90 protein-coding genes, 2 tRNA genes and 1 other RNA gene (2 of these 93 cut by a window edge) are annotated in these 115,343 nt (G+C 50.4%); 66 read left to right on the forward strand and 27 right to left on the reverse strand.

Annotated features, from left to right (window positions below; translation table 11 throughout):
- The 10 genes from MHH28_RS23540 to MHH28_RS23585 all read left to right on the forward strand — a co-directional run.
- Positions 1-672 carry the 3' portion of a DUF438 domain-containing protein gene (locus MHH28_RS23540; RefSeq protein WP_405106033.1) on the forward strand. The gene continues 591 nt to the left of window position 1, outside the view, so the window shows 672 of its 1,263 coding nt (coding positions 592-1,263); its start codon lies beyond the left edge, outside the window; the stop codon is at positions 670-672.
- A gap of 241 nt (positions 673-913) precedes the next feature.
- Positions 914-1,864, forward strand: a complete 951-nt coding sequence (locus MHH28_RS23545) for an ROK family glucokinase (protein WP_405106035.1) — start codon at positions 914-916, stop codon at positions 1,862-1,864.
- Between the two features lie 45 nt (positions 1,865-1,909).
- Positions 1,910-2,809: an RNase adapter RapZ gene (gene rapZ / locus MHH28_RS23550; protein WP_405106037.1), complete on the forward strand. Its 900-nt coding sequence runs from the start codon at positions 1,910-1,912 to the stop codon at positions 2,807-2,809.
- 57 nt (positions 2,810-2,866) lie between these two features.
- Positions 2,867-3,808 carry a uridine diphosphate-N-acetylglucosamine-binding protein YvcK gene (gene yvcK, locus MHH28_RS23555; RefSeq protein WP_405117224.1) on the forward strand — a complete coding sequence of 314 codons (942 nt, stop codon included), beginning with the start codon at positions 2,867-2,869 and terminating at the stop codon, positions 3,806-3,808.
- Between the two features lie 20 nt (positions 3,809-3,828).
- Entirely contained in the window at positions 3,829-4,758 is a 930-nt protein-coding gene (gene whiA / locus MHH28_RS23560) for a DNA-binding protein WhiA (protein ID WP_036726258.1), read from the forward strand.
- Between the two features lie 97 nt (positions 4,759-4,855).
- Positions 4,856-5,125 (forward strand): HPr family phosphocarrier protein, encoded by a 270-nt coding sequence (locus tag MHH28_RS23565; protein WP_036690075.1) that lies wholly within the window; start codon positions 4,856-4,858, stop codon positions 5,123-5,125.
- A gap of 87 nt (positions 5,126-5,212) precedes the next feature.
- Positions 5,213-5,758: a GNAT family N-acetyltransferase gene (locus MHH28_RS23570; protein ID WP_405106039.1), complete on the forward strand. Its 546-nt coding sequence runs from the start codon at positions 5,213-5,215 to the stop codon at positions 5,756-5,758.
- 84 nt (positions 5,759-5,842) lie between these two features.
- Entirely contained in the window at positions 5,843-6,598 is a 756-nt protein-coding gene (locus MHH28_RS23575; protein WP_405106041.1) for an SIMPL domain-containing protein, read from the forward strand.
- A 277-nt stretch (positions 6,599-6,875) separates the two neighbouring features.
- Positions 6,876-7,979, forward strand: coding sequence for a PdaC/SigV domain-containing protein (locus MHH28_RS23580; protein WP_405106043.1), 1,104 nt, complete (start codon positions 6,876-6,878; stop codon positions 7,977-7,979).
- A gap of 155 nt (positions 7,980-8,134) precedes the next feature.
- Positions 8,135-8,773 (forward strand): GDSL-type esterase/lipase family protein, encoded by a 639-nt coding sequence (locus MHH28_RS23585; protein ID WP_405106045.1) that lies wholly within the window; start codon positions 8,135-8,137, stop codon positions 8,771-8,773.
- Between the two features lie 83 nt (positions 8,774-8,856).
- Here the strand turns inward: MHH28_RS23585 and clpP are convergent, their stop codons facing one another.
- Both clpP and MHH28_RS23595 read right to left on the reverse strand, forming a co-directional pair.
- Positions 8,857-9,453 (reverse strand): ATP-dependent Clp endopeptidase proteolytic subunit ClpP, encoded by a 597-nt coding sequence (gene clpP / locus MHH28_RS23590; RefSeq protein ID WP_036690083.1) that lies wholly within the window; start codon positions 9,451-9,453, stop codon positions 8,857-8,859.
- A 194-nt stretch (positions 9,454-9,647) separates the two neighbouring features.
- Positions 9,648-9,722: transfer RNA gene (locus MHH28_RS23595), tRNA-Arg, on the reverse strand.
- A gap of 303 nt (positions 9,723-10,025) precedes the next feature.
- Between MHH28_RS23595 and MHH28_RS23600 the strand changes: the two genes are divergently transcribed.
- The 11 genes from MHH28_RS23600 (at position 10,026) to MHH28_RS23650 (ending at position 23,736) form a co-directional block, all read left to right on the forward strand.
- Positions 10,026-11,078 carry a sugar-binding transcriptional regulator gene (locus tag MHH28_RS23600; RefSeq protein ID WP_405106047.1) on the forward strand — a complete coding sequence of 351 codons (1,053 nt, stop codon included), beginning with the start codon at positions 10,026-10,028 and terminating at the stop codon, positions 11,076-11,078.
- A gap of 116 nt (positions 11,079-11,194) precedes the next feature.
- Positions 11,195-12,205 carry a type I glyceraldehyde-3-phosphate dehydrogenase gene (gene gap, locus MHH28_RS23605; protein ID WP_036690087.1) on the forward strand — a complete coding sequence of 337 codons (1,011 nt, stop codon included), beginning with the start codon at positions 11,195-11,197 and terminating at the stop codon, positions 12,203-12,205.
- Between the two features lie 116 nt (positions 12,206-12,321).
- Positions 12,322-13,503: a phosphoglycerate kinase gene (locus MHH28_RS23610; RefSeq protein ID WP_405106050.1), complete on the forward strand. Its 1,182-nt coding sequence runs from the start codon at positions 12,322-12,324 to the stop codon at positions 13,501-13,503.
- A gap of 27 nt (positions 13,504-13,530) precedes the next feature.
- Positions 13,531-14,286, forward strand: a complete 756-nt coding sequence (tpiA, locus tag MHH28_RS23615; RefSeq protein ID WP_036690091.1) for a triose-phosphate isomerase — start codon at positions 13,531-13,533, stop codon at positions 14,284-14,286.
- A 2-nt stretch (positions 14,287-14,288) separates the two neighbouring features.
- A complete protein-coding gene (gene gpmI / locus MHH28_RS23620) occupies positions 14,289-15,833 on the forward strand; it encodes a 2,3-bisphosphoglycerate-independent phosphoglycerate mutase (RefSeq protein WP_405106052.1) in 1,545 nt (514 codons plus the stop codon).
- A 57-nt stretch (positions 15,834-15,890) separates the two neighbouring features.
- Positions 15,891-17,177 carry a phosphopyruvate hydratase gene (gene eno, locus MHH28_RS23625; RefSeq protein ID WP_036726271.1) on the forward strand — a complete coding sequence of 429 codons (1,287 nt, stop codon included), beginning with the start codon at positions 15,891-15,893 and terminating at the stop codon, positions 17,175-17,177.
- Positions 17,178-17,508: 331 nt separating this feature from the next.
- A complete protein-coding gene (gene secG / locus MHH28_RS23630; RefSeq protein WP_173135608.1) occupies positions 17,509-17,742 on the forward strand; it encodes a preprotein translocase subunit SecG in 234 nt (77 codons plus the stop codon).
- Between the two features lie 233 nt (positions 17,743-17,975).
- Positions 17,976-20,906 carry a ribonuclease R gene (gene rnr / locus MHH28_RS23635; RefSeq protein ID WP_405117225.1) on the forward strand — a complete coding sequence of 977 codons (2,931 nt, stop codon included), beginning with the start codon at positions 17,976-17,978 and terminating at the stop codon, positions 20,904-20,906.
- Between the two features lie 415 nt (positions 20,907-21,321).
- Positions 21,322-21,537, forward strand: a complete 216-nt coding sequence (locus MHH28_RS23640; protein WP_405106055.1) for a helix-turn-helix transcriptional regulator — start codon at positions 21,322-21,324, stop codon at positions 21,535-21,537.
- Between the two features lie 337 nt (positions 21,538-21,874).
- Positions 21,875-22,792 (forward strand): ABC transporter ATP-binding protein, encoded by a 918-nt coding sequence (locus MHH28_RS23645; protein ID WP_405106057.1) that lies wholly within the window; start codon positions 21,875-21,877, stop codon positions 22,790-22,792.
- A complete protein-coding gene (locus MHH28_RS23650; protein ID WP_405106059.1) occupies positions 22,792-23,736 on the forward strand; it encodes an ABC transporter permease subunit in 945 nt (314 codons plus the stop codon). The genes MHH28_RS23645 and MHH28_RS23650 overlap by 1 nt, the downstream gene beginning before the upstream one ends.
- Before the next feature lie 98 nt (positions 23,737-23,834).
- On the opposite strand, the gene MHH28_RS23655 is transcribed toward MHH28_RS23650, so the two are convergent.
- Both MHH28_RS23655 and MHH28_RS23660 read right to left on the reverse strand, forming a co-directional pair.
- Positions 23,835-26,978, reverse strand: a complete 3,144-nt coding sequence (locus MHH28_RS23655; protein ID WP_405106061.1) for a type 2 lanthipeptide synthetase LanM family protein — start codon at positions 26,976-26,978, stop codon at positions 23,835-23,837.
- Between the two features lie 114 nt (positions 26,979-27,092).
- On the reverse strand, positions 27,093-27,338 hold the full coding sequence (locus tag MHH28_RS23660; RefSeq protein ID WP_405106063.1) for a plantaricin C family lantibiotic: 246 nt from the start codon (positions 27,336-27,338) through the stop codon (positions 27,093-27,095).
- 133 nt (positions 27,339-27,471) lie between these two features.
- Between MHH28_RS23660 and MHH28_RS23665 the strand changes: the two genes are divergently transcribed.
- The 7 genes from MHH28_RS23665 to ssrA all read left to right on the forward strand — a co-directional run bounded on the left by MHH28_RS23665 (position 27,472) and on the right by ssrA (position 35,960).
- Complete coding sequence (locus MHH28_RS23665; RefSeq protein ID WP_405106065.1) at positions 27,472-27,684, forward strand: class II lanthipeptide, LchA2/BrtA2 family; 213 nt, start codon at positions 27,472-27,474, stop codon at positions 27,682-27,684.
- Between the two features lie 215 nt (positions 27,685-27,899).
- Positions 27,900-31,013: a type 2 lanthipeptide synthetase LanM family protein gene (locus MHH28_RS23670; protein WP_405106067.1), complete on the forward strand. Its 3,114-nt coding sequence runs from the start codon at positions 27,900-27,902 to the stop codon at positions 31,011-31,013.
- 14 nt (positions 31,014-31,027) lie between these two features.
- Entirely contained in the window at positions 31,028-33,175 is a 2,148-nt protein-coding gene (locus MHH28_RS23675; protein ID WP_405106069.1) for a peptidase domain-containing ABC transporter, read from the forward strand.
- Positions 33,172-34,509 (forward strand): S8 family peptidase, encoded by a 1,338-nt coding sequence (locus tag MHH28_RS23680; protein ID WP_405106071.1) that lies wholly within the window; start codon positions 33,172-33,174, stop codon positions 34,507-34,509. Before MHH28_RS23675 ends, MHH28_RS23680 begins: the two co-directional genes overlap by 4 nt.
- Before the next feature lie 21 nt (positions 34,510-34,530).
- A complete protein-coding gene (locus MHH28_RS23685; RefSeq protein ID WP_405106073.1) occupies positions 34,531-34,725 on the forward strand; it encodes a DUF4177 domain-containing protein in 195 nt (64 codons plus the stop codon).
- 188 nt (positions 34,726-34,913) lie between these two features.
- Positions 34,914-35,393, forward strand: a complete 480-nt coding sequence (gene smpB, locus MHH28_RS23690) for an SsrA-binding protein SmpB (RefSeq protein WP_039296783.1) — start codon at positions 34,914-34,916, stop codon at positions 35,391-35,393.
- A 202-nt stretch (positions 35,394-35,595) separates the two neighbouring features.
- Positions 35,596-35,960: a transfer-messenger RNA gene (gene ssrA, locus MHH28_RS23695) on the forward strand.
- A 58-nt stretch (positions 35,961-36,018) separates the two neighbouring features.
- Here ssrA and MHH28_RS23700 read toward each other — a convergent pair.
- Complete coding sequence (locus MHH28_RS23700) at positions 36,019-37,860, reverse strand: alpha/beta fold hydrolase (protein WP_405106076.1); 1,842 nt, start codon at positions 37,858-37,860, stop codon at positions 36,019-36,021.
- A 60-nt stretch (positions 37,861-37,920) separates the two neighbouring features.
- Entirely contained in the window at positions 37,921-38,487 is a 567-nt protein-coding gene (locus tag MHH28_RS23705; RefSeq protein WP_405117227.1) for a TetR/AcrR family transcriptional regulator, read from the reverse strand.
- A 454-nt stretch (positions 38,488-38,941) separates the two neighbouring features.
- Here MHH28_RS23705 and MHH28_RS23710 point away from each other — a divergent pair, with 454 nt between their 5' ends.
- From MHH28_RS23710 to MHH28_RS23725, 4 genes are all read left to right on the forward strand, one after another.
- A complete protein-coding gene (locus tag MHH28_RS23710; RefSeq protein WP_405106078.1) occupies positions 38,942-39,328 on the forward strand; it encodes an aspartyl protease family protein in 387 nt (128 codons plus the stop codon).
- Between the two features lie 220 nt (positions 39,329-39,548).
- Positions 39,549-40,802 (forward strand): mechanosensitive ion channel family protein, encoded by a 1,254-nt coding sequence (locus MHH28_RS23715; protein WP_405106079.1) that lies wholly within the window; start codon positions 39,549-39,551, stop codon positions 40,800-40,802.
- A 4-nt stretch (positions 40,803-40,806) separates the two neighbouring features.
- Positions 40,807-41,040, forward strand: a complete 234-nt coding sequence (locus MHH28_RS23720; protein WP_405106081.1) for a hypothetical protein — start codon at positions 40,807-40,809, stop codon at positions 41,038-41,040.
- Between the two features lie 97 nt (positions 41,041-41,137).
- A complete protein-coding gene (locus tag MHH28_RS23725; RefSeq protein ID WP_405106083.1) occupies positions 41,138-42,055 on the forward strand; it encodes a VOC family protein in 918 nt (305 codons plus the stop codon).
- A 69-nt stretch (positions 42,056-42,124) separates the two neighbouring features.
- On the opposite strand, the gene MHH28_RS23730 is transcribed toward MHH28_RS23725, so the two are convergent.
- On the reverse strand, positions 42,125-44,455 hold the full coding sequence (locus tag MHH28_RS23730; RefSeq protein ID WP_405106085.1) for an AraC family transcriptional regulator: 2,331 nt from the start codon (positions 44,453-44,455) through the stop codon (positions 42,125-42,127).
- 257 nt (positions 44,456-44,712) lie between these two features.
- On the opposite strand from MHH28_RS23730, the gene MHH28_RS23735 reads away from it, so the two are divergent.
- From MHH28_RS23735 to MHH28_RS23775, 9 genes are all read left to right on the forward strand, one after another.
- A complete protein-coding gene (locus MHH28_RS23735) occupies positions 44,713-45,651 on the forward strand; it encodes an ABC transporter permease subunit (protein ID WP_340945582.1) in 939 nt (312 codons plus the stop codon).
- Between the two features lie 10 nt (positions 45,652-45,661).
- Positions 45,662-46,546, forward strand: coding sequence for a carbohydrate ABC transporter permease (locus MHH28_RS23740; protein WP_340945579.1), 885 nt, complete (start codon positions 45,662-45,664; stop codon positions 46,544-46,546).
- 40 nt (positions 46,547-46,586) lie between these two features.
- Complete coding sequence (locus MHH28_RS23745) at positions 46,587-48,119, forward strand: DUF3502 domain-containing protein (RefSeq protein ID WP_405106088.1); 1,533 nt, start codon at positions 46,587-46,589, stop codon at positions 48,117-48,119.
- 35 nt (positions 48,120-48,154) lie between these two features.
- The gene (locus MHH28_RS23750; protein ID WP_405106090.1) at positions 48,155-49,201 is read left to right on the forward strand and encodes a glycoside hydrolase family 130 protein; all 1,047 of its coding nucleotides are present in this window, start codon (positions 48,155-48,157) and stop codon (positions 49,199-49,201) included.
- 88 nt (positions 49,202-49,289) lie between these two features.
- Complete coding sequence (locus MHH28_RS23755; protein WP_405106092.1) at positions 49,290-53,819, forward strand: polysaccharide lyase family 8 super-sandwich domain-containing protein; 4,530 nt, start codon at positions 49,290-49,292, stop codon at positions 53,817-53,819.
- 300 nt (positions 53,820-54,119) lie between these two features.
- Positions 54,120-55,427 carry an aminoacetone oxidase family FAD-binding enzyme gene (locus MHH28_RS23760; RefSeq protein ID WP_405106094.1) on the forward strand — a complete coding sequence of 436 codons (1,308 nt, stop codon included), beginning with the start codon at positions 54,120-54,122 and terminating at the stop codon, positions 55,425-55,427.
- Positions 55,428-55,457: 30 nt separating this feature from the next.
- Complete coding sequence (locus tag MHH28_RS23765; RefSeq protein ID WP_405106096.1) at positions 55,458-56,774, forward strand: NAD(P)/FAD-dependent oxidoreductase; 1,317 nt, start codon at positions 55,458-55,460, stop codon at positions 56,772-56,774.
- A gap of 208 nt (positions 56,775-56,982) precedes the next feature.
- Complete coding sequence (locus MHH28_RS23770) at positions 56,983-57,927, forward strand: hypothetical protein (RefSeq protein WP_405106098.1); 945 nt, start codon at positions 56,983-56,985, stop codon at positions 57,925-57,927.
- 15 nt (positions 57,928-57,942) lie between these two features.
- Positions 57,943-58,074, forward strand: coding sequence for a hypothetical protein (locus MHH28_RS23775; protein WP_405106099.1), 132 nt, complete (start codon positions 57,943-57,945; stop codon positions 58,072-58,074).
- A 136-nt stretch (positions 58,075-58,210) separates the two neighbouring features.
- On the opposite strand, the gene MHH28_RS23780 is transcribed toward MHH28_RS23775, so the two are convergent.
- Positions 58,211-59,314 (reverse strand): IS4 family transposase, encoded by a 1,104-nt coding sequence (locus MHH28_RS23780; protein WP_405106101.1) that lies wholly within the window; start codon positions 59,312-59,314, stop codon positions 58,211-58,213.
- 378 nt (positions 59,315-59,692) lie between these two features.
- Here MHH28_RS23780 and MHH28_RS23785 point away from each other — a divergent pair, with 378 nt between their 5' ends.
- Positions 59,693-59,950 carry a hypothetical protein gene (locus tag MHH28_RS23785; protein WP_405106103.1) on the forward strand — a complete coding sequence of 86 codons (258 nt, stop codon included), beginning with the start codon at positions 59,693-59,695 and terminating at the stop codon, positions 59,948-59,950.
- A gap of 29 nt (positions 59,951-59,979) precedes the next feature.
- Positions 59,980-60,333, forward strand: a complete 354-nt coding sequence (locus MHH28_RS23790) for a nitrous oxide-stimulated promoter family protein (protein WP_405106105.1) — start codon at positions 59,980-59,982, stop codon at positions 60,331-60,333.
- 37 nt (positions 60,334-60,370) lie between these two features.
- On the opposite strand, the gene MHH28_RS23795 is transcribed toward MHH28_RS23790, so the two are convergent.
- From MHH28_RS23795 to MHH28_RS23805, 3 genes are read right to left on the reverse strand one after another with little or no spacing between them, the layout of a single operon-like run.
- A complete protein-coding gene (locus tag MHH28_RS23795; protein ID WP_405106107.1) occupies positions 60,371-60,913 on the reverse strand; it encodes a GNAT family N-acetyltransferase in 543 nt (180 codons plus the stop codon).
- Positions 60,914-60,928: 15 nt separating this feature from the next.
- Entirely contained in the window at positions 60,929-62,257 is a 1,329-nt protein-coding gene (locus tag MHH28_RS23800) for a histidine kinase dimerization/phospho-acceptor domain-containing protein (protein WP_405106109.1), read from the reverse strand.
- On the reverse strand, positions 62,250-62,954 hold the full coding sequence (locus tag MHH28_RS23805; RefSeq protein ID WP_340945549.1) for a response regulator transcription factor: 705 nt from the start codon (positions 62,952-62,954) through the stop codon (positions 62,250-62,252). Before MHH28_RS23805 ends, MHH28_RS23800 begins: the two co-directional genes overlap by 8 nt.
- Before the next feature lie 176 nt (positions 62,955-63,130).
- On the opposite strand from MHH28_RS23805, the gene MHH28_RS23810 reads away from it, so the two are divergent.
- From MHH28_RS23810 to MHH28_RS23820, 3 genes are all read left to right on the forward strand, one after another.
- Positions 63,131-63,835, forward strand: a complete 705-nt coding sequence (locus tag MHH28_RS23810; RefSeq protein WP_405106112.1) for a TVP38/TMEM64 family protein — start codon at positions 63,131-63,133, stop codon at positions 63,833-63,835.
- A 64-nt stretch (positions 63,836-63,899) separates the two neighbouring features.
- Positions 63,900-64,295, forward strand: a complete 396-nt coding sequence (locus MHH28_RS23815) for a DUF948 domain-containing protein (protein WP_405106114.1) — start codon at positions 63,900-63,902, stop codon at positions 64,293-64,295.
- Positions 64,296-64,498: 203 nt separating this feature from the next.
- Complete coding sequence (locus MHH28_RS23820) at positions 64,499-66,682, forward strand: pectate lyase (protein ID WP_405106115.1); 2,184 nt, start codon at positions 64,499-64,501, stop codon at positions 66,680-66,682.
- Positions 66,683-66,776: 94 nt separating this feature from the next.
- Here MHH28_RS23820 and MHH28_RS23825 read toward each other — a convergent pair whose 3' ends face one another.
- Both MHH28_RS23825 and MHH28_RS23830 read right to left on the reverse strand, forming a co-directional pair.
- Positions 66,777-66,992: a hypothetical protein gene (locus MHH28_RS23825; protein WP_405106117.1), complete on the reverse strand. Its 216-nt coding sequence runs from the start codon at positions 66,990-66,992 to the stop codon at positions 66,777-66,779.
- Positions 66,993-67,026: 34 nt separating this feature from the next.
- The gene (locus MHH28_RS23830) at positions 67,027-67,254 is read right to left on the reverse strand and encodes a helix-turn-helix domain-containing protein (RefSeq protein WP_405106119.1); all 228 of its coding nucleotides are present in this window, start codon (positions 67,252-67,254) and stop codon (positions 67,027-67,029) included.
- A 123-nt stretch (positions 67,255-67,377) separates the two neighbouring features.
- Here MHH28_RS23830 and MHH28_RS23835 point away from each other — a divergent pair, with 123 nt between their 5' ends.
- Both MHH28_RS23835 and MHH28_RS23840 read left to right on the forward strand, forming a co-directional pair.
- Positions 67,378-67,644: a DUF6809 family protein gene (locus MHH28_RS23835; RefSeq protein WP_405106121.1), complete on the forward strand. Its 267-nt coding sequence runs from the start codon at positions 67,378-67,380 to the stop codon at positions 67,642-67,644.
- A gap of 19 nt (positions 67,645-67,663) precedes the next feature.
- Entirely contained in the window at positions 67,664-68,092 is a 429-nt protein-coding gene (locus tag MHH28_RS23840; RefSeq protein ID WP_405106123.1) for a hypothetical protein, read from the forward strand.
- Positions 68,093-68,098: 6 nt separating this feature from the next.
- Here the strand turns inward: MHH28_RS23840 and MHH28_RS23845 are convergent, their stop codons facing one another.
- Entirely contained in the window at positions 68,099-68,899 is an 801-nt protein-coding gene (locus MHH28_RS23845; RefSeq protein ID WP_405106125.1) for a WYL domain-containing protein, read from the reverse strand.
- Entirely contained in the window at positions 68,886-70,199 is a 1,314-nt protein-coding gene (locus MHH28_RS23850; RefSeq protein ID WP_405106127.1) for a helix-turn-helix transcriptional regulator, read from the reverse strand. The genes MHH28_RS23845 and MHH28_RS23850 overlap by 14 nt, the downstream gene beginning before the upstream one ends.
- A gap of 177 nt (positions 70,200-70,376) precedes the next feature.
- On the opposite strand from MHH28_RS23850, the gene MHH28_RS23855 reads away from it, so the two are divergent.
- The 5 genes from MHH28_RS23855 to MHH28_RS23875 all read left to right on the forward strand — a co-directional run bounded on the left by MHH28_RS23855 (position 70,377) and on the right by MHH28_RS23875 (position 76,507).
- Positions 70,377-71,186, forward strand: a complete 810-nt coding sequence (locus MHH28_RS23855) for a nucleotidyltransferase domain-containing protein (protein WP_405106129.1) — start codon at positions 70,377-70,379, stop codon at positions 71,184-71,186.
- Positions 71,187-71,382: 196 nt separating this feature from the next.
- Positions 71,383-72,648: a class I SAM-dependent methyltransferase gene (locus MHH28_RS23860; protein WP_405106131.1), complete on the forward strand. Its 1,266-nt coding sequence runs from the start codon at positions 71,383-71,385 to the stop codon at positions 72,646-72,648.
- A 3-nt stretch (positions 72,649-72,651) separates the two neighbouring features.
- The gene (locus MHH28_RS23865) at positions 72,652-75,261 is read left to right on the forward strand and encodes a metallophosphoesterase (RefSeq protein ID WP_405106133.1); all 2,610 of its coding nucleotides are present in this window, start codon (positions 72,652-72,654) and stop codon (positions 75,259-75,261) included.
- Between the two features lie 393 nt (positions 75,262-75,654).
- Positions 75,655-76,104 (forward strand): LytTR family DNA-binding domain-containing protein, encoded by a 450-nt coding sequence (locus MHH28_RS23870; protein ID WP_341183050.1) that lies wholly within the window; start codon positions 75,655-75,657, stop codon positions 76,102-76,104.
- Positions 76,097-76,507, forward strand: a complete 411-nt coding sequence (locus MHH28_RS23875; RefSeq protein ID WP_405106135.1) for a hypothetical protein — start codon at positions 76,097-76,099, stop codon at positions 76,505-76,507. Before MHH28_RS23870 ends, MHH28_RS23875 begins: the two co-directional genes overlap by 8 nt.
- Before the next feature lie 92 nt (positions 76,508-76,599).
- Here MHH28_RS23875 and MHH28_RS23880 read toward each other — a convergent pair whose 3' ends face one another.
- Positions 76,600-78,981 carry a GH36-type glycosyl hydrolase domain-containing protein gene (locus tag MHH28_RS23880; protein ID WP_405106137.1) on the reverse strand — a complete coding sequence of 794 codons (2,382 nt, stop codon included), beginning with the start codon at positions 78,979-78,981 and terminating at the stop codon, positions 76,600-76,602.
- A gap of 579 nt (positions 78,982-79,560) precedes the next feature.
- On the opposite strand from MHH28_RS23880, the gene MHH28_RS23885 reads away from it, so the two are divergent.
- From MHH28_RS23885 to MHH28_RS23905, 5 genes are all read left to right on the forward strand, one after another.
- The gene (locus MHH28_RS23885; protein WP_405106139.1) at positions 79,561-80,169 is read left to right on the forward strand and encodes a GNAT family N-acetyltransferase; all 609 of its coding nucleotides are present in this window, start codon (positions 79,561-79,563) and stop codon (positions 80,167-80,169) included.
- Positions 80,170-80,509: 340 nt separating this feature from the next.
- A complete protein-coding gene (locus tag MHH28_RS23890; RefSeq protein WP_405106141.1) occupies positions 80,510-85,069 on the forward strand; it encodes an S-layer homology domain-containing protein in 4,560 nt (1,519 codons plus the stop codon).
- Between the two features lie 109 nt (positions 85,070-85,178).
- Positions 85,179-86,321 (forward strand): response regulator, encoded by a 1,143-nt coding sequence (locus MHH28_RS23895; protein ID WP_405106143.1) that lies wholly within the window; start codon positions 85,179-85,181, stop codon positions 86,319-86,321.
- 93 nt (positions 86,322-86,414) lie between these two features.
- Positions 86,415-87,137, forward strand: coding sequence for a GntR family transcriptional regulator (locus tag MHH28_RS23900; protein ID WP_405106145.1), 723 nt, complete (start codon positions 86,415-86,417; stop codon positions 87,135-87,137).
- Positions 87,138-87,743: 606 nt separating this feature from the next.
- The gene (locus tag MHH28_RS23905; protein WP_405106147.1) at positions 87,744-90,128 is read left to right on the forward strand and encodes a phosphoketolase; all 2,385 of its coding nucleotides are present in this window, start codon (positions 87,744-87,746) and stop codon (positions 90,126-90,128) included.
- Between the two features lie 112 nt (positions 90,129-90,240).
- Here MHH28_RS23905 and MHH28_RS23910 read toward each other — a convergent pair whose 3' ends face one another.
- Positions 90,241-91,119, reverse strand: coding sequence for a TIGR03915 family putative DNA repair protein (locus tag MHH28_RS23910; RefSeq protein WP_405106149.1), 879 nt, complete (start codon positions 91,117-91,119; stop codon positions 90,241-90,243).
- Entirely contained in the window at positions 91,119-92,459 is a 1,341-nt protein-coding gene (locus MHH28_RS23915; protein ID WP_405106151.1) for a putative DNA modification/repair radical SAM protein, read from the reverse strand. The genes MHH28_RS23910 and MHH28_RS23915 overlap by 1 nt, the downstream gene beginning before the upstream one ends.
- A 167-nt stretch (positions 92,460-92,626) precedes the next feature.
- Between MHH28_RS23915 and MHH28_RS23920 the strand changes: the two genes are divergently transcribed.
- The 3 genes from MHH28_RS23920 to MHH28_RS23930 all read left to right on the forward strand — a co-directional run bounded on the left by MHH28_RS23920 (position 92,627) and on the right by MHH28_RS23930 (position 97,414).
- Entirely contained in the window at positions 92,627-92,818 is a 192-nt protein-coding gene (locus MHH28_RS23920) for a hypothetical protein (RefSeq protein ID WP_036691301.1), read from the forward strand.
- A gap of 285 nt (positions 92,819-93,103) precedes the next feature.
- On the forward strand, positions 93,104-95,914 hold the full coding sequence (locus tag MHH28_RS23925; protein ID WP_405106153.1) for a glycoside hydrolase family 3 C-terminal domain-containing protein: 2,811 nt from the start codon (positions 93,104-93,106) through the stop codon (positions 95,912-95,914).
- Positions 95,915-96,127: 213 nt separating this feature from the next.
- On the forward strand, positions 96,128-97,414 hold the full coding sequence (locus MHH28_RS23930) for a LysM peptidoglycan-binding domain-containing protein (protein WP_405106155.1): 1,287 nt from the start codon (positions 96,128-96,130) through the stop codon (positions 97,412-97,414).
- 107 nt (positions 97,415-97,521) lie between these two features.
- Here MHH28_RS23930 and MHH28_RS23935 read toward each other — a convergent pair whose 3' ends face one another.
- Positions 97,522-97,914 carry a hypothetical protein gene (locus MHH28_RS23935; RefSeq protein WP_405106157.1) on the reverse strand — a complete coding sequence of 131 codons (393 nt, stop codon included), beginning with the start codon at positions 97,912-97,914 and terminating at the stop codon, positions 97,522-97,524.
- Between the two features lie 231 nt (positions 97,915-98,145).
- On the opposite strand from MHH28_RS23935, the gene MHH28_RS23940 reads away from it, so the two are divergent.
- Both MHH28_RS23940 and MHH28_RS23945 read left to right on the forward strand, forming a co-directional pair.
- Positions 98,146-102,015 (forward strand): S-layer homology domain-containing protein, encoded by a 3,870-nt coding sequence (locus MHH28_RS23940; protein WP_405106159.1) that lies wholly within the window; start codon positions 98,146-98,148, stop codon positions 102,013-102,015.
- Between the two features lie 126 nt (positions 102,016-102,141).
- Entirely contained in the window at positions 102,142-103,047 is a 906-nt protein-coding gene (locus MHH28_RS23945) for a helix-turn-helix domain-containing protein (protein ID WP_405106161.1), read from the forward strand.
- Between the two features lie 84 nt (positions 103,048-103,131).
- Here MHH28_RS23945 and MHH28_RS23950 read toward each other — a convergent pair whose 3' ends face one another.
- On the reverse strand, positions 103,132-104,922 hold the full coding sequence (locus MHH28_RS23950; RefSeq protein WP_405106163.1) for a helix-turn-helix domain-containing protein: 1,791 nt from the start codon (positions 104,920-104,922) through the stop codon (positions 103,132-103,134).
- A 253-nt stretch (positions 104,923-105,175) separates the two neighbouring features.
- Between MHH28_RS23950 and MHH28_RS23955 the strand changes: the two genes are divergently transcribed.
- Positions 105,176-105,259: transfer RNA gene (locus MHH28_RS23955), tRNA-Leu, on the forward strand.
- A gap of 316 nt (positions 105,260-105,575) precedes the next feature.
- Here MHH28_RS23955 and MHH28_RS23960 read toward each other — a convergent pair.
- Positions 105,576-106,862: a Gfo/Idh/MocA family protein gene (locus tag MHH28_RS23960; RefSeq protein WP_405106165.1), complete on the reverse strand. Its 1,287-nt coding sequence runs from the start codon at positions 106,860-106,862 to the stop codon at positions 105,576-105,578.
- A gap of 127 nt (positions 106,863-106,989) precedes the next feature.
- On the opposite strand from MHH28_RS23960, the gene MHH28_RS23965 reads away from it, so the two are divergent.
- Positions 106,990-107,805 (forward strand): helix-turn-helix domain-containing protein, encoded by an 816-nt coding sequence (locus tag MHH28_RS23965; RefSeq protein WP_405106167.1) that lies wholly within the window; start codon positions 106,990-106,992, stop codon positions 107,803-107,805.
- A 126-nt stretch (positions 107,806-107,931) separates the two neighbouring features.
- A complete protein-coding gene (locus tag MHH28_RS23970; RefSeq protein WP_405106169.1) occupies positions 107,932-108,651 on the forward strand; it encodes a bZIP transcription factor in 720 nt (239 codons plus the stop codon).
- 67 nt (positions 108,652-108,718) lie between these two features.
- On the opposite strand, the gene MHH28_RS23975 is transcribed toward MHH28_RS23970, so the two are convergent.
- The 6 genes from MHH28_RS23975 to MHH28_RS24000 form a co-directional block, all read right to left on the reverse strand.
- A complete protein-coding gene (locus MHH28_RS23975; protein ID WP_405106171.1) occupies positions 108,719-110,053 on the reverse strand; it encodes a 6-phospho-beta-glucosidase in 1,335 nt (444 codons plus the stop codon).
- Between the two features lie 6 nt (positions 110,054-110,059).
- Positions 110,060-111,058 carry an N-acetylglucosamine kinase gene (locus MHH28_RS23980; protein WP_405106173.1) on the reverse strand — a complete coding sequence of 333 codons (999 nt, stop codon included), beginning with the start codon at positions 111,056-111,058 and terminating at the stop codon, positions 110,060-110,062.
- 12 nt (positions 111,059-111,070) lie between these two features.
- The gene (locus MHH28_RS23985) at positions 111,071-112,063 is read right to left on the reverse strand and encodes a LacI family DNA-binding transcriptional regulator (protein ID WP_405106175.1); all 993 of its coding nucleotides are present in this window, start codon (positions 112,061-112,063) and stop codon (positions 111,071-111,073) included.
- Positions 112,064-112,164: 101 nt separating this feature from the next.
- On the reverse strand, positions 112,165-113,553 hold the full coding sequence (locus tag MHH28_RS23990) for an ABC transporter substrate-binding protein (RefSeq protein WP_405106177.1): 1,389 nt from the start codon (positions 113,551-113,553) through the stop codon (positions 112,165-112,167).
- 40 nt (positions 113,554-113,593) lie between these two features.
- Positions 113,594-114,472, reverse strand: a complete 879-nt coding sequence (locus MHH28_RS23995; protein ID WP_340995350.1) for a carbohydrate ABC transporter permease — start codon at positions 114,470-114,472, stop codon at positions 113,594-113,596.
- Positions 114,469-115,343, reverse strand: the 3' portion of a protein-coding gene (locus MHH28_RS24000) for a carbohydrate ABC transporter permease (protein WP_405106179.1). It continues 19 nt past the right edge of the window; 875 of the gene's 894 nt are visible here — the last part of the coding sequence; its start codon lies beyond the right edge, outside the window — the gene reads right to left on this strand; the stop codon is at positions 114,469-114,471. Before MHH28_RS24000 ends, MHH28_RS23995 begins: the two co-directional genes overlap by 4 nt.

The following is a 115,343-nucleotide window of genomic DNA, read 5'->3' on the forward strand; positions in this document are numbered from 1 at the left end:
GCCTATAACGGGGATAGCGGGCAGATTACAGCCGCACTGGAGGAAATCATTAAGGAAGTCAATGAGATGATCTTCAAGGAAGAGAATATTCTGCTCCCGATGGCGCTGGATAAGCTGACTGAGGATGAGTGGGTCAAAATCGCCCGCGAGAGTGATGAGATCGGCTTCTGCCTGACTGCACCGGAGCGGGAATGGATACCGGAACGTGCAGCGGAGCCTGAAGGCGCGGATGTTCCGGCGGAAGAAGGGGAAGGCCTGTCGCCGCAGGGCTTCATCCGGTTCGAGACCGGGCTGCTGTCGCTCCAGCAGCTGGAGACGCTGATGAATCATCTGCCGGTGGATCTGACCTTTATCGATGAGAACGATGTCGTCCGCTACTTCTCGCACGGCAAGGAACGGATCTTCGCCCGGACGAAGGCCGTCATCGGCCGCACGGTGCAGAATTGCCACCCGCCGCAAAGCGTGCATGTTGTCGAGAAGCTGCTGGCTGATTTCAAGGCCGGGGTTAAGGATGCCGAGGATTTCTGGATTAACATCAAGGATAAGTTCATCTACATCCGTTACTTCGCCGTGCGCGACGAGTCCGGCCGTTATATGGGCACGCTGGAATTCACCCAGAATATCGCACCGATCCGTGCCCTTGAGGGCCAGAAGCGGATTTTGTCGGAATAGCAGTCATGCATCCGGTGCCTTACAATAGAAGATAATGATCGGACTTTCTTGCCTGCCTGGTGAGAAAGTCTTTTTGTTGTACGGGTTGCTGCCGCGCCGAAGCTGCCATAGAACCGGTAAGGCCGGCTTTCCGCAGCCCATTGCCCCGGGTGTATCGCCTTTCCTTGACCGCAGGGGAGGCTTCTATTATAGTGGGTACGTAGGATTAACTATTTTAGCATAGAAAAAGGTGGCTTGTTACATGTCTGAACATATCTACGTTGGCGTGGATTTAGGTGGTACCACGATTAAGGTTGGAATCTGTAATGCCGAGGGAAGCCTGCTGCACACTTACGAGGGTCCGACAGGAACTGCGGATGGCGTCGAAGCTGTTATCGATAATATCGAGAAGTATGTGCGCCAGATTGTGGAGGACTCTCCGTACTCCTGGGACCAGCTGGCTGGTGTGGGTGCGGGACTGGCCGGATTTACGAATATTCGTGAAGGAATCATCATCCTTGCGCCCAACATAGGATTTAGAGATGTGCCGATCCGCTCCATTCTGGAGGGTCGTCTGAACAAGCCAGTCAAAATAGACAATGATGCCAACGTGGCAGCACTCGGCGAAGCCTGGAGCGGTGCAGGGCGCGGTATAGAGAATTGCGTCTGCTATACGCTCGGGACGGGTGTCGGCGGCGGTATTATTATTAATGGTAAGGTGTATCAGGGCTTTGCCGGTCTGGCCGGTGAGCTGGGTCATATCTCCGTGGTGCCCGATCTGGAAGCGATCCAGTGCGGCTGCGGGAACATGGGCTGTTTGGAAACCGTTTCCTCGGCGACAGGCATTATCCGCATGGCCAATGATGCAGTAGCCCGTGGAGACCGTACCTCCCTGTCCACTGTAGAGAAGATTGCTGCGAAGGAAGTGTTCGATGCCGCGAAGGCGGGCGATGAAGCCGCGCTGCGGATTGTGAACCGGGCAGCCTTCTACCTGGGCAAATCGATGGCTTCCGTTGCAGCTGTGCTGAACCCTGAAGTATTTATCGTCGGCGGAGGCGTCTCCAAGGCAGGCGATATTCTGTTTGATGAAGTCCGCCGGGTGTTCGCCAAGCTGGCGCCTGCACCTCTGCAGACCGGTGTAACGATTGTGCCTGCAGCGCTAGGCAATGATGCCGGTATTATTGGTGCGGCAGGTCTGCTGCTCCGTTCTTAAAAGACTGGAATTCTTCATATACTAATCATAGGGAGGGATGCTGTAATGACCGACCACGAGCAAGCCCTGCCCGCTCATGCCACCCTGATAATCATTACAGGCATGTCGGGTGCAGGCAAGACGATTGCTGTGCAGAGCCTGGAGGATCTGGGGTTCTTCTGCGTGGATAATCTTCCGCCTGTGCTAATCCCGAAATTCGCTGAGCTGATTGAGCAGTCCAAGGGTAAAATCGCCAAGGTGGCGCTGGTCATCGACCTCAGGGGCCGGGAATTCTTCACCGCCCTGTCGGAGTCTCTGGCCTACATCAAGGACGAGTCGACGATCGGCTTCGAGATTCTTTTCCTGGACGCCACAGATTCAGTGCTTGTCCAGCGCTACAAGGAGAGCCGGAGGCATCATCCGCTTGCACCCAAGGGCATGCCGCTGGACGGCATCCGCATGGAGCGCCAGATGCTGGAGGAGCTGAAGAATACAGCTACCCTGTGTCTGGATACAAGCAGCATGAAGCCGGCCCAGCTCAAAGAAAGAATAGTGTCACGCTTCTCCCACCTCGGGAAAAGCACCCTCTCTGTTAACATTACTTCGTTTGGATTCAAGTATGGGATTCCGATTGATGCTGACCTGGTGTTCGATGTCCGCTTCCTGCCTAATCCTCATTATGTGGATCAGCTGCGGCCCAAGACAGGCCAAGACAACGAGGTGTACGACTACGTAATGAAATGGCCTGAAACGCAAGAATTCCTGACCAAACTGTTAGATATGCTGCAATTCCTTATTCCGCAATACCGCAAGGAAGGCAAATCCCAGATTATTATCGGCATCGGCTGTACCGGCGGCAAACACCGTTCGGTAGCCATCGCCGAATACCTGGGCAAAATGCTGGGGGTGAGCGAGACGGAAATGGTAGCAGTCAGCCACCGGGATTCGGAACGCGACCGGCATTGATGAGAGAAGGGATGAGTAGTGTCTGAAGAACAAGTACAGCGTCCGAAGATCGTCGTGATGGGCGGCGGTACCGGACTCTCCGTGATGCTCCGGGGGCTGAAGGAGAAGCCGCTTGATATCACAGCGATCGTAACTGTCGCCGATGACGGGGGAAGCTCCGGGATTCTGCGCAGTGAGCTGCAGATGCCGCCGCCCGGCGATATCCGCAACGTACTTACGGCTATGGCTGACGTTGAGCCGCTGATGGCGCAGATTATGAAGTACCGCTTCAGCAGCGGGGAAGGACTTGCCGGACACAGCCTGGGCAATCTGATTCTGGCTGCACTGACCGACATATCCGGAGATTTCGTTACAGCAGTCCGGGAACTGAGCCGGCTCTTCGCCGTTCGCGGCCGGGTGCTGCCTGCGGCCGGTGAAGCTGTCATCCTGCATGCCGAGATGGCGGATGGGACGCTGATTACCGGCGAATCCAAGATCCCGGAGGCCGGCGGCGTCATCAAGCGTGTGTTCCTGGAGCCTGTGGATGTGGAGCCGCTGCCGGAGGCGCTGGAGGCGATCCGGAGTGCGGATGCTATCCTGCTTGGTCCGGGCAGTCTGTATACCAGCATTTTGCCGAATCTGCTGGTGCCGAAGCTGGCGGAAGCCGTGGTGGCTTCAGATGCGATTAAGATTTTTGTATGCAATGTGATGACCCAGCCGGGTGAAACGGACAATTATACGGTCAATGACCACCTTCAGGCGGTATATGATCATATCGGGCTGCATCTGTTCGATTATGTCATTGTGAATGACGGCGAAATCCCGGAGCAGGTTCAGATTAAATATGCCGAGAAGGGCGCCCGCCCGGTCCAGCTTGACCGCGAGGCCGTGGATGGGAACGGATATAAGGTGATTGCCGACAAACTGGTATTATTCAGAACCTATTTGCGGCATGATACAGATAAGCTGAGCCATCATATTTTCCAGCTTGTCCAGGATTGGATTGACCGAAAAGAGTGAACATGAAAGAGGTGAGCCCCTTGTCTTTTGCGGCCCTTACCAAAAAAGAGCTGACGATGGTCGAGAGCCAGCCCTGCTGCGAGAAAGCAGAAATGTCGGCGCTGATCCGAATGAACGGTTCGGTGCAGCTTTCGAGCAAAAAGGTAGTCCTCGACATTTCGACGGAGAACGCCGCGATTGCAAGGCGGGTATATTCTTTGCTTAAGAAATATTACCAGGTCCATATCGAGCTGCTCGTGCGTAAAAAAATGCGTTTGAAGAAGAATAACGTCTATATCGTAAGAATCCCGAACCAGGTCCAGGAGATCCTGAAGGATCTGCGGATTGTCTCTGAAGGCTTTATTTTCACTGACGGGATTGATGAGGAGATTGTCGGCAAGAATTGCTGCAAGCGTGCCTATCTGCGCGGGGCCTTCATGGCCGGCGGTTCGGTGAATAACCCCGAGGGCTCTTCGTACCACTTGGAAATCGCTTCCATGTATGAGGAGCACTGCAAAGCGCTCGTGGAGCTGGCTGGTGAATTCCACCTGAATGCCCGCTGCATAGAACGCAAAAAAGGCTTCATCCTATACATCAAGGAAGGCGAGAAGATTATCGAGTTCCTCAGTCTGATCGGAGCCCATCAGGCGCTGTTCAAATTCGAGGATGTGCGGATCATGCGCGATATGCGCAACTCGGTCAACCGGATTGTGAACTGCGAGACGGCTAATCTGAACAAGACGATCAGTGCGGCGGTCCGTCAGATTGAGAACATCAAGCTGCTGCAGCGCGAGGTGGGTCTGGAAAGTTTGCCGGATAAGCTGCGGGAGGTTGCAGAGATCAGACTGGCTCACCCGGATATTAACCTCAAGGAAGTCGGGGACATGCTGGGCGGGACGGTCAGTAAATCGGGTGTGAACCACCGTTTGCGCAAAATTGATGAGTTGGCGGACAAGGTCCGCGGGGGCTGATTATTTTTTTTCTAGTGCGGTATGCGTTATAATGATATAATATTATAAAATTAATGTGAAATTTTTGGGCAGATCTCAAATAGGGGGTAAGCGTTTCATGACAAAGCACCCGGTAGTTGTTCGGTTGAAGACGGGGCTCCATGCTCGGCCGGCAGCATTGTTTGTGCAAGAAGCTAATAAGTTTTCGTCGGAGATTTTCGTGGAAAAAGACGATAAAAAAGTAAACGCCAAAAGTATCATGGGCATTATGAGCCTTGCGATCAGTTCCGGTACGGAGATTCATATCAGCGCAGACGGTGCAGATGCGGAACAGGCTGTAACCGCTTTGACCAGTCTGGTAAGCAAGGAAGAACTTGAGAATCAATAAAGGCTACATTGTCTTACCGAAAGCCCTTAGGGGCTTTTTTTCATATCAATTCATATATCGATTCATAGGACAAGGGGAGGAAAAGGGATGCAGATTCAAGGCGGAGTCTCATTAGTGGAGCCAACGGAGGCGCTTAGAGCGCCGTATTTAGCCTTTTATGAGGAGTGGAAGGCCAGTGGAGAGCCGTTTGTGCCCTGGGTGACGGAGATGGACCCGGCTGACTTTGCCGGTATGGTTCGGTCTCTGCGCGAGTATGCCAGTGGTGTGGATATCCCGGACGGGTGGGTGAGCAGTTCAACCTTCTGGCTGGTGACTGCGGACAAGCGGGTAGTGGGCGCTGTGAACATCAGGCACCGGCTGACGGACAGGCTGCTCCATTCGGGCGGACATATCGGTTATGGCATCGTCCCCTCTGCGCGCAGACAAGGCTACGCCAGTGAGCTTCTGAAGCAGGCGCTTCATAAGGCAGGCGAACTGGGTATTGAGCAGGCACTCGTGGTCTGTGACGCCGCCAATACCGCCTCGGAACGGACAATCCGCAGGAATGGCGGGATAGAGGATAAGGAAACTATCGAAGCGGACGGTAATGTTATCCGGCGGTTCTGGATCAGGACTCCATCAAATATTAAATAACGTTCATTCCCTATGCAACATTTACCACGCTGGCCCGTCTAGAGGGTACCAACACTTAAAACGAAGCGAAAGGGGATGGCAAGCATGAGAAAATGGGGTAAATCGTTTGGAGCAGTATTGCTGGCAGGGAGCTTGATGATGGGAGGAATGGGGTTGAGCGGAGTGGTGAAGGGTCCTGAAAAGGCTTACGCCGACGAGGTGCAGAAGAACATTGTGAGCGTGGTGGGCAAAGGCGAGTTGTCGATCAAGCCGGATATCGCTTATCTCTCCATCGGGGTGAGCACTACAGCGGATACTGCACAGGAGGCACAGAAGGGTACAGCGGCGAAAATCTCCAAGCTGACGGCATTGTTCAAAACCACTTGGGGTATAGCCGACAAAGACATCCAGAGCAGCCAGTTCAACGTACAGCCTAATTACACCTACACGGAGAAGGACGGCCAGAAGGTCAAAGGCTATAATGCCCAGCACACTCTGGAGGTATCGTACCGTGATCTGACGAAGGTTGGGCAACTTTTGGACGCAGCCTCTGCGGCCGGGGCGAATAACATCGGCAATGTGCGGTTTGCCATTGAAGATCCATCGGCTTTTGAAGCTCAGGTAATCGAGAAGGCTATGCAGAATGCAGATGTCAAAGCAGCAGCCATTGCCAAGGCGGCGAAACGCGGAGTGGGCCAGGTGGTTACGGTGATTCAGAGCGATGACGGTAATCATCCGGTGGTCTACGCTGAAGCGGCCTCCATGCAGAAGATGTCCATGGATAACAATGCCGGCAGCTCCGTTGAGCCCGGGCAGGTTAAGGTCATTACACAATTGAGTGTAACGTATGAACTGAAATAAAATGTGTCGCAAGAGGCGCTTGCTCTGCTGGTTACAGCGGGGCAGGCGCTTTTATATAATAATATATGAATGTATATAGATGCACACATGCGCTATCGAAAGCTCTCAATTTGTTTAAATTGAGGTAACAGGATCTTTAGATAATCATGGCAAACCTTAAGAAACTGTAAGGCGGATTGTAACATCCCTCGTCCGTTCTTTTACTATAATAGGAACAGTGATAACGAGGAACACACATCATGACTAATTATACCACCAGGTGGAAGGGGAATTAACAATGAATACGAACTCTAAGAAATACATCCGCAAATGGGGTGCGGGAATGCTCGCAGCCGGAATCCTGCTGGGCGGAACAGGAATACTCCAAGCGGGCATTACTGAGGCTGCTCCGGCAGCCGCTCAGGTCAAAGCCAAATCCTCCTCGGTAGTGCTGAAGGTTAACGGTAAAAGTACAGCCCAGACGGGGCTGCTCCAGGAAGGAAAGGTATGGGTACCGGTGACCTTCATGCGCGATGCGCTGGGGATGCCGCTCTCTTATGATAAAGCGGAGAAGACCTACTCCATAGGAACAGGTACTGCGCAAATGAAGTTGGCGAACATGGATTACGGCATTATGATCAGTGTGAACAACTATTATATCGGCGAATATCAGGGCAAACAACTGAATAACCGGCTCTATGTGCCATTCGAACTGTTAAGTGATTACATGGGCTATAAAGGCGACTGGAGCGCAGCCGCAGGACAGCTGAATGTTACGAAAAGAACGCAGAATGCCATAACGATCAAGACAGCGAGCTATACGAAGGACTATAAGGATGCGCCTATCCGGCTGGACTATCCGGTTGTCAGCGGCCTGGCAAGTGCAGAGGCTGAGAAGGCGATCAATGCTACGATTAAGCAGACTGTTCTGCAATTCGCAGCCGGGGCTGAGGATCAAATCACCAAGCGCTCGAAGGATGACCGTCCTTATGAATTTGAAGGCGGCTATGTAGTTACCTATAATCAGGATGGGGTGCTCAGCCTGGTCACTAACCAATACGAGTATACCGGCGGGGCCCACGGGATGACTTACCGCAACGCCTTTACCTTCTCGGTGAAGGACGGCAAACGACTGCTGCTGGGCGACCTGTTCGGGGCGAATCCCAACTATAAGAAGCAGCTTAATGCCAAGCTGTCCGCCGGGCTTAAGGCTACCGGCGGCTACCTGGGCGGGTTCAACGGCCTGAATACCGAGAAGTATTTCTATCTGAAAGATGGCAAAGCGGTACTCTTCTTCCAGTTGTACGACTACACGGCATATGCTGAAGGCTTCCCGGAATTCACCTTCAGCTTCAAAGAACTCCTGCCGGACGGAAGCAGTCCGTTCGCAGCGCTGAAATAATATACAGGTTGTCCAAAGAATGCCCTTGTGTCTCCCTCCGGGAGACCAGGGGCATTCTTCATGCAGAGCCTATTCAGGCTAACCTGCCGTTACCACTCCACCGGAAAAGTCATAAGCTATAGAAGGCAAGCAGCTTATAACGAGGAGGGAAGGTTATGGTCTATGCCTATACGGCGATCGGGGATTCACTTACAACCGGATTCGGGGCGCTGCCCGGGAACGGCTTCGTGCCCATCTACCGCCGGATGGCGGAAGGGCGGTTGGACTCGCCGGTGATGCCGGCGAATCTTGGGGTCAACGGTCTGACCACCGGGGGGCTGAAGCAACGGCTGAGTACCTCTAAGGTCTACCGGGCAGCGGTGACCGATGCACAGATCATTACGATGTCCATTGGCGGCAATGACTTGATTAAGGCAGCCCGGGCAGCCGGGCCCAGACCCGGAGCATTCCAGGGTCTGCTGTCGCAGGCACTTAAGGATTGCAAGCGTAACTACAGCGACATCATGGGTATGCTGGCACAGCTCAAAGCGGGTACCCGCACTCCCTATATTATCCGATTGGTGGGCCTATATAATCCCTATCCCCAGGTGGATGAGGCCACAGAGTGGGTAAGGCAGTTCAACCGCTATGCAGCAGGCTACAGCAGTATTCACGTAGGATTCGCTTCGATCTATCATGAGTTTGCCGGCAATGAGCGGGGGCTGCTGTTCCTGGACCATATTCACCCAAACGGCAGAGGCTACCGGGTAATCGCAGGCAAGCTGGACGCTCTGGGGTACAGAGGCTTGAGGTAGGTATGGATAGACATAGCAAAGAGGCTGGAACAGGACCGGACCGGTCTGTTACAGCCTCTTCATGTATTCCTTGAAGCAGTTACTTATACGCCTGTTGGCAGTGTCTTCTCAATCACTTTGTCCACGATGCCATATTCGGCAGCGTCAGCAGCGCTCATGAAGTAATCGCGGTCGGTATCCTTCTCGATCTTCTCCAGCGGCTGGCCTGTACGTTCGGACAAGATGCGGTTCAGCTTCTCGCGCAGCTTGATGATGCGGCGGGCACGGATCTCGATATCCGAAGCCTGGCCCTGGGCACCTCCGAGCGGCTGGTGAATCATGATTTCGCTGTTCGGCAGGGCGAAGCGCTTGCCCTTGGCGCCGGCGTTCAGCAGGAACGCTCCCATGGAGGCGGCCATCCCTACACAGATGGTGGATACATCCGGTTTGATATATTGCATTGTATCGAAGATTGCCATACCCGCTGTAATGGAACCGCCTGGGCTGTTCACATACAGGTGAATATCCTTATCCGGGTCCTCGGCAGCCAGGAAGAGCATTTGTGCGATGATGGAATTGGCTACCACGTCATTAACCTCCGTTCCAAGGAAAATGATGCGGTCCTTCAGCAGGCGGGAATAGATGTCATAAGCGCGCTCACCGCGGTTGCTCTGTTCTACTACCATAGGAATATAACTCACGTGGAAAACCTCCTTGAAATTGGTGCTTCGAATGTGTTCATTTTTTACTGTTACCGTATTAACCACATGATAAACAAATTCAAACAAAAAGTCAAAGAAAGTCAAACTTACTTTCAAAAAAAAGAGCCCGCAAGGGGCTCATTGGTTAAATATAATATAATTGCTGCTAAAATATGTACTAAATTTGAAAAAAATGGCGCGCCCGCCAAGAATCGAACTTGGATCTCAGGCTTCGGAGGCCTACGTCATATCCATTGGACCACGGGCGCAACAGAAATTATTATAATATACTTTTCTGACAAAAGCAATGTGTATTAAGCATCCCGCTCAAAAATAGTTTAGCCTGCCTTCACCCTTCCTTCATAAAGAGAGCCGGGGCAGCGCTTCCAGCCTGCGGACTATTGGACAAGCCCATGTATAAGATGAAAGCGGGCTGAGAATTATAGTCTCGGAACACTTGCACTCGGCGTCAGTTTTGGGTAGAATATGGGTGGGACTTAAAAAGTTAACCCGGGACATTTTGAGACCACGAACAAGGGATAAGAGAAAGACGAAGTTGCAGGAGTGAAAGCATGCGTAATCTATTGGAAATCCAAAAGCAGCTTCTGCCTGATCTCATGGAAACCCTTAAGAGACGGTATACGATTCTACATCAGATCATGCTGTCCGATATTATTGGGCGCAGGACGCTTGCCGCTTCGCTTGATATGACTGAGCGGGTACTGCGCGCCGAGACGGATCTTCTGAAATCGCAGGGGCTCATTGAGATCGAGAGCGTCGGTATGCGCATTAGCGATGCCGGTCGCAGACTGCTTGACCTGCTGGAGCCGGTCGCCAAGAGCCTATTCGGCCTGGATGATCTGGAAGAGAAAATTCGTACAACATACGGTCTCACCAAAGTCATTGTGGTACCTGGCGACTGTGAAACATCGCCGTTCACCAAGCGTGAACTGGGGCGCGCAGGCTCCAAGGCACTGCTCAGCGTACTGCGCAGTGACGACACGATTGCCGTCACAGGCGGATCAACCCTGGCCGAGATGGCCGATCAGCTGACCCCGCCGCTCTCCCATTCCTATAAGAACGCCTGGGTTGTTCCGGCGCGTGGAGGACTGGGAGAGAGCATGGAGATACAGGCCAACACCATTGCTTCAACCATGGCCAAGCGGATTGGTGCCAATTACCGTCTGCTGCATGTGCCCGATCTGCTTAGCGGAGACGCTTATCAGTCGCTTGCACAGGACTCCAATATTGGAGAGATTGTACAAATTATCCGCAGATCGCGTATTATTGTACATGGAATAGGTGATGCCATTGAAATGACTCACCGCCGCAAGCTGGACTCCGAGACAATCTCTGAGATTCAGGGTGAAGGGGCCGTAGCCGAATCCTTCGGGTACTATTTCAATGAGGATGGCGAAGTGGTTCACACCATGCTGACCATGGGGCTGCGCCTGGAAGACATTATCCGTACAGAGGTCGTTATCGGTATTGCCGGAGGCAAACGCAAGGCGAAGGCCATTCATGCGATGCTGCGGTTCGGGCAAGAGGATATTCTCGTGATAGACGAGGCGGCGGCTGTCGAAATCGGCAGGGAAATCGACACACAGCTACAAAAGGTCCTATAGATTCCATTAAATGGGGCGCGCGCAAAGGTATTATGCATTATACTTAACCTTGTTGTCTTGACGAGCCTCACGGCCTGTCTTGAATAAATAAAACGAACTCTAGGAGGAACTATTCAATGAGTGTAAAAGTTGGTATTAACGGTTTTGGACGTATTGGACGCCTTGCATTCCGCCGTATTCAAAATGTAGAAGGTATCGAAGTGGTAGCGATCAATGACTTGACTGACGCTAAGATGCTTGCTCATTTGCTTAAATATGATACAACTCAAGGTAAATTCCAAGGCGATGTAGAAGTGCATGACGGCTTCTTCAAAGTTAACGGTAAAGATGTTAAGGTTCTGGCGAACCGCAACCCTGAAGAACTTCCTTGGGGAGAGCTTGGCGTTGATATCGTTCTGGAATGTACTGGTTTCTTCACAACTAAAGAAGCCGCTGAGAAGCACCTGAAAGGCGGAGCTAAGAAAGTTGTTATTTCCGCTCCAGCTACAGGCGACATGAAGACAGTTGTGTACAACGTTAATGATGACATCCTTGACGGTTCCGAAACTGTAATCTCCGGTGCATCTTGCACAACAAACTGCCTGGCTCCAATGGCAAAAGTCCTGAATGACAAGTTCGGAATCATTGAAGGCCTGATGACTACGATCCACGCTTACACAGGTGACCAGAATACACTTGATGCTCCACACGCAAAAGGCGACTTCAGACGCGCGCGCGCTGCTGCTGAGAACATCATTCCTAACACTACCGGTGCTGCTAAAGCCATCGGCCTGGTTATTCCAGAACTGAAGGGCAAGCTTGACGGCGCAGCACAACGTGTGCCTGTAGCTACAGGTTCCCTGACTGAGCTGGTTACTGTTCTGGATAAGAGCGTAACGGTTGAAGAAATCAATGCAGCTATGAAGGAAGCTTCCGATCCGGAAACTTACGGCTACACTGAAGATGAAATCGTATCTTCCGACATCAAGGGTATGACTTTCGGTTCCCTGTTCGATGCAACTCAGACTAAAGTACTGACTGTTGGCGACAAACAGCTGGTTAAAACTGTTGCTTGGTATGACAATGAAATGTCCTACACTGCACAGCTGGTTCGTACTTTGGAGAAATTCGCTAAGCTTGCTAAATAAGACCGATTTCATATAAGCAGTACAATAGAGCGGAAACAAGGAAAGTCTGTTTCCGCTCTTTCTAAATGAAATGGCTTCGTGAACGAACCAATTTTGGGTGTGGAGGAAAGTTAATCATGAACAAAAAAAGTGTCCGTGATGTAGAAGTAAAAGGCAAACGCGTCTTCGTGCGTGTGGATTTCAACGTGCCAGTGGAAGACGGTAAGATCACTGATGATACCCGTATCCGCGAAACCCTTCCAACAATTAAATACCTGATCGAGAACGGTGCAAAGGTCATTCTGGCCAGCCATATGGGCCGTCCTAAAGGTGAATTCGTCGATTCCATGCGTTTGACAACCGCTGCAGTCCGTTTGTCTGAATTGCTCGGCAAACCGGTAGCCAAGGCTGATGAGGCCATTGGTGAAGCGGTAAAAGCCCAAATCGCTGAACTGAATGAAGGCGATGTGCTTGTGCTTGAGAATGTCCGTTTCTATAAAGGCGAAGAGAAGAACGATCCTGAGCTGGCTAAGCAGTTCGCTGAACTGGCTGACCTGTTCGTTAATGACGCATTCGGCGCTGCTCACCGCGCTCATGCTTCGACAGAAGGTATCGCTCATTTCCTGCCTGCAGTATCCGGTCTTTTGATGGAGAAGGAATTGTCCGTTCTCGGCAAGGCGCTTTCTAACCCGGAACGTCCTTTCACTGCCATCATCGGCGGCTCCAAGGTAAAAGACAAGATTGACGTTATCGACAACCTGCTGAATCTGGCTGACAATGTACTGATTGGCGGCGGCCTCTCCTACACGTTCACCAAGGCTCAAGGTTACGAAATCGGCAAATCCCTGGTCGACAACGACAAGATCGATGCAGCGCTTGGATTCATTGAGAAGGCCAAGAAGCTGGGCAAGAACTTCGTGCTTCCGGTTGACGTTGTAGTCGCTGACAAGTTCGGTGCAGATGCCAACACCAAGATTGTAGATGCAAAAGATATTCCTGCGGATTGGGAAGGTCTGGACATCGGTCCTAAGACTCGTGAGATCTATGCCGATATTATCAAAAACTCCAAGCTGGTCGTATGGAACGGACCTATGGGCGTGTTTGAAATTGATATCTTCGCTGAAGGTACAAAGGCTGTAGCTCAGGCTTGTGCTACTACCGAAGGCTACACTGTAATCGGCGGGGGGGATTCCGCTGCGGCTGCTGAGAAATTCCACCTCGCAGACCAGATGGATCATATCTCCACTGGCGGCGGCGCATCGCTCGAGTTCATGGAAGGCAAGGCTCTTCCAGGTGTAGAAGCACTGAACGACAAGTAATACCGAAGAGGGAGGCAATACATCACTATGAGTAGAACACCTATTATTGCAGGCAACTGGAAAATGTTCAAAACCGTTCCGGAAGCCGAAGGCTTCATCGCGGAAATCAAAGGCCAGGCGGAAGTGGCAGGCGTTGAGACTGTAATCTGCGCGCCATTCACGAACCTGCCTGCACTGGTTGCAGCGGTCCAAGGCACCACCATCAAAATTGGTGCACAGAACCTGCACTTCGAAGATAACGGAGCTTATACCGGCGAAATCAGCGGCGTGATGCTGAAGGATCTGGGCGTAGAATACGTTATTATCGGTCATTCCGAACGCCGTGCTTATTTCGGTGAGACGGACGAAATCGTCAACAAAAAGATGCATGCGGCATTCCGCCACGGCATTACTCCAATTGTCTGCGTAGGCGAAAAGCTCGAAGAGCGTGAAGCCGACCAGACTAAGGATGTATGCAAGGTTCAGACGGAAGCGGCATTTGCCGGTCTTAGCGCAGAACAGGCAGCAAGCGTAGTTATCGCTTATGAGCCAATCTGGGCGATTGGTACAGGTAAATCCTCCACTTCCCAGGATGCCAACGAAGTTATTGCTTATATCCGTACCCTTGTTAAAGGCTTGTATGATGAAGCAACAGCAGAAGCGGTACGTATCCAATACGGCGGCAGCGTGAAGCCTGAGAATGTAACGGAGTACATGAGTCAAAGCGACATCGATGGCGCTCTCGTCGGCGGTGCCAGCCTGCAGCCTGCTTCCTTCGTTTCACTCGTTGAGGGGGCGAAGTAAGAATGTCAGCTCCAAGACCTGTAGCACTGATCATCATGGACGGCTTCGGACTGCGCAACACGGATGAAGGCAATGCCGTTGCCCAAGCCAACAAACCGAACTACGACCGTTACCTGAAGCAATATCCGAATACTACGCTGACCGCATGCGGCGAGGCTGTAGGTCTGCCGGAAGGCCAAATGGGTAACTCTGAAGTAGGGCATCTTAACATCGGTGCCGGCCGGATTGTATATCAGGATCTGACCCGTATCGACAAGTCGATCCGTGACGGAGAATTCTTCGACAACGAAACGCTGGTGGCTGCGGTAAGAAACGCCAAATCAACCGGCAAAAAGCTTCACCTCTATGCACTGGTATCCGATGGCGGCGTACACAGCCACATCAATCACCTGTTCGCCATGCTCGATCTCGCCAAGAAAGAAGATCTGCATGAAGTCTATATTCATGCCTTCATGGATGGCCGTGACGTACCGCCTGACAGTGGACAGAAGTTCATTCAGGATCTGGTGGGCAAGATTGAAGAGGTTGGCGTAGGCACGATTGCTACGGTATCCGGGCGTTACTTCGCGATGGACCGTGACAAGCGCTGGGAACGTGTAGAGAAGGCTTACCGGGCAATGGTATACGGCGAAGGCCCTAAATATACCGATGCTCTGCAGGCTATCACGGCATCCTACCAGAATTCTGTATTTGATGAATTCGTGGAGCCAAGCGTAATTGTGGACAGCCAGAACAACCCGGTAGCGACAGTGGAGAGCGGCGATTCCGTCATTTTCCTGAACTTCCGTCCTGACCGTGCCATTCAGCTGTCGCAAGTATTCACGAACTCGGATTTCCGCGGCTTCGACCGTGGTCCTAAGTTCCCGCAAGGCCTGCACTTCGTATGTCTGACTACCTTCAGTGAGACCGTTCAAGGCTTCGTGGCTTACTCCCCGAAGAACCTGGACAACACGCTCGGTGAGGTGCTGGTTCAGCAGAACAAGAAGCAGCTGCGTATTGCTGAGACGGAGAAGTATCCGCATGTGACCTTCTTCTTCAGCGGGGGACGAGATGAGGAGCTTCCGGGCGAGACCCGTATCCTGATCAACTCGCCGAAAGTGGCAACCTATGATATGAAGCCTGAGATGAGCGCTTACGAAGTGGCGGCGGCCTGCGTAGCGGAGATCGAAGCGGATAGACAGGATGCCATTATCCTGAACTTTGCTAACCCTGATATGGTAGGACACTCCGGCATGCTGGAGCCTACGATCAAGGCAGTTGAAGTAACGGACGAATGCGTAGGCAAGGTTGTGGATGCTGTAGTTGCTAAGGGCGGCGTTGCTATCATTATTGCCGACCACGGTAATGCGGATATGGTATTTGATGAGAACGGCCGTCCGTTCACAGCCCATACCACCAACCCGGTTCCGTTCATCGTGACCACTGAAAATGTAGTGCTGCGTGAATCCGGTATTCTCGCAGATGTGGCACCGACGATCTTAGATCTGATGGGACTTCCGCAGCCTGCGGAAATGACCGGACAATCCATGATTGCCAGCCGCAAATAAGCAGGACACCTGTTTTTGTAATTCCAAAACCAACGTATAAAAGGAGATTAAACTTACATGACTATTATTTCTGATGTGTATGCACGCGAAGTTCTTGACTCCCGTGGTAACCCTACTGTAGAGGTTGACGTTTATCTGGAATCCGGCGCAAAAGGCCGCGCTATCGTTCCTTCCGGCGCTTCCACTGGCGCTCATGAAGCTGTAGAGCTTCGTGACGGCGACAAATCCCGTTACATGGGTAAAGGCGTTCTGAAAGCTGTTGAGAACGTAAATGAAATCATCGCTCCAGAAGTAATCGGTATGGACGCTCTTGACCAGGTGGGCATCGACAAATTGATGATCACTTTGGACGGAACTCCTAACAAAGGCAAGCTGGGCGCTAACGCAATCCTGGCAGTATCCATGGCCGTAGCCCGCGCTGCTGCAACAGCTCTGGATATTCCTTTGTACGTATACCTGGGCGGATTCAACGCCAAGACGCTTCCAGTACCAATGATGAACATCATCAACGGTGGTGAGCATGCCGACAACAACATCGACGTTCAAGAGTTCATGGTTCTGCCAGTAGGTGCTCCTAGCTTCAAGGAAGCTCTGCGTACAGGCGCTGAAATCTTCCACAACCTGAAGTCCGTACTGCAATCCAAGGGCCTGAACACAGCTGTTGGCGACGAAGGCGGCTTTGCACCGAACCTGGGTTCCAATGAAGAAGCGATCACTACAATCATCGAAGCGATCGAAAAAGCCGGCTACAAGCCAGGCGTTGACGTATTCCTTGGTATGGACGTTGCTTCCACTGAGTTCTACAAAGACGGTAAATACACACTCGCAGGCGAAGGTAAATCTTACACTTCCGCTGAGTATGTTGACCTGCTTGCTTCATGGGTTGAGAAGTACCCGATCATCACGATCGAAGACGGTATGTCCGAAGATGACTGGGATGGCTGGAAATTGCTGACTGAAAAATTGGGCGACAAAGTCCAATTGGTGGGTGACGACCTGTTCGTTACGAACACTGAGCGTCTGGCAACAGGTATCGAAAAGGGTATCGGTAACTCCATCCTGGTTAAGGTGAACCAGATTGGTACACTGACTGAAACCTTCGACGCAATCGAAATGGCTAAACGTGCCGGCTACACAGCTGTAATCTCCCACCGTTCCGGTGAGTCCGAAGACAGCACCATCGCTGACATCGCGGTAGCTACCAACGCTGGCCAGATCAAGACAGGTGCTCCTTCCCGTACAGACCGTGTGGCTAAATACAACCAACTCCTTCGCATCGAAGACGAGCTGGGCGAATTGGCTCAATACAACGGCCTGAAATCCTTCTACAACCTCAAAAGATAATTTCTTTTGAAGATATAGGAACACTGAGCCTGCCGGATTCCGGCAGGCTCTTTTGAAATAGAAGAATTTATATGTTGCACACGATAACTTATCCTTCTATTTCTCGCTGAAAACGGTACTGTCCTTTAAAGGACGGCAAAGCCGTTTCCACTTGACCGCCGCTGTCTGCGATAGAAGGCAAACGTGAGATTTTCATAGAGTAACCGGGCGGAAATGCAGTCTGGAAGGTTGTATTCACTCTATGGCTATGATAAAATGAGAATGCTGTTTATGAAACGGAAATTCTAATTTAGCATAGATAGTGATGCTTGGACGTAGGAGGTGGAAGTGAATGGATATCTTTTTGAAAGTGGTGCTTCTGATTTTTGCCGTAGGTCTGATTGCGGTCGTTCTTCTGCAAAAAGGGAAAAGTGCAGGTCTTTCCGGTGCCATCTCCGGCGGTGCTGAGCATCTCTTCGGTAAAACAAAGGCACGCGGTATGGAGCTTGTGTTGCAGCGTGTAACGGTCGGTCTGGCAGCCGGATTCTTCATCATGTCAATTGTAGTAGCTGTTGTTGTTGATTAAATGGTCTACATCAAGCCTTCGCTCTGTTCTGAATGGAATAGACGGGGGCTTTTTTGTATGCAGATTTAATATTATGAACATCATAACAGGGATGGCCCGGATTGATTTCGTGTATACTAGGGTATGAAGTATATAAAGGTAAATTTTACTTGGATTTATTTGCTGTGCAATAGGACAAGGCATACATATATGCCAGTGGCATGTGAATGCTGCAGGAGGCTGAGGTGACGAACATGATAACACAGGAGATCTTACTTGATTTCATGCGGGAAACCGCTTATAAACCACTAACTTACGAGGAACTGGTGAGTCATTTCGCAATTGAGGACAAGGAGGCGTTCAAGGCCTTTGAGCAATTGCTGATTGAACTGGAGAAGGACGGCCGGATTATTCTGACCCGGAATAGCCGCTATGGTGTGCCCGAGCGGATGGATTTGCTGCGCGGACGGCTGCAGGCCCATGCGAAGGGCTTTGCTTTTCTGATTCCCGATAACCGGGAGCACCCGGATGTGTATATCCACGCCAATGATCTGAAGGGCGCAATGAACGGCGATATCGTCTTGATCCGCATTACCTCGAAGAGCCCGTCCGGCGGGCGGATGGAAGGTGAAGTGGAACGGATTCTGATCAGGGGCGTGTCGCAGACAGTAGGAGTCTTCCAGAGCCTGGAGACGTATGGTTTCGTGCTGCCTGACGATAAGCGGATTAACCGCGATATTTTCATCCCCAAGGAGTCCTTCAAGGGTGCGGTTGACGGGGAAAAGGTAGTTGTCCGTATTGTGAATTATCCGGAGGGCCGTGCTGCGGCTGAGGGTGAGATCATTGAAATTCTGGGCCATAAGGATGACCCGGGTGTGGATATTCTGTCAGTGATCCGCAAGCATCAGCTGCCGGAGGCTTTTCCCGCTGAGGTGATGACGGAAGCGGAGCAGGCGCCGGATTCCATTACGGATGAAGAGATTATCGAGCAGGGGCGGCGTGATCTGCGCGGGCTTAATATCGTAACGATTGACGGCGCGGATGCCAAGGACCTGGATGATGCGGTCAACGTAGAACGTCTGGAGAATGGCCATTACAAGCTGGGTGTCCACATTGCCGACGTAGGCTATTATGTGCGTGAAGGCTCAGAGCTGGATAAGGAAGCCTATGACCGCGGATGCAGCGTGTATCTGGTGGACCGTGTTATTCCGATGCTGCCGCACCGGCTGTCGAACGGTATCTGCAGCTTGAATCCGCAGGTGGACCGGCTGACGATGTCCTGTGAGATGGAATTCGACGAGAATATGAAGGTCGTGAAGCACGATGTGTTCACCAGTGTCATCCGCACGAAGGAGAGAATGACCTACTCTGACGTACGTAAGATTGTGGAGGATGAAGATCCTGAGCTGCTGGAGCGTTATGCTCCGCTGATCGGGGATTTCCGGCTGATGAAGGAGCTGGCGATGAAGCTGCGCGATGCCCGGATGCGGCGCGGGGCGGTGGATTTCGATTTTGAAGAGAGCAAGATTATTGTAGATGAGGCCGGTAAGGCTATCGATATTGTAAAACGCGAGCGCTCTGTGGCGGAGCAGATTATCGAAGAATTCATGCTGGCGGCTAATGAGACGGTGGCGGAACACTTCCACTGGCTGAAGGTTCCGTTCCTGTACCGGATTCATGAGGACCCGGACCCGGAGAAGCTGCAGAACTTCATGGCTTTTGCGGCTAACTTCGGCTATCACGTGAAGGGCCGGGGGAATTCGGTTCACCCGCGCGCGCTCCAGGATCTGCTGGAGCAGATTCAGGGAACGAAGGAGCAGACTGTAATCAGCACGATGATGCTGCGCTCGATGAAGCAGGCGAAGTATGATGCCGAGAGCACCGGGCACTTCGGGCTGGCCGCGGAGTTCTATTCCCACTTCACCTCACCGATCCGCCGTTATCCCGATCTCGTCATTCACCGCGTCATGCGTGAAGTGCTTGAGAATGGCGGGGCGCTGACCGAGAAGCGCCATGAATATCTGGCCTCCCGGATGCCGGATATTGCCCAGCAGTCCTCGGAGCGTGAACGTGTGGCTGTAGAAGCCGAACGCGATACCGAGCAGCTCAAGAAAGCAGAGTTCATGCAGGACAAGGTCGGCGAAGAATTCGACGCCATGATCAGCAGTGTGACCAGCTTCGGGATGTTCATCGAGCTGGATAATACGGTCGAAGGTCTTATTCGCCTCAGTGCACTGACAGACGATTACTACCACTTCGACGAAGCGCATATGGCGCTGATCGGCGAGCGTACCTCCAAGGTCTTCCGCATCGGCGATGAGGTGAAGATCCGCGTTGCCAAGGTCAACATGGATGACCACACCATCGACTTCGAGCTATTGGATATGAAGCCACGCGCAGCCGGAGACCACCGGAGCTACGGCGGACGCGGCGGCAAAGGCGGCCGTCCGGGCGCCGGAGGCTCCAGCAAGCCGTTCGCAGGTAAGGCCGCGGGCGGCAAGGGGCGCGGCGGTAAAGGCAAGCCTGGCAGCGCTGCTGCCGTAGGCAAGGGCGGCGCCGGGAAGAAGAAGGGCGGCGCTTCGGGCGGCAGCTTTGGCGCTGCCGGGAAGGGCAAGGGCGGTGCGGCCGATGGCTTCGGCGGCGCAGTAACAGAGCCGCGCCCAGATGGAGCGGCGGCGTGGGATACCGCTGGCGCAGCAGGCAGCGGCCGCAAACGCGGCCGCGGGCCGGAAGCTGCAGCGCAGCGTGCTCTGGCCGCCGCGTCTTCCGCAGGCGCGGCGAAGGGTGACCGCCGGGGCGAAGCCGGCGGGGCTGGCGCTCCGCGCGAGCGCGGCAGAGGCCGCGGCGCGGATGGCGGTGGCGGTGCCGGGGGACGCGGCATCGCGTTTGGTTTTGGCTCGGGCAAGGGCGGCTACGGCGCCCCGAGCGGTGGCGGGTCTGAGCAGGCGGGCGGTGAGCTGCGCGGCGTAGACGCGAGCACACGGTTCAGCAGCCGCGAGGACCTCGGGCCTGACGGGCGCGGCTCAGCGCCGGAAGGGAAGGGCCGCCGCAAGACGAAGAAGGGCGGCGTGTTCATTAGCCCCTCCGTGACGCCAGGCAACGGGGAGTCCGCAGCAGGCCAGGCAGGAGCTGGCACTGGCGAGCAGAGCGGGCGCCGTAAGCGCAAGAAGAAGCCTAAGGCGTAGGCTGAATGAGATGAGGCGCTGTTCCAAGAGTAGGTTTTCTACGGCGGAACACAATCCTCTTCATTCTTAATATTACAAAAAGTGAGCAGAGCAGCGATTCTCTCGTTATTGGAGGATCGCTGCTCTGCGTTTTTGTCATGGCTTGCTTCAGCGTCACTTTCTCAATACCGCGAAGCAGAAATCGCCGGATTCCTCGCTTGTTCTTCAGTTGTACAAACACACTCTCCGGTTCCGTCATTAAGGCGCATGTCCAGCTCATCTGCAATGACTGTCTTTGGCAGTTTTCCGAGAATCTGCTGCGCTTGTTCCATATGCGGCTCTGAACAGAATTTAATAACAAAAGTAAAGGAGTCTTTACTTTTGCAGGAAATAGTAATATGATAAAAAAGTAAATTAATTCTAAAGGATGGTAATTATGGGGGTTGGTGGACAGAGTTTAAAACATCATATTATTGAGCTACGTATGGAGAGAAGCTGGACGCAGCAGCAATTGGCAGATGCTCTTCAGGTCAGCCGGCAGACGGTAATTTCTATTGAAAAAAACAAGTATATGCCATCCCTGAAGTTGGCATTCCGCATTGCCGAAGTTTTTCAGAAAAGCATCTATGATGTGTTTGATTATGAAGGGTAGGTTAAAATGATCTCTATTTCTTTTTTGAACTCCATTGTCGCGGTGTTGGGATTTCTGGCATTTGTAGGAATTATGATTCTTAGCCTCTCCAGAATACGAGATGAACGGGGAATTTACATTTTAAACAAATTTTTTAAGTCTATGTTTTTTCTTTTGAGTGCCAGTTTTTCTGTGGTCATCTTCATAAGTTCATGGGTAGATCTAGGCTATGAGATATATAGAAATATGGTCACGCTGTTATTTTCGTTATCCTTTATAGTTGGCTTTTTTATCTGGATTGGTTTGTGGAGACGCAATTAAACAGCAGAAGCGAGCGTCTGCTCTAGGAGGAAAGCAATTGGACTTTTTAGTTATCGACCAAGTTTGCAAAAGAATCAGAGGCAAGGACTTATTAAAAAATGTTAGTTTGTCCGTCCCTCAAGGAAAAATATTTGGATTACTTGGACCCAACGGTGCCGGAAAGACAACCTTAATTAAGATCATAGTGGGTATGATGAAGATGAATTCTGGTGATGTCAACATCGGAGGTAGCTCCATCCGGTCGGATTTCAAAAATGCAATTGAAAAGACGGGTGCTGTGATAGAGAATCCCTCTTTTTATGAAGAGATGACGGCATTCCAGAATTTGCGTTATATTTCAGCCTTTCGTAAAAGACTGAGTAAGAACGATATTGTACGCCAGCTTGAGATCTTTGGATTAAAGGAGAGTGCGAATAAACGGGTCAAAAAGTATTCCTTGGGTATGAAACAGCGCCTGGGTCTGGCGGTTTCACTGCTGCATAATCCCGATCTGATTATTTTGGATGAGCCGACCAATGGTTTAGACCCCCAGGGTATTATTGATTTACGAAGCATACTCAAGGAGTTGGCAGAGAAGCAAGGGAAAACAATCTTTCTATCCAGCCATTTATTGTCGGAGGTTGAGATGTTGTGTGACTACTACGGAGTAATGAATCACGGTGAACTATTGGAAATTAAGAAGAATAAGAGAACCGCGCATGAATTCCGCTATACTCTTTCGTTTGATCCACTACAGATTGACAAGGCTATGTTATTGCTAACAAAGGAAGGCCATAAATTAGAACAGAGCAAGGGATCTCTGGATTTATCTCTTTTATTGCCTGAAGAACAAATTATGAGTGTAATTCATATGTTAAAACATCATGATATAGAAGTATTACAAATGAAGCAGGGAAGAAAGACGCTAGAGGAAGACTTCATAGAACTACTGAAAGAGGATAAGGGGGTGAGCTGATGCGATTGCTTAAAAATGAAATGTATCGTTTCTACATTAACCGAAACACATGGTTAATTACTATACTGTTGCTCATCATTACTGTTGCTTATGCTGTTCTAATAGGTTTCAGTAACCCGGAGAGCACTGTTGAAAATAATAATTGGAGAGCCGGAATAGAGAACCAAATCCAGGCAGATCAGAAGCAGATAGCTGCTCTATCGCCAACTATGCCTATGCACCGTTACCTTTCCGAACAAATAGCTGTGAACAAATACCGGATTGATCATGATCTTTCACCTTCAACTAAATATGATGCATTGACACTAATTAACGAATTGAGACCAGTGACCACATTAATCACTTTAGCGGCTATTGTCTTTGCCGCCAATGCAATTTCTGCTGAACATTCAAAGGGAACTATTAAATTTGTTATAACATCACCAATTCGTAGAGGGAATTATCTGATACTGAAGTATGTGTCTACAGTGATAAATATTACTCTGTTGTTTATGACATTTCTGATATTCGCTTCATTATTAGGCTATTTGGGGCTGGGCGCTGGCGGGAATGATTATTATCTGGCCTATCAGAATGGAGAGGTCATAAAGATGTCAATGGCGACCTATCTCTTTCTGAAATATCTAGCTACGCTTGCCACTATTGTAATGATGGCAACCTTAGCCTTTGCCCTATCTGTATTGTTCAGAAACGCATTGCTTTCAGTGAGTGTTTCCTTGCTGCTCTATTTTACTGGAACCACGCTGACGCAATTTTTCGCAACCAAATTTGATTGGATTAAATACTTAATATTTACTAACTATGACTTATCCGCTTATTTGGACGGCACGCCAGTGGTAGAGGGAATGAATCTTTCTTTTTCATTGATGATCATGGCTGCCTACTTTATTGGTTTTTTGGGAATCTCCTACTTTACCTTTACCAAAAGAGATATTCCAGTATAAGTGCGAAATGTACCAGTTATTGTTGATAGGCAGTAAAAAGCGCGAAGAGGCTTCCATGGGAACAATCACTTCTTCGCGCAGAGAGCGACTAAATAAGCTTATTTAAAATCAACAGGCGGGGACAAATGAAGAATTTGTGGGAGTTTGCCAGGATAAGCTTCTTGAAGCAATCCATAACCTACGCCACTCCAGCCAAGCATTAGACCGATAGCCTCCACTCCACGAGATACGCCTCCAGTCAGTCTATGTTTACTATAATATTCAAACAGCCTTCCAGAAAGATCAGATACTGCTGCATGTACTGTGGAGTTTTGATCTGAGAAATTGCTTAGGATCTCAAGTTGTCCGTAATCTCCGTGGCAAAACGAACGGTTATTATCCAGACCTAATTTGAGTGTAGTCTCAATCCCGGATTCAATTTCTGATTCAATCATAGTATCGTAATAGCCATTCTCGCGCAAAATGTGGCGGGAGAGCAGGATGCCTGGGGCTCCGTGGCACCAGGCTACGGAAAACTGATCCCGTCCAACAGATTTCCAATTCTTCGCATCCGGCACGTACATACTTCTCTCAAATAACAAACCCTGCTCAATGGTGCTTCGAACCGAATGATCGTCCATCAACTTGTTGAATTTGGCGAGTGCAGCCAGAATACCGGAGGAGCCATGTGCAAATCCGGTATAAAACTTTTGGTGGTATGGATCTCGCCAGGCGATGCCAGCAGGCATTATAGTCGCACTGTGTTGTAAATGCCGTACGCATCGTTCGGCAAGCTTAAGTATTTCTTTGTCCTGTTGCTGCTCATATAGGGATAATAGGACCATTAAGGCACCGGCAGTCCCTCCGGTAACATCGAATTGATCATCTGTCTCAATTAATTCTCCAAGCAGCGGCAGAAATTGCATTGCAGCCTGGAACCATTCGGGACGCTGTTGGTTAACTGATGCATGCTGAAGGAAATATAGATAGCTTGCGATTCCCGTAAATCCGCCCAGTTCTAAATAAGGTGTCCAATCTATATTTTGATTTTGCAGCTCATTCAGTGAATTGATTACCGTGTTTACGCACCGTATTGTAACATTCTCAAAACTTTTATCATCAGGAATCAGTTTCCCTAGATAGCTAAGGTAAAAACCAATGCCAGCTACACCGTTGTAGAAATCAAGATTAACAGGAGATATCGTCCAGGATATTTCGTCAATACCTTTAATCATCGTGCTAATCCAGCTAACATCCTCACTGCCCTCGGCGGTGATAGATTGTTCCATAACATATTGTCCTACTCTCCTGGAACAACTCAGAATGCTGCTTGCATCTACTTCTTCAATGGCAATCTGCCCGCTTTCTTTGCTCAAAACTAGCGAATCCTTGTGATGCTTTGCATTAAAAGAGGCCAGAATGGACATGCGTATGACATGAAGCTGCTCACCTAAATCGATATCCGATAAGGATTGGATTTTTTCATTAACTCTTGCTAAAGCTGACTTCTCAAAATAACCTTTGACTAGTATTTGATTTGTCAATTCCAAGTGTGTAGTGGAAGGTGATGATAGGAAATAGGGGATATCTCCGTCCAAAAGATCGAGTAACTCGCTTTGCACGACATCGTAGTTTGTATCTTGAATATTAGATTTCTCCAGTCTGCTCATGAAGACTTCCCGATCAACGGCATCTCGTAGGAAGTCTGGATGGTAACTTCGATTTAGCAACTGGGCGTAGATAGCCGTTGGCCTGATGATTGTTCTTACGGGACAACCCGTAAATATCGTTAAAAGTGCATTGTAAGATGTTTTGTCGCTATAAATAAGCCTGTACACGTTCCTGAAGCCATCCATAATGGATTCTAGATAATCAACAATTTCAACAGGAGCACCCTGTAGCTTAGGTACATTCTGGGCCCCTTGAATTTCAAAAGATTCTTTGGCCAAATGCATGTCATCACGAAAAGATTGCTTAATCTGATAGGCCTTAAAGGGTGCTTCTTGGGCATCTTTCCCGCTAAGTCCACTTAAGTCCAGCACGCGGTTACTATCTTTTTTTTCATAATACGAGTTAAAGGGAAGGATCCCAGTCGAATTAACAGATCTAGTCAATATGTAACGTGCTTTTGCCATAGCAGTATCTGTAGAAACTTCAATATGCTTGGTTTGATGGAACAGAGATTCCAAGTCAATTAAAATAGGATGATCTTTACATGCAATAATATTCTCGTGATGGAAATCTACTGCATCAATACTGTATAAAATAGCCAATAGTTGACCCAGACGAATATAGTAGTCATTCAGTTGCTCCAAGGATTCACAATCCTGATGCATTACAAAGTCAGACCATCCATAGTTCCCGCAATTTAATATTGAATTAGTAGCCAATGCTCTTAGCGGTTGTCTGAAGTTTACCCAACTCAAGATTTGTTGGAACTTAAGATCTACTTCATGGCTTCGGGGTTTGTAAACCAATTTTTTGTTTTCGAAAGTAATTATTGCTACCATCTTGCCTTTGTCATGGGAATCACCGAGTCCAAGATCTAGATCAATAATTCTTCCACGTACACCAAAAAGATCCTTTATTTGTTCTCCATCATTCTCAAGGCGTTTTAGAAGCTCTGCGACATTTCTCACCCAATAGTCAGTCTTTGTACATAGAATCCGGAGCAGGACTGGATATTCTTCAAAGAAGGAAAGTACATAAGCCCTATCATTAAGGAAACGGTCATTGAAGGTCACATATCTTTCTTCAGGAGTATTACCAGCTAACTGTTCTTGAACACGCAATACATTCAATTCAAGAATGAGTGTCTGATAGGATATTTGTAATAGTGTTTCTTTCAAATGGTATAGAGTCTTTTCTTTAACAGAATCAGGAAGCAATACCTGTTGTGAAGCAAGTTCTAGCTCGGCGACATATGCAAAACGTGTTAGCATGGCATCGAAGATAAGCGAATTGTTAAGTGTAGCATCAATAGATGCAGATTCATTATAAGTAGCAAAAAACTGTTCTTTTATATGCATCCAATGATTATAGTGACATGAAACGCTGGCATTCCATTCAACTGAGGCAGTTAAAGAGGACTTGGCAAGTGCTTCTACACCATCGTCTGTAAAGATTGAAATTGATCTATCAAGCCATTCTTGATCTTCATTAAACAAAGTGCGCCAATAAGCGGTCTTTTCCTTAACCTCTAGGTTGCTGGTAGTACCGATAACAGGTTGTCTTTCACTATATACAAAATATTTATTGTTCATATTTGAATACACCTACTTAAGGTATTTGTAATAGTTAAAATTCATGATTTTTCAATTTTGAAAATGGAAACGGACGGGTAACTAGAGACCCGTCCGAAATTTAAAATAATTTGATTAATTGCAGCTTGGCATACATTCTTTAGTGAGTGTACATGTCCAGCCATTGTTGCCAAGCGCACGGCTGATAAAGATGCTTGTACTTGTAGTTAAGGTGTTAGTATCCCAACCGCCGGCAAAATTCTGAAGATCTTCTTCTTTCAGCTCTGCCATCACATCACCGGAAGGATGGGCAACGGTACCAAGATTCTTTCTTGCCATCGGGTTTTTCCATGCAGATACCAGGTCATTGTTAAAAATCATACTTAATCTCTCCCTTTTACAGTTAGTAAAAAAATGGTAGACTTGGAATAACAAATATAGTATATTATTTTCTGGGAAGGATAGTCAACCCCTAATCTTACATAATTACAATAATTTGGAGAGGATGATTTTTTTGAAAAATTTACAGGTTCGCAATGAATTCCTGAAAACCAGTACTTCCGTAGGTGTAGTCAGCGAGGAAGAATTGAAAATGCTTACCGGAGGAACAGGTGATGTAAATCCAGAAACAGCTACGATTACAACATCTTCCTGGACTTGTATTACTGCAGGAGTTACGGTTTCAGCAGCTCTTTGCCCAACAACCAAATGCACTAGTCGTTGCTAAATTATTAATATAATTTTAATTCAGAGCAGTTTGAAACTGACTATCCTTATTATGTAAGAATCAGGGGAGTTACAAAGTAAATAAGAGATTGCAAGTGAGAGTTTTAGAGATTGCTCATCTATGGATATATTAATTTGTATTGAATGTGTAACATGGCTGCCGTAAAGCTTGTCTTTAAGGCAGCCTTCTTATTACATGGGTAAGGGATGATGATAATGATGATTGAAATTGAATCCGCGCTTAAACAGAGCGCTTATTTGCATGAGCTAGTCCCTTTTTTAAGTTTTTTACATAAAAATGGGGATACAGAGCTTGATCATAATATTTCTGAGAAGGCATTGCACAATAAATTACGCTCACTTCAACTGACTAAACAGGACTACGAACAATTAATACATCACTATCCGGATTTGCTAAAGAATCATTCTCCGAATTGGGTCAAAATTCTTGAAATAATAACAGCTTATGATCCAAAGGCTGTATTTAATATAAAATATGATCTGCCCCATAGATCTTTTATTACTTATTTCACTCCATTTATCTTGTACGTCCAGCATGAGTTCGAAGTGTTTTTTGAATCCTTGGCGCAGCAAAACTCTCAAATCGAGGACTTGATTGATATTGATCAGTATATGAAGAGCGTTATTGCCGTTATTCATAGCGACATTGATAAGCTATCCACCAAGATGTTGATAGCAGAACTTAATATTGCAAGATTAGAAGGGCGGTTGGAAGGTAATACCGGAGAGGAACGTTATATTTATTTTGTAGAACAGTATTTGGGTGACTCCAAAAATTTTGCTGAAATTTTTGAGGTATATCCGGTTCTGGGAAGAATTTTGTGTGACCGTATTGTTCAATTAATAGAGATACATAAGATGCTTGCGGACCGTTTTTTACAAGACTATGTATCCATAGAGGCCGTATTTGGTCTACATGCACCCTGCTTGATTGGAGTCAAAGGTGATTTGGGAGACTCCCACAAGAACGGACAAAGTGTTGAGATCATTGAGACAACTGCCGGAAAACTGGTTTATAAACCGCGCTCGCTCGCAATTGATGCTCATTTCACCGAAGTTGTAGAGTGGCTGAACCATAGTGGGGTGAAATACCCTTTGCGAACGGCCAAGGTGCTGGACCGTAAACAGTATGGATGGCAAGAGTTTATTACCTATAGCGGTTGTAATGATGAAGCGCAGGTTCAGCGATTCTTTTACAGACAGGGAATGAATGTAGCATTGCTGTATGCTTTCCGATCTGTCGATTTTCATAACGAGAATTTAATTGCCTCTGGTGAGTATCCAATACTAATTGATTTGGAGACTTTATTTAACAACCATGTTGATTTATTCAACAATCAGAATCAACTTCATATTACGGCGTTGGAATTGATGAATTCTGTATTGTCCTCGATGATGTTACCTGTCAAATTTAATCATGATCAGATAATCGATTACGATTTGAGTGGTATTGCGGGGAGAGGGGGACAGAAATCCAAGAAGGTTAAGGGATATACAATAGATAACTTTGGTACAGATGCTATGGTTTTTGCCGAAAAGGAACAATTAACACAGAATAAGCTGAATGTTCCAGATATCTATGGAACTGAAATTGAAATTTATAGCTATAAAGAATATTTGCTTGAAGGATTCCGTGACACCTACCATTCTATCGAAACCCATAAGGATAAATTCGAGTCTCTAATAGACCTCTTTGGTAGTGATGAAGTAAGGCATGTATTTAGGCCAACCCATGTGTATGGGAAATTTCTAGACGCTAGCACTCATCCTAAGTATATGCAAAGAGGGCTAGACCGAGAGAGCCTATTTGACTATATGTGGTCTATCACTGAATGGTCGGATCGAGCACATTTGTTTGTACGTTCTGAGATTAATGATTTGGTAAATCATGATATTCCATATTTTACTTTCTGCGCAGGCAACAAGCATCTATATGATAGTGCAGGCGAGGAATTTAAAGATTTTTACAACGAAAGCAGCATTACCTTAACGAAAGCCCGTATTCGTTCCTTCACCAAAGCGGATCGTCTTAAGCAAGAGAGATACATCTCTCTTTCAATGGCAACGCTAATTGATAATATATGGAACGAAAATTCGGGGCAATCCAATCCATTACCTTTGCTGATTTCACCGAGAGAAGAGGTTGAAGTTATCGCGGATAGAATATTAGACAATGCTTTGTATGATAAAAAAGGCAAAGGTCCGTTCTGGATTAGCACCAGCGTTGGCGATGAAGATGATATTTTTCTGTCACCGCTTCCTCCAGGTGTTTATGATGGTGTGGCAGGGCTAGCGATATTTTATGCACAAATGGGTGCATCCTTAAATTCTACGAAGTATGAGAAAGTCGCAAAATCTCTCCTGCATGAGATCATAAACGAGGAACAATACTGTCTGGACAATATGGAGTCCACCTCTGCCTTTTTTGGTATCGGTGCTTTTGTATACTTGTATTCTTACTTGGGCGGTTTGTGGGAGGACGCCACATTATTTAAGAGGGCTACAAATATGTTGCCTGTTATCGAGAAGCTCCTTCCGTTGGAAAAAGATATTGATATTATCAGAGGCCATGCTGGCCTGTTGAAGGTGTTAACTAACCTGTATCGTGCATATCCAGATGATGAAGTGAAGAGGGTCCTTCACAACTTGACGGATCAGTTATTGCTGGAACTCGGAAATGTAGTTCTTCAGGATGATCGTATGCGTTCTGCTGGATTTGCCCATGGTCTTAGTGGGATTGCCTTTTCTTTAGCACATGTCCAAAGTGTGCTTCCGTCATCTGAAATTGAGCGGACAGTTATAGAATTAATGCATATAGAGAACGAGTTTTATGTAGAAGATAGTCGGAAATGGCTGGACCTGCGGGAGAATAAACATGCACTGGCAGCCAATTATTGGTGTCATGGTTCGTATGGCATTTTGCTGGCCCGAGCGCATATTGGGTTTTTGCTGCCCAACATACCAAGAGAGCTTTTGCTTGTTGATCGTTTGTTGGAAGATGTATCTAAAGAACAAGAAGAGCCGATTGGACACTCCATGTGTCATGGCGAGCTGGGTAACCGCAATGTACTTATGGATGTTCGCAGTCTGGTTCCAGGGCTGAAACCGATCGATTCAGAGAAACGGATAGAAATTAAACGAGTACCGGAGCAACTATGGATGACCGGTATGCATCCTGACATTGAGTCACTCGGTCTATTTACCGGGCTTAGCGGAATTGCTTTAGGATTGCTCAGATTTATTGATCCCAAGATTCCATCGATTCTCTCGCTGGACATTCCGCTTCATGAGGTAGCTGTATGTTCATAAAGAGGACGCCGTTTGTGGAGCAAATGCTGCAGACGGAATGCGGAGTATGCTGCATTTCTATGGTTGCCGGAAGATATAGTGTACACAAGACTTTGAGAGAATTGAGAAATATGGCAGGTATAGGACGCGATGGTATCACGATGTACACCATGCGAAATATGGCCGTGCGGTTGGGTTTTGAAGCAAAGGTGTTCCGGGCTGAATTGCACCAGCTCGATAAGCTGCAATTGCCGGTAATTGTCCACTGGGAAGAAAACCATTATGTAGTGGTAGATAAAATAAGTAAAAACGGTGTGAAAATTATTGATCCGGCCGTGGGTAAACGTACGATATCCCATGAACAATTTAAGAAGAGCTATAATTCAATTGTATTGGAAATGATACCGACTGAACAGGTAGTTCCACAGAAAAAGGTATCCGCATGGGGAAAGTTCCTTAAATATTTGATGGAAATACCCAAGAAGGTGGCCATTGTCATCGTTATGGCTATTATCTATCAGTTAGGAACGCTTGGGATGCCTATCTTGGTTCAGTATCTTATCGACAATATTATTACAGCCAATAAAATTCAATTGTTATCTATCTTTATGTTAAGCGTAATAATGTTGACCATTGTACAGGGTTTTGTTCAATACTTTCGCGGCAAATTTATCATAGTACTCAATAATATGCTTGATAAAAGAATGATGCAGCACTTCTTTTCACATATCCTGCGACTTCCGTATCAATTTTTTCAATTAAGATCGTTTGGTGATTTACTATTTCGGGCCAGCAGCCTTCGAGTAATTAGAGAAATGTTGTCTTCGCGGCTTGTGTTAGGTCTGCTGGACTTCAGTGCAATTACTTTTATTATGATTTATATGCTTAACAAGTCTGTAGCTCTAACATTATTAGTTGTCGGATTATCATTGTTAAATGTACTAGTATTAATTTTTACCAAGCGCCGCTTGAAAGAGGTTAATCAAGACGAGATTTTGAAGACTTCCCAACTCCAGAGTTATCAAACTGAATTTTTATATGGGATCTTTGGGATTAAAACAGCAGGAATTGAGAAGGAGACATATAGCCGTTGGTCCTCTTTCCTCGATCAACTGATCTGTGCGTACAAGAATAAGGAAGGATTCATGAACTTGATTGCTTCAATTTCTGGTACTCTTCAAATGATGTCACCGCTTCTAGTATTATGGATCGGAGCCATGCTGGTATTCAATAATCAGCTCTCCTTAGGGGAATTGATCGCATTCTACTCGCTATCGAACAATTTCTTTAGTATGAGTGGTTCTATTGTGCAAACGGTCAATGCTGTTTTCATTACTGGAGCGTATCTTGAGCGTGTGCAGGATGTATTGGATGAACCGCTTGAACATAGCGATGATGACAAAGAGATTATTATGAATTTCAAGGGGAATATTCTCTTGGAAAATGTATCATTTCGTTACAGTGAGCACAGCGAATTGGTCGTAAAAGATATTAATCTAAATATCGCCTCTGGACAAAAAATAGCAATAGTCGGAAAGTCTGGCGCGGGAAAAAGCACGTTAGCTAAATTGATTCTCGGCTTGTATATGCCCTCCGAAGGAGCCATTTCTTTTGACGGCAAAGATATCCGCGATTTGAATTTAAGTGCACTGCGCAAACAGATCGGTGTTGTACCACAGGATGCCTCCCTATTTAATAGAAGTATTAAAGACAATATCTCTTTGTATAATGAAGATGTTAGTCTGGAAGAGATTCAAAACGTTACCAAGATGGCTGAGATATATGAGGACATTATCCGAATGCCCATGGGCTTCAATACGATGGTGTCGGAACTCGGTATGAATATCTCCGGAGGACAGCGGCAGCGGATTGCATTGGCAAGGGCACTTCTTAACAAGCCATCTGTCATATTACTAGATGAAGCCACTAGTTCATTAGACCACCAGAATGAGAAGAGGATAGATAGCTTTCTACGAGAGTTAAAATGTACCCGAATAGTCATTGCTCATAAGCTCACAACGATAATGGACTCGGACCTCATTATAGTGATGGAGGACGGGGGGATTGTAGCTCGAGGAATGCATCATGAATTGCTTGAAAAAAGCGAATTCTATGGAGAATTTTATGCAAAATTTCAAGAGAATACGTATGCGACGTATGAAGAGAGGGGAAGCATAATTTGAGAACATTAAAGAATCAAATAGCTTTTATACTATTCCTATTGTTCATATGCCTTTTCCTAAATCCTATAGAATCGGCAAATGCCGCTGAGGAGAGCAAGGCTCCAACAGATGTTGTATTTGTCCTACTGGACAAACCGGAACAAATCCAAAAGATAGATTTTCTTCTAATCAAGAGCCAACTTGAAGTGAAAAAAATTCAGGAGATTGGTTTCTTGCAATTGAAAGGTACTGCTGATCAGTTGGATAGCTGCTTGAAGGATTTCTCGGCTTATGTAGACTTCTCCTGGTATAAAGATCCTGGTGAATCAACAGAAGCTAAATTGTTTCAAAACAAAATTCCTTGGGATTTACACGGGATAGAAGAATTGAACGAGTATTTGTGGTATGCGGAAGCACAGACTAATAATTATGACACCTATAATATCCAAAAGGGTAACTCCAATGTTAAAGTTGCCCTTCTGGATAGCGGTGTGGACATGTTAAATGAGCAGGACGGACAAATTATTGTGACAGCGGACGGTTGGAACTATGTAGATGGCAATAATAATGTCCAAGATCAAAACGGGCATGGTACTCAAGTCGCTGGGATAGTTAATCTGTTGGCTCCAGACATAAGTGTTATTCCATATAAAATTATGAATAATGACGGAGGCAGCAGCTTCGATCTTCTCAGTGCTGTAGTAAAGGCAACCAATGACGGAAATCAAGTGATTAACATCAGTGCCGGAAGTTACATCCAATTAGATGAAGCAGGCCATATTTTGCTGGATGCCTATCAGCGCGCGGTAGATTATGCAGATAAAAATCAAGTTATAATCGTGGCGTCTGCTGGAAATCGTGGCATCAATGCTGATTCTGAGGGTATAACCAGTGAAGTACATGTCCCCAGTATGCTTGAACATGTCATTAGTGTAGGTGCGGTTACGAAAAGCAATCGCTTGGCCCCATATTCTAATTATGGAAATTATATTGATTTTGTGGCCTACGGTGGTTATTTTGGTGATAATTTCGATACAACAGGAGAGATAAATATAACAGATTTGATGTTAACCAGGTTCCCCACTATACTGCCTAATACGCCACTAGACAGTATATTAAATATTCCACAAGGTTATTCCCTTTCGTATGGAACAAGTTTGGCTGCTCCTCAGGTGTCAGCTACGGCAGCTCTGTTAATTTCAAATTATTATGACAAGCATCATCACTTTCCGGAAACTAATCTGATACTCCAACGTATGGAGCAAATGACCGTTGACCTTGGTGATCCGGGTTGGGATAATCAATTTGGTTATGGAAAGGTACTTTTAGAACGAGTCATTGAAATGGAAAACTGAACTAAGAGGGAGGAGTCAATAATGTATAAGTACGAATACGATTATGTATCAATTCCAGTAGGTATGGTGAGTGGGAAATTAAAGGAGGACTTCAGGCAAGTGATTGAGCGTTATGCAGCAGATGGCTGGAAGCTTCACAGCGTTGTTCCTATGCCTTTACTGGCTGGTGGGCAAGCATCTGTGCTAGAGCTTATTTTTGAACGTATAAAAGAATAACAGACATTAATAATACAGTTATCAAGCTGCGGGGTTATTAAGCTTCGCGGCTTTCTTGCGTGAAAGGTGTTGGCTTTGTTACAATATGAAATGAGACTTGATTTCCCGCTGTTTCCTGGTGAAATCGATAAGCTTTAATTATTTTAATTATATAGGGCTTTCTAAATTCGATTCAAGGAGTGACTTTCATGGGTAAAAAAGCAGACGGGAAAGTGCTCGCCCAGAACAAAAAAGCTTCCCATGACTATTTTATTGAGGACACCTACGAAGCTGGTTTGGTTCTTACAGGAACAGAGATCAAATCACTGCGTAATGGCCGCGCTAACATAGGGGATGCGTTCGCAACGATCCGTAATGGCGAAATTCATATCCACAACATGCATATCAGTCCTTTTGAACAGGGGAACCGCGCCAATCCTACCGACCCGACGCGCACACGTAAGCTGCTTATGCATAAGGAGCAGATACACAAGCTGCTGGGCTCGTCCAAACGGGATGGCTTCACTATTGTGCCGCTCAAGATTTATGTTCGCAATGGCTACGCCAAGCTGCTGATCGGTCTAGGTAAAGGTAAGAAGGAGTATGACAAAAGGGATTCTGCCGCGAAGCGTGACGCTCAACGTGATATCCAGCGTGTGCTGCGTGACAAGCAGAAGATCGCCCGTTAGGCAGGAAGTTATGATAGCGCCCAATTGTTCCAGATTCGACCTTCAATTCCTTTAACCCACGTGTTAAAGTGTTGATAAATGTGCTATACTGTGTAAGTAGATTTTTTGCTTCTGAACAGCCATCTTGAGTAAGATCGCTGTGTACCGGATCAGCATTTATGCTTGTCATTGATCCGTTAATCCGAAGCGCCCTTTCTAATGAGGGGCCGTTCTTGGATTCGACGGGGATAGTTCGAGCATGAGTAGCGAGTAGTGGGGACGCGTCCGCTTCATCAACGCTAAAGCCTATTAAACGGCAAACAACAAAACAACTACGCTTTCGCAGCCTAAGAAACTGTGTGCGTGCTTCTACTCTGCATCGTCCATGTGACAGGGCTAGGGGCTAACAAATAGTGGAATACGCTGTCTCATCTCCGCCTGGGGTGAGCTGAAGAAGATAATCAGGCTGACCCGAAGGGGACCCGGTTACGGGGGGCTTCTAGGGTGACATCAAAACTGTAACTACACTCGTAGAAGCTTATGTGCCGTTATCTTCGGACAGGGGTTCGACTCCCCTCGGCTCCATATGGAGTACAAGTAGAAGACACCTTATCAGGTGTCTTTTTTCATGCCTGAGGATGTATTATTAATTCCCTAGAATATAACAAGCCGTCTCCCTTGGATGGCTAAGAGGAAAATGATGACCATAGGGAACAACATCAACCTTACCAAGATGTAATGGAGCGGAATAGCGCCGATCTTGATCTCCCCAAATAATATTAAGATTAGACCTCGGTACTTTGGTGAAATCACTCTGATAGTTTTTCAATAGAAAACGGTTGAGCTGAAGAGTTGTATTTAAAATTCTAGGCGAAGTAAAGCTGCTGCGTACTTTTGCAATATAATGTTTCGGAATGCTCTCCGTATGTTCAAATAGACCCTGACCCATTAAATAACGTTCTAATGAATTAGCCGTTGCTAACTTCATTACCCATTTGTTCAACAATGGAGGAGCATGAAACGATTTGGAATTTTTTTTCGTAACAGGTGGCTGAAGTAAAGTAATAGTATTATTAGTATCTAGGTACTCTCGCCCTAACGCTTCCAGCAGAATAACCGCTCCGAAGGAATGGCCAATCCAATGTGCACCATGGGTAGCTGTTCCAGATAACTCCTTTACTACATTTAAATAGAGATCTAGAAGAGTTGTCTCTTGCTTAAAAGGGGAGCGTCCTAAACCTGGAAGATCTGGAATCCATACCGGTTGACCCGTTTTTTCATGAAGCTCTTGCCCTAAAGGAAATAAATCGGCTCCATCACTGAGCAAACCGTGGAATAAAATAAATGGCCTACCCTCTCCTTGTATTTGATACATCACAGTGTTTCCGATTAATGTTCGTTCATAAGCACGATTATGCTGGTCATTTGGGTACATCAGGCGATAGTCCAAATCTGCTACTACGGCCGGGAAAAAATTCATTACACTCGTCTTAGTAAACCAATCTTCTCGCATGACTTTTTTTGATTGATCATTTGAAAAGGTTCTATTTGTAATAAAATTCAGTCCATCTGATGGAATTTGTGTGATTTTACTTATCCCGCCTTTCATAATTGCCTTCATGAAGCGAAGGGGCACAGAGATTGTAGGTGCGGCCATATTCATACTTTCTGACATAATGCCTAATAATTCAGATATATCCGGGTCCAGCGGTTGGTCTGGAACAAGTGTATAGGTTTGAATAGACGATGGCTCCTGCTTAACAACCTGAACGATAAACTTCGCCAGCGCATCGTTTGCAATTAGCGGTAATTTATACCCTTTGCCTCCAGGAATAACGGGCATCAGCCCTCTTCGCATACTCGCCACAAGCAAGCCTAAGCCGGCTACTTGCTCCGTACTCCCTGTTGTACTGCTGCCGACTACGGTTGGCGGGTTAATAACAGATAGCGGATAACCTATAGCGGATGCCTGCTGGCGAATATACAGATCTGCTAGAAATTTTGTTCGTTCATACGGATTCTTTATTTTCAAATAGTCGTGCCCTTCTTGGAACACATCAATCGCAACCTTGCTATTAGTATCATCAAAGGGGCTCATATATCCAACGACATGAATAAATTGCTGCAAACCCTTCAACTGATGGATACGTTTAGCGAATTGACCGATATGCTTGGCACCATTTAAAAATACAGAGGTTGCTTCCTGCGTTGTCGCTTGAATATCCATTTGTCCGCCAGCGTGAATAATAACATCCGTGCGTAGTACCCTCTCCTTATCTTCATCACTTAGACCTAAATCTGGTTTCGTCAAATCACCTTCAATAAAGTGCATCGCTGCCTCGTTGAGAATACCTTTTTCCTGAAAAGCACGTGTTGCTTTACCTTTCGACCTCACTAAAAGAAAAATTATAACCTCCTCTGTAAGAAGCTCCTCCACGAGTTGCCTCCCGATAAAGCCTGTTCCACCTGTTAAAAATATAGTCCTCATGTCATCCGTTCTCCTTTTTAGTACTTAATAGTACTAATTATGTGTAAAAAAAATGCTTCTCTATCGAAGCAAGTTGAAAAAGTGGCTAGCTGTTCTCGTGATCACCGTTGCATCCTTCAATGTCTCTGCAAGAAACAGCGCTCCTTCAAGATTCGTGATAAAAAGTGCCGCTACCTCGTCAATATGAATCGTATCTCTAAACTCGCCTTTTTCTGCTCCTTGCTTAAGTAAAAGAGAAATTTTCATTTGTAATCCTGTGAAAAAGAGACCTATTTTTTCTTTGATGTGCGTAGCTTGTGCCGGAGTTTGAATATAAAGCGTAATAAACGGACAGCTCCCCTTATACTCTCTGGACTGAACTCCCTGCGATAAATGCTCTAGAAACATCTGGACACGCTCTTCAACGGATAATTGGTTCTGGGAAAGGATTTCATCCATTGCGCGCTCATACGTTTCAATCCAATAATCCACGACCCCTGCTAACAACTCTTCCTTATCAGCGAAGTGATAATACACATTCGATTTTGATACTTTGCTCACACGAACTAATTCATCCATGCTGGTATAAGCAAATCCCTTTTCTAAAAATAAGGCTGCCGCGACTTCAAGCACACGTTTTTGATTCATTACTTTTATCTTTGTCATAACTAGAACTATACAGTACTAATTCGAGCGTTGCAAGTAGGAGGATAAATATGATTATTTACGATCTACTCTTGGTTATTATGCGAATCAACTTCTAAAGTTAGGCGGGAACTGAATCTGGTTTAGAATTTAATACCTGTTATGATATAATATTAGTAATTATTTAACCGGAGGTGTCCAAGATGCGATGGGATGAAGTTCAGGAGCGTTTTCCAAATGAATGGGTCGTTCTTGAGGCGACTAAGGCTTACTCTAAGGAGGGCCGGCGTTTTATTGAAGAGATGTCTGTGATCGACTCCTATGAGGACTCCACCAAAGCATTGAAGCGGTATAGTGAATTACACCAGGAAGACCCTCACAGAGAGTATTGTTTCTTTCACACCTCCCGTCCTGAGGTTGTAGCGCGAGAACGATATGTCGGGATTAGAGGGCCCAGATGAATATAACAGAAATCTATGGTCTTCCCTTCGTGAGCATGACTGTTGTGTTCAGAGGGAGAGAATTAAAGCTGGAGAAGGTATTACTTGACACAGGCTCTGCCAGTACGCTTTTGAACGCGGACATCGTGCAGGAGATTGGTATGGTTCCTGAAGGGAATGATGTCGTTGATATTATACGAGGTGTAGGTGGTGTGGAGTATGTTTACACCAAATACCTGAACTTAATTATAGTCGATGAAGCAATACTTAATGATTTTCAAGTGGAAATCGGGAATATGGATTATGGCATGGAAATCGATGGTATCCTCTGTTTTAACTTCTTGAAACAAGCTGGGGCCGTGATTGACACTGGGGAAATGCAATTGAAAATTAATGTTTGCTAAACAGCTATCTCATACATTTTCAGTAGCAAATTCCGCCGTATTGTAGCGATGCAAGTTCTCCCCCAGCCTCATCGTACTCTCAGTGAGATCGCCTTCTTAAGGTGGTCTTTTTATTTTTGGAAGATGTTCTAACTATATGCTTTATCGTGTACAATATTTGTTTCTAATATATTTATGCTTTATAATTGTAGGCTACTATGCACCCTGTCAGGAGGAAATGATGAATTTTATTAAAGAGCACCTTGCAGGATATGGCGTGAGCGAGCAAATGAGTGTGTATCTCTCAAACATCATTATGGTATTATGTATTGCTTTGCTCTCTGTAGTGGCTAATCTTGTAGCCAAAAAAATCGTACTGAAGATCATCATCCATATTATTAATAACAACCGGTATACGTGGGATAATTTCTTTTTGGAGAAAAAAGTGTTCCACAAGCTGTCGCATCTTGCTCCGGCCTTTATCATCTATTACGCTGCGCCTATTTTTCCGCTGTATCAGTCTTTCATTGTAAAATTCGCCTTAGCTTATATGATTATCGTAATGATCACGGTGTTTAATGCACTATTTGATGCCATCGATGCTATTTATCGGACGTATGAAGTGTCCAAGATTAGGCCGATCAGGGGCTACATCCAGGTTGCGAAGATTATTCTGTATATTATTGGTGCGATTGTGGTCATTTCTAACCTTATGGGTCAGAATCCGCTTATTCTTCTTAGTGGGCTGGGGGCGTTATCCGCTGTTCTTATGCTAGTCTTCAAGGATTCGATTTTGGGCCTCGTGGCAGGGGTTCAACTATCCTCTAACGATATGGTTCGTGTGGGTGACTGGATTGAAATGCCTAAATATAATGCTGACGGCAATGTCATAGATATTACGCTTAATACGGTAAAAGTAATGAATTTCGATAAAACCATTACGATGATTCCAAGCTATGCTTTGATCTCAGACTCTTTTAAAAATTGGCGGGGCATGGAAGCTTCCGGCGGCAGAAGGATGAAACGAAGTGTCTGTATTGATACGAGCAGCATATGCTTCTGTACCAAAGAAATGATTGAGGAGTTCCGGAAGGTACACTACCTTAGCGATTATGTCACGACAAGATTAGATGAAATTAACGCTTATAATATCGAGCATCATATCAATATGGAGAGCAAGGTTAATGGGAGACAGCTAACGAACATTGGAGTGTTCAGAGAATATGTCCAAGAATATCTGCGCAATCATCCCAAAATTCATAAGGATATGACGCTCATTGTCAGACAGTTAGAAGCAGGAGACAGCGGACTGCCCTTGGAAATTTATGCGTTCAGCAATGAAACAACCTGGGGTGTGTATGAATCGGTCCAGTCTGATATCTTTGATCACATTTTTGCAATTATCCCTCTGTTTGGACTTCGTGTTTTTCAGAACCCTACGGGCCAGGATATTGTTAATTTAAAAGAGAGAAGGGAGTATTCGGCGGGGTACTGAGGACATGACTGCAGCCGTTGAAGCTTGTGTGCTGTTAACTTCGGGCATGGTTGATCTCTCGGCTCTAGCACTAGAGAAGGAGGAAAAAGCGGCCTCAAATGGCCGCTTTTTCCTTGCTCATATCCGTAATTGGTTATCAAACATTCTGAACAATGATTTGGAGGAAAAATTCGTAGGCCGTTGCAGAAGATTGGTGGAACGTAGTCAGGACATTGGCTGGGCAACCTTTTCCGAATAAAGAATGAAGCAGCCTTCCTTTAGTGTATAATAAAGCAAATTGAAGCCCTATCCCTGTCCCTGGATCCGAACGGACAGGAAGCTAAGGAGGAATCGTTGTGGCCAGCATCAGACAGAGAATTGTTCCGCATCTTTGGTATGACAAGGAGGCGGCAGAAGCCGCCCGCTTTTACGCTTCTGTGTTTCCGGATTCCAAGGTTACGAGTGTGAACACCATTCATGATACGCCATCCGGCGATGCGGGTCAGGTCTCTTTTGAGGTCTGGGGGCAGCCGTTCATGGCGATTAGTGGGGGGCCGTATTTCAAGCTGAATCCGTCGGTGTCTTTCTTTGTGAATTTTGATCCCTCAAGGGAAAAGGATGCAGCAGAGAGATTAGATGAGGTGTGGAACAAGTTAGCGGAAGGCGGCACCGCCCTGATGCCGCTCGGCAAGTATCCATTCAGTGAGCGGTACGGCTGGATTCAGGATAAGTTCGGAGTGTCCTGGCAGCTGATTCTAACGAACCCGGCAGGGGAGGAGCGGCCTGCAATTATTCCTTCCTTGTTGTTCGTCGGGGATCAGTGCGGGAAGGCGGAAGAAGCGATGTCCTTCTACTTATCCGTATTCAAGGATTCGCGGCAAGGTCTTCTTACCCGCTACCCGGCAGGCTCTGCGCCGGATCAGGAAGGAACGATTATGTTCGCGGATTTCATGCTGGAGAACCTGTGGTTCACGGTAATGGACAGTGCGCATAATCATCAGTTCAGCTTCAATGAAGCCGTCTCCTTCATGGTATCTTGCGATTCTCAGGAAGAGATTGACTACTATTGGGACAAGCTGTCCGCAGTTCCTGAAGCCGAGCGATGCGGCTGGCTGAAGGATGCCTTCGGCATCTCCTGGCAGATTATTCCGGCGGAGATGAATGAGATGATGAAGAAGGGCACGCCGGAGCAGCTGGCGCGTGTGACGAAGGCTTTTCTGCAGATGAAGAAGTTCGAGCTTGCGGAGCTACGTAAGGCCTATAAGGGAGAATAAGAGCGGCAACTTGCTGGAATACCAACACAAGCGATAAGGAACAACTCCTTATCGCCTTTTTGCGTGCTATTACATCGTCCCCCCGCCATCCTCCGCCCGGTACTTCTTCCGGTACTGGGCCGGGGTCATGCCGTACACCTTCTTGAAGCTGGAATAGAAGGTGTTCAGGGACGAGAAGCCGAAATGCTGGACGATGGGCTCGATCGGGGAGTCGGAGGCAATGAGCTCCTGGCAGATGAAGGTCAGCCGCTTCTCCGATATTTTGTCGGTGATGGACTGGTTGGTCTCTGCTTTGTATAGGCTGCGGAAATAATTGACCGACAAGCCCAGGTGATCGGCCAGCATGGTGGCAGACAGATTCGGATCGGTGAGATGACTCTCCATGAACTGGTCCACCTGTGAGATCAGGGCGATATTCTTGGATTGGCTGCGGGCGGCTGCAATGTCTTCGAGCGTCTTGGTAATTAAGGCCTCCATCCAAGGCGTGACGTTATCTATGGTCTCCTGCTGGATGATCTGCTTCTCGATGGACGTTAGCCCCCACGAGCTGGGCAGCGGCTGAGCGGAATGCTCCTGGATGAGCCGGCGGATGTTCATGAACAAGGTGATGAGGGACATTTTGCATTCAAAATATGGCAGTTCCCGCAGCTTCACTACCGCGGAGCGCAAGACCTCCAGAATGACGGGGGCCTCCCCCTTGAGAATGGCCTGGGCAATCTGCCGCTCCTGGCTCACAGGCAAATGATACAGTTCCCCGGGCGCATCCGGCAGCCATGCCTTGACGATAAGCGAGCGGTGTCCGAAGCGGAACCGTTCTTGCGTCAGCTCATACGTCTCCAGATATACCTCATGCATGTCGGTTAAGCCCGGCAGGGTCCGGCCCCAGGCAATGGTGGTGCCCACGGACAAATATTGCTGGATTAATTGCTGGGAGCCTTGCAGCTCCTTCACGAATTCCTCGGATAAGGGGGCCGATAAGATGACAGCCACGTGGTCGTCTCCCATATCTACCGTTTGCAGCTTGTGCCTGGACGCTTGCAGCGACTCTTGAATGATATTGGACATGGCGAACCGCAGCAGGCGCCGGTCCTTCTCCGGGTATACTCCCGAGAATTCCGCGAAGTGGTCGATCCGGAAGATCGCTACGGATAGCTGATCTGTCGGCAGATCAATCCCCCATTCCAGGAATTGAGCGCTGATCTCCTCTGCCGAGTGGTAAGTCTCCCCCAGAAAATCCCTTAGGAATCGCTCTCGGCCCAGAAATTTATTATGCCGCCACTGCTCGGTCAGCTCATGAATCTGATTATGCTGCGATATAAAGACACTCGACAGGTACTCCAGTTCATTGGCGTTCGCTCCAAGGCCGGGCTTCTCCGCCTGATGCTGCCGCATGACCCGGCTGATCAGCTCCTGAATGGGCGAGTATACCCGTTTGGAGATTAGAATAATCACCGCCAGGGAGGCCGCGAACAAGACGAGGAACAGGATCAGACTGGTATTTCGCAGGACTGTGATTTTGCCCAGGATGGCGGACTTCGGTATCATCTCAATGAAGGTCCAATCCTGGATGCCCTTGATCGAGGAGTCGGCATACACCACCAGCTTCTCCCCCTGGCCATAGGGCTGGAACAGCTTCCAGCCGCTGGCGCCCTTCATTCCGTGACTCCGGAGCTCTGCAATCTGCTGCGGACTCATGGCCGTGCTGCTGAAGATCGTCTCGTCCCGGTCATTCAGCACGGTGATGGACCTGCTGGCGAAGTTTGAATTGTTCTGAAGCAGGGTCATGAGATTATCCGTATCCACATTCATGACGAACGCAGAGATGGAACTGCCTTTTTCATAAAATCTGACAATGGTCAGCACGTCTTTGGGTGTATTCCCGGTAAGAGGGAGGGACAAGGTTCGCGGAATGAGCACGCTATGGTTCACTATATCCGGGTCACGTAAGCGCTTAAGTATATCCTGATCGTAAAAAGCGGCGGTATCATTTAACCCAAGCCTGGAGTCAACAACCGTATTCGTGTAATCGTTAATGAGGTAGACAGAATCAATGGAGGGATTGGCGTTCTTAATGTCCATCAGCTGGCTCCATACCCCATAGGTTTCGAAATCGCTGTAATGATCTGAAAGCGCATACACCTTAAGTGCGCTGTCATTGCTGGAGGAGAAGCTGAAATCAAGCGCCCATTCCATCAGCCGCGACGTATTCCGGGCCCCGTTCACGAGGAGGGATTCCGAATGATCTCCGATCTCGTGCAGCAGGGTCTTGGAGGATTGCCCATAGAGCAGTACGAAGGATACCCCCAGTACCAGAACGTTCGCACTGACAAAATAAAAAATAAGCTTCATATAAGTAGGGTGCCGCTTCAGCGATGCGAAGAGTGGTTGTCTGAATTTCATGGCGCTAAGAACCTCCGTAATCATAACTGCCCGGCTCGTAATAAGTAGGTTTATTATAGCATAACGTGCAATTTCGTCTGCCAAATCGTTTGTTTTCGGAAGAGTGTTGTTTTTGGGAAGGCGGTAAATCTGCGCTTGCGGGAAGGATTGGAGCTTCTCGGAATTGCTCTGGCCGTAAGGGCTTGATAAGGTGACGGCATAGATAACGGGACGCTCCTTAAGCGATTACCGGTCTTGAGGAAAGGGGGGATGTAAAGATGAACTACCAGCTTAACGCAGGTAGACGTTCAAAATGGAGGCATATCGTGCAGAATCCTTTTCTATATGTAATGGCTGTACCGGGGCTGTTGTTTTTTCTCGTGTTCAGTTATTTGCCTATATACGGGATTATGATTGCCTTCAAAGACTATGATTTTGCCAAGGGGATCACGGGGAGTGACTGGGTAGGTTTTAGAAATTTTGATTACTTTTTTACATCAGATGACTTCTGGATTATTCTGCGGAACACACTGATGCTCAACGTGCTGTTTATTGTGTTTACGACAGCGGCTGCCGTTCTGATTGCGCTCATGTTCAATGAGATCCGCAATAAGTATTTCAAACGGATCTCGCAGTCGCTTATTTTCCTTCCTTATTTCATGTCATGGATTGTGATCGGAATGATTGTGCAATCCTTATTCGGCGGGGAAGAGCCCATGATTAATGTCTGGCTGCACAATATCGGCATGGAACCGGTCAACTGGATGTTTGAGTCGAAGCTTTGGCCGTATATACTGACTGTGATCCGTGTGTGGCAAGGTGCCGGTTATCTTTCGATCATTTTCCTGGCTTCCATTACGGGAATACCGGAGGATCTGTACGAGGCTGCCCGGATTGACGGAGCATCCAAGCTGCAGATTGTAACCCGCATTACATTGCCGCTGCTGGTGCCGACGATTATGATCATGACGCTGCTGGCCGTAGGCAAAATTTTCAATGGTGACTTTGCGATGATCTATGCGATCATTGGAGACAACTCCATGCTGTATCCGACTACGGACGTTATTGATACCTTTGTCTTCCGCTCGATGAGACAGCTGCACGATTTCGGCATGTCATCGGCTGTAGGTCTGTTCCAGTCCATTATGGGTCTGATCTTCGTCATTGCCGCCAACTGGGTAACCCGGAGGGTATCTAAAGAATCTGCTTTATTCTAGGAGAGTAACTATGAGACAGAAACATAGCGCTGCGGATCGCACCTTTACGGCATTCGCCCATACGTTCATTTTGCTGTTCACTATATTTTGTCTGTTTCCTTTTCTGCTGATGATTGCCGGCTCGTTTACGGATGAGGAGGAGCTGATTGCGCACGGCTACACCTTATTTCCGCAAAAATTATCGCTGGCCGCTTATAAGGCGGTTCTGCAATCCGATGTATTGTTCAATGGCTATGGAGTCACCGTGTTCATTACGGTTGTCGGGGCCTTAAGCGCCCTGTGCATTTCGGCCATGCTCGGCTATTCACTGGCGAATAAACGGAATGTTCTGCAAACGCCTTTTCTGTTATTCTGCTACTTGCCTATGCTCTTCTCGGGAGGCATCATTCCGTTCTATATTGTGGTTAGCCAGTGGCTGCATTTGCAGAATACGATCTGGGTGCTGATTCTGACGATGTTGTGCCAGCCATTCCTCGTCTTCCTGCTGGTTAGCTTCTTCCGCACCATTCCGGAGGAGCTGGAGGAAGCCGCCAGAATAGACGGAGCGAATGAGATGAGAGTGTTCTTCCAGATTATGATTCCGATCTCGAAGCCGATTCTGGCTTCTGTCGGCCTCTTCTATGCATTGAGCTTCTGGAATGACTGGTTCATGGGACTGATGTTCATCGATAATGAGAAATTATTCCCGCTGCAGTTAATTCTGCGCCGGATGGTCTCCAATATGGAGGCGGCCAAGAATCTGATTCCTTCCGGTGCGGCGATTGCAGTGACACCACCGACTTACGGGGTGCGGATGGCGACAACTGTGCTGACCATCGGCCCGATTGTGCTGCTGTATCCGATGCTTCAGAAATATTTTGTCAAAGGTCTAACGGTAGGAGCGGTAAAAGGGTAAGTTATTCAGATTGTGTCCATAGATATGGGAGGGTTATGAGATGAGGGTAAAAAGATGGTTTGGCACGGCAACAACAGCGGTATTGGTATCGTCACTGGTGCTCGCGGGCTGCGGGGGGAATACGAAAAATGAAGGCAATGCTGCGAATCCCCCATCCAGTACAGACAGTGCAGCTCCTGCTGCCAAGGATATTGTGACGCTAAAGGCTTATTTCCCGGGAGATAAACCTGCGGGGTTCGATAATGTGCTGCAGGCGGTTAACGACAAGCTGAAAGCGGATAATATCGGAGCCGCCCTGAATGTCAATTTCATGCCATGGTCCGATTACGGGAATGCGGTATCCGTGAAGATGTCTGCCGGGGAAGAGTTCGATATGTATCTGGATGCTCCTTGGATATCCATGAACCAGATGATTGAGAGTAAATCTTTGATGGAGCTGGATGCGGCAGTGGCTGCACGGCCGGAGCTGAAGGCATCCATTCCGGAGGAAATGTGGGAGTACAACAAGTTCGGCGGCAAAATCATGGGGGTTCCGCTCGGCACCACCCAAGGCCAGCTCTATGGCCTGCTGATCCGCAAGGACTTGCGCGAGAAATACGGGCTTCCCGAGCTGAAAACGCTGGGTGACCTGGAGAAATTCCTGTATGCGGTCAAGGAAAATGAGAAAGACATCAAGCCGTTCGTCATTAACGGAATTAAGGCGGATAAGCTGCCATTCATTCTGAGTGACTCTGCGAATCTGGCGAAGGATGAAGTGCTGGAGATCGGGGTCAACATGTTCTCGTATTCGATCAAGGATAAGAAGGTCATTGGCCAATGGGTGAGTCCGACGATTGCCGATGCCTATGAACGTGTCACCAAATACTATAAGGATGGAATTATCTCCAAGAATATTGCCCAGGAGCAAAATGCGGAAACGCTGTTCAAGCAGGGTAAATATGCGGCGACCTACTATGCAGCCGATGGTGTGGAAGGATTGAAATATTCGGAAATGCTGAAGGATGGCAGCGACAAGCTGGAGATCTTCATTCCGAACGGGGAGCAGGCCAAGCCTTATACGGCTTATCAGCAATGGAACTTCCTCTGTATTCCGACTACTTCCAAGCATTCGGAAGTTACTATGGATGTAATGAACTGGCTGTCGATTAAGGAGAACCATGATCTGATGGAATACGGCATTCAAGGCAAGGACTGGGAGCCTGTCGGCGATTCGAGCTATAAGGTACTGTCCAGCTATACGTTCCCTGGTTATGTGCTGACCTGGCGGCCGACGCTGAACCGTACACCGGACACCATGATGCCAGATGACAAGAAGTGGTTCGACTTCTCGACCCAGACGTCCAATTTCACGCTGAGTCCAATTGCAGGCTTCAACTTCAACGCCGAGAAAGTGAAGACGGAATATGCCAAAATCACTCCGCTGCACGATTCGATCTTCCTGCCGCTTAGCCAAGGCCTGATCCCTGCGGAGGAAGGAAGAAAAACGATGGAGGACAAAATGGCCAGTCTCGGCGGGCAAAAAGTCGTTGATGAAATCCAGGCCCAGATTGATGCCGTCACCTCCGGGAAATAACAACCGTACTTCAAACACAGAAAGAGGTCACTCCAATGAAAATAACACGCAGCGCGCATAATCCGCTGATTGAAGCCGGGGATGTTCCCCCCTCCCGTCCCGATTTCCGGGTGCTGGGTGCGTTCAATGCAGGCGTTGCGCAGTTACAGGATGAGACGATCCTCTTACTGCGCGTGGCCGAAGCGCCAATATCTGACCGGGCGGACGAGGTGCTCGTTCCCCGGCTGAATGAAGCAGGGACGGAGGTGCAGGTCGAGCGGTACGACAAGAACGATCCGGGCTATGATTTCGCTGACTCGCGCTTCGTAGCCAAGGACGGACAGACGGTCATGCTCACCTCCTTATCCCATCTGCGGGTAGCACGAAGCCGGGATGGCATTCATTTCGAGGTGGAGCCGCAGCCGGCCCTGTTCCCGGAGCATCCTCTGGAAGCCTGGGGGATCGAAGATCCGCGTGTGACCCGGATCGGGGACACCTATTACATTACTTACAGCGCGGCCTCCGCGCGCGGTGTCGGTGTCGGGCTGGCGGAGACCAGCGACTTCCGGACCTTCACACGGCGCGGGCTGATGCTGCCTCCCGAGAATAAGGATGTTATGATTTTCCCCGAGAAAATTGGCGGCAAATACTACGCTCTGCATCGTCCGGTGCCGAAGTCATTCGGCGCTCCCGAGATGTGGATCGCGGAATCGCCCGATCTGGACCATTGGGGGAACCACCGCTTCCTGATGGGACTCGGCGAGCAGGGCTGGGACTCGGCCCGTATGGGCGGCGGGGCGGTTCCGATTCGAACCGAACGCGGCTGGCTTGCGCTGTATCATGGCGCGGACAGCAGCCACCGTTATTGTATGGGAGCGGTGCTGCTGGATCTGGAGGACCCGTCCCGGGTCATTGCGAGATCGCGTGTCCCAGTGCTGGAGCCGGAAGCTTCCTATGAGGTGAACGGATTCTTCGGCAAGGTCGTGTTCTCATGCGGAGCCCTGCTGCTGGACCAGACGGTCCGTATGTATTACGGTGCTGCGGACGAAGTGATGGCAGTGGCGGACATTCCCCTGGAGGATATATTAAGTACGCTATGGTAATAAGCTGGAGGCAGTGCAAGCTGCCTTCTTTTATCGGCAAAAAGGAAAGCGCTAACAATATAATGCAGATAGGCAAAGGAGCGCGTACATGACTGTTAACATGCAAAGCAGGATCAAGAGATGGGTATGTCTCGTTATGGTGGGTTTGATGATCTCGACCCTCGGGTTCCACTACCCTGTATCAGCGGATGGATCATCGCAAGAGCTGGCTGAAATGAAGCTGATGAAGCAACGGGTGGTAGACTTCTATATCTCCAAGGATATCATCAATGACGGAACGAACGGCCGGGTCGAATGGACTTTTAAATCACAGGCCGGAACTTACTTATCTAGTCAAAAAGCTAATGGAAGCTGGGCGGATGTAGATTACACCAGTACGGCCTCCAGTGCCAACGGGCGGGCGTGGTCGCCTTATCTTGCCCTGGACCGGATGCAGTCGATGGCTCAGGCTTTTGCGGACCCGAAGAGTCCCTACTATCATAATGAAGCCCTGCTGAAAGGTATTCAAAACGGGCTCGACTATTGGTTCACGGTAAAACCGACTTCAACCAACTGGTGGGAGACCGGCATCGGCAAACAACTGCGGCTTAGCAAAATTGCGCTGCTGTGTGAAGGCTATCTGACTACAGAACAGGCTGCCAATATTGTCGGCACGTTAGACAGCAAACCGAATACGATCGATGGAGCCAACTCGTCCTGGTACAATCAGAACTATATGATCCGCGGCTTATTGCTGGAGGATGCCCAGAATGTCCGCAGCGCCGTAGAGGCGTTCAACGTGCTCTCGGCGGTGACGGAGACGCTAACGGGAATCCAGTCTGACATGTCCTTTTTCATGCATGGGAAGACGAATTACACCACGGGCTATGGACGAAGCTTTGCCAGAGATATGTCCTTCTGGGCTTATGTGGTCTCGGGCACCAGCTTCGCCTACAGCCAGGCAGCTATTGACTCCTTATCCTCCTATCTGCTGGATGGGACCAGATATCTGGTGAGAGGCGATGTGGCCGATCTGGGGATGGGGATGAACGGGCCGGAGTGGCCGGATTATGAGAGCTCTGCGCTGACCTTCTATGAAGATCCACTCCAGTGGATGCAGGCGGCCAATCCGAAGCGGGCGGATGAGTTCGCCGTTTTCCTGGATAATATCCGCAACATCGGCACGGTCAAGAGCAATGGACTGGATGCGAATAATATGACGCAATGGCAGACACTGGTCTCCTCTCATATGCGGAAGGATTACGGAATCACGGTCAAGATGTCGTCCAGTACAGTCAAGGGCGGCGAATTTAGAACTATTAACCCAAACGGATACAATCTGCTCTACTGGACTCCGCAAGGCGCTACGGCCATCCAGAGAACCGGAGATGAGTACAGAACCGTGTACCCGCTGATGGACTGGACTCATGTTCCGGGGACTACAGCTCCCAACGTATTCACGAAGGAGAATAATTTCAACAACCCGAAGACGTTTGTAGGCGGCGTAACCAATGAGCGTTATGGAGCCACTGCATTTGATTTCAATAAGCTGAGTACCAGCGGGAAAAAGGGATACTTTTTCTTCGACGATGAAATGGTCGCGCTGGGCGCAGGGATCACTTCGACGAATGCTGCACCGGTCCATACCACGCTGAACCAGAGTCTGGCCGTAGGCGATGTGCTCGTAGACGGCAAAGTCGTTACAGACGAAACGTCGAAGGTGAACGGACGCTGGGCCTATAACGATAACACCGGTTATGTGTTCCCGGATAAGACGGATTTCCAGGTGAAGCAGGAGACGAAGACCGGGAAATGGAGCGATGTCGTTTCCGGCAGCTCAACGGAGCCAATCACAAAGCCGGTGTTCTCAATGTGGCTGGATCATGGAGTGAAGCCGGTCAATGCCTCCTACCAATACATCGTATTGCCGGGTAAAACCGCTGCGGAGGTTGGCAGCTATGCGGAAGCAAGCCCGATTAGTATTCTCGCGAATACACCGTCCGTGCAGGCGGTCCGGCACCGTTCCCTTGGCATTGCGGAAATGCTGTTCTATCAGCCGGGTACGGTGACGCTAAGAGAAGGACTGACTGTTACCGTAGATAAACCGTCGATGGTAATTGTTGATGAATCCGCGGACCCTGTCCGCATCTCGGTGGCGAATCCCGAAACGCCGGGGATTACCGTGAATGTAACGCTGAACCGGAACGGAGACCAGACTACGACCACGTACAGACTCGGTAAAGATACATTTACCGGCCGGAGTGAGACGCTGAGCGAGGGAGCTTCCATCGACGACAGCGGGTATGATCTGGCTTACAGTAAAGGTGCGGCCGCTTCCTCTAGCGTAGGCAAGCAATTTGCTTCCAATGCTAACGATCTGTATAGAACCTCCAGCTGGAGTTCTAACGCTTCAGACAACGAATGGATTTATGTTGATCTGCAGGACCAGTATATGATTAATAAGGTTAGACTGCATTGGGAGAAGGCATACGGCAAAAGCTATAAAATCCAAGTATCCGATGATGGGGACACCTGGAAGGATGTTTATGCGACCTCGATGGGAGATGGGGGAATCGACGACATTGCTTTCGGTAAAACCAGTGCCAGATTCGTCCGCATGCAGGGCGTTCAGCAGGGAACTGGGGACGGCTACTCGCTTGCTGAATTTAATGTGTATGAAGCACTGGCCCTCAACCTTGCGGAAGGTAAAACCGTGATTGCAAGCTCATCCAAAGCCGCCGATGTGGCAGTGGGAAATGCGGTAGACGGCTCATTGACGACCCGCTGGGGGTCCAACTATGCCGATCCGCAGTGGATTTACGTCGATCTTGGCGCTAGCCAGCCCATTTCCAAGGTTATGCTGCACTGGGAAAGCTCCTATGGGAAGGAATACCGGATTGAAGTCTCCGATACCATGGAGGACTGGAAGACTGTATACAGTACCGCGAATGGAGACGGTGAAATTGACGAGATCTCCGTAGGTCCGGTGAATGCCAGATATGTCCGGATGTATGGAACTCAGAGAGCATCCAAGTACGGATACTCGCTCTGGGAATTCAAAGTGTTCGGACCAGAGACGCAGCAAAGCGTTCCTGCCCGGATGGAGCTTGAGGCAACGCCATCCGTAACAGTGGGAGGCCGCATGTCCGTTACGGGAACTGTGTACGGCGACGGCGAACTTCCGGTTCCGGGTGTAGAGGTTGAACTCACAGCCGCCAAGGGGAGCCTTGAGCCTGCAAAAGTAACTACAGATGTGTACGGCAAGTTCAGTACGGTATTTACCGCACCATCCGTACCCGGAGAGGTATCCATCTCAGCTATCTTGCCTGCGAGTCCATCCGTGACAGACATGATTACCGTGTACGTAGAAGAAGAGACTGCGCCTGTATCTGCCCGGATTGAACTTGGGGCCACGCCATCCTCTGTATCTGCTGGAGGCAAAGTGTCGGTTACGGGAACCGTCTATGACGGTGAAGAGCTTCCGTTAGCGGGCGCTGGGGTCGAGATTACGGCAGCCTCAGGCAGCTTCGAACCTGCTCTTGCCATAACGGATGAGAACGGGCGGTTCAGCACCGTCTTTACGGCACCATCCGCAGCCGGGGATGTCGTAATTACGGCTGTACTGACCGGCAATCCTTCCGTGACGAATACGGTTACCGTATCCGTGAGCAAGGCCATACCAGTCCCTGCACTTATTGAACTTCAGGCGGCACCGTCTGCCGTGAATACCGGAGATGAAGTATCTATCACAGGAATTGTCTCAGGTAGTGACCATCTTGCGGTTTCCGGCGTGGAGGTCGAGCTTGCGGCAGCCTCGGGCAACCTTGAGCCTGCTCATGCTGTAACGGATGTGAACGGCCGGTTTAGCGCGGTCTTTACCGCACCGTCCACACCTGGAGAAGTGGCGATTACAGCGGTGCTCAGCGCGTATCCGTCCATTACGGGCAGAATTAATGTTTCGGTAAACGAGCGTTCGGGCGGCGGAAACGGAGGCGATCCCGGAGGAGAAGCACCAGCGACTCCGCCAGTAACAGTACCGCCGGTTATTGTGGGAACGCCTAGCAAGCCGGACGAGAGTCCGCAAGCCCCGGCTACTCCGGTCCCTGGTCCATCCCTCACCGATATTGCCGGTCATTGGGCCGAGGCCAGTATCCGGGAAGCCGTTAAGCAGGGGATCATTACAGGATATCCGAACGGCTCGTTCCAGCCTAACCGTAACGTGACCCGTGCTGAATTCACGGTGATGCTGGCGAATGCGCTGAAGCTTCAGAACGCAGAAGCAGCGTTGTCCTTCAAGGATAGTGACCGGATTGGACCGTGGGCCAAGGCAGCTATTGCGCGTGCAGTATCCCTGGGAATCATCCAGGGGGATAACAACAGCAATTTCCGCCCGGATGCGCCTGTAACCAGAGCGGAAATGGCTGTCATGCTGGCAAGAGCATTACGCCTTGCTCCCGCTGCGCATTCCGCTGGATTCGCGGATGACCGCGATATCCCGGCCTGGGCAGTTGGAGCAGCAGCCGAGATGAAGAAGTCAGGATTGATGCAGGGTAAGGGCAACAACAACTTCTTCCCGAAGGATGCCGCGACGCGGGCAGAGACGGTAACGGTTCTGCTCAGAATGCTGGCAGCTAAGTAAACATAACCAACCTTTCATTTGTATACGTTAGAACGGCAAAGCAGCGATTCTCCTGTTCTTAAGGAATCGCTGCTTTGTATTTTTGGCCAAAATATAAGAATGTATATGTTTCACGCTATACATTATCCTTCTATTTCCCGCTGAAGCGGTACCTTCCTTAACAGGACGGCAAAGCAGTTTCCACTTGTGTAATCGGCTATGATCATAAGGAGATCAGTGAAAACCAGTACACTTATGCTATAATTTAATAAAGTATTTTTATGCTTAGAGAAAATTGGATAAAGGATGCATTGACCAACCATGTATGAGAATCAGACTTCTATGCACCACAAGCTCTTTATTATCGGCGCAGGTGCTGCCGGACTAATGGCCGCTGTTACTGCGAGTGATATGGGGATCGATACTGCCATTCTGGAGAGTAACGACCGGATTGGCAAGAAGATCTTAATGACAGGCGATGGCCGCTGCAATATTACCAATGAATCCACTGTGACCGCTGAGGATGAAGCAGCCGCTTTATCGCGCAAGTATCACAGTAATCAATCCGGATTTCCGCTTGCGGTAGTGCAGCAATATGGCGTCAGCCAGACGATTGATTTTTTCTCCTTTCTTGGGCTTCCGCTTACAAGACTGAAGGGGGGCTTGATGTATCCGATGTCGCTGCAGGCAGCGGCGGTACTGGATATTTTCCAGCTGGCGCTAGAGGATCGGAATGTTCCCGTATACCTTAAGAATAAAGTGGTGGATGTTACAGTCTCGGCAGAGCATCCGCGCTTCACGATAAAATGCCAAACGGAGACAGAGGAAGAGGTTGTTTATACCAGCGACTATCTGCTTCTATCTACGGGGGGCAATACCGGTCCCAATGCAGGAAAAGAGCCTCCCGGTTATACCCTTGCCGAACGTCTGGGGCACACCCTGATTGAGCCTTTCCCGGCTATTGTGCAATTGAAGCTGCAATATCCGAATATGAGGGCACTGTCCAGTATCAAATCTCAGGGACAAGCTCATATCATTGTAAAGGGTAAAGTCATCGGCAGTGAACAGGGTGAGCTGGCCTTCACAGACTATGGTATTACCGGTCCGCCCATTCTCCAGCTAAGCAGGAAAGCTGCGTATCATCTGGCAAGAGGAGAACAGGTGAAACTATCGGTGGATCTGATGCCGGGCCGCTCGGAGGAAGAGCTAGTAGAGTTTCTGGAAAAGCTCTGGGAGAGCTTTGGGCACCGGACCGTGGCGGATTCCCTCGTGGGCATCTTCAACAAGAAGCTTGTTACTGTCCTGCTTAAGGAGACGGGCTTAGATCAACAGCCACAGCTTCTTTGCCAGAATCTTCCGACGAGAATTAAAGAGAATTTTTATCGGCTCTTGAAGCGTTGGGAATTCAAAGTGACGGATACCAATGGCTTTACGAATGCGCAGGTGACAGCCGGCGGCATTGATACGTCCGAACTTACCCGGGGAACGCTGGAATCCAAGCGGGTGCCCGGGCTGTATTTGGCTGGCGAAGTGATGGATGTGGACGGAGATTTCGGCGGCTATAACCTGCAATGGGCCTGGAGTTCCGGATATGTGGCCGCCATGGCGATAGCTAAGTCCATTCAATAAATTTATAGGAAAAGGGATGCATCAATTAACATGTATAAGGATCAGACTTCTAAGCACCACGAGCTGTTCATTATCGGTGGGGGTGCTGCAGGTCTAATGGCTGCAGTTACAGCGAGGGATCAAGGTATTGATACAGCCATTATTGAAAGCAATGACCGGCTCGGGAAGAAAATAATAACGACAGGTAACGGGCGTTGCAACATTACGAACCAATCTACCGCCACCGGTACGGATGAAGCGGCCGCTTTATCAATTAAGTATCACAGCAATCAGGCAGGATTCCCAATACATGTACTGCGGCAATTCGGTGTCCGCCAGACGATCGAATTTTTCTCCACGCTCGGGCTTCCTTTTATGAGCTTGGAGAATGGACGGATGTATCCGATGTCGCTGCAGGCGGCTTCGGTGCCGGGGGTGTTTAAGCTGGCGCTGGAGGACCGGAATGTTCCTGTATATTATAAACATAAAGTGCTCGATGTGACCGTTTCGGCGGGACATCCGCGGTTCGCGATAACCTGCCAGACGGAGACGGAGGAACAGGTTGTGTATACCAGCAACTTTCTTTTTCTATGTACCGGTGGCCTTACCGCTCCCAAAACAGGAACAGACGGCTCCGGGTATACGCTTGCCCAGCGTCTGGGACACACCATGATCCACCCGGTGCCAGGCATTGTACAATTGAAGCTGGATTATCCGTATTTGAAGGAACTGTCGGGCATCAAATTTGAGGGAGAAGCCCATGTGATCGTGAACAATGAGGTTATCCGCACAGAGTCTGGGGAGATTCTTTTTACGGACTATGGGATCTCGGGCCCGCCCATCCTTCAGCTAAGCAGAAAGGCTGCGTATAATCTCGGCATAGGAGAATCCGTGACCCTGTCGGTTGATTTGATGCCGGAGCGCACGGAGGAAGAGTTAATTGATTTTCTGGAGATCCACTGGGGGATCTTCGGACACCGGACAGTTGCCGATTCCTTCGTGGGCATCGTCAGCAAGAAGCTGATTCCTGTGCTGCTGAAGGAGGCTGGAATTGATCAACAATTGCATCTGCTGTGTCAGGATCTAACATGGAAAACCAAGAAAATATTCTATAAACTATTGAAGCGTTGGGAATTTAAAATCACCGATACCAACAGCTTCACGAACGCCCAAACCACAGCCGGTGGCATCGATACGACCGAGCTCATCGAAGGAACGCTGGAGTCTAAGCTGGTGCCTGGGCTCTATTTAGCCGGTGAGGTGATGGATGTAGACGGCGATTGCGGCGGCTATAACCTGCAATGGGCCTGGAGCTCCGGATACGTCGCCGCGATGGCGCTTGCTGCTCAGCGTGCCCGGACCACGTAAGGGGATAGAGAGTGATGCAGTACCAGTGAAGACACCCTTAGGGGTGTCTTTTTTCAAACTTTAATTTATATGTTTCACACGATACAGGAACGCTCATTTGATTGTGGATGTGTCTCTACTGCAAGTGATGATATGCTAAGATATAAGTGAACCTGCCATTCCATTATCTTGAAGGGGATGTCACCAATTGCCGATAGGATCTAAGAACTTGTCCATTAAACAAAGGTTTGTAGAAGCGCTTATGAATGAATCACTTGTGGATCTGCAGTCCATCCCGAAAAGCGATTTGCATAACCACGCCGGACGCGGAGGGACCATTCGATATATTAGCGAGTGGGCGCATGTTGACATAGAGCCGCCGGCGGAACCGTTCCGATCGTTGTACGACATGCAGCAATGGTTTGTTGAATCTGTGAAACGACATTGCCCTGGTATTCAAGGCTATTTGAAACGGATTGAAGCTTCCTTTGTGCAGGCGGCCGACGACCATATCGAGAGATTGGCATTAAGCTTTGGGGTGGATGAGGTGGATACCTTGGGAGGAATGGAGCCATTCATGCAGATCATGAATGAATATCATCGCCGGTTTGCTCCTGCAACACAGTTTCTCCCGGAGCTGGCTTTGGATCGTGCCTGCAATGTAGATGAAGTGTATAACCAGTTAGATGAAATATTGGCTTTCCGCTGGTTTCGCTCTATCGATATTTGTAATGATGAATTTGCTCAGCCGATTACGTCTTTTAAGTCTATTTACCAAGCCGCGAATGCGGCGGGGCTGGCGCTCAAGGCTCATGTGGGGGAGTTCGGAACCGCAGATGATGTTATGAAAGCTGTGGAGGAGCTCGGGCTTCATGAGGTTCACCATGGAATTGCAGCCGTCCGTTCGCCTCAAATTATGAGCTGGCTTTCTGCTCACCATATTCAACTGAATGTCTGTCCTACTAGTAATATTATGCTTGGTGTAGCGGAGAACTACGGCAGCCATCCTATTCGGAAGCTGTATGATTATGGGGTACCTGTGACGATTAACACGGATGATTTGCTGATCTTTAATCAAAGCGTTTCTCAGGAATACATGAATCTGTATCAAGCGGGATTAATGACAGCAGAAGAGCTGAACGAGATCCGTATGAGAGGACTTGGGAGCAGATGATGGGGGGGAGAGTGAATGAAGAGTATGCATAAAAAGAAAGGCAGCATTCCTCTATTGCCTGAACAGGTTCGGCCGGAGGTCTTGGAGGCGTTCCTCGATGTATTTGAAGAGGATCTGGACATTCTTGTAGATCTAAGGGATCGTTGATAGGAATAGTAGCTCATCAGATCTAAACGTGTGAGAATTACTTTAACTAATGGCTTGCTGAGGGTTTACCGCGCCCCGATTAGGGTGCAAGGGGTAGGCTTAATTGCAATTCGTACAGGCCTGTTGATTAGCTAAATTATGGGAATGCAAGATCATTAGCGAAAAAGGTAATCCATTCTACGGGTAAACATTGCAGCGTAAATAAGCGGTCAAAGTCGGCAAACGTTAGTTTTGCGCTCCAATGCACCCCTGCATTCCCTTCGTCAAACAGGAATTTTAATAACACATAAACCAGTAGAGCCGTATATAACTGGCCGTACACAGCGTTTGGTGTGGTCCCAAATAAGGTTGGAATGTTTAAGTGCTGCTTAATCCAGCGAAAAAACACTTCAATCTGCCACCGCTTTTTGTAGATTTCTGCAATCCGCTCGGCGGAGTGCCAGTGCAGATTCGTAGCAAGGATCACCGGATTGCCTTGCGGATCTCTTAGGATCACCACGCGAAAACGATTTTTGGAAAGCCCTTGTTTTTTTCCCAATTGGCAGGTGAAATCTTGTTCGAGTGTTCCCGTGAAGGGTTCGCTTCGCGTTCGGGAGACCGGGGAGTGAAAGAGCGTGTTGTCCCGAAGCCGAATAACAAAGAATTGGTGCCGCTCCAGATAGTCATCGAATCGTTTGTAACCGCTATACGCCCGATCAGCTACGAGAATAAACCGCTTGTCGGTCACCTCGGGACAGCTTTTGAAATCATGGGAATTCCCTGTGGTCTCGGTCACCTTATGGAGCCGGCCTTCATCGGCCACTACCGACACGTGCAATTTAATTCCCGCTCGTTCGCCTTTCAGCAGAGCCCAAGGAAGCCGCCCTTTACCCACGGTAATTTTAGTGGAATCGACGAGCAATAACGCTTTGGGAATCCCTAAATGTCTTCGGGTCGAGCGATTACACCGATCGATCATGAGGTTCAGCAGTTGCTTAAAAAGCTCGAAGGGAACCTTCTTCGCTTTTTTCGAGAGCGTAGAATGGTCTACGGGTCTGAGGCTGCTTGAAACCATGCGTACTTCACCATCCCGATACCCCTTCCACTGCTGGAACGAAGCCTCCGCCAAGAACAAGAAGAGGTCATAGACGGTGAATTTCCTTGCTTTATCGACATATTCAAGTTCTTGAAGAAACGGTGAGAGTTTCTCTTCGGGAATCACCGATTGCAGAATGTTCGAGATTGAAGTAGACTTTTTCATGAGGTCGCCTCATTTCGGATGTTTGTAGGGGTACAAACACTTTACCGAATGAGCGGCCTTTTTTCTACCTTTTTTTAGCTAATCAACAGGCTTGCAATTCGTACAACTAAATCGTCCGATGTGCCGCCAAATCTCCGTTTAGATGTAGTTCGTGCAATTAAAATGCCCCTATACCTGGATTTTCGCCCATCCGGGCAAATTTAGTTGTACAGACTACAATTAGAAGAGGCAGTCCACCCGTTTTACTGTTTTTAGTTGTATAGAATACACTTACCCCTGTTTTTTCGCTACGAATGCAGCTTCATCCCTTACCACATTTATGGAATGAAGTCACTTGTTTAAAGCTGATGCTGTACTAGATAAAGGTGAGGTGTCCAAATGGAAGATGAGCATATCTGGGTTATCTTTGTGGCCGAGCAGACGGGCCGGTTTCCTGACTTTTATCCCATTGGAGTATTTACAGTGCATGACAGGGCTGTCGCAGAAATAGACAAGCTGCCAAAGGATAAGAATTATCAGCTCCTACAGCTGCCTGTTAACCGGATGTTTCCGTATTATCATAAGAAGAGCGGAGAGCTGGTTGGAATGGATGCAATTCATCATGAGCATTTTCATTTCAAAGATTTTGACGATTAAGTTCAACTCAGTCAAGGAGGCCTTATGATATGAGCAGTGCAGCAAATCAGCAGCTGAACGATGGCCCTACAATCCGCAAAGAAAAACGGATAGCTTCAAAAATGATCCGTATTTATTGTAAGAAAAAACATCATGAGAAAGAGCTTTGTGGGGAATGTCAGAGCTTAAATGAGTATGTGATCAAAAGACTGTCCCACTGCAAATTCGGTGAAGAGAAAACGGCTTGTGCAAAGTGTCCGATTCACTGCTATTCACCGGTGTACCGCCAAAAAATCAAGGGGGTTATGCGTTTCTCAGGACCATGGATGCTGCTGTATCATCCGTTAGAATCCATAAGGCATATCCCCATACCGGAGAAGTTAAAAAGACCGCTGTCCCGATAGCAAGCAGCCATCTCCCACGGTTGCCGGGAGAATGGCGCTACAACATCCCCTGCCCCAGCCACTCCCGCTTCAAAATCGCAAACTGCTGGGTATTCTCGTACTTCGGCGTTCCGTCTTCATTCGTGGTGAACGAGATGAACTCCATGAAGCAGCCCTCCTGGCGCATGCCCAGCTTCTCGCAGAGCTTCTGCGATCTGAAATTGTCGTCCTCGACGTAGGCGTAGATGCGTCTGGCTTCCTGCTCCAGGAAAAGATAGCGCAGTAGCGCGCGGGCGCTTTCGCTGGCATAGCCTTTGCCCTCGTAGGCTGGATTGAAATGCCAGCCCACGCTGTAGGTATCCGGCTCTTCTTTCATGCAGAACAGATCGCCAATGATGGCCCCGTTCTCCTTCAGGGTGACAGCCAGGTGGGAGTCGTCCTGACTCCGTTCGCTTGCAATGGCAATGGCCTCCTCTATAGTGGAGATGCGGTCGCTAAGGAAGCAGTTCACACGGGGGTTGGCCAAGTACTCCAGCATCCCCGGTGCATCCGTCTCCTGGAAGTTTCTGATGATTAAGCGGTCGGTAGTGAATTTTTGCATGATGATCCTCCTTAATTAAGTGAGCGTGTTATTTACCGGCAAGCGCATGTGGACGGAATACCTGCCGCCAGTGCTTGTGAACGTGATTTCGCCCTTATGCTGGCTGATGATTTTGTGGCAGGTCTTGAGGCCGATCCCGGTGCTATGGACCTCCTGGGCCTCCGTTTTTATAACATTCGTGATATCCATCAACAGCCAGCGGTCTTCAATCCTATACGCAATCGTTACGGCCGCAGACGTATCGGCATACTTCGTAATGTTGGAGAAAAGGTTGTCGAATACCCGCCTGAAGGAGATCAGGTGAAGCTCCACGCGGAAAGGTACAGGAGCAGACGCCCACTCCACCCGGAAGCCGTGATTCTCCAGCAACATCGACTGCTCATCAATTAACTGATCCATGAGCTGAATCCCATCGTAGGACTCGAACTCCAGATCATTCTCCTCTGTGTTATACACGGTGAAATATTCAAATAGCTTATCTGACAGATGCTTAATCTGATAGGCCTTTTCCCTGCTGTTATGAATGTATTTCGCTAATGCTTCCTGATCCTGATATTTCTTGTATTCAATAATGTCCAGGTAGCCGACCAATGCGGTCAGCGGTGTCCGCAGATCGTGGGACATGGCGGTGACCAGCTCGCTGTTGGCTACTCTGGCCCGCTCCTCGCTCTCCAGGCGCTCGATGAATGACTTCCTCATCTCATTGATGCTCTGGGCCAGCGACGACAGCTCATCCTTCCCCTTCAGCGTAATCGGATAGTCAAGATTCCCGCCCTCCAGAATTTTAATCTCCTTCTCCAGCACGCCGATGTAAGAGGTCTTCTTGTTAATGAAGAACAGCACCAGGACGATGAAGAATAGGAATGACAGAATCACGCCCAGAATCATAATGATGTTGTAATACTTGTATTCAAAAAAATACTCCATATAGACCTGGGCAGTCGTATCCGCAAAGGCAACCGTGGAATACTGGGATTTGCTGAAAATGTTAGGGTCCGGCAGAAATCTCGTATTCTCGGTCTTGATCGTGTACCCGTCCGTAGAGTAGAGAAATTGGTTGTCCTTATAGAGATAGAGGTTCACGTACTTGGCGTTCCGTACCCATTCCGCTACTTTAGCTTCATCCTTAAGCGACAGATGCTGCCCGGAGATATATTCCTTAAGTGCCGGAAGGGCTTGCTCTTCTTGCTTGTGAATGAACGAGCTTCTGGTCCGGTAATGCTCCAGCAGATCTTCGCCTGTGGACTGCAGCAGCAGGAACAGCATGGCAGAAGCCAGGAACGAACCGATCAGGCACAGGATTAATTTCAGTTTCAGCCTGCTCCACCGCAGCTTGTTATTCAATCCGGTACCCCTTTCCCCAGACGGTTTTGATGAACTTGGGATTCTGCGGGTCCTTCTCCAGCTTCATCCGCAGGTTGCGGATATGAACCATCACCGTGTTGTTGCAGCTGTAGAAGTAAGGCTCGCCCCACACACTTTCATACAGATTCTGCGCCGAGAAAATTTTATTGCGGTTACCGGCCATCAGCGCCAGCAGCTTGTACTCAATTTCAGTCAGGGTCAGCTCCTTCCCGTTCATCATTACCTCGTTGACAGCAGGATTAATGCTTAGCCCGTTGAAGGTAATCACATCTGAGGGGGCGGAGGTATCCTCCTTGCCTTTGTACACATAATACCGCCTAAGTAAGGCCTTCACCCGGGATACCAGCTCGGTGTAGGAGAAGGGCTTGGACAGGTAATCGTCGCTTCCGGCTGAGAAGGCCAAGGTTTTATCAGAATCTTGAGTCTTAGCTGTCAGAAATAGGATAGGCGCGCTGGTCAGCTCACGAATCTCCACGCAGGCCTTAATTCCCGACTTCCGGGGCATCATCATGTCCAGAATGATCAGGTCGATGGTATCGTCTACTTTATTCACGGCATCTTCACCGTCAACAGCTTCAATGACATGGTATTGCTCACTCTCCAGCAGCACCCGGACAATCTCCCGGATCTCGTGGTTGTCGTCGGCTATAAGTATAGTCTTCGCAGGATTCATCATTCTTCCATCCCTCTCCTTTCCCGGGCACTCATCGTGCTTACATTATAGATTGTCTATAGCGCTTAAACCACCGGATAACAGGCGACTTAAGAATTCTTAAGGAATTCCATGCCCGGATCTTAAGAATATTCACCTAAGCTGGTAATATCATAAGCCACTGAAGAGAGGGATTCGAAATGGATGGGTTATTACACAAAAAGCGGGCCAGCAAGATTCTCCTCGCTTGCGTAGGCCTTGTGACCGCGATTGTATTCATCAGATACCTGCCGGAGCTTCTGCGTCTGACGATGTCTCTGGATGCCTTCCGGGACTATATCCTTTCTACGGGAAGGCTAGGGCCGGTGATGCTGGTTCTCTTCCAGATTCTCCAGACGGTGATCGCCCCCATACCGGGTGAGGTCGTTCAAATTGCCGGGGGATACATCTATGGGACAACACTAGGGGCGGTCTACGTGACTGGCGGGATGATGCTGGGGGCGATGATTGCCTTCTATTTCACCAGATTCCTGGGCGGGTCTTTCATTGAGAGACTGCTGCAGAAGGACAAGTTCAAGTGGATGCGCGGGATGATGGATAATAACAAATTCTCGGTTTTCCTGTTCATTGTCTTCATTATTCCCGGATTCCCTAAGGATATGTTCATTTATGCAGCGGGATTGACGACAATGAAGCCTCTAAGATTCTTTATGATCCTGCTCATTGCCAGATTTCCGTGGCTTCTGGCCTCCGTGAGCGTTGGAGCTAATATCTACGATAAGAATTATGGACCTACCATCGTCATATCTGCGATCTCAGTCCTGGCCTTTGTCTTGGGATTAATCTATAAGGACAAACTGATTGACAAATTATCTTCCTTCAAAGGTGGCAAAAGCGGACTGTAGCCGCAACATGCAGGAATGATGTCTGTAAGTTGGACATAGAGTGGTACTACAGGAGGCGTTGCATATGGTTATCCAACTTAGTGTTGCTTTGGCTGCGGTTGCTTTTGTATGTCTGGTTGCATTTGTAATTCTTACGCTGCGCAAGGGAATGACCACCCTCGGCGAGACCAACCGGACGCTGGGCGAGGTGAGGAATGCGATTCATGGATTAACGGGAGAAGCGACTCAGCTCATTCACACGGCGAATCAGGTCACCCGGGATGTGAAGGGTAAAATCAAAACAATCGATCCGATCTTCGAATCTGCGCACAATGTGGGCGAAGTCATTCAGACGGTGACTGAGACCTTCAAGAAGAACGCTACCGACATCGGTCAGAGCTTGAACCAGGAGCCTGAGAAGCCTACGGCTTCCGTCAAAAGCAAAAGCGGCCAGATCCGCGTCAATACGAAGTTTCAGTGACCTCAGCACCACCGACAGTGAGCGTCAGTTCAAGGCACCCCGGGCGGGTGTCTTTTTGTGTGCAGGTATCATCTCGCTGCAAAATAATCATTAACTCATAATAGTGCATCGTCGCCGGGAAAGTGAGCAAATGATTGTTTCAATACTATTTGAGCCTCTGCTATGCTCGGATTGTCAACAACCTTAAATCGGGAGGCCAATGTATGAAAAGAATCGTTGCAAAGGTAACCAGTATGACTTTGTTGTTTACGCTCGGACTCACTCTGTTATTCAGCGGGTGGGGGACTGCGGTAGTACACGCTACGGGACTTACGGTAACTGCCAGCGGAGGCGGAAATGAAGCGGCCTTTGTGGAGTGGTCATCTGTCAGTAATGCGTCAGGCTATAAGGTATACGTCAAGGCTGCAAGTGCAGCGGATTCCCAGTACCAGCAGCTTCACAATGAACTGATCCGCAAGTACGCCTCCTATTGGAGAGCAGATGCCGCAGGATTGGCCGCTGGTAATTATGTGATGAAAGTTGAAGCTGTGCTGTCCGGCGGAGGGACGGCAAGTGCGGTTACGGGAACGCTGGCTGTAACGGCGTATGACCGGTCGGGGTTTGCTTTTTCCACAGCATCACCTTATGGTACAGGCTCTGGCGCCTATAATGACAATGGAACGCTGAGAAGCGGGGCACAGGTGCTGTATGTCACCTCTCAGAATGCACAGACGGTCACTCTTCCCGTAGTGGTCAGCAGCTCGGGTACGATGCAGACGGGGACAGGTCTTGGCGGCATTCTCTCGCTTCGGCAAAAAGGCTATGATACCACTCCGCTCGCCATCCGGTTCATCGGACAAGTGACGGCCGCTGACCTCAGCGGACAGTTGAACAGCAGCGGGTATCTTGAACTCAAAGGCAAAAACAATTATACGGAAATGAACATTACCCTCGAAGGAATAGGGAAAGATGCGACTGCCTACGGCTGGGGAATGCTGCTCCGGTATACCGGGAATGTAGAGGTAAGGAACTTGGGCGTGATGTTGTTCCCGGATGACGGGATCTCTATGGATACAGGCAATGCGAATGTATGGGTGCATAATAATGATATATTTTACGGATCGGCGGGAAGTGATGCGGACCAGGCCAAGGGGGATGGTTCCACGGACCTTAAGAAGGGCTCCTCCTATATCACCATTTCGTACAACCACTACTTCGATTCCGGCAAAGCGGCTCTGGTCGGACTTAGCGAATCCGCAGAGTTCTTCGTCACCTTCCACCATAACTGGTTCGATCATTCCGACTCCCGTCACCCGCGGATCAGAGTAGCTTCGGTCCATGTGTATAATAACTTCTATGATGGCGTCTCCAAATACGGTGTCGGCGTGACGACCGGCGCTTCTGCCTTCGTGGAAAGTAATGTGTTCAGGAATACCAAGAACCCGATGCTGAGCTCCCTGCAAGGCACAGATGCACTGGGCGAAGGCACGTTCTCCGGGGAGAACGGCGGGATGATCAAAGCCTACAACAATAGTATCACGGGTGCGGCCAGTCTGATCTATGCGAACTCCAATACCGGAACAGCTCCGGCAAATGCAGCCTCCTCCGATGCTTATCTGGCCTCATCGAGAAATGAATCAGTTCCCGGCTCCTACAAAGCGCTTGTTGGCGGAACAGCGTATAACAACTTCGATACGAGCGTGAATACAGGCGTCAGCGCAGCAGCGGTGGATAGTGTGAGCGCAGTACAGCAGAAGGTTACAGCGGGAGCGGGACGCCAGGGGGGCGGGGATTTTCGCTGGACCTTCAATAACTCCGTGGATGACGCAGCCTATGCAATCAATGCGCCGTTAATGTCGGCCATCCGCAGCTACACCTCAGGACTGGTGTCTGTAGGAGGCAATTCCGGCCCCGTAGGACCGACCCCGGCTCCATCGGCAACTCCAGTGCCGACAGTGACACCTGCGCCATCGGCGACCCCGGTGCCAACAGCAACGCCTGTACCAACGGCAACGCCAGTGCCGACAGTGACACCTGCGCCATCGGCGACTCCAGCGCCAACGGCAACACCTGCCCCTGGAGCAGCGGTTCACAATTTTACGGCCTCCGGGACTTCGAGCAGCTTTTTCACCATTCAGGGCAATATCTCCACCAGCAAGGGAACAGTGATCTACAACGGCCTGACCCTAACCCAATGTCTGAAGATCGAGAGCGCCACCAGCATCCAGTTCACCGCTGCCAAAGCTTCGACCCTGACACTGGTATTCAACTCTGAAGGGACCAAGATTAAGGTGGATGGAACAAGCTACCCCATAACGAACGGCGTGGCCACCGTCTCCGTTGCGGCAGGCGCGCATACGATTACGAAGGATAGTACTGCTAATTTGTATTATGTGGTGGTGGAATAAATATGGAATTTCTTTCGCTGAACCGAATTAAGGCGACCTGTAGGGGTCGTCTTTTACTCTATTAGTGATTTACTATACACTTTTAAACTTCGTATTATGTAGTAACCTGATTTTTAAAAAAAGATTTAATTCCATCATATATAACGACTAATCCAATAATTAATGCCAAACTTCTTACCACAAACTCAGCAACATAGAGGTTCTCTTGGTATTGTGTTGAACTAAAGGTATGCCCTGTGATAAATCCTGGTGATACCATCACAAGCACACCTAAAACGACACTTAAAATTAAAAGCACGACTTTACTCACAAAAATCCCCCTTTTTTAATCTTTAGATGTAAAATCAATTACTTTCTTTACTGTCAACCAAATCAATAATCTCTCGTATGTCCTGAATATCTAGAGCTTCTGCGATTCTAACGATATGGCTAAAGCTAATGCTTTCTCTCTTTCCATTGGCTAATTCGCTTAATGCGGCGTGCCGGACCCTGGATATTCGGGACAACTCCCGCATCGATATCTTATGCTGAGCAGTCAATTCAGATATTTTCACTACAATATTCTTCTCCACTGCAATTTCACTCCTGAGCAAAAAAATTAAGATTGGCACGCGCATACGTACCAAGTCGCTTCTGTATTTATGCTACGCTGATGTATATCATAAATCTATAATGTAGCTTATAAAGGAGGCCCAATGCCCAACATTCTCGAATCGCTATATCATGGTAGTCTATTCCCTAGTGAAGATATAATCTCCAAGGACCCCAATTATCGTCCGCTTAACGGTCAGATTACCGAATCTCTCGAAGCTTGGAAACAGAAGCTGTCCGTGAGTGAGTTCGAGGAACTGGAGTCTTTATTGGAGCTATATTCACAGGTACAGGGGATGGATATGACGGCTGCATTTGTATCTGGGTTTAAGATTGGGGCCACGATGATGATCGAAGTGCTAATTGAGTAAGAGACTTGGATGGTGAATAATGAAAAAAACCATTTTATTGATATCGGGAATTTTTATCTTTTTATTTTCACTCTGGATAATTTTTACTTCGGTTTTACGTGTGTACTATACCGATACCATGCCGGACAATTATGAAATAACATTTGGCTATAAAACTAATGATTCGAATTTTGATTTCGTTGATTCAGCAGAAACCTTCACACAAAGGGCAGAGCTAAAAGCCAAGATTGCTTTTCCGGAGCTTTCGACAGAGAGCAGTAAAGGATTGTTTTATGTTACAAGCAATAAAGAAGGAAAAGTAATGAAAACCTTTAAAATAGCGATTAACAAAGGCGTGTCAGGACAACTGTTCAACTTAGATGCCGAAGGTTGGCCTGCAGGAACCTATGAGTGTACTTTTGAATTGAACGGAGAAATTTTAGCAACAAATAGTTTTTCTCTTCAATAAATTTCGCTATTCCTCCCCATACCTTCCCACCGCCATCTCCGCCGACAGCAGCATGCGCTGCTTCAGCTGCTCGCCCTCAGTGATCTTCACGCGCAGGCCCAGAAAGCGGATGCGGGAGAGCAGGAACTCGCTGTCGTCTCTCATGTAGTGCACGGTGATGCGGTAGATCCCGGTAGCTTCATCGAAGGCCACGGACTTATCGAAGCAGGAGAAGGTGGATAAGATCCGCGACAGCTCGGCATTGTAGACAGGAATGACCTGAATGCAGGCGGATTCTCTCAGACCGTCTAGGAGTCGGGCGATCCGGGCCTTGAGACCTTCTATCCGGTGGGCGGGGATGGGAGCAGGTTCGGCAGATACAATGTTCCGCAGCTTTGTGGACATGAGCGAGCGCTGCCGGGTGCTATACCACTGTATGTACCACTCCCGTTTATACATATTGTACTCCAGCTTGTGGGGGAAGCCGGACGGGTCGGTCCGCTCGCCGCCATGCTTTATCGCATAGGTAATCTCAATCCCCTGATTCTGCATGATGATGCGGCGCAGGGGGCGGAGCAGCGGATGATAGACCTGGCGCTCCTTGCTGCGGGCCTTCTCGATGATGATCTCTCCTACTTCAATAGAAGCTTCAGGCTCCAGCAGGGAATTCAGTTTACGTAAGGTTTCTGTTGAAAAAGCTTCAGCCGCCGCCGGATGCCCCAGCATCGTCTTCAGCCAGGAACGCTCCTGGGAGGTCAGCGCCAGGGAGCCTGCTTCCTCCAGGCGGGAGATGATCTGGAAGTTGAATATTTTCTCAAAGGGATTCATAGTAGCTCTTGATCTCCTTCCATTCCTCCATGAACTGCTTGCGGAGCCAGCGGGGCTCCAGAATCTCGCAGCTGGAGCCGAAGCTCCGCAGCCACGGCTTGATCTCAAAGATCTCATTCACCGTAATCTCGTACAGGAAGGTCGTATCGGATTCCTCCGTAATTACTCCCCACTGCCCCTGCGCCTCGACCCGCTCCCGGATGAAGTTGGCACCGGAACGGCTGGGGTTGTAGAACCTGACGGCCACCTTCACTGGACGGTTGGTATCGGTTACCCAGCTATACTCCATCTGCGCTGCAAGCTGCTGGAGTCTCTGCGCATACTCCTCTTCCTCTACAGGCTCGCCCTCTTCAATCTGGATCAGACCGTCCATCCTTAATTTCTTGATGCCCGTCCGGCTATGATAGCCGATCAGATACCAGCGCCCATACTGGTGATCGTAGACGACACGCAACGGAAGCAGGCTGTCCGTAGTCCCTGCCGACTCCCGCTCGAAGAGGGGATTGGTATTCTGGGAGGTGTAGTTCATGCCTTTTTTGGGCGACAGGTAGAGGAACCTGATTCTCCGGCGCTGCTGAATCGCCCCGAAGATCGTATAGAGATGGGCTTCGTCCAGAATCCGTGAATGGTAATGGTATTTGTACCGATGGGTCTCCGTGGCTTCGGGCAGAATGCCCCGTATCCGCAGAGCCTTCTTCAAAGTATCGCGCAGCAGGTAACCCTGAACAGACGGAATCTGCGTATTGGCGATGACATCTGCGTAATCGAACAGGTCCAGCAGCTCGTCATCCGTAAGCTGGTCCATCAGGTCATTGGCCGCCTTGTAGCGGTAGGGGCGCTTGTCATTCACCCTTACAATCACGCCTACCTCCTCCAGGTATTTAAGGTCTCCCCGGATGGTCTTCTCGTCCGGCAGCGGCGAATCATCGGGCATCTGGTCACAGCAACCGTCATGCAGCTCCTTGGCCGTCAGCTCCTTGCTCTGAAGTGCAGTTAACAGCAGCGTAAGCCGGATGCTCTCCGTCTCCTTCAGTGATTTTGCACGGAAGAGGAACAGGAGCAGCGGATCGGCCGATTCATAGTAATTATAGCGGAGCCATTCGGATAGCTCAGTGCCTTGGTCTGCGGGCAGATCCTGCTGCAAGACGGTAACCATGTCCTTCAGGTTGCGCAGCGTTTTGTCATAGGTATGTACTGAAATGCCGAGCCGCTCGGCGAATTGCTGCCTGCTGTAAGCTCCCCCGGCTAGTGACAGCATACGGAGAAACTGAATTTCTTTATCGAAGCTTTCCTTGGCCATATGTATTCCTCCAGCCTGTAAGACATCCATGAGTTGTAATAGGTAATACCTCTATTAAGCACCAGAGTTGCATGAATTGGAAGGTTTTTTGCCTGCTGCCATACTTTCACCCTGTTCACCCTGCGGGAAATGATGGAAAATAGAGCCAATGAAGCCGAATTGGAACGGAGGGATGGCATGAACCCTATAAATACGCTCATTCATGAGCAATTGAAGCAGATTGAACAAGAGGAGCAAGTGACGATCCTCTATGCCTGTGAGTCAGGCAGCCGGGCGTGGGGATTTCCCTCACAGGACAGTGATTACGATGTGCGGTTCATCTATGTGCATCGGCCGGAGTGGTATTTATCCATATGGGATGCACGAGATGTCATAGAGCGTCCTATTAACAATATGCTGGATTTTAGCGGCTGGGATCTGCGCAAAGCGCTGAAGCTGTTCCACAAATCCAACCCGCCGCTGCTGGAGTGGCTGCAATCCCCGATCCAGTATGCTGAGAAGTTCAGTGTGGCGGAGCAGCTTAGGGGGATCTCACCGTATACCTTTTCGCCGAAATCCTGTATGTACCATTACTTGAACATGGCCAAAGGCAACTACCGGGATTACCTCCAGGGTGAGCAGGTGAAGATCAAGAAGTACTTCTATGTGCTGCGCCCGGTGCTGGCCTGTGAGTGGATTCATCGGTACGGTGAGATGCCGCCGATGGCCTTCGAGGTGCTGGTGGACCGGCTGATTCCGAGGGACGGGGAGTTGTGGCAGGTTGTGCAGCAATTGCTGGCCCGGAAGAAATCGGGTGAGGAGATGGACCTGGAACCACGGCTGAGTGCGATTAACGAATATCTGGAGGAGCAGCTGCAAGGGCTGGAGAAGATCGCGGCGGAGTCTCTAAATACCAAGATGGACCATCAGGACCGGCAGCTTGATGCCCTGTTCCGGGACGCCTTGCAGGAAGTGTGGGGGTTGAATTTAAATTTAAACAAAAAGTGAAAAGGATCGAAGGGGAATTTTGGAACTGGAGGAGCCTTAGCGACCGCCTTTGTCTGCGGATTTCGACCGTTAAAACGGTATAAATCATGAAATCTGCAGACAACAGCGGCCGGAAGTCCAAAACTTCACCGAAGTGACAACTAAGCTTTAAGTTAGGTTTGGCTGATAAAGAACGACCGACAGGAGGAAGACATTCATGGCGATTGTACAACTGAGATCAACGAACCCGCAGTTCAGCTTCATAATTAAAAAGAATCCGCAGAGCGGCATGCAGCTTCGCCCTGTACGCCAGGGTATCGCTTACGGGTGGTATTCGGATGAGGCCACCTATAATGTGTATTTTAAGGACGCTGACAATGAAATCTCCTATAAAAAGAACGATGGCGAGAGCTTCGAGTACCTCAATGTCTCCCGCTATAACACCCCGTTATTCCCGCTGAATGCGGTGAATGAGTTCTTCTCTACCCCGTTCAAGGCGCGGGATGAGCGGGATGCGGAGGGGTTTGAGCACTCTTTTACCATCCAGATGATTCATGTCGAGCGGCTGCATTATATAAGGTTCTTCGAGCAGCATCTGAAGGACTATACGTTCACTCTGGAGCACCAGGCGCATAAGAGTTATTCCTTGACCATTACTACGCACAAAAGCTTATACCACCTCCTGCATGTGGTCAGTGTACTGTCCTTATTCTTATCGATCTTCGGGGATGAGTATATCGATATTTCGGACCGGATTCTCGACAAATATATCCGCAGTCTCAATGTGATGGATGCCCCCTTCTACATCCGTAGCCTGTTCGCCCGGAATCTCCTGAAGACCCGGGAGCAGTTCAAGCGGTATAAGGCGGCGGTCGAGCAAACGGAGCTGTACCCGATCGGTCTGGAGTATGGCAGCACGGCGATGCAGCGGCGGACGTTCATCTCGGGTGTGCTTCCGTTCGATAAGCCCATTCTGGATATCGGCTGCGGGGAAGGCTTCTACGCCATTCCGTATGCCGGGAAGATCGAAGGCGCTTATTATGCGGTGGACATCAACGAGGAGCTGCTGGAGGTTGTGAACCGGAAGGCAAAGGCCAAGGAGCTGGACAACATCGTCACCTTCCGTTCGCTGGAGCATTTCCTGGAGCTGTACAACGGAGAGCAGGTGGATGTCATACTGACCGAGGTGGTGGAGCATATGAGTGAGCTGGAAGCGGCTGCGCTGATCCGGCAGATTATCCGGCATGTTGATTTCGGGCAGCTGATTGTGACTACACCGAATGCGGATTTCAATCATTATTATGAGCTGGAAGGCTTCCGGCATGAGGATCACAAGTGGGAAAAAGGCCAGGCGGCGTTCCGGGAGTGGCTGACGGCCACCCTGCAAGGGCTGGGCGTAGAAGCCGAATTCTCGCTGGTGGGTGACCGGGTGGGCGAGATTCGTACTTCGCAGAGCGCAATTGTGCGCAGACAGGAGGGATAGGCCATGGACATTCAGACGAAGGTACACACGATATTCATGTTGGTGGGCGCGACGGAGTGCGGGAAGTCTACTTTTGCCAAGGAAGTGCTGATCCCCCAGCTTAAGCTTGCGGACAGCACTACAGGTCTGCGCACGAATGTGCAGTACCTCTCCTCGGACCTGATCCGTCAGGAGATCTTGGGCTACGACTACGATAAATACGATCAGGTGATGCTGGAGGCCAGCTCGCATACGTTCGCGCTGTTGTTCGAGCGGCTGAAGCGGGTCACCTCCTGGCCGATTAATGCGGAGTTTGTCATTATGGATACGATTGGTCTCGCGGAGGATTACCGCAGCAAGGTGCGGGCAATTGCCCAGGAGAATAACTATAATCTGGAGGTCATTCTGTTCGATTACCGCAAGCGGGAGGATTATTATGCCTCGGAGCGCTCGAAGAAGCTGATCTCGGGTCACCTGAACCGGCTGCGCCGCGAAGTGCTGCCTGTGCTGTCCCGCGAAGGCTACCACAGCATTCATAAGGTGCGGGCCAAGGATTTTCTGCTGGAGGGTCTGGAAGGTACTGAAGGTACGGGGGAAAAGCGGCCTAACCCGGATTACCGGGTGCACATTCAGGACTGGGAAGCGTATGCCGCTGCGGTGCTTCCGCAGGAACAGGAATACATCGTGGTCGGAGACGTACACGAATGTGTCCAAGAGCTGCAAGGCCTGCTGCGCAGCTACGGCTACCGGATTGAAGAAGGGATGCTAAGTGCTACGGATAAGCTGAAGAATACACGGATCATCCTGGCGGGCGACTGGATCGATAAGGGCAAGCAGAGCCGGGAGATCACAGAATTCCTGTATGATAATCGTGAGCATTTCCTGCTAGTAATGGGCAACCATGAGAATTTCGTCTACAAGTACCTGCGCGGCGAGATTCAGGGTACCGACCCGGAGTTGCTAAGAACGTATTTTGATTCGGCCCAGGTGTTACAGGAAGATGCGGAGCTTCACCGTAAATTCGAAGTGCTGGTGGAGAGTGCGAAGCCCTTTTACCGCTATATAGGGATGCGGGGCCCTTCCTTCTATGTAACCCACGCTCCTTGCCGCAACAAATACATCGGGAAGCTGGATGCGTATTCGCAGCGCCATCAGCGCAACTTCCGGCTGGACCGTGAATCTGCGTATGAGCAGCAGCTGGACTTCCTGAAGGAGGAGGCGGAGGGAAATCATCCGTTCCACCTGTTCGGACATATTGCCGCGAAGCAGCCGTTCCGGATCAAGAACAAGCTTCATCTGGACACGGGAGCCGTGCACGGGAACGGGCTGACCTCGGTCCAAATAACGTTCAAGCCGTTCTACAAAAGCCATAAATCCCGGCAGCAGCTATTTCAGGAGGATTTGCCGGTTCTCTTCCGCGAAGTGAATACAGTCTCTGTGGAGGAGTTGGATGCGGAGTCCATGCGCAGGCTGCATTACTCCTCGCTGAATAAGGTCAACTTCATCTCCGGGACGATGTCGCCTGCGGATAAGGATGAAGTAGCAGGCGAGCTGGAGTCGCTGCGCAAGGGATTGGATTACTTTGCCGGACGCGGGGTACATGAGGTGGTCCTTCAGCCTAAATACATGGGGTCGCGCTGCACAGTGTATCTATATCGGGATGTGGAGCATTGTTATGCGGTTAGCCGCAACGGTTATAAGGTCAAGGCTGTCGATCTAACGCCGGTCTATGAAGGGCTGCTGGACCGGTTCGGAACGTATATGGCGGAGCAGGGCATCCGTGTGCTGCTGCTGGACGGGGAGCTTCTGCCCTGGAAGGCGCTGGGGGAAGGGCTGATTGAACGCCAGTTCCAGCCAATTGGGCGGGCGCTGGAGAACGAGCTTGCGTTCCTGAGGGAGCACGGGTTCGAGGAGTCGCTCGGTGAGCTGATCCAGGCGTACGAAGTCAGCGGGTTCGAGCAGGATCAGCATCACCTGACCAAAGAAGCGCTTAGCACCAGCTACGGCGCTCACGTATATCAGACATATAAGCATGTCCGCAGTATCCGGGACTCTTACGTGGGGCTTGACCAGCGGGATGAAGCGTACCGGGTGTATAAGCAGCAGCTGGAGCTGTATGCCGGAGATGCGGAGCTGGACTATAAGCCTTTTGCCATCCTGAAGGAAGTGCTGGAGAGCGGGGAGGAACGGATGCCTGAAGGGGTAACCTCGGAGCAGTACCGCTTCCTGAATGACGATGAGATCCTGGTGCTGGACCTTCAGGAGCCGGAGGCTTACAGCCGGGCTGAGGACTATTTCGCCGCCATAACCATTGAGCAGAAGATGGAGGGGATCGTCATCAAGCCGGAGCAGGGGCAGCCGGGAGTGGTTCCTTACCTGAAGGTCCGCAATCCGGGGTACCTGTCGATTATCTACGGATACGATTACAGATTCCCGCACAAGTATGCCAAGCTGATGAAGCAGAAGAATATCGCACCTAAGCTACGTACTTCCCTAGCCGAGCATCGGCTGGGTAAGCAGATGCTGGAGATTAAGCTGGAGGAGATCTCGGGGGACAACAGCACTTACAAGCAGATTGCCGCGAACCTGCTGTTCGAGGTGACGAAGGAGAAGGAGATTGATCCGAGGCTCTAAAAGGATCGTCAGGCAGGCTGCCGGGAAGCTCCCGGCGGCCTGTCTTTGTTATAAAGGAAATGATAGTTTCCGTCTGCGGAGGATACGTTTCTGATTGTACCTGATACGGCCGAATGTAATCGGAAAACCGATTACAAGGGGCCAAGTGGGGGCGGGTATCTATTTCATTCGTCAGGATTTGCTGGGCCTTGATTCTATTGAATGTTGGCATGGTTCTCTCCCGGTCTACGTTATAAGTTAACTAAAGCAGGATTTCGGAAAAAGAGACGTGTCACAAATACGTATTGGCCTTAATTAATGAAACAAAACGCCGGATTCCTGCAAGAAAACGCAGAATGATGGTCAAGTCTCTTTTAAGATAATAATATGGGTGTTGAGAGGAGGCAGTGACAGTTGGAGATTAGATTTGAAGCAGACCCAGGCATGGATCGGGGATGGGCCAAGGTGGTCACTCATCCGGCGGAACAGGAACAATGGAAGAAACTTGAGACTGCGATTCAGGCGGCAGAGAAGCGGATCACCGTCATCAATGCCGGCAATAACCGCCAGGTCACTGTGGAAGCTGGCAAGGTTGCAGCTGTAGAGGCGGAGGGCCGGATGTGCAGTGTGCGGCTCATTACCGGGGAGATGTACCTGCTCAACACGAGACTGAAGTTCGCGCTGGAGGTGCTGGATACGCCCGGGTTCATTAAGATCAACAATCAGACCATTATAAATACCCGCTATATCAAAGAATTCTCGGCAACCGCTAATGCACGGGTGGAAGTCCGGCTGACAGATAATACTTTCTATACTGTCAGCCGTTACTATATCAATGATTTTAGGAGGAATTATCATGGCTAATCAGATCAGGCAAGGATTCTTTCAGGTATTTACTCTTACGTCGCTTTGGGTCACGCTGCTGTTAACGGTGTTCTTCAGAGATCAGCCGGTGGAGATGTTGTATCTGTGGCGTCTGGCGGGTATTGCCGCTGTAGCTGCCGTAATATTCGGGGTTATGTATAATATGCTGTGGAATCACTTCACGCTGAAGCCGCTGTGGAATATCCTGATCGGTTCACTGCTCAGCATTACCGGCGGAATGGGCATGGTATGGCTTTTCTCCATCGAGATGTTCGATTCTATCAGCGCCTGGTGGCCTGGAATGCTGCTGTTATCCGTCATCCTGCATACGATTGCGTTCTACTTCTATGCCAGAGCGAACAGCAGGAAGTCGGCGGAAGAGCTGAATAAGATCTTGAAGTAGAGATGATGCTTGATGCAAAAGAAGGAGAGCACCCCGTGGGTCTGCTCTCCTTCTTCGTATCTATCTATGCCGTTCCTCGGACCGGCGTGAAGTTAACCCATCACCACCAGTACTTCGTTCACTGCGGCCATCCGGGACACAGGAATCAGGTTGCCCTGGATTTCTTCGCTGTTGATGACGATGCGGGAGACGCCTTTCTGGACGCCGTTTTTGTTCTCGACCTGGATGTTCAGCTTCTTCCCGCGGAATTCGCGCACCATGGAGAAGTTGGTCCAGTCCGAAGGGACACACGGGTCCAGACGGAGGCCGTCCTTCTGGGGCTGAACGCCCATAATGCCCTCTGCCAGTGAGACCATAACAGTGGAGGCTGTGCCGGTCAGCCAGTGGACATGGGCCCGGCCCTGATACGGGCTGTCCTTGGATTCCACGAATTGGCCGTGGACGTAAGGCTCCAGCTTGCGGACCTCCGCATTCTCATTCATGGTGGCCGGGCTGCAGTTCAGGAAGTACTCGAACGCGCGTTCACCGTTACCAATCACCGTCTCCGCCAGGATGAGCCAGCCCTGCGGCTGACTGAAGATGCCGCCGTTCTCCTTGGTCGAAGCGTTGAACAGCGCCATCAGTGCTACCGGCAAGCCGTATTTGCGGAATGGCGGGTAGAACAGCATCGTGCCGTAATCGGTCCGCAGATTGTCATAGACCTTGTCCATGGCGAGCTTGGCCTGTTCCGGGCGGGCCGCACCGCTGAGTACCGACCAGCTCTGCGGGTTCAGCCAGATTCGGCCCTCGTCGTTCTCCCAGGAGCCGATCGTATAGTTGTCCTCGGTGAAGCCGCGGACGAACTGATCGTTCTCCCAGGCATACTTCTGGATATTGCCGTCCAGCTCCTCCAGCAGCCCTTGCGCCCACGCCGCATCCTCCGGCTTGTTCTTGTTCTCCGCGATGTCCATAAATACCTTGAGGCCCATGTACAGCTGGAAGGCCACGAATAATGATTCACCCTTGGCGCCAAGCCGCAGACAATCGTTCCAGTCGGCATGGAGTCCGACCGGCATCCCGTGCGCGCCCATGCGGTCGAGGCTGAATTGAAGCGCCTGCCGCAGATGCTCATACACCGTAGCCTCGCCTTGGTCTGAGTAAGGAATGACCTCATCGGTGAAGTCCCAGTTCCCGCTTTCATTTAAGTATTTGATCACTGTCGGGAACAGCCAGAGGGCGTCATCGGCCCGGTAGTGGGGATGCCCGGTCTCCCGCACATATTCCGGGTCGTCTGGTGTACCTTCATGGCCCGGGTTATGGTCGAATTTCACCAGCGGCAGCCCGCCGCCGTTTGACACCTGGGCAGAAATCATCAACCGCAGGCGTTCCAGCGCCATCTCGTGATCGAGATGAATAATGCCCTGGATATCCTGCACCGTATCCCGGTAGCCGAGCCCGTTGCGCAGTCCGGAGTACTGGAAGGAGGCCGCGCGTGACCAGATGAAGGTTATGAAGCATTGATAGGCGTTCCAGGTGTTAATCATATGGTTCAGATTGTCGCTTGGGGTCTGGACCTGGAAGCGGTTCAGCTTGCTGTGCCAGAAGGTCTTCAGTTCTTCCAGCTCCCGGTCTACCACAGATAGATCCTTGTAGTGACTAAGAATGCCGGACGCTCCCTCTTCATCATATTGTCCCAGCAGGAAAGCGACTTCCTTCTCTTCTCCCGGCTGCAGCTCCACGTTCATCTGCAGGGCACCGCAGGCATTGGCATTATAGTTCAGCGAGTTCGAGCATTGCCCGTTCTCCACGGAGAGCGGATTCCCGTAGCTGCGGTAATCTCCCAGGAACGTATCGCGGTCTCCGTCATAACCGGCCACCTCTGCTCCGGCAGCGCCGAAGAATCTCCAGGTCTGCTCGCCCGCAATATTCTCATTGATCACTTGAAGAATTTTATCGTGCTTGAAATACGTCCGGGAAATAAACAGCGTGTATTGCAGGTTCACCGTATCCTGCTCGTAGTTGTTATCGTTGGTGAATTCGGCGAAGCCGAAGAGGGCCAGCTTGCGCGGAGCAGTGCCGTCATTGCGGATCTTCATGCGCCATACTTCATAGGTCTTGTTCAGCGGTACGTAGTATAAGGACTCGGTATGAATGTTGTCATAATCTGAGACGATGTTCGTGTATCCGGTTCCATGATGGCAGACGGACTTGTACTGGTTCAGATCTTTCCCGACTGGCTGCCAGGAACCCGACCAATAATCGCCGTTCTCCAGGTCCTTCACATAGATATAACGCCCCGGCTCGTCCTTGGAGTTGAAATGATAGCGGATATGCCGTCCGTTGGCCCCGGATTTCACGAAGCTGTAGCCCCCGGCGTTGCCTGAGATAATTGCACCGTATTCCGGCGAACCGAGATAGTTGGCCCAAGGAGCAGGCGTATTCGGCTTCGTAATCAGGTACTCTTTGTTCTTGTCGTCAAAATGACCGTATTGCATAACCATTCCTCCTCATGATAGATGACAGGCAGGGCTATGAACGCGCGTTCACAAATGGCTGAAAAAATCCCGCCTACTTCCATTATAAGACAGTGAGGGTCTGACAATATAGCCTATATTTGAGAAAAAAACAAACAGTAGAGTCTTTTTATAGCAGTTTCCTATATTTGAATGGGCACATGGCCTTGTTAAGATCAAGAGGAAGGTCTAGGTGAATGCAACTGGGGCTGGAAGTATAAGGAGGAGTGCATGATGAGTGTGATGCAATGGTCTGAAGACACGATATCCTACGTTCTTAACGGTGAATGGTCTATTCAAAGAGCAGAGCCGGAAGAGTGGGGAGTCTATTGCTCCGTCTACTATAACATGGAGTATAACGGTTTTTTTAAAGAGGAAGTCTATGCGAATCCACGCAGAAATGCGTTTTGGATATACAAGGGGGAGAGTAGAATTGGCGGAGTCCGTATATCACCGAATGTGATCTACCATCTCTTTGTAATCCCGCCATTTAACGATACATTCGGAGTGTTGAAGCAGCTTAAAAGGCTGTTGATCCAGTGGTCTGACCGAAAGGAACCTATGCGAGCCTATGAAATTCTGCCGGATCAGGTTCAGCTGTATGCCCGGGCAGGCTTCTGGCCGGATGAATTCAGATGCCGCTGGATGCAGCGGCCTACAGAATATTTTCATGTGAACTGGGAGGACAGTCTGCGGATTGAGAGTCCTGAAGTGGAAGTAACTGAGGCGGGAGGCAAAAGGTTCGTTCTTGCAGAAGAGATTGCCCGTTGTGATTTTGAGAGCTTTAGAGGCGGACTGGATGCAACCCGGAGGAAGCAATTTGCTTTAGAAGATTTTGTACCCGGTGAAGATCCTAATTATTCCAATGAAATATTGACACAGGCTTCCACGCTGGTATTCGATAACACCACAGATCAGCTCATTGCCAATTGCCGGCTGTGTCTGCAGGATCATGTGGCGGCAGTCTACAGCATCAGCGTTAACCCCGCCTATCGGGGGAAGGGGCTGGCTACACGTATGCTGCAACGAGCCCTTACCACTCTGAAGGGGACGTATCCGCTGCTGAGATTGTATGTAATGGAGGGAAATGTTGCGGAATCTGTGTACTATAATCTCGGGTTTAAGCCCGGGGTGCAGGAGATTCAGAAGATGTATATCCCGGTGGATTAACGCAAATAAGCGATCCGCAAGATCAGCGCAGGCACCCTTAGGGGTGTCTTTTTTTGCTATAAAAATGACTGGAAACACAAAGGGGAGAGGTCTTTCACAATTATGCAATGATTTTTGTCACAATAAAGGAGATTTGTAGAGTTAATGTAGAGGTCTGTCGGATAGTATTAGAAACTAAGAGATTATGATACACAACCTGTCGGTATCCGTATCGCACGATTTGGTGAACGCCTGCATAGGAAGGGAGGAAAGTACAGGTAACAGGCAAGCGGTCTATGAATAATAGGAAGTGTCGGCTGATCACATAAAAGTCCCTTTAGATGAGGAGAACAAAAAAAAGATGACAACATCGAAGAAATGGAATAAAAGAGGTTCCCGCGCTCTGGCAGCCTCGTTGTCGATTGCGCTGGTTGCTGCCAACTTTGCGCTGGCCGGACCCGTGGCTCATGCGGCTGTAGCGGAGAATGATGGCTCGGAACAAATTTTCACTTCGGAGAAGTACCGGAGCTTCACCAAAGACGGCGGCAATGCTGTTAACTTAACCTTCCCGGAGCTATTTATAAACGCAGATCCTGGTGAAATGATGACGGGCGCAACGATTGTCATTAACGGGTACAAGCAGGGTGACCAGATTACGTTCGTAACGGCCGGTACAGGAATTACAGCTACCTTAAGCACGGGGAAAGGCGTCTATATATTAACAGGCGAGGCTTCGACCGAAGTGTATCAGAATGTATTAGAGAATGCCAAGTTTACCATGACATCGCCAGGAGAGCGCAGTTTGACCTTCGGCCTTGGTCCTGTTCCCGCCTTTAATAAAAACGGCCATTTCTATGAATATGTGGCGGAAACTAGCGTCAAGTGGCCGAAAGCCAAGGCAGATGCCGAGAAGAAGAGTTATTATGGACGCCAAGGGTACCTGGTGACGATTACCGACCCGGATGAGAACGCTTTTATTGCCGAAAAAGCTCGGGGGATTGGATGGATTGGCGGGAAAGATATTGCCCGGGCTGAAGATGATGATATGAATGATAGGGCAACCACACTTGTCTCTACCTTGCAGAGAAATGGAAAATATAATGGTTATGGTGATTGGCGCTGGGTGACCGGACCGGAAGGAAAGCGTCAATACGAAGGCAAATCCGGGCTTCCCTTCTATAAAGGTTATGCCGCTCAAGGCGGCTTGAATGATGCCGTCCCGGTTACTGATGCTACTTACGGAAATACCATGTACACTAACTGGGATGCGGGAGAGCCCAATGACGCCTCGTACGAGCATGTGGTGCATATCTTTGCGAATGGTACTTGGAATGATTATCCAACTAACTCCCAGGGGGTGCATGCCTACCTAGTTGAATACGGCGGCATGCCAGGCGATTCCAACACCAGCATTAACACAACCATTACACTGTTGGACAAAACACCGCTGAAAACGGGTGCCGATAAAGCGCAGAAAGACTATCTGGACGCTGCTCCGCAGACCTATACAAAGGAGTCTCTGGCCGTTCTTCAAAAGGCAACAGATGCTGCCAACGCTGTCCTTGAAGATGACCATGCTACCCCGGAAGAGATTGAAGTTGCCCGCAAGGGTCTGGCGGATGCGATTGCCGGATTGGTGAAGCAGCCGCCGGTAGCTGACAGCGCAAGCTATACAGCCGGAAGCAACAATCAGGTGTCTATCAAGTTCGACAAGGACATCAAGTTTAACGCGGACGATGCGGATACTACGGATGACTTCAGAGTGACTTTGGACGGAAAATTGGTCGATGTTACGCACGCTGTAGTATCCGACCAAGATCCTAGTGTCATTATTCTGACCCTGGCCAGCCCGTTGTCCAATGACCCGGTGGTTAGAATCGAATACGATGCCGCTGAGTCGGCAATCCAGGCTCAGACACCCGGGAAGGAGCCGGTTTCAGACTTTACGCTGATCGCGAATGGTCCGTTCGGTGACTCTTTGCAGATTCAAGAGCCTGCGAACGGAACCGAGGTATATGGAGCAGACTTCCCGCTCCCGGTAACCGGACAAGCTGCGCTGAACTCGGTAGTTACGGCCGCTGTCTATAAAGTGGACGTTCATCCCGATGCCTATCTGTACGATCTTGAAGTAGGCATTACGGTAACTGATGATGTCTATAAGTGGGACACCAAGCTGCCGGGTCCGCTGGCGCCGGGTTCCTACCATGTGGCGGTGACTTCTACCAAGACATTCGGTGATAAAGTAAAACCAGAAACGAAGCTGGTAGCATTCACCGTGCCGCAGCTTGAATTGACCCATGTAGCGGTGAATGAAGGCCAGCCGGATCACGCGGTGTTGACGTTCAACCAGCCGGTAGGTTCTGCGTTGACCGATGCTGATCTTACCGGACTGACCATCGATGGACGGAAAGTTATTGCTGTGAAGTCTGTACAGGGCGATAAAGTAGAAGTCGTTTTGGAGGAAGCGCTTGGTCCTGATGATGCGTTGATCGTAGGGTACGACCCTGCTGCGGGTAATGTTACGGCTGAAGGCAACGTCCTGAACGAATTGAAGCCAATCCAGGCTGGCGAGCAGTCCGGCATCACGAAGGATAATAATGTGATTCCGCTTCAGCTCATTGCCGCTTATCCCGAAGCCGGCAAGCTCAAGCTGGTATTCAACAAGCCAATCAACGATCTTACCGATCTGTCAGGATTCACTTACGGCGGAGTGCCGCTCAAGGAGCCTTTTGAGATCAATGGCAATGAACTTATCGTTTCCATTCCGGAAGATCATAAGGGCGGTCTGTTGAGCTACGATCCAGAGCTTGGCAACGTAACGGAGAATGGCAACAAGAATAACCCGCTTACGGGTCTGCAGCCGGGAATTGATCTTGGCGGAGATTCCAAGTATATCTCTGAAGCAGGCAAGCTGCCTGAGAACGGTCTGGGATTAAGTGTTGGAGATAAGCCGGTATCGCTGCATCCGGGCTTCCAGCCGGATGTACCAAGCGGCTATCAGGCAACCGTGCCTAACGAGACCGGTACCATTGCCCTGAATCTTGCCCCGGCAGGAGATAACGATACACTGCGCAAGGTTAGCTTGAATGGTGTAGAGGTTCCTGATGGAGACTGGAGCAAGCTGCCGCTTCAGGAAGGGCTGAACATCATTCAGGTGGACATTGTGGATGCGAAGCGTCCGGGCGTTAAGCTGGGTCAATACCAGATTCAGGTCATCCGCGCAAGCGGGAAGCTCGTATCGCTGGAGCCTTCGAGCGGCACTCTGCAGCCGGAGTTCAAGCCTGAAACTACAAGCTATGATGTAACTGTAGGGAACAGTGTATATGAAATGTCATTCAAGCCGGTAACACTTGACCCGGGTGCGGTGGTAACACTCAGCATTGCCGGTGAAGCTCCGGTAGAGGTGAAGAACGGCGAATGGAGCAAAGCGCTCCCTCTGAAAGTAGGCAAGAATGAAGTCCTGGTTACCGTCAAGGATTCTGCTGGCAAAACGAACACTTATACGATGATCGTTACCAGACAAGAGCCTGTTTTGAGTGGCGGTGGAGGCTCCGCACCTGCTCCTGCTCCGGATACCACCAAAACCGAACTCATCCAGGTGGATGTAGCCATCGGCGGAGCCAATGCGGTTGGAATTACGAAGGTGCCGGTGCAGCGGACGACTCACAGCAACGGAACGATAACGGACCTGGTCCGCTTCACCAAGGATAAGGCCGAGGAAGCAGTGAAGAAAGCGAAAGAGACGGGACAAAGCATTGCCCGTGTAGTCATCCCGGATGCGGCGGACAATGTCAGCGAAGTGAATGTCCAAATTCCGGCAGAGACCGCCAAATTGCTGAAAGAGAACGGCATTGTGCTGGAAATCTATACAGAGAATGCTATTATCCGTATCCCGAATTCATCTCTGGAAGGCATCGGGCAGGACTTCTATTTCCGGCTGGTGCCGGTGAGAAGTGCAGCAGAACGTAGTGAAATCGAAAAGAGAGCCACGCTCGAAGCTGTGGTCCGTGAAGTGGCGAAGGACAATAAAATCGAAGTGGTTGCCAGACCGATGACCATTGAGACGAACCTGTCCAGCCGGGCGGTAACTCTGATTCTGCCACTCAAGGATGTGAAGCTGCCTGCGAATGAAGCAGAGCGTAATGCTTTCCTGGCACAGCTGGGTATCTTCATCGAGCATACTGACGGCACGAAAGAGGTTGTCAAAGGCAAGGCAGTTACCTATAAAGACGGACTGCTCGGACTGGAATTCTCCATCTCGAAATTCAGCACCTTTACCATCATCAACTTCAATAATCAGTCGCCTGCGAAGCATGTATCCTATATCGTTGGCTTCCCGGACGGTCAATTCAAGCCGGACGAACGCGTAACGCGCTCACAGATGGCCCTCATGATTGCCCGGAATCTGGGCTATGATGCCAATGCGGCTGTAGGCACGCCTCCCTTCCCGGATGTTGCTGTCCGCCATTATGCGGCCGCAGCCATTGCCTTTGTGAATGCACAGGGCATAATGAAGGGCGATCCGGCCGGACAATTCCGGGGGAATGCACCGATTACCAGAGCGGAGATGGCCGCTGCTGCTGCCAACTACCTGAAGCTTGCGGTACCGGCAGACGGGAAGTCCAGCATGAACGATACCACCGGACATTGGGCACAAGGTGTCATTGAGGCCAACGTGAAGGCAGGCCTGCTTAAGGGCTACCCGGACGGCAGCTTCAAGCCGAATACCTACCTGACCCGTGCAGAAGCAGTAGTCATCGTCAATCAGATGTTTAACCGGGGTCCATTATATGGAGCCGATGCTATCAAATTCCCGGATGTATCCAAGAATCACTGGGCATACCTGGATATCCAGGAAGCCGTAATCGATCATCAATACCGGATCGACAGTGAGCAGAAGGAGCAACGGGTTACAGAATAACTGAATGGGGGTTGGAGGAGAGATCATTCTTCTCCAGCCCCTAAATCATTACTTTTGAAGTATAATGAACATAATTCCGTACTGATTTCCAGCTGCGAAGGAGATCCGAATGAAAGCAATCCTGATTGACGATGAAGAATTGGCACTAAAGGCCTTGGAGCGTCAGCTGCATGCGCTTGGTGATTTTGAGATTATCGGCAAATATACCGATCCGCTGCTAGGGCAGCAAAAGGTGGAAGAGACCGAGACCGACATTGTGTTTCTCGATATCCATTTACCGGAGCTAAACGGGATTGAGCTGGCGGAAAGGCTACTGGAACAGAGGCCCGACCTGCAGGTTGTATTCGTAACGGCATATGATAAGTATGCCATCAAGGCCTTTGAGCTGAACGCCCTGGATTATGTGCTTAAGCCGATTCATATGGATCGTCTGAAGCTTACGGTCAGTAGATTGAATGCCCAGCAGAAGCCTGGACCGGCAGTCTCAACAGCACCATTGCAAGCGAGCTGGACGATGCTGATGTTCGATGCCTTCCGGATCTACGAAGGAGAGCAGGAGCTTGCACCGCTGCAATGGAGAACGGCAAAAGCGCAGGAAATCTTCTTTTTTCTGCTGCATCATCGCGGCAAAGTGGTCAGCAAGGCCACTCTGATTGAATTGCTGTGGGCTGATTTTGATCCGAATAGAGCCTATCCGCAGTTATATACCGCTGTGTATCATATCCGTAAGATGCTTGAGCCCTTCAGCAGAGAACGGATTCTCCTGCAAAATACGGCGGACGGCTATCTGCTCAAGCTGGAGGGAATCTACCTGGACGTTGATGAGTTCGACCGCTTTATCCAAGCGGGGGTTGAGCTCTCAGACAACACGCTGCCCGAATATGAACGAGTCCTGAAGCTGTTCAAGAGCGAATATCTGGAGGGGTACGATTATGTGTGGGCGGAGCTTGAACGGCAGAGATTCCAGCTGCAGTGGATTCGGCTGAAGCTGAATCTGGTCCGCTGGTATATGGACCATGCAGAATATGAACAGGCCTTCAAGCACATTGAGCAGGTCTGCACCCGCTATCCGTTAGAGGAGCAAGCGCAATTATTGTACATGCAGATTTCGGACAGAATGGGCTTTCATTTTCTGGTGCAAAGACAGTATGTATTGCTGGAAGCGGTGATGGAAGCAGAGGTTGCGGAGAAACCAAGCCGTGAAATTGTCAAATGGTATAAGGATTGGGATAACAAGCGGCAGAAAGGGTGAATCTTTGGGTTCATCCTTTTTGCCCTATCTAAATTATGATATATTTAATCTTGAATGTTCTTGTTCTGCAAAGACCCGACGAAGGAGCGCCCCATGACCCAATTTGTCTACAAGCAGATTATTGCTGATCTCAAAACGAAGATTTTTGCCGGGCAGTATGCGGATATGAAGCTGCCGGATGAGCGCAGTCTCAGCGAGGCGTATCAGGTCAGCCGCAGTACCATTAAGCGTGCGCTGATGAAGATGGAGAGCTCGGGCATTATTTTCAAGAAACGCGGCTCAGGCACCTTCATCAATCCGCTATACATAAAGAACGATTCGATCTTCAATTACGAGGGCTCTAATCTGGGGGTGTCGGATAACTTCCAGATGCACGGCAAGAAGCCGGAGATCAAGGTGCTGAGCTTCGAGGTCATCCGGCCCACGGAGGAGCTTCAGCGGGATTTGTTCCTGATGCCCCATGATTTCGTGTATAAGATCGTGCGTCTGCGTCTGTTTGAAGGTGCGCCCTTCATGATTGAGACGGGATATATTCCAATTAAAATTGTGCAAAATCTCGACCAGACGATTATCGAGGGGTCGATTTTTCATTATCTGGAGGAGACGCGCAACCTGGCGGTGACCAAATCCTTTTTGTCTATTTTTGCCGAGCCTTCGCTGCCCGAGGACCAGGAGCTGCTGCATCTGAAGGAGAATGAGCCTGTAGGCATTATGGAAGGGATCTTCTTCCTGGATAACGGCACGCCGTTTGAATTCTCGCATATGCGCTTCCATTATGAGTATCTGAAGTTTAACACATTCGTGTCTGTGCATTAACGGGTGGACGTTGTAAATAGCATAACTGGATGTATAGCAGGCCGGGAGGAGTCCCGGTCTTTGTTTTGTTTAGGAAATTATGCTCTATGTCTCCGCGACAAAGTGCTCTTTACGATGAGGAGCCCGAATCTATGTGAAAAACAGCATACATTGTGTACGTAAGCAGGCGCATGGCCCGATGTATGTGAAAAACAGCATACAATGTGTTCGCAAGCAGGCACACGGCCTGAATGTATGTGGAAAACAGCATACATTGTGGTTGGAAGCAGGCACGCGGCCTGAATGTATGTGGAAAACAGCATACATTGTGTTCGCGCTAAACCGAACACAAAGCTAGCCACAGATGTGTGAGCCGGTTAAAGGGCGCAAGGAACCCAGCTGTCATCCTTTAGGGTGATCCTTTTTATATAACAAATAAATCCATATATATAAAAATGAAGATCATTTTGTGCGCGATTTGCAGCGAATTTCATACTATGTTCAAAATTTCACAATATTGGACCGTATCAATTGTTAAAAAGATTGAATTTCAAAAATCCCGATGTATGATGTAACTGTAGAAGTGATACATTCAAAATACAAAGACAAAAATTAGGAGTGGAAGACATGGGATTATTAACCGCACAGGTGGATTATTCTTCTAAAACGTATTTGGCAAAGCTTGACGCGTACTGGCGCGCAACCAATTATATCTCCGTAGGTCAGCTCTATTTGAAGGATAATCCGTTGTTAAGAGAACCCCTCAAGGACGCAGACGTAAAAGTGAAGCCGATCGGACACTGGGGCACGATCCCGGGGCAGAACTTCATCTATGCGCATCTGAACCGCGTGATTACTAAATATGATCTCAACATGTTCTATATTGAAGGTCCGGGCCATGGCGGTCAGGTTATGGTGTCGAACTCTTATCTGGACGGAAGCTATACCGAAATCTATCCGCAGATCACTCAGGACATCCCTGGACTGAAAAAATTATTCAAGCAGTTCTCCTTCCCTGGCGGCATAGCCTCCCATGCTGCTCCTGAAACACCTGGATCGATTCATGAAGGCGGCGAGCTGGGTTACTCCCTGTCGCACAGCGTAGGTTCGATTCTCGATAACCCTGATCTGATCTCGGCTGTGGTTGTAGGTGACGGCGAAGCAGAGACCGGTCCTCTGGCCGCTTCCTGGCTCTCCAACCGGTTCATCAACCCGATTACAGACGGGGCGGTATTGCCGATCCTGCACTTGAACGGCTTCAAAATCAGCAATCCGACCATCCTGTCCCGGATGAGCAGAGAAGAATTAACCGCATATTTTGCAGGGAATGGCTGGGAAGCGTTCTTCGTCGAAGGTGAGAACCCGGATCTGATGCACCCGGAAATGGCTAAGGTGCTGGATACCATTGTAGAGCGAATTGCTGCAATCCAGAAGAATGCCCGTGAGAATAACGACACCACGCGTCCTGTATGGCCGATGCTGGTCTTCCGTACCCCTAAGGGCTGGACCGGTCCCAAATCCTGGGACGGCGTACCGAATGAAGGCTCCTTCCGCGCCCACCAGGTGCCGATTCCGGTCGATCAGAAGAATATGAAGCATGCCCCGGCACTGCTGGAATGGCTGAACAGCTACAGACCTGAAGAATTGTTCGATCAGAACGGCCGTCTGAACGCTGATTTGGCGGAGATCCTGCCAACCGGCGACAGACGTATGGGGATGAATCCGGTAACCAATGCCGGCAAGCTGATCAAAGATCTGCACAAGCCGAATTTCCGCAACTACGCGCTGGATAATTCTGTTCCGGGCCAAGTGATTGCGCAGGATATGGCCGTGCTGGGAAAATACCTCAAAGAAGTGGTTACGCTCAACGAGGAGAACCGCAACTTCCGTATTTTCGGACCGGATGAGACCATGTCCAACCGTCTGGGACCTGTATTTGAAGTCACCAAGCGCCAATGGATGGATGCCATCCAGGAGCCTCAAGACGAATTCCTGGCTCCTTATGGCCGTGTCATCGATTCACAATTGTCTGAGCATCAGGCGGAAGGGATTCTGGAAGGTTATGTACTGACAGGACGCCACGGATTCTTCGCCAGCTATGAAGCGTTCCTGCGCGTGGTCGATTCGATGATTACCCAGCACTTCAAATGGCTGCGCAAGGCAACAGACCAGACCTGGAGAGAGGATATCCCATCCCTCAACGTAATCGCTACATCGACTGTCTTCCAGCAGGACCATAACGGCTACACCCACCAGGACCCGGGTCTGCTTGGCCATCTGGCTGACAAGAAGCCTGAATTCATCCGTGAGTATCTGCCGTCCGATGCGAACAGCCTGCTGGCTGTCTTCGATACGATCCTGAATGACCGCCAGAAGATCAACCTGATCGTCTCCTCCAAGCATCCGCGTCCGCAGTGGTTCTCGGCAGACGAAGCTCAGGAGCTGGTGACCAAGGGCCTCAAGATTATTGACTGGGCCAGCACCGATAAAGGCGGGGAGCCGGATCTCGTCATCGCTTCTTCCGGTACGGAACCTACCATGGAAGCCTTGGCGGCCATCTCGATCCTGCATGAGAAGCTGCCGGAACTGAAAATCCGTTATATCAACGTAGTCGATCTGCTGAAGCTGAGAAGCCAGAAGCTTGATCCGCGCGGCTTATCTGACGAGGAGTTTGATCAATTTTTCACAAAGGATAAACCGGTGATCTTCGCCTTCCACGGCTATGAAGGGCTGATCAAAGACCTGTTCTTCGACCGCCACAACCATAACCTGCATGTGCATGGCTACCGCGAGAATGGCGACATCACTACACCGTTCGATATGCGTGTCCTCAACCAGATGGACCGCTTCGACCTCACGAAGGAAGCAGTACTCAGCCTGCCGGATGCAAGCAAATACCAGGCCATCGCTGACGAGATGGATGCCATCGTGAAGAAGCATCACGCGTACATCCGTGAAGAAGGCATCGACCTTCCAGAGGTTGAGAACTGGGTGTGGAAGGCGCTGAACTAAGCGTTAGGCGTATAATATAATTTATTATAGTAGGCTCGAATAATAGAGCGCTCCGGTTAGCCATGTTGATGGCAGCGGGGCGCTCTTTGTGTCTTCCGAGGTTGGTTCTGAATTAGATAGGATTATCTATCAGCTGGAGTACAGCCGAAGGGGCGGGAGTCTCCCGGACCTCCGGGATCGCGGGGACCTCCGGCTGCAATGCCTTCTTCCGCTGCGCTGCGGTTAGTGCAGGCATGCCGTCCCCGCCGTTCATCTCCACCATGTGCTTCCAGTACCGCTTCGGCATCTTAGAGGAGCGCAACCGGTCGTTCCGGCGCTCCTTGATGCCGATGGCGTGATAGAAGCCGGTCCATAAGCGGCGGTAAGCTTCCTCCGTCTCGTCGGGATCAGGCGGGGTCCACCCGCTTAACGGCACGATGGCTTCCCGTCCGGGCTCATGAATCAGCGCAGCCCCGTGCGTCTGGTCGTAGATCATGAAGCTCTCCCCCTGGAACCGGTCGCAGAAGTGCTCCCGGATCACAGGCAGCACATAGCCCTGCGGCTCAATCACTGCGGCCATGACCGGGCCGTAGACAGAGAAGCGGACGAATCCCGTATACAGATGTGCTTCATGCCGGAGCTGTTGAACGGCCTTCATCAGTGCATTGACAGTGTCGTCGGCCAGCATATTCATCACCTTGCGGCCATGCTGGAAACCGAGATACAGGAAATTCAGCAGCAGCATTTCCTTATCGGGGGCGCAGCTCCAGAAGCCCAGGCGGACCAGCTCCTCGGCTTCGCGGCCGATCCGCAGCGGCAGGGACTTCAGCACGCGCGCTGCCTTGTCCATGTCGGTCTCAATCCATTTCGCTTCCAGCAGCAGACCCTGTTCCCCGCCGTCAGCATGAATCGTCAGCGGAATCTCCTTCCAGGCATAGCTCTCAAATACACAGCACAGCAGACCCTCGAAGCTTCCATCATAGGTATACGCCAGTGCGGAGGGCTTGAACATCAGGCCTTCGCCCCCTTCTTGAGTATGTCCCATCCGCCCGCTGCCGGAAGGGCCGACAGGTTGAAGTCGTCGAACAGCGTTAACTGCTCAACTTGCGGCGGCTGATTAGGCAGCAGCTGCTGCCCGGACATGAGGGAGCGAAGCAGGGTATGCTCGCTTACCTTCAGCCCCTCCAGCGGTTTATCCTTACAGGTGATGAAGAACTGGGCACGCTTCAGGACAACCCCGAGCTTCTTCAGCGCATGATAATCAAGCGATCCGGCCCGTCTGGCCTTCACGATCCGCTGTGCGCTTCTCACACCGATGCCGGGTACACGCAGCAGCATCTCATACGGGGCGCGGTTGATCTCAACGGGGAACTGCTCCCGGTGGTTAACGGCCCAGCTGCACTTGGGGTCCAGCAGCGGGTTGAAGTTCGGCACGGCCTCATCCAATAACTCATTGGCCTTGAAGCCATAGAAGCGCAAGAGCCAATCGGCTTGATAGAGCCGGTGTTCTCGGAGCAGCGGCGGCTTGGTGTCTAGAGCGGGCAGGAGGGAGTCCTCTACTACCGGGGTATAGGCAGAGAAGAATACGCGCTTCAGTGCGTATTTGCGGTATAAGCCTTCCGTCAGATTGAGGATCTGGTAGTCCGTATCAGGCGTTGCCCCCACGATCATCTGGGTGCTCTGCCCGGCCGGAGCGAAGCGGGGTGCATGCTGATATCTGACAATGTCGGAGCGGTTCTCCTTGATCCGGTTCGTAATCAGCCCCATTGGCTTCAGGATGGATACCTTGCTCTTATCGGGAGCGAGCCGTCCGAGACTCTCCTGCGAGGGCAGCTCGATGTTGACGCTCATGCGGTCAGCGAGCAGGCCCAATCTGGACAGCAGGGCTTCGTCAGCGCCAGGGATGGCTTTTACATGTATATAGCCGTTGAAATGATACACATTCCGCAGCAGCTCCAGCGCTGCTATCAGCTGTTCGGTGGTGTAGTCCGGACTGCGCATAATGCCTGAACTAAGGAATAGCCCTTCTATGTAATTACGGCGGTAGAACTGCATGGTAATATCCGCAATCTCTTCGGGGGTGAAGGCGGCCCGGCGGATAGGGTTAGACTTGCGGTTGATGCAATACGCACAATCATATACACATCCGTTGGTCATAAGCACCTTCAGCAACGAGATACAGCGCCCGTCCGCGGCGAAGCTGTGGCAGATGCCCATCGCGGAGGTGTTGCCGAGCGACCCGGCCTGGCCCTTGCGGTCAGAACCGCTTGAAGTGCAGGCCACATCGTATTTGGCGGAAGCGGTCAGAATCTCCAGTTTCTCCATGACATCCACGGTCTCAATCCCCCTCATATGAGAGCATTATATACCGAACATACGTTCTTGTCAAAAGCGTAATTAATCCCCCTCCTCTCCGGCGAAATGTATGCGTATTCCTTCTTGTGCTATAATAGAAACTGATGGTTCATGGAATGAGGAATCATACGGTTACTGAAAATCGGGTTAGGAGTGTTGCGGAAGTGAGAGGATATAACATATGGCGGCCCATCATGCTGATTGCGGTTGCGCTGCTGACAAGACAGTTAGTGACAAGTGTGTGCCTGATGTTTGGCATGTCGCAGGAATCGGCAGGCAGTGTGGCCATGCTGGGCATGATCGTTGCTGCTCTTATTATGTACAACCGCATGATGAAGGGCCGCCGCCGCAGATAAAATAAATAGAAGATCCGGCCGTATCCATCAGGCGGAGCGGTTGCATAGGAACAGGCTTGAAAGACGCCCGCACAGGTGTCTTTTTTATTACAGATGTCTTTTTTACTAAAAAAAATTATGCACACAGGTGCATAGTCCGGCGGCCCGGCAAGCGGCGCTTGTATATTAGGGCTGGAGCTTATATTCTTAGAAGGATATGCTATATGAAGAACAATACAGATTCAAGGTAACGCACATCCCCGGAGGGAGGGGCGTTATCTATAGAATCAACCCACAACTTGGGAAATGAACATACAGGAGGAAACCCACTTGAGTACACAGAATATTGGATTGCCGCTAGAGGGTTTTGCAGAATTTAGCCGGACAGTAGCTGCTGAAGGCGCGGTGCTGCTTAAGAATGAGGGACAGGTGCTCCCGCTGGGTAACGGTGAGAGCGTTGCTGTTTTTGGCAGAATACAGGTGAATTATTACCGCAGCGGGACAGGATCGGGCGGTAGCGTTCACGTGGCCTATACGACGAATCTGCTGGATGGACTGCGCAGCAAGAAGAACATTAGCGTAAATGAAGAGCTGGCTGCAGCCTACGAGGCCTGGATCGGACTTAACCCGTTCGACGACGGCGGGAAAGTGTGGGCTGCTGAGCCTTGGAACCAGAAGGAAATGCCGCTGACGGACGAGCTGGTGAAACAGGCAAGAAGCCAGTCAGGCAAGGCGGTTGTGGTCATTGGACGTACGGCGGGCGAGGATCAGGATAATGCGGATACCGCAGGCAGCTACCGGCTCACGGAAGATGAGAAGGCGATGCTTGTCGCGGTGACGGCTCATTTTGAACAGACGATTGTGGTGCTTAACGTGTCCAACATTATGGATATGAGCTGGGTGAATGACCCTGCCTATGTGAATCCTATCTCTGCCGTGATCTATTCCTGGCATGGCGGTATGGAAGGCGGCCACGCGATTGCCGATGTACTGGCCGGAGAGGTCACGCCAAGCGGTAAGCTGACGGATACCATTGCGTATTCCATTGAGGATTACCCGTCCACACGGAACTACGGCAACGAATTCAAGAATCTGTATGAGGAAGATATCTATGTAGGCTACCGTTATTTCGAGACTTTCTGTCCCGACAAGGTGCAGTATGAATTCGGCTACGGGATCTCCTACACGACCTTCAAGCTGGAGCCGGAGGAAGCGAAGCTGGTGAACCACGCGGGTGAGCCGCAGATTGAAATTGGCGTCACTGTAACGAATACGGGAGCAGTATATGCCGGTAAAGAAGTAGTGCAGGTGTATGTTGAAGCGCCGCAGGGACAGCTGGGCCAACCGGCCAAAGCGCTGGCAGCCTTCGCCAAAACCAAGCTCCTGGAGCCTGGTGAGTCTCAGCGCCTTACCGTGAGCTTCCCGCTCCATGCCGTGGCTTCTTATGATGACGCCGGAGTGACCGGTCACCCTTCCGCTTATGTGCTGGAAGCCGGAACGTACCGCTTCTATGCAGGAACCAGTGTCAAAGCGGTATCGGCAGTGCTGTTGGATGGACAAGAAGGCTATGTGCTGGATGAGCTTAAGGTCGTGGAACAACTGCAAGAGGCTATGGCACCTACCGAGAGCTTCATGCGGATGAAGCCGGGCGCCCGCAAAGCAGACGGTTCGTATGAGCTTGCCTCGTCTGAGGTGCCAACGCGCAAGGTGGATCTGGCAGAGCGGATTGAACGCAATCTGCCGCAGCAGCTTCCGCAGACCGGTAATCAGGGACATACCCTGAGAGATGTCCATGACGGCAAAGTCAGCATGAGCACCTTCATTGCCCAGCTCAGTGACCATGATCTGGCGGCGATTGTCCGGGGCGAAGGGATGAGCAGCCCGCTGGTTACTCCGGGTACGGCTTCGGCGTTCGGGGGCGTGAGCGACAGCCTGTTCAGCTACGGCATTCCGGTTGCAGCCACAGCGGACGGCCCTTCCGGCATCCGTATGGATAGTGGAGCGAAGGCGACCCAAGTATCGATTGGCACCCTGCTTGCCGCCACCTGGAATGCAGAGCTGGTGGAAGAACTGTATGTTATGGAAGGCCAGGAGTTATTGCGCAACCAGGTGGATGCGCTGCTGGGACCGGGGCTGAATATCCGGCGCAGCCCGCTGAACGGGCGTAACTTCGAATACTTCTCCGAAGATCCGCTGATCTCGGGGATCTTCGCTGCCGCATGCACACGCGGAATTATGAAGGGCGGCTCTAATGCGACGCTGAAGCATTTTGCCTGCAACAATCAGGAGAAGCACCGCAGTAAGGTCGATGCTGTCGTATCGGAACGCGCGCTTCGTGAGATCTACCTGAAGGGCTTCGAAATCGCAGTCAAGCAGGGCGGGGCTAACTCGATCATGACCTCCTACAATCCGGTGAACGGGCACTGGGCGGCTTCCAACTATGACCTCAACACCACGCTGCTTCGCGGTGAATGGGGCTTCCGGGGGATCGTTATGACCGACTGGTGGGCTATCATGAACGATGTGGTGAACGGAGGACCGGCAGACCGTAAGAATACGAACTGGATGGTTCGCGCCCAGAACGATCTGTACATGGTTGTTAGTAACTATGGGGCGGAAGTCAACGCTTACGATGACAATACGCTCGCATCTCTGGAGAATGGTACACTCACCCGCGGAGAGCTTCAGCGCTGCGCGATCAACATCTGCGAATTCATCATGCAGGCGCCGGTATTCTCCAGAAAGCACGAGATAATTGAAGCGGTCGATACGTTCAAGGCCGATCCGGCTATCGCGTCCGGGCAGATTCAGGTGCTGAGCGAGAACGCACAGGTAACTCCTGCTGTGTCCGGGCCGACCTACATTCAGGCGGATGAGGCGGGCCAGTACCGCATTATTGTCAGCATCATGTCCCCTGAGCCTGAGCTTGCGCAGAGCGCCTGCAACCTGACCCTGAATGGACAACCTGTAACCACCATTCAGACGAACGGGACGGAAGGCCGGTGGATCAGACAGAAGCTGGTTAAGGTGGAGCTGGAAGCCGGACGGTATGAGCTGAAGCTGGACTTCGTCAAGCCCGGCCTGCAGATTGAGTGGATTGAATTCAAGCGGGTGTAAAAAGCACAGCGCAGCGCGGTATTCTTAAGCTTAACATCAGTACCCTCTATAGCATCAACAGCTAGGCACCCTCCGGGGTGTCTTTTTGCAAATACAATAGGTTCCGGGCGTATCCTGATCGATCTCGCCTGAATCCGCCTGAATCCGCATACCCGCAGAGCCGCCGAATAAAATAGAGATAAAACGGCTACTATGAAGGGATGGCAGGAACGTATGCAAATACATGTAGTGCAGCCGGGCCAGACGCTGTATGGCATTGCGCAGGCCTACGGAGTAAGCACTGATACGATAACTGAGGCGAATCAGCTCTCTGCGCCGGGAAGGCTGGTGGCAGGGCAGGCGCTGGTAATCCCGATTGCCGGGCAGTATTATTGGGTGCAGCCGGGCGACAGCTACTACAGCATCGCCAAGCGGTTCGGCCTGAAGCCCAGCGAACTTGCGGAGGTGAACGGGCTGACGCTGAATCAGCCGCTGCAGGTCGGGCTTCGTCTATATCTTCCTCCTGGACCGAGGCGGCAGGCGGAAGTGAATGCGTACGTGGAGCCCCGGGGGGAGAGTGTCTCCGAGCCGCTGCAGAAGGCGGCACGTGAGGCCGCTCCTGAGCTGACATATCTCGCACCGTTCAGCTTCCGGATCAAGCGGGACGGAACGCTGGTGCCGCCGCCTCTGGACGGCCTGGCCGCCATTGCCGCAGAGCATCAGGTGACGCTGATGATGGTCGTGACGAATCTGGAGGAGGGCAAGTTCAGCTCGGAGCTGGGGCGCATCATCCTGAACGACCCGGAGGTCCAGGACCGGCTGCTGAAGAACATCATTGCGGAAGCGAAGCGGCTAAATTTCCGGGATATCCACTTTGATATGGAGTTCCTCCGGCCGGAGGACCGTGAAGCGTACAATGCTTTTCTGCGGAAAGCGGCAGGGGTCATTCACAAGGAGGGCTTCCTGCTGTCTACTGCCCTGGCTCCCAAGACTAGTGCAACACAGGTTGGGGCCTGGTATACGGCGCATGACTACAAGGTCCACGGCGAGGTGACCGACTTCGTCATTATTATGACGTATGAATGGGGCTACAGCGGAGGGCCGGCGATGCCTGTCTCGCCCATCGGGCCTGTCCGTCAGGTGCTGACCTATGCAGCAAGTGAGATGCCTGCCGGTAAAATCATGATGGGCCAGAATCTGTACGGTTATGATTGGACGTTACCTTACGTAGCGGGCGGGCAATATGCCAAAGCGCTCAGTCCGCAGGCGGCTATTGATCTGGCAAGGAACAGGAATGCAGCCATTCAATATGACTATAGAGCCCAGGCGCCGCATTTCAATTACACCGATGATGAAGGGCGGCAGCATACAGTATGGTTCGAGGATGCCCGCTCCATTCAGGCCAAGTTCGATTTGATCAAGGAGCTGGGTCTGCGGGGCATCAGCTACTGGAAGCTGGGCCTGCCTTTTCCGCAGAATTGGCTGCTGCTTGAGGATAACTTCAAGGTGGTCAAAAAATAGCTCTCCACATTCCCCTCCATCGTTACAGCATGAAGGAACGTTATAGAAAAAGGCTGTGCCTCCTTAGCAGGAAGCACAGCCTTTTCGATAGTGCGCAGAAGGTCCGGTTAGCCCATTAAGCCCTTAAGGCCGCCCAGGAAAGGCCGGATCGACTTGATCATATTGTAGCCCATCTTCATCATCGGCATCGCCTTTTGCACCATGCCGAACATACCCATGAGCCGTCCCAGACCCCCGGCACCTGCAGCCGCGCCTCCCCCGCCCATGAGCGAGCCTAATAAGGGCATGAAGCTGGAGACATTTGCTTTATGCACAGCCTTGGAGGGTCTTCTCCGTTTAGACTTCGGGCCTGGACGTGTGCCTGGTCTGGACAGGATCACCGCCTCCTGATTCAGGTCTGTAATCCAGCCGACATAAGACCGCCCGTTATGCAGCGTGATGCAGACCGGCTGGCCTTTCAGCCGCTGTGCCTGCTTGCGGAGTTTTGTTGAATTAGCCATTCGTCATTCACCTCACTGTTCTAATTACTCTATTTTACTCAGAACCTGGAAGGCGGCTTGTGCGGGTATGGAGTTCTGCTGATTTTTATTTGAACAGGGTTGAGAGAATTTTTTACAGTGAAAAAAAGGAAAACGGATATGCTTGTAGAATTACCCTGAAGTACTGGGTTTGGAGTGAAAAATCATGACTTTAGTCCCGGTTCTAATTCTATTGGGGAGTGACCTAATCTCTTGGCTATCCATCGTTTTCTTAGAAATGCCTGCTTCATAGTAATTTTATTTGTTCTATTACCATTTGCCCGCAGTTATGCAAGTACAGAGCCGGTGTCAGACATCAAAGGGCACTGGGCTGAGTCCGATATTCAGGAATGGCTGGATCAAGGACTCATTACCGGCTATCCCGATCATACCTTCCGGCCGGGGGCTGAAGTATCCAGAGGTGAGTTCGTAGCACTCGTGAACAGAGCGTTTAAGTATTCTGATACGAAGGCTATCAGCTTTAAGGATCTGAAGCCAGCGAATTTTGCGTACATAGAAGTGCAGAAAGCTACCGCTCAAGGATACATCAGCGGCTTCAGCGACAATACCTTCCGTCCTGATAAGCAGATTACAAGACAGGAAACCGCAGTGATCATATCCAGAATATTGGGCTTTGACAGTGAAGAGGCAACGGGCTCAGTCTCTGCACAGGACGCGAATCTTATCCCTGCCTGGAGCAAACCCGCTGTCCAGTATCTTCTGGATCAGGGGATCATGAGCAAGAATGCGGATGGAACCTTCCAACCGCAGCGCAATATGACCCGTGCCGAGACTGTAGTGGTCATTAAGAAGGCGCTGGCACTGAGTACAGTGGTCTATGATCAGACAGGTACTTTTGGAGAGTCCGCAGTTAGCACAGTACAGCATAATGTAAGAATTGCAGCTTCCAATGTCACGCTCCGCAATATGCATATCCGGGGTGACCTCGTCATTGCTAAAGAGGTGGCAGATGGGAACGCCTACCTTGAACAAGTTCAAGTAGATGGCGTAACACGTATTGAAGGCGGAGGCAGCAACAGTATTCATATCCGGAACAGCAAACTAAACACCGTATCTGTGAATAGGCTGAATAATGCGGTGAGAGTTGTAGCTGAGGGTACAAGTGCTGTACAGGACGTACAGATTCTATCCAGCGCGGTTATTGAGGAGAAGGATATTACCGGCGATGGTTTTGTGAATGTAACCGTGCTTCCTAATGCCCAAGTATCGTCATCAGAGCGGACAGTGATGCTTGCCGGAGACTTTAAGAAGGTTTCTGTAGGCGGCAGCCTCAAAGAGTTCAAAGTTCTCTCGGGCAGCATAGCTAACCTGCTTATCCAAGAAAACCTGGTAATCCCAACTCTGAATTTCAGCAAGAATGTTGTTATCGAAAAGCTGGAAATGAAGAGTAAGCTGACAATCTCCGGCGAGGGCCAAGTCAAAGGCATTGTATTGTCTGAAGGCGTACCTGACCCTAAGCTGCCAAAAGAACAACAGCCTGCTGCACCTGCAACTGGTGGCGGTGGTGGAGGCTCCTCTAACCCTGGCCCAGGCGGCGGTAGTGGCGGGGGTTCTCCTGATCCAGGTACAGGCGGTGGCAACGGGTCAACTCCTGTACCGGCGCTGGCTGTAACCGGAATTACTGCTGCAAACGGCATGTTAGAAGTCCAATTTAACCGGAACCTGGACAACCTGCCGGATGCTGCTGAATTCGCCATTCTCGAACAGGTTAATCATGGCGAATTCCATAAGGTTGATGTAACTTTGGTTACGCTGCTTGACAATAAAGCAACAGTTCAGCTTACAATTCCTTCGATAGCGAATAGTGAGGCTGAGCAGCTGGCGGTATACTCCGTATCTTATAAGGGTGGAAGCCCTGTATTATCTGAAGCGATTACTGTGCCTAAGGCAAATGTGACTGTGAGTGGGCGTTTGTTTATTCAGCCTTATACGGAGACCAAGCCGCTTCCAGCTTACAACCTTCATATCTATCTAAGAGGAGCGAAGGATACTCGGGGGAATTATACGGCTATCGTTGGAAAAGGCGGAGAGTTTTCTTTTGACAATGTGGTACCGGGGACTTATGTGATACTTATGCCTCTCTCCCCGTACACCTATTATACAGATGAATTTACTGTAGAAGCAGGTGAAAATCTGGTTCTGCCAGATCTCACAGTTATACAGAAGCTGCCTGAAGCTGAGGTTGATCCAATTACTTATACAGATCTGGCTTACATTAGAGGCAGCGTCCAAGGTTTGGGTGTGCCCTTCAGAGTTAAGATCGAGCTTGAGAATGGGAAGCCACTTAATACCCCTGCCGGTAAATACGATATGTTCTTTGGCATCGATTTATATTATTTCAATCCTGACTTGCAACTGAAGGGAAATGATAAAGTCTTTGTGACTTTATATACGGATTACGGCTGGTCCAGCAAGCGGTTTGAGGTGAAAGTAGTCGAACGGCCGCAGACTAAGGCGCCTGTAGTGACCAGCGTGGTGTACGAGGATACCAATAGGATTAAAGGCACTATAGAAGACCCATCTGCTGAGATTACAATTACCCGTGAAGATGGAACGATGGTTGGGAAATCTAGTAGCTATGGCAATAGGTTTGACATCTTCTTGTGGAATACCGCACCCTTACCTGCGGGTGAGAAGCTGAAGGTCTACGCTCAGGCGCAGGGTAAAAGAAAGAGTGGGCCTTCCTCCATTACTGTCATAGTACCTACTGCTGTAACAGCACAACCGGTTGTAACGGAGACAGTATACGAGAATGATTGGGCAATCTACGGCACGGCTGAAGGAGAATCCACCATTGTTGTCAAACGTGAGGACGGAACTACTCTTGGAGAGCAAAAGATCAGCTATCAAGGATACGACTTAAAATATTCGGTCCCTTTAAATCCGCGTCCTGTTGTAGGGGAGACTCTATATATTTCCGCCAAGGGCTATGAGAAACTCATTAGTAAGCCTGTTCCGATCGTAGTAGTCAGCAGACCAGTTACACCTACTCCTACAGTGGTTGGTGTGGTGTATAGTGATGATACGGAGTTTAGAGCTTTTGTGCAGTATAAGTATGATATAGACGTGACTCTCAAAGATATGAATGGTGCAGTTATTGATAGAGTTCGAACATTTAATGGTACGGCTCTATTTTGGAACGTGAAACTCACTGGTGATACTCAATATCAAATTACAGCCGAAGCACCATTACTAAAAGAGAGTAAGCCCTTCGTCTTCACAGTAATAGCTCCAACAGTAGCGACTTCTGTGCCAAGAGTAACATCTTCAGTATACGCATATAATGAAACCACATTTACTGGGACAGCAGAGCCTTTTGCCAAAGTCTATTTATATTTTGATGATGGTACCCTGCTTCATGAGTCTCAAGCAAACAGTCAGGGAGAATTCTATATGTATATGCCATCATTTCCTGATCGTCTTGTGCTTCCTGGTGATAAGCTGATCATTAGAGCTGATGCTAGGGGGAAGCTGATAAGTGATGCTGTTGAAGTTACAGCGGTGGAACTTACAGATAAGTCTAGCCAACCTATACTAAATAACAATATAGTGTACGGTTATACAACACAGTTAAGTGGTAGTGCTGCTAAAAGTACCGTCATTCAGGTATTTTACGAAAATGGCCGTCCAGTCTATGTAGGATCCTATTCAGACATGAACACAGGATATTGGCAGTCTGGAATATGGTCTACTTATTTGCATGGCGGGGATCGGATCTATGTTATTGCCACTGAAAAAGGAAAGCTGCCAAGCGACCCTTTATATATTACAATAGAACCCTCCACTAAAGCAGATACACCTGTAGTTACTGGTATTGTCAATGCAGGAGACGCAACAATTCAAGGAACATACTCTGGAGCAGTGAAGAGTAACGGTGTCTATACAACGATCTTTTTTATGAATGAAAATAATGAAGTCTATGGTTCAGAGATCGTGCAAAGTGACGGTTCATTCTCTTTTAAAACATATTTCCATCCCCTTGTATCTGGAGAGATTATTAGGCTGTTTGCCAAAGAAGGTTACAAGGAAGCTAGTGAACTATTAACAATCACAGTAAATTAGAACAAATAGAATCAAAAAAGACACCTGCGGGTGTCTTTTTTAATAGATGTTTAATACACTGCAACTCAAGTCATATCTAATCTCTAGGCCTCTGCTAAGATCAGTAATGAAAGGAGGAGGACAACAATGTACGAATGGAATGAGATGGTTCAGCGCATGATTGACTGGTTGGAGGAGGATCTTGCGGCTTCGCCTACGCTGCTGGAGATGTCGAGACATTTAGGGTATTCGCCGTATTACTGTACCAGGCAATTTCATGCGCTGACCGGGATGACGCTGCGGGATTATGTCTGGCAGCGCCGAATTGGCCGGGCGGCACTGGAGCTTAGGGACACGGATGCGCGCATTCTGGATATTGCCGTGAAGTTCGGCTTTTCCTCCCAGGAGGCGTTCACGCGAGCCTTTCTCAGAGCCTTCAAGCTCACTCCCCATGCCTACCGGAAGGCTCCACAGCCGATTCCGCTGGCTATTCGTGCCGAGGTGTTCTCTCCTTATCATTATTTGATCAGGGAGCGGGATAGAATGAGACAGGTGCATTTGCAGGAAGCGGAGATTAAGCTTGAGTTCATACCGGCGCATAAGTTTATCGGCATCCGCGATATCGGCTCTAACAATTACGGAGGATTCTGGGAGAATGGGCATGATTGCGATGAGGTCTCCGGAACCCTGGAGAGTATGTCGCACCATACGCTTCCCGGTCAACTGGGCCAGACGGCAGGCTGGTTCTTTCAGGAAGGGCGCAAAGGCTATCTGTATGGTATCCTTGTCGCGGCTGACTACGACGGGGCGGTTCCGGAGGGCATGGAGTGCCGGGATATCCCTGAATCGGAGTATCTGGTCTTTTTTCATCCGCCCTTTGATTACTTGCAGGATAATGGTCAGGTGATGCGTATTGTTGAGGAAGTGGCCTGGAATTATGATCCTGCCGTTATGGGCTATATGTGGGACGAAGAGGAGAAACAGGATTATCAGCGGCATTTTCCGGAGGGTTATGGGTATGCGGTGCTGCGGCCGGTCCGTAAATTAGACTAACTCCGAACAGCAGTCTGGCTTAAGCAAAAGCGTCCGGCGCTTCTGCTTAAGCTGCTGCCTGTTATGTTACACAGCAACGCTCCCTTAGGCGAGGCCCAGCACCGTTTGTGCAAGAGCATCTCCCCGATGCTCCAGTGATGCGACTATCGCCAGCAGCTCTGCCTGCTGCTCACGCTGCCGGGTCGTCCAGCTGTCTCTAGGGGAAGCTCCGGTTGTGCGGAGAACTGCCGGGTCGGACATCTCCTTATAGTATCTATCCAGCAGACCAGCCATCTCTCCGTAGATCTCAGTCATCTCCGCCAAGGCAGCTTGTTGTTGCGGGTGATGCTCCAGCGGAAGAGAGTCATGTAAGTAGGCGGCGGCGCTCCTGCGGGCATCTGCAAGGGCCATCATGCAGAAGTGATTGACCGATAACCTGCGGTTGAAGGCCTCATCGTCTGCTGAGACATACCAAGCATGGTCCAACAGTCCCTCGCTCCATACCTCCAGCGCCGTGTAACCTGATGTATAAGAGCTGTTGGCATGGGTCTCAGGCTGCATCGATTCCAGCTTAATATGAAGCGAGGCATACAGATTCTCCAAGGCAGAAGGGGCCGCCGTCTGCTCGCCCAACCGGATGATCCGGTAAGGCCATTGATCCACATGGAGATACCCTTGGCTTATCCTCATATGAGCCTGGAATTCAGGATCAGCTTCAAGTTCACTGAAGGTCTCATCGTCAAAATAACTGCGGCACAGCAGCACATCCCCTTCCGCCAGATATCCTGTAATGACTCCCCACTCCGGTGCTACTCTGAGGTTAATGGCAAGGGGCGGTCTGCCTTGGCGGATATCCTCCAGAATCGCCAGCTTCTCGGCTGTGCGCTGCTGCGGCTCTAACCGGTTGGCCCGGTGGGCACTTAGTCCATAAGCCTTGCAGGCGGGGATAGAGTAGTCATAGACGACAAGGGCATCCGCAGCGCTGTAATCCCACACCGGTTCAAAAGCCACCCTCCAGCAGGCTCCGGAATAGCCCATCACCTGCTCGTAGGTGGTCTCTATGTCCCTGGCGGTAAGAGCGAGCGTCATAGCGCCTGCCCAGGAGCAATCCTGACTCCGTCCGAAGCCCAGCCGCGGAATCCCTTCAATGATGCATTGATCCTGGGAGGAGAGGGTCTGATAGAGATGACTTCGATCCCCGCTGTAATGAATCTGTTCGCCTTCCGCGCAGCTTACGGCATGAATGCCATCTGCATTCAGGTAGACCAGCAGCAGGTAGTCTTCACCCCCGTAGTCGATCGGACTGGGAAACAGCTCATGTGTGGCGGTGAACTGAGTCCACCGGAAATGCTCATAATGCTTCATTTTGGCCGCAACGCTGCGGTGTGCCTGTTCATTTCCATAATGCGCAGCAATAATCTGCAGCTCATCACTGGTTGAGACATACCCGTTCGAATGGATATCTATCGTAAGCGGCTGGTCCTTCATCACAAAGGTCGAATACATGCCGTCAGGGGTCTCGTAGGTAACAAGCAGCAGCTTCAGGCGGCTGCCGGTCCATGAGTGGGGAAAGAGGTGCTCCCCGGGGATTAAGCTTAAGCGGTCCGAGGCTACGAACTGGTTCACAAGCTGGGTAACATCCAGCTCCTGCTGTCCATCCGTATAGATTGCAGAGAGCACTACAAGCTCCTGGGGCAGCAGAATGCTGTCAATCGAGTGATTCAATGCGGCGGACAGCAGGGGAAGGGTGGCCGTCTCCGGCAGGGACTTGCCGGTCTCCCATTTGGATACCGCCTGGGCGCTGACATGGAGCAGTTCCGCTAATTGTTCCTGGGACAAGCCTTTCGTTTTGCGGAGGGTCGCAATCCGTTTGCCAACTTTTTCGCTAACGATCATGTGCAATACAACTCCTATAATGGATTCCGACGTCGTAGGTCTATTATAATCTCAGCTCTCAAAATAACCCATATACTGGAGTAGGGAACGCTGTATAACAAAATCAACCGTAAGTTGCGGCAAGCTGTGATGCGCCAGTTAACCCCTTCCATATATGGCTGTATCCCGCCTTAACCAGGATAAATAAAAAGTACTTGTTTTTCTGAAGAATTCATGATATATTACTTCTTGCGTTGCATTGAATGTTTTCTTTGCGGTCATGGCGGAATTGGCAGACGCGCTGGCTTCAGGTGCCAGTGGTAGCAATATCGTGGAGGTTCGAGTCCTCTTGACCGCATAATGGTTTTAACCGTAATGCAAGCGAAGGCCCTTCTTATAATGAAGGGTCTTTTTTATGTGCAGTTGTAAGGGGGGACGGTCCAAATGTATTCGGAAAACCGAATACATTGTGCCATCGTGAGGGCGCGGACCAATGTATGCGAAAAACTGAACACAAGGTGCTGCAACGCGGTTGAACGGCTGAACGTAAGCGAAAAACCACATTCACCTCCACGCGCTACCGTGAAGTGGAACGTTAAGCAGCCCCCTCTCAAAAGGGGGCTGCTGCAGTATCGCTCACCGCTACCGGGACACCGGGCGCTGTCCTACGCTGCCTACCCCCGCCAGAGCTCGTCTATCTTCACCGGCAGGCCGGTCTTCATGGAGCGGTTGGCGGCGATGCCGGTCATGATCGACATGGCGCCGTCCTGGTGCGAGGCGGCACGGCCCAAGCGGTCCTCCTGCTTTTTGTCAAAAATATCGCTCAGCAGCACCGGGTCGCCGCCGCCATGTCCACCGCTGCCGCTCTCGAACTCTACGCGGTAGGGCTCTTTGAAGTGCGGATAGATCATGATGCTGACGCCTTCCAGCGCGCCTTCGTTTTCTTTTTTGCCGCCGGAATTGACGTAGGACTGCTCGGTAATCCGCACCTCCATCCGTCCCTGTGTGCCGTTGAACACGATGATGAAGCCCTCCCACGGCATATATGCGTTAAGCGAATAGTTCATGACGGTCTTGTTCTTGTATTTGACCATGACATTCATGGTGTCCTCGATGCTGATATTGTCCCCGAATACACTCTGGTCGCGCTGGTACCCGTCCTCGTGTTCGGCATCCAGGTACATGCTCTTCAGGTGTTCGTTACGGTCCAGGTGAAGCGCGAACGGGTCGTTCTCGGCAGCCTTGCTGCCGTAAGCACGCTGGTAGAACTCGGTGATGCCGCGCTTCTCGGCATTCTCCCTGCCATAGAAGCGCAGGTCGCCCATAGCGAAGACCGTGTCCGGCTGTGACCCCAGCCAGAAGTTCATCAGGTCGAAGTGATGTGTCGATTTGTGCACCAAGAGGCCGCCGCTGTTCCGCTTGTCGCGATGCCATCTGCGGAAATAGTCCGCTCCATGCTGGGTGTTCAGCAGCCACTCGAAGTTCACGGACAGAATCTCCCCCAGCACGCCGTCCATAATGACCTCGCGGATCTTCGTGTTATGCGGGGCGTAGCGGTAGTTGAAGGTGACCCGCAGATTCTTGCCGGTGCGCTCGATGGCATCGAAGATCTCCCGGCATTTCTCCTCGTCAATCGTCATCGGCTTCTCGGAAATGACATCACAGCCCAGCTCCATCGCGCGGATAATATACTTGTGGTGCGTCCGGTCAATCGTAGTCACCAGCACGAAGTCGGGCCGGGTCTCGGTGATCATCCGGTCGAAATCCTCGGCCTTGTACGTAGGCACCTCATGGTAATCGTATTTGCCTGTAAGCATATGATTGGCGAAATTCATCCGTGTCTGATTGACATCACAGAAGGCCACCAGCTCGGAGGTTTCGTTGTAAGCGGTAACAAGAGCGCCGTAGAAAAATTCAGCCCGGCCGCCGGTGCCGACAAGTGCATATTTCTTTTTGGACAAGGGGATCACTCCATTTACTTGGATTTGATTCTATTTTATAGTATAGAAAATGCAGAAAGTGAACGGTATTTAGTCTCTTTTACTCAAAAGTGTGCATATCTTATCCTGGCAGGGGGCTTGATGCAGGGTGGAACCTATTTTCCAGATTGAGCAGCTGAAGCGCATCGGGCATTTCAATATGGATACTGACCATTTCCATGATTTCTACGAAATATATTATCTGCTGTCCGGCCAGCGGCACTACTATATCCGCAACCGCATGTACGCGCTGGAGGCCGGAGACCTCGTGTTCATTAACAAAAATCACCTGCACCGCACAACCGGCGGAAGCAGCCTTCCGCATGAGCGGGTCCTGATCAGCTTCGATGATGCCTATCTGGAGCCAGTGGCTCCCGGTCCGGGCTGGATGAATGTGTTCGGAGGGGAGAGCTTCCTGCTGCGGCCCACGGCGCACGAACAGGGAGGAATCGCCGATCTGCTCCAGGCCATGCTGGAAGAACAGAAGGACGGTCAGCTCTGGAGCACCGAATATACGAGGCTGCTGCTGCAGCAACTGCTGATTACGCTGGAGCGGATACGGAGGGCGAAGCCCGCCCTGGTCTCTCCGGAGCAGAGCGAGGGGCAGCGCCGGGTGTACGGGATTATTGAGTATCTGGACACCCGCTTCGCGGAGAAGCTGAGTCTGGACGGGATTGCCGAACAGTTCTTCATCAGCGCTACGTATCTGTGCCGGATTTTCAAGCAAACGACCGGCTTCACGATCATCGAGTATCTGAATTATGTGCGCATCCGTGAGGCGAAGGTGCTGCTCACACAGACGGATAGGCCGATAACCCGGGTGGCGGCGGAGGCGGGATTTGAGAGCATTGCGCATTTCGGGCGGAAATTCAAGGCCATTACGGGGCGTTCCCCTCTCCAGTACCGCAAGCAGCACAGGGGATGACGACTACGGCTCGCATCCGATGTTTCATTCGACAATCACAACAAAAATGTTACATATTTTTCTATCTTTTGACACGGGGTTGGCTTTATAATGGTGAAGGATTAAATACAAATATTGGGGTTTGTTATGAAAATGAAATCAGGGGGCCTCTGGCTTGCTGCTGCCCTGCTTGCCGTATCTGTAACCGGGTGTTCCTCGGACACGGCGGGTCCCGCACCAGAAGACATGGACAAGCTGAAGACAGAGATTAGTGAGCTGCAAAAGGAGAACAAATTCCTAAAAGAACAGAATGAAATGTTAAAGGAGAGCCTGGTAAAGCCTGTGACAGCGGAAGAGGAGGGCGGTACGGCTGAACTTCTTACTACCGGAGACAGCCCCGCAGCGGCTGATTCCGGCGATGAACACAAGCTGATCGTAAAAGGCACGCCGCTGGTTATCGATGGAACGGGTGAGTATACCATTACCAGGACCTCTTTTGACAAGAAGATTATTCCGTCCAATCCGGGATCTTTCTACACCTACTATGAAGCCAAGGAACCCGGTACAACCTATCTGGCGATCACTTTGAAAGTGAAGAACCTGGCAGGTGAGGCCATGGATGCAGAGGATGTAGCGGAGGTGGAGGTTACCTACGACAACAAATACAAGTATAGTACCTTTGATACCATGGAAGAGAAGGGCGGGGAAGACTTCACTTATACCAGTCTGTCAGAGATCGAACCGCTGAAGAACGGCACTCTGGTGTTCCTGGCTGAGGTTCCTGATGAAGTGAAGTCCAGCGGCAAGCCGTTATATGCTGACTTTAACATCGGGGGCGAGACCTACCGTTATACCATTACGAAATAAGAGAAAAGCCTGTGCTGCCGCAGAATGATCTGTGGTTGGCACAGGCTTTTTTATTAGAAGAAGGAAATTATAAGACAGGTGCAGGGGCAGCCGCTTTTCCGAAAAAGGCCGGCAGATACTCCTTATTCGCCTCCAGCATCTCATCCAGCATGGCGATGGCTACTTCCACAGAAGGGACGAGCGGGTGATGGGCCAAGGCCTGGAGCGCCAGGCTGCGGTCTCCGGTGACGGCGGCGTCGATGGCGAGCTGCTCATAGACTTTGACGGCGTGGATCAGTCCTGTGGCCATCGGCGGAATCTGGGTCAGCGGCAGCGGGAGGGGGCCGGTCTTAGTCACGACACAGTTGACCTCGATGCTGGCATCGTCCGGCAGAAAGTCAAGAATGCCCCGGTTCGCCACATTCAGCGTCTGAATGTCATTGGTCCCGTTGTAGAGCGAGCGCATCAGGTTCACGGCCGCTTCGGAATAAAAGGCTCCGCCACGCTGCTCCAGCTGCTTCGGCTTCTCGTTCAGCTCCGGGCTGCTGTAGATGGCGAACAGCTCCTCCTCCACACGCTTGACCACTTCGGCGCGGTTCCCGCCTTGTGCTGCGGCTTCCTGCTGCTCTGCGAGCATCGCATCGGTCATATAGAAGTACTTCAAATAATAAGAAGGCAGAGCGTGCAGCGATTGCAGGAACTCGGGGTTCCATTCACGGGCCGGAACATTCTTCGCGCTATAGCCTGCGGTATCCTCCAGCATCTCCTGCAGCTTGTCTTCACCCTCCACATCAATGCGGGTAATCCAGTGCAGGTGGTTCAGGCCGACGAACTCGGCATAGATCCGGTCAGGGGCGGCGTCATATTTGGCCGATACCTGCTTGATCAGGCCTATGGGGGCATTGCACAAGCCGATGCTCTTCACTTTGGAGTACCGCAGCACCGCCTCGGTGACCATGCCTGCCGGATTGGTGAAGTTGAGCAGCCAGGCATCCGGTGCCAGCTCCTCGATATCACGGCAGATGCCAAGGATAACGGGGATGGTGCGCAGCGCCTTCAGCATGCCGCCCGGGCCAGTCGTCTCCTGGCCGATCACGCCGTACTTCAGTGGAATCGACTCGTCACGGGCGCGGGCATCCAGCATCCCGACACGGATCTGGGTGCTGACGAAGTCCGCCCCGGCAATCGCCTTGCGGCGGTCAGTGGTGAGGTGGACCTTGATCGGTAGGCCGGACTTCTCCACCATGCGTTTCGCCAGTGCGCCTACGATGTTCAGCTTGTGCAGGCCTGCTTCAATATCTACAAGCCAGAGCTCCCGGACCGGGAGCTCCTTATAATGCAGGATGAAACCTTCTACCAGTTCCGGGGTATAGGAGGAGCCCCCGCCAATTACGGCAATCTTAAGACCTTGGTTCGCTGTCAAGATGAATCACTCCTGTCTGGTGATGATCGTTGGAATAAGCTCAAATTCCTTGTAAGCACGCATCGTCTCATACATCTCCTGGTTGACGGTGATCCCGTCACTCTCCAGCGCCGACCAGACCGCGCCGACCACAGGCTCGGTGGACAGTGTGACCACCGCCGCCCTTGGTGCCGCTTCGCGCACTGCCTGCTCGACCGGGCCGCGAATCCAGCCGCGGTCGCCCCGGGTCAGCAGGCTTCCGGCCAGGACCACATCGAACTCATCGTTCTCCATGCCGAGCCGATGAATCACAGCAGCGGCCGCCTTGCCTAGCTCCACGCCCTGGCGGTTCAGGATCGCCAGCGCGGCGGCGTCGCCCTCCGCCGCTGCCAGGAAGAGCAGGCGGGCCGCATCCAGCGGCACCTGCTTCCCGTGATCCAGGAAGTCATTGTACATGTCTTCCACCCGCTCATAGCCGAGCAGCCTAAGGAGCGGCTCCGTCAGCAGTGTGGGCTGCTCCCGGCCGTCCCAGGCGCGAATAACGGTGCGGAATACCTCGATGTTCAGCGCGCCGCCGCCGCCGAAATCGCCGTACATATAGTCGAAGCCGCCGCACTGGAAGTGGCGGCCCTGCGGACTCAAGCCCGCCGCATTGGTGCCGGTGCCGCAGATCAGGGCCACCCCGTAGGGGCGGTCTGTTCCGGCCCGCAGGCCGATCATCGTATCACCGCTGATCGTGTACTTCGTGAATCCGATGCGGCGGATCATCGGATGCAGAATAGTATAATCGGTCTGGCGGTCCGCTCCGGCCAGTCCGAGATAGGCCTGGCGGACCTGATCCAGCCGGAGCCTGGCTTCGGCCAGCGCACTGAAGGCTGCTTCACGGATACTTGCTGCCGCCTGCGTCACGCTGGTCTGGTGATTGCCGTTGCCGCTCCTGCCCTTGCCAAGGATGCGGCCTTGTTCATCGCATAGGAGGGCGTAGGTTTTGCTGCCGCCCCCGTCGATTCCCATGTAATAAGCCAAAGTTTGTCACTCCTAGAGTTTTGTCTTCGTGGATTCCCGCACGATCAGCTCCGGGTCGATCCGGATATTGGAGCCGCGCTTCATCTCCCCGCTGATCCGGCGCAGCAGCATGTCGGCGGCGGCGATTCCGATCTTGTCCGCCGGCTGGCGCAGGGTGGTCAGGTGCGGGCGGAGCTGGGAGGCGATATAGTGGTCGTCGTAGCCGACGACGGCAACCTCCCCGGGTACCTTTACGCCCGCCTCCATCAGGGCGTTAATGACCCCGAGGGCGATATTGTCATCTCCGGCGAATACCGCCCCTGGCAGCTTGCCCGCCGCGAGCCAGCGCTGCGCCGTGTTATAGCCCATGGCGATCTCGAATTCGCCGGGAACGATCTCGAACGGGGCGAGGCCCTGCTCCTCCAGCGCCTGCAGGAAGCCCGCGCGCCTCTCCCGCGTACTGCGGAACATCTCCTGCCCGCAGAGATGGGCGATGGAGGTATGCCCCAGCTCCAGCAGATGGCGGGCAGCGGCATATCCGCCCTTGAAGTTGTCGATGGTGATCGAGTAGGTGTCATTCTCCGGCAGCTGATTGTCGATCAGCACATAGGGAATGCCCCGCCGCTTCAGCTCGACAATATAATTGTCCTCTTCCAGCGGGGAGAGCAGGATGAGTCCGTCCATTCTGTCCTCCTGAATCAGGTAGTGGCTCTCGCCGGAGCCGATGCCATCCGACACGGAGATGGCCAGATAATACCCGTGCAGGGCCAGCGTCTCATTCAGCTCCTTGACCACAGCATCGAAGAAGGAGTCCTGGAGTGTCGTGACAATCAGGCCGATGATCCCGGTCTTGCCGCTGGCCAGACTGCGTGCCGCTGCATTGGGTCGGTAATCCAGCTCCTTGATGGCGTCCAGCACCTTCTGGCGGTTCTTCTCCCGCACAGTCCCGGCACCGTTTAATACCCGCGATACGGTGACCACGGACAGCCCTGATTTTTTGGCAACATCAAAAATACTCACTTTCATCTCAAACGCTCCTTGCGGCGGATTTTCCGGTGCTATGTTCTATTATCCAGTATACAGGTCGCACCGGAGTTCCGCTAAACGTATATCGTTGCCGGGCCGCCTTATCTCTTGATGATCTCCATAACCTTCTTCTGGATCACCGGCATAACCTCTTCCAGCGACTTGTGACCGGTCTCGACCGGCTGCAGCTCATTGATGAACATGTCGTTGATCTGCGAGTAGTGGGTGATCAGATGGTTATAGGATTCATAGCCGTATTTGACCGCACCCTCGTAGACTTTCTTCACATCACCCGGATCAATGCCGTCAAAATGCTTGTAATACACCTCAGCCGCTTCCGTATTGACTGGCGGATTGCCGCCGCTCAGCTCGATGGACTTCTCCTGGACTTCGGTGGTCATCAGGTATTTGATCCATTCAAAAGCTTCTTTCGGATGCTTCGAATCCTTCAGAATCAGCAGCGGATCGACGTACAGCGTGCTGCGCACCTTGTCATTGCCTCCCCATGGCACGGCGGCTACGCCGACCTTAAACGGGAAGTCATTGGCCCCGGCGAGGTTCCAGGAGCCGCCGATCGACATGCCGATCTTGCCAGCGACGAACGGGTCGCCGTTCTGTCCGGCCACACTTTTGCTCCACTCGGAGGTCGGGGACACCTTATCCTTGAACACAAGGTCGAACAGCTTCTGGTAAGCGGCAATCACCTCGGGGGAGTCGAAATGCGTCTCGGAAGGAACACCGCCGTTGGTCCAGGTATCTTCAGAGTAAGGCTCTGCTCCGAAGTACAGCGGCCGCATATCACGCTCCGCCCAGGTGAAGTCGACGCCGTATTGTGTTTTGGCAATATCGTCCGAGATGAGCGTCATCTTCTTGGCATCCTCCACCATACGGTCAAACGTCCAGTTCTTATCCTCGTAATCGCTTGGCGGATAGGACACGCCTGCGGCATCGAACATATCCTTGTTGTAGAGCATCAGGGTGACGTACATATTGACCGGTATGCCGTAGGTATGACCGTTTACGGTATAGATTTTCATCAGATTCTCAGGGATATGGTAGTCCTCAGCCTTGAAGCCGTCTTCCTTAATCAGGTCCGTCAGATCCAGCAGCATACCCTTGTTGTAGTATTCGGCAAAACCGCCGTATCCGTAGTGGCTCGTCACATCCGGGGAATTACCGCCGGCAATCAGCGTCTGCAGCTTGCTGTCGAACTGCTCATAAGGGGCCTTCTCCACCTTGACCTTGATGTTCGGATGCTCCTTCTCGAAATCGGGGATCAGCTTCTCGATAAAGGTCCGGTCCTCGGAATCAATCGTATAGTGGGATATCGTCACTTGCTTCCCTGAGCTGCCGGTATTCCCGGCTCCACTGTCACCTGCTGCCACGTTGCCTGCCGACTTACCGCCTCCGCAGCCCGCCAGGACTGTCATTGTGGTCAGGGCTGTTGCCAGCAGCAGCGCATACCTCTTGCTTTTCATGATATGGTTCATTGTCCAATCCCTCCATGATTTCAAGTGTTATAACCCGCGATTACTTGATGCCCGTCAGTACGATGCCCTCGACGAACTGCTTCTGGGCGATGGCGAACAGGGTAACAATCGGGACCATCGCCAGGACCGAAGCGACCATCAGCAGATGCCACGGCGGAATGCGGAAGCGCGATGAGGTGAGCGAGGCCATGCCGACGGGAAGCGTGAATTTGTCCGACGAGCTTAAGTAGAGCACAGGGGTTAACAGATCATTCCAGCTGTAGATAAAAGCAAAGATTGCCACGGTTGCCAGCGCCGGTGCAGACAGCGGCAAGGCGATGGTCCGCCACATCCGCAGCTCGCCGCAGCCGTCCATCCGTCCGGCATCGAACAGTTCCTCTGGCAGCGTGGAGAAGAACTGCCGCAGCAGGAAGATGTTATACGCCGAGCCGAAGAAGGCGGGAACGATCAGCGGCAGGAAGGTGTCGATCCACTGCATTTTGGAGAACAGGACGAACTGCGGAATCATGATCGCCGGATAAGGCAGCATCATCGTGCTCAGCAGCAGGATGAACCAGAAGTTGTTGCCGCGTCCCCGGTATCTGGCGAACCCGTAAGCGACCAGAGCCGAAGAGAGCAGGGTGCCGAATACGGAGAACCCGGCGATGATCAGGCTGTTTTTGTACAGTGTGCCGAACTGAAGCGTCTCAAAAATATCGGTATAATTGCTCCAGGCCCAGCTCTCCGGCAGAAAAGTCGGCGGGAACTTCAGCATTTCCCGTTTCGACTTCAGCGAGGTGGAGACCATGAAGAACAGCGGCAGCAGCATAAGGAAGGTGGTAATGATCAGTGTGACAAAGCTGGCGATCTTAACAGGCTTGATTCTCCGGCGCAGCCGGGAAGGCGATTCAAGCGGGCGGGTGGCCTTAACGGTGCTCATCGGCGGCTGCCTCCTTCATAATGGACATAACGGCGCGAGAGCCTCATAATGACCGCCGTGAACAGCATGACGACAATCAGCAGGACCCAGGCAAGCGCGGAGGAATATCCGGCACGGTATTCCTTGAAGGCACTTGTATACAGATTGTAGACGTAGAACCAGGTAGAGTAGTTGGGACCGCCCTGCGTCATAACGAAGGCTTGTGTGAAGACCTGGAAGGAGTCGATCAGCCCCATAATCAGCTGGAACAGCAGGACTGGCGAGATCATCGGCAGTGTAATATTCAGGAAAATGCGGAAGCGCCCTGCCCCGTCCAGATTGGCGGCTTCGATCAGGCTGGCCGGGACGCCCTGCAGACCGGCGAGGAAGAGAATCATGCCCGAACCTGCTGTCCAGAAGGACATGATGATTAGCGCATACAGCGCCGTATCGGGATTCATCAGCCAGGCCGGGCCGTGAATGCCGAACCAGGAGAGCATATAATTGAAGAGGCCAATCTGCGGATTGAAGATCCAGTACCATAGGAGCGACATCGCAACGCCGGAGACCATGCTCGGGAAATACATCGCAGTCCGGAAGAAGCCACGCCAAGGGAGGGTCTGATGAAGCAGCAGAGCGAACCCCAGACCAAGCAGCAGCTGTACGGGCACACTGATGAAGGTGTATCGCAGGGTGACTGTCACGGAACGCCAGAACAGCTCATTGTGGAACATCTCCGTGTAGTTGGCGAGACCGATGAATTGGGGCGGATGAATGATGTCATAGTCGGTGAAGCTGTAGTACAGCGAAGACAAGATCGGGTACAGGGCGAAGATCAGGAAGCCGACCAGCCAGGGGGAAATGAACAGATACATGTAGAACGTCTGCCGCC

This window comes from Paenibacillus sp. FSL K6-1217, from assembly GCF_045040735.1.
GTDB lineage: Bacteria > Bacillota > Bacilli > Paenibacillales > Paenibacillaceae > Paenibacillus_AQ.

Coding starts and splice junctions, on each gene's coding strand:
- rapZ (WP_405106037.1), top strand. CDS start 1,910: ATGACCGACCACGAGCAAGCCCTGCCCGCTCATGCCACCCTGATAATC.
- secG (WP_173135608.1), top strand. CDS start 17,509: ATGGATATCTTTTTGAAAGTGGTGCTTCTGATTTTTGCCGTAGGTCTG.
- MHH28_RS23855 (WP_405106129.1), top strand. CDS start 70,377: ATGAACCCTATAAATACGCTCATTCATGAGCAATTGAAGCAGATTGAA.
- MHH28_RS23925 (WP_405106153.1), top strand. CDS start 93,104: ATGAACATACAGGAGGAAACCCACTTGAGTACACAGAATATTGGATTG.
- MHH28_RS23950 (WP_405106163.1), bottom strand. CDS start 104,922: ATGATCGTTAGCGAAAAAGTTGGCAAACGGATTGCGACCCTCCGCAAA.
- MHH28_RS23610 (WP_405106050.1), top strand. CDS start 12,322: ATGAACAAAAAAAGTGTCCGTGATGTAGAAGTAAAAGGCAAACGCGTC.
- yvcK (WP_405117224.1), top strand. CDS start 2,867: ATGGGCGGCGGTACCGGACTCTCCGTGATGCTCCGGGGGCTGAAGGAG.
- MHH28_RS23730 (WP_405106085.1), bottom strand. CDS start 44,455: ATGAAATTCAGACAACCACTCTTCGCATCGCTGAAGCGGCACCCTACT.
- MHH28_RS23660 (WP_405106063.1), bottom strand. CDS start 27,338: ATGATTTTTAACAATGACCTGGTATCTGCATGGAAAAACCCGATGGCA.
- MHH28_RS23580 (WP_405106043.1), top strand. CDS start 6,876: ATGAATACGAACTCTAAGAAATACATCCGCAAATGGGGTGCGGGAATG.
- MHH28_RS23935 (WP_405106157.1), bottom strand. CDS start 97,914: ATGGCTAATTCAACAAAACTCCGCAAGCAGGCACAGCGGCTGAAAGGC.
- MHH28_RS23780 (WP_405106101.1), bottom strand. CDS start 59,314: ATGAAAAAGTCTACTTCAATCTCGAACATTCTGCAATCGGTGATTCCC.
- MHH28_RS23840 (WP_405106123.1), top strand. CDS start 67,664: ATGAAAAAAACCATTTTATTGATATCGGGAATTTTTATCTTTTTATTT.
- MHH28_RS23865 (WP_405106133.1), top strand. CDS start 72,652: ATGGACATTCAGACGAAGGTACACACGATATTCATGTTGGTGGGCGCG.
- MHH28_RS23900 (WP_405106145.1), top strand. CDS start 86,415: ATGACCCAATTTGTCTACAAGCAGATTATTGCTGATCTCAAAACGAAG.
- MHH28_RS23640 (WP_405106055.1), top strand. CDS start 21,322: ATGGGGGTTGGTGGACAGAGTTTAAAACATCATATTATTGAGCTACGT.
- MHH28_RS23760 (WP_405106094.1), top strand. CDS start 54,120: ATGTATGAGAATCAGACTTCTATGCACCACAAGCTCTTTATTATCGGC.
- smpB (WP_039296783.1), top strand. CDS start 34,914: ATGGGTAAAAAAGCAGACGGGAAAGTGCTCGCCCAGAACAAAAAAGCT.
- MHH28_RS23930 (WP_405106155.1), top strand. CDS start 96,128: ATGCAAATACATGTAGTGCAGCCGGGCCAGACGCTGTATGGCATTGCG.
- MHH28_RS23795 (WP_405106107.1), bottom strand. CDS start 60,913: ATGCAAAAATTCACTACCGACCGCTTAATCATCAGAAACTTCCAGGAG.
- MHH28_RS23745 (WP_405106088.1), top strand. CDS start 46,587: ATGAGGGTAAAAAGATGGTTTGGCACGGCAACAACAGCGGTATTGGTA.
- MHH28_RS23810 (WP_405106112.1), top strand. CDS start 63,131: ATGGATGGGTTATTACACAAAAAGCGGGCCAGCAAGATTCTCCTCGCT.
- MHH28_RS23600 (WP_405106047.1), top strand. CDS start 10,026: ATGCGTAATCTATTGGAAATCCAAAAGCAGCTTCTGCCTGATCTCATG.
- MHH28_RS23710 (WP_405106078.1), top strand. CDS start 38,942: ATGAATATAACAGAAATCTATGGTCTTCCCTTCGTGAGCATGACTGTT.
- MHH28_RS23785 (WP_405106103.1), top strand. CDS start 59,693: ATGGAAGATGAGCATATCTGGGTTATCTTTGTGGCCGAGCAGACGGGC.
- MHH28_RS23985 (WP_405106175.1), bottom strand. CDS start 112,063: ATGAAAGTGAGTATTTTTGATGTTGCCAAAAAATCAGGGCTGTCCGTG.
- MHH28_RS23995 (WP_340995350.1), bottom strand. CDS start 114,472: ATGAGCACCGTTAAGGCCACCCGCCCGCTTGAATCGCCTTCCCGGCTG.
- MHH28_RS23805 (WP_340945549.1), bottom strand. CDS start 62,954: ATGATGAATCCTGCGAAGACTATACTTATAGCCGACGACAACCACGAG.
- MHH28_RS23945 (WP_405106161.1), top strand. CDS start 102,142: ATGTACGAATGGAATGAGATGGTTCAGCGCATGATTGACTGGTTGGAG.
- MHH28_RS23565 (WP_036690075.1), top strand. CDS start 4,856: ATGACAAAGCACCCGGTAGTTGTTCGGTTGAAGACGGGGCTCCATGCT.
- MHH28_RS23585 (WP_405106045.1), top strand. CDS start 8,135: ATGGTCTATGCCTATACGGCGATCGGGGATTCACTTACAACCGGATTC.
- MHH28_RS23750 (WP_405106090.1), top strand. CDS start 48,155: ATGAAAATAACACGCAGCGCGCATAATCCGCTGATTGAAGCCGGGGAT.
- MHH28_RS23705 (WP_405117227.1), bottom strand. CDS start 38,487: ATGAATCAAAAACGTGTGCTTGAAGTCGCGGCAGCCTTATTTTTAGAA.
- MHH28_RS23910 (WP_405106149.1), bottom strand. CDS start 91,119: ATGTTCAAGCCCTCCGCACTGGCGTATACCTATGATGGAAGCTTCGAG.
- MHH28_RS23880 (WP_405106137.1), bottom strand. CDS start 78,981: ATGCAATACGGTCATTTTGACGACAAGAACAAAGAGTACCTGATTACG.
- MHH28_RS23860 (WP_405106131.1), top strand. CDS start 71,383: ATGGCGATTGTACAACTGAGATCAACGAACCCGCAGTTCAGCTTCATA.
- MHH28_RS23890 (WP_405106141.1), top strand. CDS start 80,510: ATGACAACATCGAAGAAATGGAATAAAAGAGGTTCCCGCGCTCTGGCA.
- MHH28_RS23735 (WP_340945582.1), top strand. CDS start 44,713: ATGAACTACCAGCTTAACGCAGGTAGACGTTCAAAATGGAGGCATATC.
- tpiA (WP_036690091.1), top strand. CDS start 13,531: ATGAGTAGAACACCTATTATTGCAGGCAACTGGAAAATGTTCAAAACC.
- MHH28_RS23885 (WP_405106139.1), top strand. CDS start 79,561: ATGCGAGCCTATGAAATTCTGCCGGATCAGGTTCAGCTGTATGCCCGG.
- MHH28_RS23875 (WP_405106135.1), top strand. CDS start 76,097: ATGGCTAATCAGATCAGGCAAGGATTCTTTCAGGTATTTACTCTTACG.
- MHH28_RS23775 (WP_405106099.1), top strand. CDS start 57,943: ATGAAGAGTATGCATAAAAAGAAAGGCAGCATTCCTCTATTGCCTGAA.
- MHH28_RS23700 (WP_405106076.1), bottom strand. CDS start 37,860: ATGAGGACTATATTTTTAACAGGTGGAACAGGCTTTATCGGGAGGCAA.
- MHH28_RS23905 (WP_405106147.1), top strand. CDS start 87,744: ATGGGATTATTAACCGCACAGGTGGATTATTCTTCTAAAACGTATTTG.
- MHH28_RS23850 (WP_405106127.1), bottom strand. CDS start 70,199: ATGGCCAAGGAAAGCTTCGATAAAGAAATTCAGTTTCTCCGTATGCTG.
- MHH28_RS23720 (WP_405106081.1), top strand. CDS start 40,807: ATGACTGCAGCCGTTGAAGCTTGTGTGCTGTTAACTTCGGGCATGGTT.
- MHH28_RS23895 (WP_405106143.1), top strand. CDS start 85,179: ATGAAAGCAATCCTGATTGACGATGAAGAATTGGCACTAAAGGCCTTG.
- MHH28_RS23575 (WP_405106041.1), top strand. CDS start 5,843: ATGAGAAAATGGGGTAAATCGTTTGGAGCAGTATTGCTGGCAGGGAGC.
- MHH28_RS23845 (WP_405106125.1), bottom strand. CDS start 68,899: ATGAATCCCTTTGAGAAAATATTCAACTTCCAGATCATCTCCCGCCTG.
- MHH28_RS23670 (WP_405106067.1), top strand. CDS start 27,900: ATGATGATTGAAATTGAATCCGCGCTTAAACAGAGCGCTTATTTGCAT.
- MHH28_RS23970 (WP_405106169.1), top strand. CDS start 107,932: ATGAAAATGAAATCAGGGGGCCTCTGGCTTGCTGCTGCCCTGCTTGCC.
- MHH28_RS23915 (WP_405106151.1), bottom strand. CDS start 92,459: ATGAGGGGGATTGAGACCGTGGATGTCATGGAGAAACTGGAGATTCTG.
- MHH28_RS23740 (WP_340945579.1), top strand. CDS start 45,662: ATGAGACAGAAACATAGCGCTGCGGATCGCACCTTTACGGCATTCGCC.
- eno (WP_036726271.1), top strand. CDS start 15,891: ATGACTATTATTTCTGATGTGTATGCACGCGAAGTTCTTGACTCCCGT.
- rnr (WP_405117225.1), top strand. CDS start 17,976: ATGATAACACAGGAGATCTTACTTGATTTCATGCGGGAAACCGCTTAT.
- MHH28_RS23545 (WP_405106035.1), top strand. CDS start 914: ATGTCTGAACATATCTACGTTGGCGTGGATTTAGGTGGTACCACGATT.
- MHH28_RS23815 (WP_405106114.1), top strand. CDS start 63,900: ATGGTTATCCAACTTAGTGTTGCTTTGGCTGCGGTTGCTTTTGTATGT.
- MHH28_RS23685 (WP_405106073.1), top strand. CDS start 34,531: ATGTATAAGTACGAATACGATTATGTATCAATTCCAGTAGGTATGGTG.
- gpmI (WP_405106052.1), top strand. CDS start 14,289: ATGTCAGCTCCAAGACCTGTAGCACTGATCATCATGGACGGCTTCGGA.
- MHH28_RS23765 (WP_405106096.1), top strand. CDS start 55,458: ATGTATAAGGATCAGACTTCTAAGCACCACGAGCTGTTCATTATCGGT.
- MHH28_RS23570 (WP_405106039.1), top strand. CDS start 5,213: ATGCAGATTCAAGGCGGAGTCTCATTAGTGGAGCCAACGGAGGCGCTT.
- MHH28_RS23650 (WP_405106059.1), top strand. CDS start 22,792: ATGCGATTGCTTAAAAATGAAATGTATCGTTTCTACATTAACCGAAAC.
- MHH28_RS23790 (WP_405106105.1), top strand. CDS start 59,980: ATGAGCAGTGCAGCAAATCAGCAGCTGAACGATGGCCCTACAATCCGC.
- gap (WP_036690087.1), top strand. CDS start 11,195: ATGAGTGTAAAAGTTGGTATTAACGGTTTTGGACGTATTGGACGCCTT.
- MHH28_RS23755 (WP_405106092.1), top strand. CDS start 49,290: ATGACTGTTAACATGCAAAGCAGGATCAAGAGATGGGTATGTCTCGTT.
- MHH28_RS23835 (WP_405106121.1), top strand. CDS start 67,378: ATGCCCAACATTCTCGAATCGCTATATCATGGTAGTCTATTCCCTAGT.
- MHH28_RS23820 (WP_405106115.1), top strand. CDS start 64,499: ATGAAAAGAATCGTTGCAAAGGTAACCAGTATGACTTTGTTGTTTACG.
- MHH28_RS23990 (WP_405106177.1), bottom strand. CDS start 113,553: ATGAACCATATCATGAAAAGCAAGAGGTATGCGCTGCTGCTGGCAACA.
- MHH28_RS23655 (WP_405106061.1), bottom strand. CDS start 26,978: ATGAACAATAAATATTTTGTATATAGTGAAAGACAACCTGTTATCGGT.
- MHH28_RS23715 (WP_405106079.1), top strand. CDS start 39,549: ATGAATTTTATTAAAGAGCACCTTGCAGGATATGGCGTGAGCGAGCAA.